This window comes from Paenibacillus sp. FSL E2-0151 (assembly GCF_037993015.1).
In the GTDB taxonomy this organism is placed as follows: domain Bacteria; phylum Bacillota; class Bacilli; order Paenibacillales; family Paenibacillaceae; genus Paenibacillus; species Paenibacillus amylolyticus.
In genome coordinates, this window is the sequence record NZ_CP150308.1 from 5,992,839 (window position 1) to 6,108,181 (window position 115,343).

At 46.1% G+C, this 115,343-nt stretch carries 102 protein-coding genes and 1 riboswitch (2 of these 103 cut by a window edge); of the genes, 22 read left to right on the top strand and 80 right to left on the bottom strand.

Annotation, left to right across the window (positions count from 1 at the left end; all coding sequences use genetic code 11):
* The 26 genes from MHI55_RS26750 to MHI55_RS26875 form a co-directional block, all read right to left on the bottom strand.
* Window positions 1-228: the beginning of an adenine deaminase C-terminal domain-containing protein gene (locus MHI55_RS26750; RefSeq protein WP_340387614.1), read on the bottom strand. The gene continues 1,413 nt to the left of window position 1, outside the view; the window shows 228 of its 1,641 coding nt (coding positions 1-228); the start codon lies at window positions 226-228; its stop codon lies off the left edge, out of view.
* 107 nt (window positions 229-335) lie between these two features.
* On the bottom strand, window positions 336-1,139 hold the full coding sequence (locus MHI55_RS26755; protein WP_340387616.1) for an energy-coupling factor transporter transmembrane component T: 804 nt from the start codon (window positions 1,137-1,139) through the stop codon (window positions 336-338).
* Window positions 1,140-1,141: 2 nt separating this feature from the next.
* The gene (locus tag MHI55_RS26760; protein WP_340387618.1) at window positions 1,142-2,005 is read right to left on the bottom strand and encodes an energy-coupling factor transporter ATPase; all 864 of its coding nucleotides are present in this window, start codon (window positions 2,003-2,005) and stop codon (window positions 1,142-1,144) included.
* Window positions 1,990-2,799 carry an energy-coupling factor transporter ATPase gene (locus MHI55_RS26765; RefSeq protein ID WP_340387620.1) on the bottom strand — a complete coding sequence of 270 codons (810 nt, stop codon included), beginning with the start codon at window positions 2,797-2,799 and terminating at the stop codon, window positions 1,990-1,992. The genes MHI55_RS26760 and MHI55_RS26765 overlap by 16 nt, the downstream gene beginning before the upstream one ends.
* Before the next feature lie 78 nt (window positions 2,800-2,877).
* Window positions 2,878-3,450, bottom strand: a complete 573-nt coding sequence (locus MHI55_RS26770; protein ID WP_340018540.1) for a biotin transporter BioY — start codon at window positions 3,448-3,450, stop codon at window positions 2,878-2,880.
* Between the two features lie 70 nt (window positions 3,451-3,520).
* Window positions 3,521-4,504 (bottom strand): zinc-dependent alcohol dehydrogenase family protein, encoded by a 984-nt coding sequence (locus tag MHI55_RS26775; RefSeq protein WP_340387622.1) that lies wholly within the window; start codon window positions 4,502-4,504, stop codon window positions 3,521-3,523.
* A 224-nt stretch (window positions 4,505-4,728) separates the two neighbouring features.
* Window positions 4,729-5,058, bottom strand: coding sequence for a cytochrome o ubiquinol oxidase subunit IV (gene cyoD / locus MHI55_RS26780; protein WP_036606914.1), 330 nt, complete (start codon window positions 5,056-5,058; stop codon window positions 4,729-4,731).
* Window positions 5,059-5,679, bottom strand: coding sequence for a cytochrome o ubiquinol oxidase subunit III (cyoC, locus tag MHI55_RS26785; protein ID WP_036606911.1), 621 nt, complete (start codon window positions 5,677-5,679; stop codon window positions 5,059-5,061).
* Window positions 5,680-7,650 carry a cbb3-type cytochrome c oxidase subunit I gene (locus MHI55_RS26790; protein ID WP_036606909.1) on the bottom strand — a complete coding sequence of 657 codons (1,971 nt, stop codon included), beginning with the start codon at window positions 7,648-7,650 and terminating at the stop codon, window positions 5,680-5,682.
* Window positions 7,651-7,671: 21 nt separating this feature from the next.
* A complete protein-coding gene (gene cyoA / locus MHI55_RS26795; protein ID WP_076253565.1) occupies window positions 7,672-8,646 on the bottom strand; it encodes a ubiquinol oxidase subunit II in 975 nt (324 codons plus the stop codon).
* Window positions 8,647-8,964: 318 nt separating this feature from the next.
* The gene (locus MHI55_RS26800; RefSeq protein WP_036606904.1) at window positions 8,965-9,228 is read right to left on the bottom strand and encodes a hypothetical protein; all 264 of its coding nucleotides are present in this window, start codon (window positions 9,226-9,228) and stop codon (window positions 8,965-8,967) included.
* Between the two features lie 360 nt (window positions 9,229-9,588).
* The gene (locus MHI55_RS26805; RefSeq protein WP_339185685.1) at window positions 9,589-10,950 is read right to left on the bottom strand and encodes a GH1 family beta-glucosidase; all 1,362 of its coding nucleotides are present in this window, start codon (window positions 10,948-10,950) and stop codon (window positions 9,589-9,591) included.
* A 16-nt stretch (window positions 10,951-10,966) separates the two neighbouring features.
* Window positions 10,967-13,348 carry a glycoside hydrolase N-terminal domain-containing protein gene (locus tag MHI55_RS26810; RefSeq protein ID WP_340387624.1) on the bottom strand — a complete coding sequence of 794 codons (2,382 nt, stop codon included), beginning with the start codon at window positions 13,346-13,348 and terminating at the stop codon, window positions 10,967-10,969.
* Window positions 13,349-13,538: 190 nt separating this feature from the next.
* Window positions 13,539-15,224 (bottom strand): ABC transporter substrate-binding protein, encoded by a 1,686-nt coding sequence (locus MHI55_RS26815; protein WP_339191467.1) that lies wholly within the window; start codon window positions 15,222-15,224, stop codon window positions 13,539-13,541.
* Between the two features lie 333 nt (window positions 15,225-15,557).
* On the bottom strand, window positions 15,558-17,261 hold the full coding sequence (locus MHI55_RS26820; protein WP_036606898.1) for an ABC transporter substrate-binding protein: 1,704 nt from the start codon (window positions 17,259-17,261) through the stop codon (window positions 15,558-15,560).
* Between the two features lie 377 nt (window positions 17,262-17,638).
* Complete coding sequence (locus MHI55_RS26825) at window positions 17,639-19,327, bottom strand: ABC transporter substrate-binding protein (RefSeq protein WP_076328875.1); 1,689 nt, start codon at window positions 19,325-19,327, stop codon at window positions 17,639-17,641.
* A gap of 186 nt (window positions 19,328-19,513) precedes the next feature.
* Window positions 19,514-20,416 carry a carbohydrate ABC transporter permease gene (locus MHI55_RS26830; protein ID WP_127546605.1) on the bottom strand — a complete coding sequence of 301 codons (903 nt, stop codon included), beginning with the start codon at window positions 20,414-20,416 and terminating at the stop codon, window positions 19,514-19,516.
* 15 nt (window positions 20,417-20,431) lie between these two features.
* A complete protein-coding gene (locus MHI55_RS26835; RefSeq protein WP_127546607.1) occupies window positions 20,432-21,415 on the bottom strand; it encodes a sugar ABC transporter permease in 984 nt (327 codons plus the stop codon).
* A gap of 278 nt (window positions 21,416-21,693) precedes the next feature.
* Window positions 21,694-24,603, bottom strand: coding sequence for a sugar-binding domain-containing protein (locus MHI55_RS26840; protein WP_340387626.1), 2,910 nt, complete (start codon window positions 24,601-24,603; stop codon window positions 21,694-21,696).
* A 175-nt stretch (window positions 24,604-24,778) separates the two neighbouring features.
* Window positions 24,779-26,377 (bottom strand): response regulator transcription factor, encoded by a 1,599-nt coding sequence (locus MHI55_RS26845; protein ID WP_339191354.1) that lies wholly within the window; start codon window positions 26,375-26,377, stop codon window positions 24,779-24,781.
* On the bottom strand, window positions 26,370-28,160 hold the full coding sequence (locus MHI55_RS26850) for a histidine kinase (protein WP_100529851.1): 1,791 nt from the start codon (window positions 28,158-28,160) through the stop codon (window positions 26,370-26,372). Before MHI55_RS26850 ends, MHI55_RS26845 begins: the two co-directional genes overlap by 8 nt.
* A gap of 325 nt (window positions 28,161-28,485) precedes the next feature.
* Window positions 28,486-28,908 carry an OsmC family protein gene (locus MHI55_RS26855; protein ID WP_017692209.1) on the bottom strand — a complete coding sequence of 141 codons (423 nt, stop codon included), beginning with the start codon at window positions 28,906-28,908 and terminating at the stop codon, window positions 28,486-28,488.
* A gap of 232 nt (window positions 28,909-29,140) precedes the next feature.
* Window positions 29,141-29,887 (bottom strand): amino acid ABC transporter ATP-binding protein, encoded by a 747-nt coding sequence (locus MHI55_RS26860; RefSeq protein ID WP_047841601.1) that lies wholly within the window; start codon window positions 29,885-29,887, stop codon window positions 29,141-29,143.
* Between the two features lie 16 nt (window positions 29,888-29,903).
* A complete protein-coding gene (locus MHI55_RS26865) occupies window positions 29,904-30,548 on the bottom strand; it encodes an amino acid ABC transporter permease (protein ID WP_062836416.1) in 645 nt (214 codons plus the stop codon).
* 32 nt (window positions 30,549-30,580) lie between these two features.
* Window positions 30,581-31,432 carry a transporter substrate-binding domain-containing protein gene (locus tag MHI55_RS26870; RefSeq protein ID WP_017692206.1) on the bottom strand — a complete coding sequence of 284 codons (852 nt, stop codon included), beginning with the start codon at window positions 31,430-31,432 and terminating at the stop codon, window positions 30,581-30,583.
* A 114-nt stretch (window positions 31,433-31,546) separates the two neighbouring features.
* Window positions 31,547-32,179 (bottom strand): TetR/AcrR family transcriptional regulator, encoded by a 633-nt coding sequence (locus MHI55_RS26875; RefSeq protein ID WP_339191351.1) that lies wholly within the window; start codon window positions 32,177-32,179, stop codon window positions 31,547-31,549.
* Between the two features lie 238 nt (window positions 32,180-32,417).
* Between MHI55_RS26875 and MHI55_RS26880 the strand changes: the two genes are divergently transcribed.
* Entirely contained in the window at window positions 32,418-33,203 is a 786-nt protein-coding gene (locus MHI55_RS26880) for an undecaprenyl-diphosphate phosphatase (RefSeq protein WP_047841678.1), read from the top strand.
* Between the two features lie 269 nt (window positions 33,204-33,472).
* Here MHI55_RS26880 and MHI55_RS26885 read toward each other — a convergent pair whose 3' ends face one another.
* The 6 genes from MHI55_RS26885 to MHI55_RS26910 form a co-directional block, all read right to left on the bottom strand.
* On the bottom strand, window positions 33,473-33,655 hold the full coding sequence (locus tag MHI55_RS26885) for a hypothetical protein (protein ID WP_036606873.1): 183 nt from the start codon (window positions 33,653-33,655) through the stop codon (window positions 33,473-33,475).
* A gap of 224 nt (window positions 33,656-33,879) precedes the next feature.
* Complete coding sequence (locus tag MHI55_RS26890; RefSeq protein ID WP_047841605.1) at window positions 33,880-34,206, bottom strand: thioredoxin family protein; 327 nt, start codon at window positions 34,204-34,206, stop codon at window positions 33,880-33,882.
* 85 nt (window positions 34,207-34,291) lie between these two features.
* Window positions 34,292-35,200 (bottom strand): aldo/keto reductase, encoded by a 909-nt coding sequence (locus MHI55_RS26895; protein ID WP_340390652.1) that lies wholly within the window; start codon window positions 35,198-35,200, stop codon window positions 34,292-34,294.
* 179 nt (window positions 35,201-35,379) lie between these two features.
* A complete protein-coding gene (locus tag MHI55_RS26900; RefSeq protein WP_167350917.1) occupies window positions 35,380-35,550 on the bottom strand; it encodes a hypothetical protein in 171 nt (56 codons plus the stop codon).
* Between the two features lie 215 nt (window positions 35,551-35,765).
* Window positions 35,766-36,509: a 2,3-diphosphoglycerate-dependent phosphoglycerate mutase gene (gpmA, locus tag MHI55_RS26905; RefSeq protein ID WP_076328872.1), complete on the bottom strand. Its 744-nt coding sequence runs from the start codon at window positions 36,507-36,509 to the stop codon at window positions 35,766-35,768.
* Between the two features lie 73 nt (window positions 36,510-36,582).
* Window positions 36,583-37,155 carry a DUF420 domain-containing protein gene (locus MHI55_RS26910; protein WP_074096493.1) on the bottom strand — a complete coding sequence of 191 codons (573 nt, stop codon included), beginning with the start codon at window positions 37,153-37,155 and terminating at the stop codon, window positions 36,583-36,585.
* A gap of 375 nt (window positions 37,156-37,530) precedes the next feature.
* Between MHI55_RS26910 and MHI55_RS26915 the strand changes: the two genes are divergently transcribed.
* Complete coding sequence (locus tag MHI55_RS26915) at window positions 37,531-38,721, top strand: cation:proton antiporter (protein WP_340387628.1); 1,191 nt, start codon at window positions 37,531-37,533, stop codon at window positions 38,719-38,721.
* Between the two features lie 226 nt (window positions 38,722-38,947).
* On the opposite strand, the gene MHI55_RS26920 is transcribed toward MHI55_RS26915, so the two are convergent.
* The 10 genes from MHI55_RS26920 to MHI55_RS26965 all read right to left on the bottom strand — a co-directional run bounded on the left by MHI55_RS26920 (window position 38,948) and on the right by MHI55_RS26965 (window position 47,999).
* Window positions 38,948-39,433 (bottom strand): DedA family protein, encoded by a 486-nt coding sequence (locus MHI55_RS26920; RefSeq protein ID WP_036606861.1) that lies wholly within the window; start codon window positions 39,431-39,433, stop codon window positions 38,948-38,950.
* A 13-nt stretch (window positions 39,434-39,446) separates the two neighbouring features.
* Window positions 39,447-39,992: a CDP-diacylglycerol--serine O-phosphatidyltransferase gene (pssA, locus tag MHI55_RS26925; RefSeq protein ID WP_340387630.1), complete on the bottom strand. Its 546-nt coding sequence runs from the start codon at window positions 39,990-39,992 to the stop codon at window positions 39,447-39,449.
* 21 nt (window positions 39,993-40,013) lie between these two features.
* A complete protein-coding gene (locus MHI55_RS26930; RefSeq protein WP_340387632.1) occupies window positions 40,014-41,762 on the bottom strand; it encodes a HAMP domain-containing sensor histidine kinase in 1,749 nt (582 codons plus the stop codon).
* Window positions 41,759-42,439: a response regulator transcription factor gene (locus MHI55_RS26935; RefSeq protein ID WP_036606855.1), complete on the bottom strand. Its 681-nt coding sequence runs from the start codon at window positions 42,437-42,439 to the stop codon at window positions 41,759-41,761. The genes MHI55_RS26930 and MHI55_RS26935 overlap by 4 nt, the downstream gene beginning before the upstream one ends.
* Window positions 42,440-42,688: 249 nt before the next feature.
* The gene (thiD, locus tag MHI55_RS26940) at window positions 42,689-43,501 is read right to left on the bottom strand and encodes a bifunctional hydroxymethylpyrimidine kinase/phosphomethylpyrimidine kinase (RefSeq protein WP_017692191.1); all 813 of its coding nucleotides are present in this window, start codon (window positions 43,499-43,501) and stop codon (window positions 42,689-42,691) included.
* 105 nt (window positions 43,502-43,606) lie between these two features.
* Window positions 43,607-44,305: an ABC transporter permease gene (locus tag MHI55_RS26945; RefSeq protein ID WP_036668082.1), complete on the bottom strand. Its 699-nt coding sequence runs from the start codon at window positions 44,303-44,305 to the stop codon at window positions 43,607-43,609.
* Complete coding sequence (locus tag MHI55_RS26950; protein WP_036668083.1) at window positions 44,298-45,221, bottom strand: ABC transporter ATP-binding protein; 924 nt, start codon at window positions 45,219-45,221, stop codon at window positions 44,298-44,300. The genes MHI55_RS26945 and MHI55_RS26950 overlap by 8 nt, the downstream gene beginning before the upstream one ends.
* A gap of 127 nt (window positions 45,222-45,348) precedes the next feature.
* On the bottom strand, window positions 45,349-46,281 hold the full coding sequence (locus tag MHI55_RS26955) for a sensor histidine kinase (protein WP_340387634.1): 933 nt from the start codon (window positions 46,279-46,281) through the stop codon (window positions 45,349-45,351).
* Window positions 46,278-46,994 (bottom strand): response regulator transcription factor, encoded by a 717-nt coding sequence (locus MHI55_RS26960; RefSeq protein ID WP_076253548.1) that lies wholly within the window; start codon window positions 46,992-46,994, stop codon window positions 46,278-46,280. Before MHI55_RS26960 ends, MHI55_RS26955 begins: the two co-directional genes overlap by 4 nt.
* A gap of 153 nt (window positions 46,995-47,147) precedes the next feature.
* The gene (locus tag MHI55_RS26965; RefSeq protein ID WP_036606840.1) at window positions 47,148-47,999 is read right to left on the bottom strand and encodes a DegV family protein; all 852 of its coding nucleotides are present in this window, start codon (window positions 47,997-47,999) and stop codon (window positions 47,148-47,150) included.
* Between the two features lie 305 nt (window positions 48,000-48,304).
* On the opposite strand from MHI55_RS26965, the gene MHI55_RS26970 reads away from it, so the two are divergent.
* The 4 genes from MHI55_RS26970 to MHI55_RS26985 all read left to right on the top strand — a co-directional run bounded on the left by MHI55_RS26970 (window position 48,305) and on the right by MHI55_RS26985 (window position 51,643).
* A complete protein-coding gene (locus tag MHI55_RS26970; RefSeq protein ID WP_036606839.1) occupies window positions 48,305-49,081 on the top strand; it encodes an ABC-2 family transporter protein in 777 nt (258 codons plus the stop codon).
* Window positions 49,078-49,878 carry an ABC-2 family transporter protein gene (locus tag MHI55_RS26975; RefSeq protein WP_036668086.1) on the top strand — a complete coding sequence of 267 codons (801 nt, stop codon included), beginning with the start codon at window positions 49,078-49,080 and terminating at the stop codon, window positions 49,876-49,878. Before MHI55_RS26970 ends, MHI55_RS26975 begins: the two co-directional genes overlap by 4 nt.
* Window positions 49,879-49,900: 22 nt before the next feature.
* Entirely contained in the window at window positions 49,901-50,869 is a 969-nt protein-coding gene (locus MHI55_RS26980; RefSeq protein ID WP_340390653.1) for an ATP-binding cassette domain-containing protein, read from the top strand.
* A 96-nt stretch (window positions 50,870-50,965) separates the two neighbouring features.
* Entirely contained in the window at window positions 50,966-51,643 is a 678-nt protein-coding gene (locus MHI55_RS26985) for a succinylglutamate desuccinylase/aspartoacylase family protein (protein WP_339191334.1), read from the top strand.
* An 87-nt stretch (window positions 51,644-51,730) separates the two neighbouring features.
* On the opposite strand, the gene MHI55_RS26990 is transcribed toward MHI55_RS26985, so the two are convergent.
* The 11 genes from MHI55_RS26990 to MHI55_RS27040 all read right to left on the bottom strand — a co-directional run bounded on the left by MHI55_RS26990 (window position 51,731) and on the right by MHI55_RS27040 (window position 63,697).
* Window positions 51,731-52,786, bottom strand: coding sequence for a serine hydrolase domain-containing protein (locus MHI55_RS26990; protein WP_340387636.1), 1,056 nt, complete (start codon window positions 52,784-52,786; stop codon window positions 51,731-51,733).
* Between the two features lie 166 nt (window positions 52,787-52,952).
* Window positions 52,953-53,354 carry a MerR family transcriptional regulator gene (locus MHI55_RS26995; RefSeq protein WP_036606833.1) on the bottom strand — a complete coding sequence of 134 codons (402 nt, stop codon included), beginning with the start codon at window positions 53,352-53,354 and terminating at the stop codon, window positions 52,953-52,955.
* 25 nt (window positions 53,355-53,379) lie between these two features.
* Complete coding sequence (locus tag MHI55_RS27000) at window positions 53,380-54,864, bottom strand: prolyl oligopeptidase family serine peptidase (protein ID WP_340387638.1); 1,485 nt, start codon at window positions 54,862-54,864, stop codon at window positions 53,380-53,382.
* 84 nt (window positions 54,865-54,948) lie between these two features.
* A complete protein-coding gene (locus MHI55_RS27005; RefSeq protein ID WP_083684894.1) occupies window positions 54,949-56,511 on the bottom strand; it encodes a glycoside hydrolase family 32 protein in 1,563 nt (520 codons plus the stop codon).
* A 42-nt stretch (window positions 56,512-56,553) separates the two neighbouring features.
* Entirely contained in the window at window positions 56,554-57,381 is an 828-nt protein-coding gene (locus MHI55_RS27010; RefSeq protein WP_036607075.1) for a carbohydrate ABC transporter permease, read from the bottom strand.
* Entirely contained in the window at window positions 57,381-58,265 is an 885-nt protein-coding gene (locus MHI55_RS27015) for a sugar ABC transporter permease (protein WP_036606829.1), read from the bottom strand. The genes MHI55_RS27010 and MHI55_RS27015 overlap by 1 nt, the downstream gene beginning before the upstream one ends.
* Window positions 58,266-58,412: 147 nt before the next feature.
* Window positions 58,413-59,738, bottom strand: coding sequence for an ABC transporter substrate-binding protein (locus MHI55_RS27020; protein ID WP_083684891.1), 1,326 nt, complete (start codon window positions 59,736-59,738; stop codon window positions 58,413-58,415).
* A gap of 161 nt (window positions 59,739-59,899) precedes the next feature.
* Window positions 59,900-60,880, bottom strand: a complete 981-nt coding sequence (locus MHI55_RS27025; protein WP_076253542.1) for a LacI family DNA-binding transcriptional regulator — start codon at window positions 60,878-60,880, stop codon at window positions 59,900-59,902.
* Window positions 60,881-60,972: 92 nt separating this feature from the next.
* On the bottom strand, window positions 60,973-61,416 hold the full coding sequence (locus MHI55_RS27030) for a FixH family protein (RefSeq protein WP_076253541.1): 444 nt from the start codon (window positions 61,414-61,416) through the stop codon (window positions 60,973-60,975).
* Window positions 61,417-61,435: 19 nt separating this feature from the next.
* Window positions 61,436-61,885, bottom strand: coding sequence for a disulfide oxidoreductase (locus MHI55_RS27035; RefSeq protein ID WP_047841622.1), 450 nt, complete (start codon window positions 61,883-61,885; stop codon window positions 61,436-61,438).
* Window positions 61,886-62,074: 189 nt separating this feature from the next.
* Entirely contained in the window at window positions 62,075-63,697 is a 1,623-nt protein-coding gene (locus MHI55_RS27040) for a copper amine oxidase N-terminal domain-containing protein (protein ID WP_340387640.1), read from the bottom strand.
* Window positions 63,698-64,027: 330 nt separating this feature from the next.
* On the opposite strand from MHI55_RS27040, the gene MHI55_RS27045 reads away from it, so the two are divergent.
* The gene (locus MHI55_RS27045) at window positions 64,028-64,234 is read left to right on the top strand and encodes a hypothetical protein (RefSeq protein ID WP_017692174.1); all 207 of its coding nucleotides are present in this window, start codon (window positions 64,028-64,030) and stop codon (window positions 64,232-64,234) included.
* 201 nt (window positions 64,235-64,435) lie between these two features.
* The gene (locus tag MHI55_RS27050; RefSeq protein ID WP_340387641.1) at window positions 64,436-65,545 is read left to right on the top strand and encodes a hypothetical protein; all 1,110 of its coding nucleotides are present in this window, start codon (window positions 64,436-64,438) and stop codon (window positions 65,543-65,545) included.
* 74 nt (window positions 65,546-65,619) lie between these two features.
* Here the strand turns inward: MHI55_RS27050 and MHI55_RS27055 are convergent, their stop codons facing one another.
* The 3 genes from MHI55_RS27055 to MHI55_RS27065 all read right to left on the bottom strand — a co-directional run bounded on the left by MHI55_RS27055 (window position 65,620) and on the right by MHI55_RS27065 (window position 70,626).
* Complete coding sequence (locus tag MHI55_RS27055) at window positions 65,620-67,578, bottom strand: hypothetical protein (protein ID WP_340387644.1); 1,959 nt, start codon at window positions 67,576-67,578, stop codon at window positions 65,620-65,622.
* A 221-nt stretch (window positions 67,579-67,799) separates the two neighbouring features.
* A complete protein-coding gene (locus MHI55_RS27060; protein WP_340387646.1) occupies window positions 67,800-68,852 on the bottom strand; it encodes a hypothetical protein in 1,053 nt (350 codons plus the stop codon).
* Window positions 68,853-68,910: 58 nt separating this feature from the next.
* Complete coding sequence (locus tag MHI55_RS27065; RefSeq protein ID WP_340387648.1) at window positions 68,911-70,626, bottom strand: DUF6138 family protein; 1,716 nt, start codon at window positions 70,624-70,626, stop codon at window positions 68,911-68,913.
* A 294-nt stretch (window positions 70,627-70,920) separates the two neighbouring features.
* Here MHI55_RS27065 and MHI55_RS27070 point away from each other — a divergent pair, with 294 nt between their 5' ends.
* Window positions 70,921-71,163: a hypothetical protein gene (locus MHI55_RS27070; RefSeq protein ID WP_105407032.1), complete on the top strand. Its 243-nt coding sequence runs from the start codon at window positions 70,921-70,923 to the stop codon at window positions 71,161-71,163.
* A 123-nt stretch (window positions 71,164-71,286) separates the two neighbouring features.
* On the opposite strand, the gene MHI55_RS27075 is transcribed toward MHI55_RS27070, so the two are convergent.
* From MHI55_RS27075 to MHI55_RS27085, 3 genes are all read right to left on the bottom strand, one after another.
* Window positions 71,287-72,939, bottom strand: coding sequence for an extracellular solute-binding protein (locus MHI55_RS27075; protein ID WP_221820686.1), 1,653 nt, complete (start codon window positions 72,937-72,939; stop codon window positions 71,287-71,289).
* 120 nt (window positions 72,940-73,059) lie between these two features.
* The gene (locus MHI55_RS27080) at window positions 73,060-74,652 is read right to left on the bottom strand and encodes a response regulator (protein WP_036668099.1); all 1,593 of its coding nucleotides are present in this window, start codon (window positions 74,650-74,652) and stop codon (window positions 73,060-73,062) included.
* Entirely contained in the window at window positions 74,627-76,387 is a 1,761-nt protein-coding gene (locus tag MHI55_RS27085; RefSeq protein ID WP_076253536.1) for a histidine kinase, read from the bottom strand. The genes MHI55_RS27080 and MHI55_RS27085 overlap by 26 nt, the downstream gene beginning before the upstream one ends.
* A 315-nt stretch (window positions 76,388-76,702) precedes the next feature.
* On the opposite strand from MHI55_RS27085, the gene MHI55_RS27090 reads away from it, so the two are divergent.
* Window positions 76,703-77,623, top strand: a complete 921-nt coding sequence (locus MHI55_RS27090) for an ABC transporter permease subunit (protein ID WP_036668173.1) — start codon at window positions 76,703-76,705, stop codon at window positions 77,621-77,623.
* 132 nt (window positions 77,624-77,755) lie between these two features.
* Window positions 77,756-78,634 (top strand): carbohydrate ABC transporter permease, encoded by an 879-nt coding sequence (locus tag MHI55_RS27095; RefSeq protein ID WP_017692164.1) that lies wholly within the window; start codon window positions 77,756-77,758, stop codon window positions 78,632-78,634.
* A 45-nt stretch (window positions 78,635-78,679) separates the two neighbouring features.
* Here MHI55_RS27095 and MHI55_RS27100 read toward each other — a convergent pair whose 3' ends face one another.
* From MHI55_RS27100 to MHI55_RS27125, 6 genes are all read right to left on the bottom strand, one after another.
* Window positions 78,680-78,871: an aspartyl-phosphate phosphatase Spo0E family protein gene (locus MHI55_RS27100; protein WP_076328857.1), complete on the bottom strand. Its 192-nt coding sequence runs from the start codon at window positions 78,869-78,871 to the stop codon at window positions 78,680-78,682.
* A 247-nt stretch (window positions 78,872-79,118) separates the two neighbouring features.
* Window positions 79,119-80,141 carry a hypothetical protein gene (locus tag MHI55_RS27105; RefSeq protein WP_340387651.1) on the bottom strand — a complete coding sequence of 341 codons (1,023 nt, stop codon included), beginning with the start codon at window positions 80,139-80,141 and terminating at the stop codon, window positions 79,119-79,121.
* Window positions 80,142-80,165: 24 nt separating this feature from the next.
* Window positions 80,166-81,164, bottom strand: a complete 999-nt coding sequence (locus MHI55_RS27110; protein WP_340387653.1) for a hypothetical protein — start codon at window positions 81,162-81,164, stop codon at window positions 80,166-80,168.
* Window positions 81,165-81,192: 28 nt separating this feature from the next.
* Window positions 81,193-82,113, bottom strand: a complete 921-nt coding sequence (locus MHI55_RS27115) for a WYL domain-containing protein (protein WP_036606797.1) — start codon at window positions 82,111-82,113, stop codon at window positions 81,193-81,195.
* An 83-nt stretch (window positions 82,114-82,196) separates the two neighbouring features.
* Entirely contained in the window at window positions 82,197-82,385 is a 189-nt protein-coding gene (locus MHI55_RS27120; protein WP_076253532.1) for a hypothetical protein, read from the bottom strand.
* 145 nt (window positions 82,386-82,530) lie between these two features.
* Window positions 82,531-82,854, bottom strand: a complete 324-nt coding sequence (locus MHI55_RS27125; RefSeq protein WP_036606795.1) for a helix-turn-helix transcriptional regulator — start codon at window positions 82,852-82,854, stop codon at window positions 82,531-82,533.
* Window positions 82,855-83,059: 205 nt separating this feature from the next.
* Here MHI55_RS27125 and MHI55_RS27130 point away from each other — a divergent pair, with 205 nt between their 5' ends.
* Window positions 83,060-84,439 carry an MFS transporter gene (locus MHI55_RS27130; protein ID WP_315373171.1) on the top strand — a complete coding sequence of 460 codons (1,380 nt, stop codon included), beginning with the start codon at window positions 83,060-83,062 and terminating at the stop codon, window positions 84,437-84,439.
* A gap of 202 nt (window positions 84,440-84,641) precedes the next feature.
* On the opposite strand, the gene MHI55_RS27135 is transcribed toward MHI55_RS27130, so the two are convergent.
* The 3 genes from MHI55_RS27135 to MHI55_RS27145 form a co-directional block, all read right to left on the bottom strand.
* Window positions 84,642-85,091, bottom strand: a complete 450-nt coding sequence (locus MHI55_RS27135; protein WP_338707066.1) for a nuclear transport factor 2 family protein — start codon at window positions 85,089-85,091, stop codon at window positions 84,642-84,644.
* A gap of 165 nt (window positions 85,092-85,256) precedes the next feature.
* A complete protein-coding gene (locus tag MHI55_RS27140; RefSeq protein ID WP_017692155.1) occupies window positions 85,257-85,664 on the bottom strand; it encodes an Rrf2 family transcriptional regulator in 408 nt (135 codons plus the stop codon).
* Window positions 85,665-85,770: 106 nt separating this feature from the next.
* Complete coding sequence (locus MHI55_RS27145) at window positions 85,771-86,610, bottom strand: helix-turn-helix domain-containing protein (protein WP_340387655.1); 840 nt, start codon at window positions 86,608-86,610, stop codon at window positions 85,771-85,773.
* Window positions 86,611-86,728: 118 nt separating this feature from the next.
* On the opposite strand from MHI55_RS27145, the gene MHI55_RS27150 reads away from it, so the two are divergent.
* Together MHI55_RS27150 and MHI55_RS27155 are read left to right on the top strand one after the other, a co-directional pair.
* Window positions 86,729-87,733 carry a Gfo/Idh/MocA family oxidoreductase gene (locus MHI55_RS27150; protein WP_340387656.1) on the top strand — a complete coding sequence of 335 codons (1,005 nt, stop codon included), beginning with the start codon at window positions 86,729-86,731 and terminating at the stop codon, window positions 87,731-87,733.
* A gap of 20 nt (window positions 87,734-87,753) precedes the next feature.
* Complete coding sequence (locus tag MHI55_RS27155; RefSeq protein WP_340387658.1) at window positions 87,754-88,701, top strand: aldo/keto reductase; 948 nt, start codon at window positions 87,754-87,756, stop codon at window positions 88,699-88,701.
* A gap of 127 nt (window positions 88,702-88,828) precedes the next feature.
* Here MHI55_RS27155 and MHI55_RS27160 read toward each other — a convergent pair whose 3' ends face one another.
* Together MHI55_RS27160 and MHI55_RS27165 are read right to left on the bottom strand one after the other, a co-directional pair.
* Window positions 88,829-89,848, bottom strand: a complete 1,020-nt coding sequence (locus MHI55_RS27160; protein WP_340387659.1) for a Gfo/Idh/MocA family oxidoreductase — start codon at window positions 89,846-89,848, stop codon at window positions 88,829-88,831.
* Window positions 89,849-89,903: 55 nt separating this feature from the next.
* Window positions 89,904-90,680 (bottom strand): sugar phosphate isomerase/epimerase, encoded by a 777-nt coding sequence (locus MHI55_RS27165; RefSeq protein ID WP_340387661.1) that lies wholly within the window; start codon window positions 90,678-90,680, stop codon window positions 89,904-89,906.
* 198 nt (window positions 90,681-90,878) lie between these two features.
* Between MHI55_RS27165 and MHI55_RS27170 the strand changes: the two genes are divergently transcribed.
* The 5 genes from MHI55_RS27170 (at window position 90,879) to MHI55_RS27190 (ending at window position 97,377) form a co-directional block, all read left to right on the top strand.
* A complete protein-coding gene (locus tag MHI55_RS27170) occupies window positions 90,879-91,709 on the top strand; it encodes an AraC family transcriptional regulator (RefSeq protein WP_036668130.1) in 831 nt (276 codons plus the stop codon).
* Window positions 91,710-91,945: 236 nt separating this feature from the next.
* Entirely contained in the window at window positions 91,946-92,647 is a 702-nt protein-coding gene (locus MHI55_RS27175; protein ID WP_340387663.1) for a response regulator transcription factor, read from the top strand.
* Window positions 92,648-92,667: 20 nt separating this feature from the next.
* Window positions 92,668-94,110, top strand: a complete 1,443-nt coding sequence (locus MHI55_RS27180; RefSeq protein ID WP_340387665.1) for an ATP-binding protein — start codon at window positions 92,668-92,670, stop codon at window positions 94,108-94,110.
* 103 nt (window positions 94,111-94,213) lie between these two features.
* Window positions 94,214-94,972 (top strand): ABC transporter ATP-binding protein, encoded by a 759-nt coding sequence (locus MHI55_RS27185; RefSeq protein WP_340387667.1) that lies wholly within the window; start codon window positions 94,214-94,216, stop codon window positions 94,970-94,972.
* A 2-nt stretch (window positions 94,973-94,974) separates the two neighbouring features.
* Window positions 94,975-97,377 carry an FtsX-like permease family protein gene (locus MHI55_RS27190; RefSeq protein WP_340387669.1) on the top strand — a complete coding sequence of 801 codons (2,403 nt, stop codon included), beginning with the start codon at window positions 94,975-94,977 and terminating at the stop codon, window positions 97,375-97,377.
* Window positions 97,378-97,460: 83 nt separating this feature from the next.
* Here MHI55_RS27190 and mmuM read toward each other — a convergent pair whose 3' ends face one another.
* The 8 genes from mmuM to MHI55_RS27230 form a co-directional block, all read right to left on the bottom strand.
* The gene (gene mmuM / locus MHI55_RS27195) at window positions 97,461-98,528 is read right to left on the bottom strand and encodes a homocysteine S-methyltransferase (RefSeq protein ID WP_340387671.1); all 1,068 of its coding nucleotides are present in this window, start codon (window positions 98,526-98,528) and stop codon (window positions 97,461-97,463) included.
* Window positions 98,506-99,918 (bottom strand): S-methylmethionine permease, encoded by a 1,413-nt coding sequence (gene mmuP / locus MHI55_RS27200; RefSeq protein ID WP_340387673.1) that lies wholly within the window; start codon window positions 99,916-99,918, stop codon window positions 98,506-98,508. Before mmuP ends, mmuM begins: the two co-directional genes overlap by 23 nt.
* A gap of 92 nt (window positions 99,919-100,010) precedes the next feature.
* A riboswitch (SAM riboswitch) is annotated at window positions 100,011-100,112 on the bottom strand.
* Between the two features lie 70 nt (window positions 100,113-100,182).
* Complete coding sequence (locus MHI55_RS27205; protein WP_076253520.1) at window positions 100,183-101,385, bottom strand: Ger(x)C family spore germination protein; 1,203 nt, start codon at window positions 101,383-101,385, stop codon at window positions 100,183-100,185.
* A complete protein-coding gene (locus tag MHI55_RS27210; RefSeq protein WP_076253519.1) occupies window positions 101,382-102,482 on the bottom strand; it encodes a spore germination protein in 1,101 nt (366 codons plus the stop codon). Before MHI55_RS27210 ends, MHI55_RS27205 begins: the two co-directional genes overlap by 4 nt.
* 38 nt (window positions 102,483-102,520) lie before the next feature.
* Window positions 102,521-104,233: a spore germination protein gene (locus MHI55_RS27215; protein WP_036668138.1), complete on the bottom strand. Its 1,713-nt coding sequence runs from the start codon at window positions 104,231-104,233 to the stop codon at window positions 102,521-102,523.
* A gap of 148 nt (window positions 104,234-104,381) precedes the next feature.
* The gene (locus MHI55_RS27220; protein ID WP_036607056.1) at window positions 104,382-105,287 is read right to left on the bottom strand and encodes a PAS domain-containing methyl-accepting chemotaxis protein; all 906 of its coding nucleotides are present in this window, start codon (window positions 105,285-105,287) and stop codon (window positions 104,382-104,384) included.
* A 487-nt stretch (window positions 105,288-105,774) separates the two neighbouring features.
* Window positions 105,775-106,299: a VOC family protein gene (locus MHI55_RS27225; RefSeq protein WP_340387675.1), complete on the bottom strand. Its 525-nt coding sequence runs from the start codon at window positions 106,297-106,299 to the stop codon at window positions 105,775-105,777.
* A 228-nt stretch (window positions 106,300-106,527) separates the two neighbouring features.
* A complete protein-coding gene (locus MHI55_RS27230) occupies window positions 106,528-106,971 on the bottom strand; it encodes a VOC family protein (RefSeq protein ID WP_036606754.1) in 444 nt (147 codons plus the stop codon).
* Window positions 106,972-107,058: 87 nt separating this feature from the next.
* Between MHI55_RS27230 and MHI55_RS27235 the strand changes: the two genes are divergently transcribed.
* Window positions 107,059-108,027, top strand: a complete 969-nt coding sequence (locus MHI55_RS27235) for a YafY family protein (RefSeq protein WP_340387677.1) — start codon at window positions 107,059-107,061, stop codon at window positions 108,025-108,027.
* A gap of 41 nt (window positions 108,028-108,068) precedes the next feature.
* On the opposite strand, the gene MHI55_RS27240 is transcribed toward MHI55_RS27235, so the two are convergent.
* A complete protein-coding gene (locus MHI55_RS27240) occupies window positions 108,069-109,250 on the bottom strand; it encodes an MFS transporter (protein WP_340387679.1) in 1,182 nt (393 codons plus the stop codon).
* Window positions 109,251-109,418: 168 nt separating this feature from the next.
* On the opposite strand from MHI55_RS27240, the gene MHI55_RS27245 reads away from it, so the two are divergent.
* Together MHI55_RS27245 and MHI55_RS27250 are read left to right on the top strand one after the other, a co-directional pair.
* On the top strand, window positions 109,419-110,300 hold the full coding sequence (locus MHI55_RS27245; RefSeq protein WP_083684888.1) for a LysR family transcriptional regulator: 882 nt from the start codon (window positions 109,419-109,421) through the stop codon (window positions 110,298-110,300).
* A gap of 21 nt (window positions 110,301-110,321) precedes the next feature.
* Window positions 110,322-110,996, top strand: coding sequence for a VOC family protein (locus tag MHI55_RS27250; RefSeq protein WP_340387681.1), 675 nt, complete (start codon window positions 110,322-110,324; stop codon window positions 110,994-110,996).
* A 112-nt stretch (window positions 110,997-111,108) separates the two neighbouring features.
* Here MHI55_RS27250 and MHI55_RS27255 read toward each other — a convergent pair whose 3' ends face one another.
* A protein-coding gene (locus tag MHI55_RS27255) for a non-ribosomal peptide synthase/polyketide synthase (RefSeq protein ID WP_340387683.1) crosses the window boundary here: on the bottom strand, window positions 111,109-115,343 show its final stretch. It continues 14,659 nt past the right edge of the window; 4,235 of the gene's 18,894 nt are visible here — the last part of the coding sequence; its start codon lies beyond the right edge, outside the window; its stop codon occupies window positions 111,109-111,111.

Consider the following 115,343-nt stretch of genomic DNA (forward strand, 5'->3'; position numbering starts at 1 on the left):
CAAGACCGTACCCTTCTGTAACAGAGCTTCTCCCCATGTATAAGGATTGTACATTTGGCATGGGTGTGCATGAGGTTCAATATATCCTGGAACAACAACATGATCTTTCTCCAATTCAATGACCTGGGTCTGGTCTGAAGTGGGTAGTTCCTTGGCTCCAACGTAGGCAATACGACTTCCGGACAGATAGATATTCGCTTGTTCAACTTCCCCTGTGTATACGTTCAAGTAAGATGCCTGTCTAAACCACATTGTCGCAGGCTGATCACCTTTAGATACTGATATGAGTTTGTGATATTCATGTAGATTTGTCGGGTAAATCCTCATAGCTTACCTCACTTTCGTAATGCCAACAAAAGTGCGAAACAAAAAATGGATATGATCAGCACTTGATAGTCGAGCTTTTTGAAAGCTAACGTTCTCAGTTGCGTTCGATTCATGCCTGGGCTATATCCGCGTGCCTCAACGGCCAGTGAAGCGCTTTCGGCTTTCTGGAAAGCTAACAGAAGGATAGGGACTACAATTGGGATAAAACTTTGCAGACGACGAACGATATTACCGGAATTAAAACGAACACCTCTTGCCCGCTGTGCCTTCATCACGTTGTCGGTTTCATTCAACAGGATTGGAATAAAGCGGATCGTCCACGAGATCATCAACGCAAATTCCTGTGTAGGAACACCCAACCGCTTGGCAGGCTTCAACAGATCTTCAATAGCCTGTGCGAGATCACCCAGCTTTGTCGTAAGTGTCAACAATGAAGCGATGACGAGAAGAAGAATGATGCGAATGGCTATATTACCTGCTTTAATGACACCCTCCTCGTAGATCGAAAACACTCCCGCTTCAAGCCATAGCTCCCCCCCTTGTGTCAGAAAAATGTGAAACACAGATGTGACAATGACTATTAGCCAAACAGGTTTCAATCCTCTAACAATATAGGAGGGTGGTATTTGCGATATAGTGACTACACACACCACAAACACCGCAGACAATACGTATGAAAGCCATGAGTTCAACAGCATGACAGACAACATGAACAGGAACGCGATGACGAGTTTAGCTCTTGGATCAAGCCGGTGAATGATGGAGTTTCTGTGGACATACTGACCAATGATAAAGGATTGAGATAAGGACATAACTACAATTCCTTCCTCTGAAAAAAATCAGCAATATATGACAAAATCCATTCTTTCTTTACCGACTCCAGCTGCAATTCAACGTTCAATTTTACATTTATGGCTTCCACGAGCTGGAGCGCTTTAGGCAGCTTTAATCCCATATCTTTCAACTCAACTTGATATTCAGTGAACAATTGGAGCGGAGTCGTATGTCTTTGCACTTGACCACGTTCAAATATAATCACTTCTTCGGCGTACTCGGCAACAGTCTCCATATCGTGCGTCACCATAATGATCGTACTCCCCTGTTCCTGCTGCCAGGAACAAAAGAGTTCCATCAGCTGCTCTTTCCCTTCCGAATCCAACCCTACGGTTGGCTCGTCGAGAATAAGTACCTCCGGGTTCATCGCTATCACACTTGCAATTGCCACTCTCCGCTTCTCTCCGCCACTTAATTCAAACGGTGATCTATTGCAGAAAGATTCGTCCAGACCTACCATGTGTAATGCATCCAAGCATGTACTACGAACTTTTTCAGCTGACCAGCCCAAGTTCTTGGGACCAAAGGATATGTCTTTTATTACCGTATCCTCGAATAATTGATGCTCCGGAAATTGGAATACAATACCCACTTTATCGTAGAGAACGTGCGTTTTCTTTCGATCGGTTGTCATTCGAAAATCCCCTATATCAACTGTTCCATTTGTAGGTTGCAGAAGCCCATTGAGCAGCTGTACAAAAGTTGACTTGCCAGATCCCGTTTTTCCCACAACAGCAAAAATGCGATTATCGCCCATGGTGAGTGTAATGTTGCTCAATACGTTGTTCTCCAGTGGTGTTCCAACATGATACGAGAAGTTCACTTCTTTTAGTGTAATTTGCATAAATCATCCACCAAATCTTCCAGAGTGAGTGCCGAAGAAGAGTGTAGCCCCTTCCGGTTCAGTGCCTCTCTTGCCTCGACAATAAAAGGAGCCGTTATCCCGGGAAAACGCCAGTATTCGCCCTGAAACAAGGCCTCGGGCGATCCATCATAACAAATGTCACCCTGATCAAGTACAATAACCCTCGAAGATGCTGCAATCTCCTCTAAGTCATGCGTAATTGTTACAATCGTAATTCCTTGTTTATGCAACTCTCCCATCAGCAATGCAATCTGATCTTTGCCTTCCGGGTCGAGCATTGAGGTAGATTCATCAAAAACAATAACTTCTGGTCCCATAGCGAGAACTCCCGCAATAGCGATACGCTGTTTTTGCCCTCCTGATAACGAATATACATCAGAATTATAATAATTCAGCATCCCCACTTGGCTCAATGCCTCTGTTACATGACGCTCGATATCTTCAGTAGGGACACAAACGTTTTGCAGGCCAAAGGCGATATCTTCAAACACTGTAGATGCTACAATTTGATTCTCTGGATTTTGAAAGATCATTCCAATTCTCTGACGAATGATACTTAAATCATTTTCATTGGATGTCACATAATCATTAAAAGTTACTTGGCCTGTGGTTGGAAGGAGTAACCCGTTCATTAACCTAGCTATGGTGGATTTCCCTGCTCCATTCCTTCCAGCAAACGCCACATATTCACCAGAACCAATATGAAGGTTAATATCGTTTAACATTGTTGCTCGGTTTGCATAACCAAACGTTACATTGGAAAAATGAATCACTGTAGTACCTCCATCACCTGGGCGCGATTTACTTGTACAGAAGTCTTTAAGAATGTGCAGTCTCTGAATATCATAATGTTAGACCCCCGGAGTCTGCCTTTTCGTATCCTGGATCATTGTAGGACTTACCTTGAGGATTCTAACAGCAATAAGTGAAGCAAGCACTGCTTTGAGCAAGTCGCCTGGAATGAAAACAAGGTTGCCTATGATAGCCTGTGTAATTGGTACATCCGTTATAAAGGACAGGAATGGAATACCCACTGCATACACAACAAGGATTCCGCCCACGATGTTGCTCAGTAGAAAGTTCCAAAATTTAATGCCTGCAACGGATGTACGTTGAACTAACAACCCAATCACAAAAGCAGCAATCGGATAACTGAGAACATACCCGCCTGTAGGTCCAACCAGAACACCCAAGCCCCCTCTGCCACCGGACAACAATGGAGCTCCTAAACCAATCAGAACAACAAAGAGTAAGAGACTTATCCCTCCCAATCGAGCACCAAGGATACTGCCTGCCAGCATTACGCCCAGCGTTTGGACTGTAATTGGCACAGGTATAAATGGTAGTGGAATCGGCGGTAACAGTCCAAGTACTGCAATAACGGCTGCCATAATCGCAGTAAACATCATATCTTTAATCTTCACAACAAGGCCCCCAATATGAATTAGTTGTTAATTACGCATTCTTTATGTTGAGTTTTCCAAGTCTTATGTATTACTGTATTAAGAGAACCTTCCCCTCGATACCCGATTCAGCCGCTGCAATAGCCTGTTGTACATTCGTTAGTTCATACGTCGTCCCAATGTTTGCCATGACCAGCCTCCCTGCTCTGACCAGCTCCATCACCTCATGAAATACCTGTTCCCAGCGTTCTTGTGAACAGCGTTCCACCCAATGTTTTAACCAGAAAAGTTTCACATGAACTTGTGTTCCCCGGGTTACTTCATGCCATAATGGTGTGATCCCCGAAAGCAATCCTACGCTGATGACCGTCCCATTTGGCTTAAGGCAACTCACCAACTGTTCCCCATCTGTCCCTCCAATACAATCCACGGCTGCATCTGCACCGTAGCCCTCTGTTAATTCCGTGATTCTAGCCTGTAGCAACTCTTTCGTTGTACTGATAACAGAAGCTGCTCCAAGACGATACAGTTCAGCAGTATGACGATCATCTCTCGTAAGCGCAATCAATTTAAATCCATAGATTTTTGAGATCTGTGCAAAGATTCGCCCGATTGCAGATCCCCCTGCATTCACAATCAGGGTATCACCATACGTAAGCTTAAGCACCTCTGTACAGATCAACCAAGCCGTAACCGGATTAATATAGAGCTGACTTGCTGAGTGATCATCGATATCATTCGGCACAATGATTGTATGTCGCTCCAAAGTCTTCACGACGTCCTGCCAAGTATTCTCGCCTTTTAGTGGCAAGACACGACGCCCCAACATTTGATTGGATACTCCCGATCCTACTGCTTCTACTATCCCCATACCCTCAAACCCGGGAACAGCTGGTAATCGGGTACGATGCGGGTAAGCTCCTCGAACAGGAATAATATCGGAGGGATTAATAGGCCGAGCATACATCCTCACTGCTAATTCACCGGGGCCAGGGGGTATCACATCTTTTTCTTCCATACATAACACTTCACTTGGTTCGCCAAAACGATAATAACGGATTACCCTTGCTTTCATTAGTACATCTCCTAAAATAATTTTGCTAAAATTGCTCTAACTAAAATATTGAATATATTTCCAGAGTGTATAACAATAGTATCACTGGTAAATTATTTCATCAACGACTTATTATGATATAATCCAACTTTTTTTTCATTAAAATATGCGATAACTTCTGCTTAGAAAAAAAAGAGCCCCACAACCTTGAATTCCAAGGTCGTGAAGCTCTTTCATCATATCAATTAATGTGCAACAGCATTGTTAAGCATAATCCAGATCGAACCAATTACGATGGTCATCATAATCAGCAAACCGAAGATAAGAGCCATCACATTCCAGCGTGGTTTCTCTGTTTCACGGATATGCATGAAGAAGAAGAGTTGAACCACAAACTGAAGTGCTGCCGTGCCAAGAACAACAATGAGTGTTCCTGTTCTTTCCATCATATCATTGAGAACCACCACAAGTGGAATGATTGTCAGAACGACGGACAGAATGAAGCCGATGACATAAGACTTCAGTGAACCATGTTGCTCATGACCGTGGGAATCATGTGAGTTGTGCTCTGACATCTACATCACCCCCATGAGATAGACGATCGACAGGAGGAAAATCCATACGACGTCCAAGAAGTGCCAGTACAAGCTGATGACGTTAATTTTACCGCGAGTAACATCGGTAATACCACGTTTTTTCAGTTGTAACATAAGTCCAATCATCCAGATCAGACCGAGCGATACGTGAAGTCCGTGAGTTCCCACAAGGGTGAAGAATGCGCCAGAAGCAGCACTCGTTGTAAAGCTGAACCCTTCGTGAATCAACTCAATAAACTCATATACTTCCAGTGCGATAAAGCTTGCACCCAGAACGGCTGTAACTGCCAGCCAACTGATTAATTGTTTTACTTTGCCTTGATTCATCGCCAGTACGGCTAGTCCGCTCGTAAATGAACTTGTGAGCAAGATAAACGTTTCGGCAATAACACCAGGCATTTTGATCAATTCAGACAAAATCGGTCCGCCCGCCGTATTGTCACGCAACACAATGAAGGTTGCGAACAATACGGAGAACAGGATAACGTCGGAAATCAGGAAGAACCAGAAACCGAGAATTTTCATTTCCTGTGGATCATGATGTCCATGGTCGTGACCATGTGCATGATTCTCACCGTGCTTAGCGGCTGCTTGAGCCATCTATACCGACCCCCTTAACGACGCTTCGGTACGTTTAATTTCGTCAACCGGAATGTAATAATCCGTATCATATGAGAATGAACGGGCGATCATACAGATCCCTACGCCAGCGAGTCCGAGAATTGCCATCCACAACCATCCGAAGACAAAGCCGAAACCGGCGATGAACCAGAAGACAGACATGATGAACGGAATTCCAGAGTTCTTCGGCATATGAATCGGCTCAAGCGGTTGCTCTGGCGGATAGATGCCTTTGGCACGACGTTCTTTCTCTTCCCACCACTCATCAATATCATCTCCGCGCGGTGTAACGGCGAAGTTGTATTCAGGAGCTGGTGAAGGAATTGACCACTCCAGCGTACGGCCATCCCATGGATCGGCGGAAGCTTTGAGTGATTTGTATTTGCGAATACCGTCTGCGATTTGTGCAACTTGGAACAGGAATCCGACACCCATCAGGAATGCCCCGATTGTGGATACGAAGTTCAGTTCCCACCAGCCAGTATCCCAGCCGTATGTGCTCAGACGACGTGTCATACCCATTAGACCGACAGCGTACTGCGGCATGAAGCAGACATAGAAACCAATATTCCAAGTCCAGAATGCCCATTTGCCCAGTTTCTCTTCGAGTTGGAAACCGAACATTTTAGGCCACCAGTAGTACAGACCTGCGAAGTATCCGAAGACAACGCCACCGATCAATACTTGGTGGAAGTGGGCAATCAGGAAGTAACTGTTGTGGAACTGGAAGTCAGCAGGAGCAACGGATAACAGAACGCCTGTCATACCCCCGACAATAAAGCACGGGATAAAGGCAAGTGTCCACATCATCGGAGTCGCCATGCGAATCCTTCCTCGATACATGGTAAACAGCCAGTTGAATATCTTAACCCCTGTTGGAATAGCAATCAACATCGTAGTTACGGCGAAGAATGCATTCACGTCTGCTCCGGAACCCATCGTGAAGAAGTGATGCGCCCATGTGAAGAAGGACAGGAAGCTGATGATCAACATCGCGAATACCATCGATTTGTAGCCAAACAGTTTTTTCCGAGAGAAGGTACTTACAATCTCGGAGAAAACACCGAATGCCGGCAAGACGACAATGTATACCTCAGGGTGACCCCACATCCAGATCAAGTTGATATACATCATTGGGTTACCGCCCAGATCAAGTGTGAAGAAATGCGCCCCGGCAAACCTGTCGAGGAATAACAATGCAAGTGTCACGGTCAAGATCGGGAAAGCAAACAAGATAATGATACAAGTGGAGAATACCGACCATGTGAACATCGGCATTTTCATCCATCTCATGCCTGGCGCACGCATTTTAATGATGGTAACCAGGAAGTTGATACCGGTAGCCAAGGAACCGATACCCGATATCTGTATACCCCATATATAGAAGTTCTGTCCTACCCCCGGACTGTGTGACAGCTCCGATAGAGGCGGATAACTCAGCCATCCTGCATCCGGTGAACCACCGATAACGAATGACAGGTTAAACAGCATTGCTCCCAGGAAGAATAACCAGAAGCTCAGTGCATTCAGGAACGGGAACGCAACGTCCCTTGCTCCGATCTGTAATGGCACGATAACGTTAAATAGACCAAACATAAATGGCATCGCCATGAACAAGATCATGATCGTACCGTGAGTTGTAAAGACCTGATTATAATGCTCAGGATTCAGAAATTCATTGTTAGGCATAGCTAGCTGAAGGCGCATCATTAGCGCATCCACACCACCACGGAACAACATGATAATGGAAGCAATGATATACATGATACCGATCTTTTTGTGATCGACAGTCGTTAACCAGTTACGCCAGAGCCAGCCCCATTTTTTGAAATAAGTTAGCACCGCTACAATAGTAATCATGGTAATTCCGATAGCTACCATCGCACCATAAATGAGCGGATCACCGGTTACGAAAAACTCCGATGCAAACTCTTTAAGTCCCTCTAACATTGGGGGCCTCCTTTCGAATCTTTAGTTAGCACTCTCGTCCTCGTCTTGATTGGACGTATCAGTTGCATTTTGAATGGCTCCAGAAGCTTCTTTTGAAGTTCCATGCTTACTGTGAGCACTTTGACCATCTACTACATACTTGGTCACAATATTTTGGAACAATCCTTCTGGGAAGGCAGAATAATAAGCAACGTTGCTTGTGCCTGGCTCAGCCAGTGCTTTGTAACCTTCTGTAGTCAACGCCTGAGAACTCTGTTTCACTTCAGCTACCCAATTGTCAAAATCTTCGTCCGATGTAGCATTCACATCAAAACGCATTTCTCCAAAATGCTCACCTGTGAAGTTAGCGCCTGAACCCCAGTACTTGCCTTCATGATCTGCCTGCAGATACAAGGTCATCGCCATACCCGACATCGTATAAATCTGTCCTCCAAGTTGCGGAATCCAGAATGAGTTCATCGGTGAATCCGCAGTGAGTTCAAATTTCACGGGCCGGTCTGCCGGAATATTCAACGTATTAACCGTTGCAATTCCTTGTTCTGGATACATAAACAGCCATTTCCAGTCCAGTGAAGACACTTGGATGGTAATTGGTGCTTTCTCGTGAGCCAACGGCTTCGAAGGTTCCAAAACATACGTGTAACGAATCGTTACAATTGCAAGTATTCCAATAATAATAATTGGAATGGTCCACCATACAACCTCCGCTTTGGTGCTATGAGCCCAGTTAGGTTCATATGCTGCTTTGTTGTCCGGTTTCTCACGGTAACGCCATACGATTACGGCAGCCAAAATGAGTACTGGCACAATAATGACAGCACACAAAATTGTCGAGATGACAATCAAATCTCTCTGCGAAGCGCCAATTGGCCCCTTCGGATCCAGAACAACGTACTGTCCGCCTGCCAGCATTGGCCAGACAATCAATGCAATTGTAACCAACGTCAGGACAACCGGAATGATAATCCGGATTAGCGACCTAGGTTTCTTGTTCATTTTGATCCCCTCTCCTTAAATTCGCTCATACTGAAAAATCAGTATACTACTCTCTTCCTACTAAAGATATCAGAAATGAACAACTTTTTTGTTCTTGTTAACAAATTTGTCGATTTTACACCTTAAATGTGTGAATTTTTTCTCACAAATCGCTTGCATGCTTGATATTTGTACTTCGTAATCTTTACACATCAAGTCACAAAATAAAACCCTTTGCAGTCCCGTTGAACAGTGTCAACGAATCCGCAAAGGGCTTTATTGACTGGATTCCGGGAACTCATCCAGTCTTATTATGAACGAATTAACGCAGGATTATAATCAATCAGCGCCTTCGTCTTCCCGGCGTGTATGAACAAGGCCAATCGCTTTGGCAATAACGTAAATAAACACACTACCTACAAGGAATCCAATACCAACCATCAAGCCAAGATTACGATCATTAAATTCGTTCAGATTGATCAGACACATGATCACTCCCGTAATGAGTGCGACCCATGCCAGAACTGTCATCGTCAAGACGGCGCGCCGCATATTTTTGTCTTTGCGCTCCAATTGGCTAACCATTGCTGTCTTCGATGCCATAGTAAACACTTCCTTTTCCCTTTTTGTAAGTGCTTTCCTTATACCAATATACCACATCAGTATGATTTTTAGTCAACAAATGTTCAAATTTTATTCGCAATTTGGACACTTTATTTTCATTTCGACCATTGACAAAGCATTATTAAATTCTTTCATACTTCTTATAACCCAAAAAACGTCTCTTCATAACAGGAACTGCACTTGACCTTATGAAACCTTTATGAACTACTCCTTTCCAACGGTAAAAACACAAAAAAAGACGGCACATTGGAATACTCCAATGTTACCGTCGTTCTCAGCTTTAATAAGGGAACCATATATAATGAGGACCTGCTTTACCCTTGAAACCTGCCACCCAAACTATTGGGGATTATGTTCGTTCCGTGTCTCCAACCAATTATTCTTGATGACGTTCTGATACCAGTAATAACTCTCCTTCGGTGTTCTCACGAGTGAACGATAGTCCATATGAACAAGACCAAAACGCATACGGTAGCCTTCTGCCCACTCAAAATTATCCATCAGTGACCATGCCATGTACCCTTTCAGGTTAATGCCGTCATTAATGATGCGGTGAATTTGAGCCAAATGCTGCTCATAATATGAAATCCGGCGATCATCGTTAATTTTTCCGTTCTCCAGATCATCATTGATGCAGGCACCATTCTCTGTGATATATACATCCACATTGCCGTACTTTTGCAAGTAATGCATAAATTCATACAAACCACGTGATTCCACAGGCCAGCCAATATCAGTTTTGGTGAGGCCCATATCAACTTCTTCCGATTGCAGAGCACCTGCCTCCGGATTGAAGCGATTGATCCCCATCGTGTAATAGTTAATGCCGAGCAGATCGATTGGTTGCGAGATGATCTCCATATCACCTTCCTGAATTGGTACGGTAGCACCCGCTTCTGCAAACCAATCCACCATAAACTGCGGATATGAACCTTTGTAGATTGGATCAAGGAACCAATCGGTATTAAGCGCAATTGATCGGTCACACGCAGCTTGGTCCTCAGGAGATTTGCTGTACGGCTCAGCCCAGCACACGTTCGGAGCAATACCAATCTGACCGGTTGTTCCCAAGCGACGGAAGGATTGAACGGCTTTACCATGAGCAACCAGTAATCCATGTGCCACATTAATAGAAGTTTGCAGGTCTTTGTTTCCTGGCGCATGAATCCCCAGAAGGTTCGACAGGAACGCGATACACCATGGTTCGTTGAATGTCAGCCAGAAGTTGATTTTGCCCGAGAATTCTTTGAAGATCACTTCGGCATATTTCACAAAAGCATCCACAGTTCTGCGGTTGCCCCAGCCTCCGTCATCCTCCAGCGTTTGCGGAAGATCCCAGTGATACAGTGTGAGGAACGGTTCAATTCCAGCCTCGATCAATGCATCCACGAAGCGGTGGTAGAAGTCCAGACCTTCCCGATTGATCTCACCATCTCCGTCAGGAATAATACGCGGCCAGGCAATGGAGAACCGGTATGTATTAATCCCGAGTTTCTTCATTAGTTCGATGTCTTCCTCGTAACGGTGGTAACTGTCACATGCGATATCCCCATTGTCTCCGTTATATACCTTGCCAGGTGTGCGCGCAAACGTATCCCAGATGGATACCCCGCGTCCACCTTCCTGTGCCGCTCCTTCTATTTGATAGGAAGCTGTTGCTGTACCCCAGCGAAAATCTTGCGGAAATTTAAAAATGGTCATGGTTGGCTCCTCCGTCTCATGATGACACGCGGATCGTCTGTCCTGCGGTCATCGTTAAAATAATTACATAATCGCCCTGAGGCGTAAGCTCTGCCTTGGCTTGTTCGTTTCCTTCCACACGCAGCGGATAAGCACTGCGAACGGTCAGCGTGTCACTTCGTTCTGCTTTGATGACTGCTGACGCAAGCTTGTTGTCCGCCCATGTTATTCCCACTGTATAACTACCTCTTGCACGAAGCCCTTCAACTCGACCTTGAGTCCAGAGTTCAGGCAGTGCCGGCAGTAAATGTAACTCGTTCAAGTGACTCTGCAACAACATCTCGGCTATTCCAGCCGTGCCTCCAAAGTTACCATCGATCTGGAACGGCGGATGATCGTCAAACAGATTCGGATGTGTGGATCGGGCCAGCAACGTGCGCACAAACTGATGTGCCTGGCTGCCATCCAACAGTCGTGCATACAGATTGATCAACCATGCACAGCTCCATCCTGTATGCCCGCCACCTTGTGAGATACGACGTTCAAGCGATACCCGTGCTGCTTCTACCAATTCCGGTGTGTGTACTGGATTGATCTGCTCTCCCGGATACAGTCCATACAGATGGGAGACGTGACGATGCCCTGGCTCGGATTCGGCAAAATCCTTAAACCACTCCAGCAATTGTCCTTCGCTTCCAATTCGGAATGGATAGAGTTTCTCCAGAGCCTCACTCCACTCGCTTGCCAACGACTCATCTATATTTAGTTGCTTCGCGGCCTCCATACAGCGGCTGAACAGTTCACGAATTAACGTCATATCCATCGTTGAAGCCATGGATATACTGCGTGCCTCCCCAGCATCTGTGAGAAACTTATTCTCTGGTGAAGTGGATGGAATCGTAACCAGATAACCATCGGGCCCTTCCACCAGCCAATCGAGACAGAACAGCGCCGCCTCTTTCATGATGGGATACGCACGTTCCTCAAGAAAACGCTGATCCCCGGTAAATTGGTAATGCTCCCATAGATGCGAGGTCAGCCACACGCCACCCATCGGCCAGAAAGCCCAGCTTGCATCTCCACCTGTCGGTGTAGAGGTTCTCCAGATATCCACGTTATGATGGGCAGTCCATCCACGGGCTCCATACAGAATCCGCGCCGTTCTTCGTCCTGTATCACTGAGATCGGTCAGCATATCAAACAGTGGCTCATGACATTCACTGAGATTGCAGACTTCTGCTGGCCAGTAATTCATCTCCGTGTTGATGTTGATCGTGTAGTCACTATGCCATGGCGGCTCTACCTGATGATTCCAGATTCCCTGCAGATTGGCAGGCTGGCTGCCCGGACGCGAACTAGCCATTAACAGATATCTTCCATATTGAAAATAAAGTGCCTCCAGTCCAGGGTCTTGTTGCCCTGCCTGATAAGCCTGCAGCCGCTCATCTGTAGGTAATTCGGCGTTAGCCCATACCCCTAAATCAATAGAGACTCTGTTAAACAACGCGCTGTGATCCTGAATATGTCGGTCACGAAGCGCTTCCGCGCCATGTTTGGTCGCTTTGGAGATCATCTCCTTACATTCCTCTTCCAATACAAGATGATCCTTCACAGGTAACACATCGTAACTCTCAAAGGAGGTAGCCGCTGCCAGATAAAACACAACCTGATTAGCACCCTGAATATGTAACTTGCCTTCCAAATTGGAGACCTTCATCTGATCGCCAGATGCCGTAAATGCTACACGGACAGCATAAGCCGTTCCCCGATCCTCTTCATAGAGGACGGATTCTGGGTGATCTCTGAAGTAATTGGACTCCACATGACTTGGGCACCGACTGAACATGGTTAGAGCATCTCCCGAAGTCTCAACGCGATAAGGATGGGGACTGTCTAGCGTAACACTTACACTCACAGCGCCCTTCTGATCAGCAGTTAATGTGCAGACCATCAGATCATCCGAAGCACTTGAATACACTTCACGTACGTATTGAGTTCCTTCCAATGAGTAGGTTGTGGTTGCAATACCCGATTCCAGATCAAGCTCCCGTTCAAATGCATCATATGAAAGATCATCCAGACCCTCATGGTGCAATAGAAAATGACCCATCGGCTGGTAAGCCTCCACATCACGACCAAGCATTTCACGGTTCAACAAATCCTCAGCCTCACCATACTTCCCAGACATGATCAACTCTCGCGTCTGCTTCAAATACCGCTGACTGCTGTATTGAATCGTATCCCGTGGAAACCCTGACCATAATGTATCTTCATTGAGCTGAATTCGTTCATCTGCTGCGCCTCCGTACACCATGCCTCCAAGACGGCCGTTTCCGATGGGCAATGCTTCTTCCCAGCGTTTTGCCGGTTGTTGATAACATAGACGATTGATTTTAGGTTCGTTATTGTGTTGGGACATGATTAGCTCCTGTTCCTAAATAAGCAGTATATTTCTTATGTCATAAAACGTTTTCGGTAAGTGCTTACAATAATAAAATTATATGTGATTTCAAAATTTGCGTCAATGCAAATCATCACATCAATCCACAAAAAAAAAGGCCCATATAGGGCCCTTTCCTTGTGTAACCATGGATCACAGACAATCCATATTATTTTACGTCTTTTCCTGTCCACAGAGAGACACGTTCCTTAACCCACACCGTAAATTGTTTCTCCATTTCAACTGCACCCGCTTTGTCCAAATCAGCCAGTAAAGCATCATAGGTTGTATCAAAGTTTGCTGGTGTAGTCAGAACAGCTTCCGGAATCCGTTTACGGATGATATCCTGCGTTTTCTGGAACGTTACCTCATAGTCTGTACCGGAAGGTACGGACATGTTATACGCTGCGCCCCAATCCTTAACTGGCAGATCTTCTTCAGCCGGATAGAACTCTTTCCAAGTCGTGATACCGTAAGCTTTCAGCGTTTCCTTCTCTGCAGCCGTGTAACCAGCTACAATCTGCTCAGGGAAGTTTGTTGTGTAATAGTTATCCGTAGAATCTTTTACACCATCACCGTATCTTGCACTAAATACGTTATACATCCCAATTCCTGTTTCCTTGCTGAAATTGGAGTTGTCATTCGTTTTGCGGTCCTGTACGTCATCTGGAATCACGCGTTTACCATCTTCTACGTTGTAATGTTCACCTTCGATACCCCAGTTTCTCAGAACTTGTCCTTCATCGGAAGCAAGCCAATCCATGAATTTGATGATACGCACTGGATCTTTGGCCGAAGTTGTAATCCCGATGCCATAACCGTCAAATCCGGCTGGTTGGAACGTGTGATCCACAATCTCATCGTTAAGTGATACAGAGAAGTGAGCGTATGTGGCATCATCCTTACCAGATGATTTAAGCGCGTTCTCCGCTTCTTGATAGTTCCACTCTTGGTCAATCAGACCGAGGACACGGCCACTGGCAATTTTGGACTTGTATTGGTCATCCTTTTGAACAAAGGCATCTTTGTCCAGTAGGCCTTCATTGTACATTTTATTCAACCAGCGGAAATATTCTCTTTCCTCTGGACGTTTGTAGTGCAATTTTGCTTCATACGTTTCAGGGTCAATGTAATATTCACCATCATCCGGTGCACCTGTTGCCTGGAAAGCCGGGTTCGTTACCGTGATCATGATTTTCCAATCATCTGCATTCAATGTTAATGGAATAGTTGGTTGACCATCAATGGTTGGATGTTTTTCATAATAGGCTCTGAGTACATTCTCGTAATCCTCAAGTGTCTTCACTTCAGGGTATCCAAGCTCTTTCAATACTCTTTGCTGAATTTCAAATCCACCTGTAGCGTCAAACGTAACATTATCAACACCCATATTAGTTGGAATGGTATAGATCGCTTGATCTTCCAAACTGTATTTCAAACGGTTCATCTGTTCTCCATAGATTTTTTTCAGATTGGGAGCATGCTCTTCAATCAGATCCGTGAGATCCAGCATCGCGCCTGCATCCACAAGCTTAGATAAGTTACCTTTAGGGTAGATCATATCAGGAAAGTCACCACTGGCAGCCATTAGTGCAATCTTCTGGTTACCACCATCGTTTACATCATACTCTGCTTCAATGGTAACGCCTGTTTGCTCCGTAATCTTTTTACCAACAGCATCTTGCATCTTGTTCCAGGTTGGACTAGCATCCGCCCCGAAGAATGTAACTGTGATCGGTTCGGTTCCGCTGGACTCCGAAGTCTCTTTGGTTCCCGAATTCCCACAACCAGCTGTAACCAACATTGCACTTGCGAGCATCAACATTGCAAACGTCTTGGGTGTATTGCCTTTCATTTTGCCTCTCATTGTCTAGTTCCCCCTATTATTTATGAAGGTTTTATCTGTATAACAGGCTTTATGCCTGAGGATACCACTTTTTTTGAATGCGCTTTCGATATCGTTCATTCCGACGTGTTTACTGAAGCTGACGTTTCGATTCTGCCAAAAGAAAGATTCTTCTTCTAACAAACGTAAAACGTTTTCGTAAATGGAATAAACCGCTTACTGAAAGTGCTTACATGATAGATTATAGGCTATCCATCACCTCACGTCAACAACAAAAAAAGCCCTTTCTCAAGGGCTTTTTTTGCTATGAAAATCAATAGCTTTCATGCTTGGTTTTCAAGCTTATTTCACATCTTTTCCAGTCCAGAGAGCTACACGTTCTTTGATCCAAACCGTGTATTGTTTCTCCATCTCCACTGCACCCGCTTTATCGAGTTCAGCCAGAAGACTATCATATACGCTGTCGAAGTTCTCAGGTTTGGCAAGGATCGCCTCTGGAATACGTTTACGTACGATATCCTGTGTTTTCTGGAACGTTACGTTGTAATCCGTGTCAGATGGTACAGGCATGTTGTATGCTGCGCCCCAATCTTTCAGCTTCAGATCATCGTCGGAAGGATAGAAATCTTTCCATGTTGTAATACCATAGGCTTTCAACGTTTCCTTCTCAGCGGCAGTGTAACCAGCTTGAATCTGTTCAGGGAAGTTCGTTGTATAGTAGTTATCCGTGGCATCTTTCACACCATCACCATATCTGGCGCTAAATATGTTATACATACCTACGCCTGATTCTTTGGTAAAAGCAGAGTTATCATTGGTTTTGCGATCTTGTACGTCAGCCGGAATGATGCGTTTCCCATTCTCGACTTGGTAATGTTGGCCTTCAACGCCCCAGTTTCTCAGGACCTGACCTTCATCGGAAGCAAGCCAATCCATGAATTTGATAATACGTACTGGATCTTTGGCCGAAGTTGTGATTCCGATACCATAACCGTCAAATCCTGTCGGTTGGAACGTATGATCCACAATATCCTTGTTCAGGGATACGGAGAAGTGGGCATATGTTTTGTCTCCACCGTTAGATGATTTCAAAGCATTCTCCGCCTCACCATAGTTCCACTCTTGGTCAATTAGACCAAGTACACGGCCACTGGCAATTTTGGATTTGTATTGGTCATCCTTTTGAACAAATGTATCTTTGTCAAGCAGACCCTCATTGTACATTTTGTTCAACCAACGGAAATATTCCTTTTCTTCAGGGCGTTTGTAGTGTAGAACGGCTTCATAGGTCTCAGGATTAATATAATACTCACCATCATCCGGTCCACCCGTAGCTTGGAATGCAGGGTTCGTTACCGTAATCATAATTTTCCAGTCATCTGCATTCAATGTTAACGGAATCGTCGGTTGACCATCAATCGTTGGATGTTTTTCATAATACGTTCTCAGTACGTTCTCGTAGTCCTCAAGCGTTTTTACTTCAGGGTAGCCAAGCTCTTTCAATACTCTTTGTTGAATTTCGAATCCGCCCCTAGCGTCAAACTCAACGTTATCTACACCCATATTCGTCGGGATCGTGTAAATGGCTTGATCTTCCAAACTGTATTTCAGACGGTTCATCTGATCACCATAGATTTTTTTCAAGTTGGGAGCATGCTCCTCAATTAGATCGGTCAGGTCCAGCATCGCGCCTGCATCCACAAGCTTAGACAAGTTGCCTTTAGGATAGATAATATCAGGGTAATCACCACTGGCAGCCATCAAAGGAATCTTTTGGTCACCGCCATTATTCACATCATACTCAGCTTCAATTGTAACTCCCGTTGCCTTAGTAATTTCTTGACCGACAGCATCCTTCATGTTATTCCAGTTCGGACTCGCGTCTGCACCAAAGAATGTAAAGGTCACTGGACTGGTTGTATCTCCGGAATCAACCGGTTTCTCTGAAGCGTTAGTTCCTCCTCCACTGCCGCTGCATCCTGCTGTAATTGCAAGAGCACTGGCTAACAGAAGCATTGCGAATGTTTTTGGTGTTTTGCCCTTCATGTGTAATCCCCCTTATGGATATTAATGAAGCTGTATATTTGTATAACAGGTTGACCTGCAAATACCGTAACCAGATGAAACAAATGTAATTTTCTTGTTTTTATAACATTAGAAGCGTTTTCTTAAAAATAAACAAATGTTCTTCTCTTGCTTTACTTCCTCTTCATTCTGCAAATGTTTACTTTGAGATTCAGGTGTATGGCACGTGTTGTACAAGCAAATGTAAGTGCTTTCATACTTGAATAATAATCGCTCCTATATCCCCTGTCAATAGTGAATTTATAAAATTGAAAACGTTTTTTAGAAAACGTTTTAGATAAAAAAAGAACCCAAATATTCTGGGTTCTTTTTCGTTTTAGATCTGAATTGCTAATCGTTTATTTAGCTTCTTCACCGCTCCACAATTGAACACGGTTTTGAACGAGTTCTGTGTATTGTTTCTCCATATCCTCTGCGCCTGCTTGGTTCACTTCTGTAATCATGCCGTCATAGATCGCATCGAACTGTTCAGGAGTACTCAGAATGGCTTCCGGGATACGCTTCCGGATGATATCCTGTGTTTTCTTGAAGATGACGTTGTAGTTGGAGTCACCTGGTGTTGGCAGATTGTATGCTGCTCCCCATGGTTTGATTGGGAACTCATCTTCACTCGGGAACAGATCTTTCCACGTCGTAGCACCGTAAGCTTTGAGTGTTTCTTTCTCTGCATCGGAATATGCTGCAACGATCTGTTCAGGGAAATTCGTAGTGTAGTAGTTATCCGTTGAATCCTTCACACCGTCTCCATAGTGACCGGACATATTGGTGTACAGTCCGATACCCGTTTCTTTCTGGAATACAGCTGCATTATTGGTTTTCTGATCCAGAATGTCGGCAGGAATGACACGTTTGCCGTCCTTCACTTCATACTGTTTGCCCTCAATTCCCCAGTTCATCAGCACTTGCCCTTCTTCAGAAGCCAGGTAATCGAAGAATTTGATTGTACGAACCGGGTCAGGATTCGATGTTGTAATCCCTACACCCCAACCGGATACAAAACCAGGGTCTTGGTAGGCATGATCCTTGATATCCTCGGACAGGGTTACTGGAAAGTGTGAATACGTTGCTTCAGTCTTACCAGCGGATTTCAATGCATTTTCTGCATCGGAATAACCCCAATCCTGGTCAATGACACCCAGAACACGTCCACTTGCAATTTTGGATTTGTATTGGTCTGTTTTCTGGATAAAGCTGTCCTGATCCAGCAATCCAGTGTTGTACATATGGTTCAACCAGCGGAAGTATTCTTTTTCCTCTGGACGTTTGTAATGCAGACTTGCTTCATACGTCTCTGGATCGATGTAGTATTCACCATCATCCGGAGCTCCTGTTGCCTGGAAGGCTGGGTTCGTTACAGTAATCATGATTCTCCAATCATCCGCGTCCAGTGTTAACGGGATGGTTGGCTGACCATCAATTGTTGGGTGTTTTTCTTTGTACGCCTTCAATACATTCTCGTAATCCTGAAGTGTACGTACTTCCGGGTATCCGAGTTCTTTCAGTACACGGTGCTGAATGCCAAATCCACCACCTGCATCAAAGTACTTTTGGTCTACCGCATAATACGTTGGCAGCACATAAATAGCCTGATCTTCATTACTGTATTTCAACCGGTCCATGTAATTACCATACAGCTTCTTCAGATTGGGAGCATATTGGTCGATCAGATCTGTCAGATCGAGCATTGCTCCGGCATCCACCAGTTTGCTGAGTTCTCCTTTGGGGGAGACAATATCCGGATAGTCTCCGCTCGCCGCCATTAAGGATATTTTATCTTGACCACCACTAACGGCAAATTCACCGTTAAGGGTTATCCCTGTTTTTTCCGTAAGGACTTTACCTACTTCATCCTTCATGCCATTCCAGTTCGGACTGGGGTCAACGCTGAAGAAATCAAAAGTAAGTGGAGTTGTCTCTGCGCTTGTATCCTTGAACGACGTATCACTGCCGCTTCCTCCACCGCAACCTGCGAGTAAAGACATTGCAAGCACTGGTGCCAGTGCAATCTTCATTTTGGAACTTGCCATAATGGTAATCCTCCCTGTTTCATATGTCTGTTTGTCCGGGACTTTTTTGTCCCTGTCTATAGCTTCATGAATACCACACCGCAGCCCTATACGGTGAAGCGCAGACCAAATGGCTGCGCTTCGGGTATCCTGATGCTTCATTTGTAGATGTACGGCCGCTCTATGTGGCAGCCTGTACCCTATTGTTTAACCTTTTACTGCGCCCAGTGTCATACCACCAACAAAGTACTTCTGAAGGAATGGATATACAATGAGGATTGGAACCGTCACAACGATCGTAATCGCCATTTTGATCGATTCCGGTGAAATCTGTGTCATTTGCTGCGCCATATCATTGGCATTTCGTCCAGCACCTGAGCCCTGCTGTGTACTTTGCAATACTTTCATCAGCTCATATTGGAGCGTGGTCAGATGTGCCTTTGAACCATTATACAGGTACGTATCAAACCACGCATTCCATTGACCTACAGCCAGGAACAATGCGATGGTAGCAAGCACTGGTTTACACAGTGGCAAGATGATTCTGTAATAGATTGTAAAGTCATTCGCTCCATCCAGCTTCGCGGATTCCTGCAATGAGTATGGCAGGCCATCAATGAATGAACGGATGATAAACACGTTAAATGCACTGATCATGCCAGGCAATACATATACCCAGAATGTACCGATCAGGTCCAAGTCACGCATCAGGATGTATACCGGAATCAGACCACCGGAGAAATACATCGTGAGTGCGAGTGTTGTGGATACAAATTTTCTAAGTCCAAAGTCAGGTCTGCTCAGTGTAAAGGCGATCATAGATGAACTGATCAATCCGAGCACGGTACCTACAAGTGTACGCAGAATGGATATCTGCAAACCTTGTAACAATCCATCATATTGGAAAATCGTTTTGTAGTTCTGTAATGTGAATTCGCGAGGCCACAAGTAAATTCCGCCACGTACTGTATCTGTCGAGTTATTGAGTGAGATGGCTAGTACGTTAAGGAATGGATAAAGTGTTACAACCAGCACCATGGTCATCGCGAGGATGTTGAATATATCGAACAGTTTATCGCCCCGAGTAGCATTGAATGCTTTGTTCGCCATAATGTCGTCCCCTCCCTACATGATGCTTTCTTTTGTGAATTTTTTGAACAAGCCGTTCGCAGTAAACAGAAGGATGATACTGACAACGGAGTTGAATATACCTATGGCTGTACCATACGAGAATCGTCCCATATTCAAACCATAATTGAGCGCGTATAGATCAAGTACTTCCGAGTAGTCTGTGACCAGACTGTTTTGTAGCAAAAATTGCTTCTCGAAACCGATACTGATAAGATGTCCAATCGACATGATGAAAAGTACAGAAATCGTGGTCCGTATGCCAGGCAGCGTAATATGCCACATCTGTCTCCAGCGGTTGGCTCCATCTACACGGGAGGCTTCATACAGCTCATTGTCGATACCTGTAATCGCCGCCAGATAGATGATGGCATTCCAACCGGTTTCCTTCCACATATCTGAAGCGGTTACAATGTACCAGAACAAGTTCCCCTTGGCCATGAATTGGATCGGCTGATCGATAATGTTCAGTCCTACCAATAGATCATTGATAATCCCGCCGTCGGTGGAGAGCATCTTGGTGATAATCCCTGCCACAACGACCCATGATACAAAGTGAGGCAGATATGATACCGTTTGCACGGCACGTTTGAAGAACATGCCTCTCATTTCATTCAGGAGAATAGCGAAGAATATCGGCACGATAAAACCGACAACCAGTCCCATCAGGCTCATTGCAAGCGTATTTCGAAGTACCAGATAGAAACGATCATCACTGAACAGCTCAACAAAGTGTTTAAAACCAACCCACTCTTGATCACCAAACGATCTGGCAGGTTTATAATTTTGGAAAGCCATCGTCCATCCCCATAGTGGCAGATAGTTAAATACGAAAACCCAAGCTACGAATGGCAATGACATGAGATAGAGATATTTCTGCTGTTTCATTCTGTCCCAAATTCCGTTCCGCCGATTCTTTAAAGGCGGTTTGGGGTCACTGCTTCTGTTCGCGGAAGCGGATTTTTTTGTTAGCGTTTCCATCTCCGTTCCCCCTCCTCTGTTTTATAAAATAATCATACTCGATAGAGCGTTTTCAAAATACCATCTGGATTTTAGAGAAAATCATATAAAAATTAGATATAGACATATATAATCAGACATTAATTCGTTAAAATCAGTGATAAATTATACTTTTAAATGATATAAAAGTAATATTAAGGTAAAGTACTATTCAAAGTGGTAAATATCGAAAACGTTTTATAGTAATCGTTTACTTCAATTACATGGCATACAAAAAGGACCCTTTCGGGTCCCTCTGATTACAATGTAAATTGAATGGTTTGCAGTTTAACGATGCCGAGTAATTGCGCTACGGATATGGAGGTTGCTGGACGGAATTGATCTCCATTCAGATAGGCAAGTATCTCCTGAAATAAGTAGGCGGCTTCCGGACGCTTCATTACAGCCAGATTGGCAAACGGAAGTGAGGATATCAAAATCTTGCCCTTCCCTACTTTTGCCTCAAAGGCATAAGCAAGTCGTTTGGCCCGATGGAAATGGTCCACCACTTCAATCAGCGGCTCCACCCCGGGCAACGTATCCAAACATATCGCTGGTGTACCGTTCACCAAGTGATACCAATGCCAGTCCGAAGCCCCATCATGCGGGAAGGAGCCTAGTAGTGCTAGCTGATCTCTCAAATACATACCCATCGTTGCACCAGGCTGTGTAGCAAACATCAGGTAATTCCAGAATACAGGCAGATACTTGGTCTCCACTGAATCATATAACCCTTCTGCGGTTGGCTGTAGCCAAACACTCCCCCCGTTGACCACATAATCAACGACATTGGGTGTTAACGACTGAACGATAACCAAGTCAATTTCCCGGTTTTTCAACAACTGGAATCCATCGATGCGATCTACGCAATCATCATGCGCTTCACCCAATAATGGCTTCAACTCTGCCACGGTATTCCAGAACCGATTTGAACTAGGATGAGACTGATAAAAAGGAAACGACCAGCCATGCCATACATTCGCCACAGTTCTTTCCGAATCGCCTGATATCAGCTCCGCTTCGATCCGAAAAGATGCTGCCCCTTCATGAGGAGCGGTAGCGACGATGCTTCCCAGTGACATGACAGACCCACATTGGATATCTCCGGTCTTCCATGCCCCTTCAGTAAGTATCAGATCATCGCTTATTAACCTCCACTGAATGACCGCGTCCTCAAGTGGCTCCTTACCGTAGTGAGAGATGCGTACATCGACATGAATGGGTTCTCCGGCGTAAAATGTACGCTCCTTGCAGCTTAACAACAGCACCACATCTGCGTTGAAACACATGAATTCTTCTGGTGTTGTAATGCCTTTGTCATCCCAAAATACATCCAGAATGCCCGTCGTAGCATGTCCCTGCCCTGGAAAATCACGAATGTCCAGAAGCTGTACGCCCGCAGCGTCCGGTGTTCGCCGAATTCGCTCCATAGCTTCTTTTAAGGAACGTACCAGATGGGTACCACTGACCTGTTGAAAATGCTCCAGGTCCCCCATCATACCTTTGTTTGTCAACGATTCTTCGATCGGTCGTAACCAGCTAGGACGCAATACGCCAGTATACTTCGCTCGCTCTTGGGGCCGAACATACATGGTGTACTGTGCATGTTCGTGCCCAATGACGGGATGCTCCGCAAGCCGAGTGACTGCATGATAGTCCAGCGTGGTATCCGGCACAGCAGAATATGCGGATTCCAACGGGGGATGCCAGTTCAACGACTGAATATAATAATCACCTTCCCGCCCTTGCGCCGGAAGCTGTCCAAAACCTGTATTGTCCGTATATAACCGGGTCGGGTCCATATCCCTTGCCCTTGAGACCAATGCATTGAGTTCAGGGTGGCCATTCGGACCAATGAGTTCATTCCCCATGGAGAACATGACGAATGAAGGATGTCTATGCAGCGACTGAAGCAACCCGTCCAGTTCTTGTGTCAGATAGGACAATACTTCAGCTGGCGCAGACTGATCCGATTGCTCAAAGAAACGAGACCAATGGGGAAGTTCTGCCTGCACCAGCATGCCTGCTTCATCAGCCGCCTTCCAGAAAGGCTCCGGCGCGCTCCACCCATGCAGTCGAACATGATTGAAGCCATACGATCTGGCGACTCGAAACTGCTGAAGATAATGCTCCTTGTCCCAGACGGGATAACCCGTCAGTGGAAAGATACAGCAATCGACGTACCCGCGCAGATATACTGGTGTCCCATTTAACTCAAGCTGCTTCCCGTTTGCTGCAAAGGAGCGTACACCAAAAGATTGCTCCAGCCGATCCAGTTCCTGCTCACCGTCATGCAGACGGATCACAGCCTTGTATAATTCAGGGGATTCATCAGACCATCTTGCGATAGACTTTTCTGTTCCAAGTTCCAATCGCCACTGATCTATTACAGCGTTACTTTCAGTTAAACCTGCTGAGCTTATATCCACATGTGATGGATCACTCAGATTCACATTACAACTATATCGATCTAGCCATGTGCCGTCCGGATGCTGGATATCCACATGTAATTGCATCGTTCTAGCCGATTCATTTGCGGGAGCGCTTACAGTACAATCAACCAAAATGGTTCCAGTCTCAGCCTCTGGTTGAATACGTAACGTCTGTAATCGGCAGGGGGGCAAAATGTCCAGATAAAAACCACCTGTGATTCCTCCCCAGGCTGTAGCCGTATGCAATGAATGAATGTGGCTACCCGCCAGCGGAAGTTTCATCGTATTATCCACGCGGATCTCCACACGATTCACTTCTCCCTGCTTCACCAGAGAAGTGACATCCCACTTCTGTTGATTCACCAGACTATCCTGCTGCCCGGCATACTGTCCATTGATCCAGAGATGCGTTGTCCATCGGACACCTTCCAATCTGAATACATAGTGGCATCCGGGATCGTCTGATGGAACATGAACATCCTGAGCATACCAGGCTGAGCCTTCATACTCGCGTACCTTGGTCCAGGTATCGAGCCTTTCGTATTCAGGCTCATCTCCGTATCCTTGCTCTTCCCATGAACCGGGAATCTGAATGGTCTCCCATGATGTATTTTTACACTGTGAAGGCGGTAATATCTCTTGTTCAACGAGTATATCGGACTCCAGATCCAAACAAAACTGCCATGTTCCATTTAAGTTCAATGTATGACGTACAGCGCCTATATCAGACAAATTCATATCGTATAGCCATCCCTTCATCTGGATTCTTGTAAATCCAGTCTAAAATGTGAAGCATTCGGTGACCATTGCTTATCATGGGAAGTGCATGGACAATATGATGAATCTGGAAATTTCTCAGGAATATCGAAAACGTTTTACACAATAGGCAGGGGCAAAGCCCAGCACTCCGTACTTATTCCTCGTTTGTATCCGGAGCCGTTCCTTTCGACGAAGATTGGGTTCTGGCCTGTTTGTAAGCGGAAGGGGATTCCCCTACATATTTCTTGAACTTACCGTGGAAGTAGTCCACATTCGCATACCCCACTCTAGCCGCGACCTGATGGACCTTTAGTCCTTCATCCAGCAATTCCTTGGCTTTTTCCATACGAACCTTGTCCAGAAATGCATTGAAATACTCTCCAGTATGATTCTTGAACAACTTACCCAAGTAACTGCTGTTATAGTTAAACACTTCAGCAAGTACCTCTAGCTTGAGATTTTCGCCAGGGTTACGCTGGATAAATTCAATCATCTGTTTCAATACAGTATCCTTGCTTCCCCCACCCATACGTTGAATAAGTCGATTAAAATGTTCCGCTGCTATAACTTTGAGATCAGACATCGTAAATTGATGATAGACTTCATTAATGAGAACCGAATGTTCCTGCATAATGGAGTGCATATGTTGATTCGTCGCTGCAAGCTTGTTGAACGCTAGAGAGAACACCTGTGAGAAGGCCGTTTTGATGGCTTGCTCTGTTCGGTGATATGGGACCAAGCGCTCTTCCATCTCACCCAGTACCCGCATGACTGACTCACTACTGCGGATGTCTAACGCATAATACAGCTTGTCCGCGAGTTCGTCCTCAACTGGCTCATGTGCTCCGTCCACAGCTTCAACTCCTGGCTTAACAACGTCTTCGCCTTCGCTACCTTCAGTCCACAGCATGATACGTTTCTCCGTGAACAAAAAGCGTTCACCGAGTATACGATTCGCCTGCGTGTATGACCGGGCAATTTCAGAAGTGGAATGTACGGGTTCACCTGCAGCACCATACATGTGAACCTCCCATTCTCCAAGAAGTCCTTCCAGCTCATCATACAGATTTCTTGCAGATGACTCGGATGTGATTGTTTCCTTACTTAACAGTCCCAGACCTGAATGAAACGAGAATACGATTCCTCGGTCTTTCTGGTCAAATGCTTCAATCAGTTTGCGTTTCATAACACTTCCCCGTTGCAGGTCGGGGGCCGCATGCATCTCAAACAGTACAATCTGATAGTGAGGCCAATGCAGTCCCAGGCTATCTTCTTCCATGCTGCCCGCACCCTCGAGACTGTCAAAGAGCAAAGCCTCGATCTGATGCTCCCTAAAGACGGTATCTTCACCAGCATGACGTGCCATTGTCTCCCGTTCACGGGTCAGGATTGTAGCAATACGCTCCAGTTCACCAATAATCTCTTCTTCATCCACCGGTTTGAGCAGATAACCATCCACACCAAAACTGATTGCCTTTTTGGCATAATCAAAATCTGCGTAACCACTTAATATCAAAAAGTGCGAATCCGGATGATTCCGGCGCACTTCTTCAATTACATCCAGCCCGGTCATACCAGGCATGCGAATATCAATAATCGTCAGATCAGGCTCCAACTCCTCAAACCGGGAGATGGCCTCACGCCCGCTGGCAGCTGTAGCGATGACCTGGAATCCGTATTTTTCCCACTCGATAATGGTTGTCAGTCCCTCACGTATGCTCGGTTCGTCATCCACCAAAAACACTTTATACATGTTGGTCCCCTCCTGCTGGCAAAGTGAAAGAAACCTCTGTTCCTTCCCCATATACACTCTTAATCTGTAATCCATATGGCTCGCCGTACGTCAATGTTAAGCGTTGATGTACATTACGCATGCCGATCCGACTCTTCTCCTGCTCCTCCGGTCCACAGATAAACTGCATCACCTCAGCCAGTCGTTCTGGCGTTATGCCTGCACCATTGTCATCCACACGGATCTGCACAATGTTCTCTACTAAACGAATACTTATATGAACACGGACTGTGCCCTCTTTGTTCTCCAGACCATGGACAATCGCATTCTCAACCAGAGGTTGAATAATCAAAGGCGGAATGTACATCTTCTCCACCTCGGGATCGATATGGATCTGGAATGCAAGGCGGTCGCCGTAACGAAATTTCTGAATTTCCAAATAGGAACGTACCATTTCAAGTTCAGCACGGAAGGTTGTTTTTCCACTGCCAATCTCCAGACTCTTGCGCATTAGCTTGCCCAACAGCCTGACGATGTTGGCAATCTCTGCTTCTCCCTTAATATGCGCTTTCATCCGAATGGACTCCAGTGCATTAAACAAGAAATGGGGATTGATCTGGCTCGCCATCATTTTCAGTTTAATCTCTTTCTGGGCGATTTCCAATTGATTGTTCTGTTCGGTCGCTTCTACCACCTGCGTCATGAGTTCATTGATACTTTTCACCATATAGTTGAACTGTCGTGATAGTTGTCCAATCTCATCGTTTCCATCAATCCGTGAAGTCACGTTCAGGTCTCCTAATGCAAGCTTGTTGAGGTGTTTACTCAGCCGGAGCAATCGGTTCGAAGTGAGGAACGAGATGATATATACGAATAATAGGGCGATCACCAGCACAAGGATAATAAAAATCATGCCAATCAAGCTGACGGTGTTAGCGTCTTTGACGATATTTTTGGTGGCAAAAACCGAAATCACCTTCAGGCTGTTCATACTCGATCCAGGGCCCAGCTCATCAATAACAATATTAGATGGTTCCCCTCGGAAATCACCCTCTATGGTGCCTTTCGCCTGATTCTGCAGATCAACGCCAAAATCAAGCTCATCCAGCGTTTTACCCACCAGCTCGGTATTCTTGGCCGCAACCACATACCCCTGCTCGTCCGTAATCATCGTCTCAAACTGTTCCTGACGCAACAATCCATTCAGCTCATCCTGATTGATCACAATCATCAACACGCCCTCGGTCCGATATTCGGCAAAAGGTACTTTGCGCACCAGGCTGAGCTTGTGTACAGGATTATCTTCCTTGTCTGGAATGTAGAACCACCCGATGCTGGTTGTTTTCAGTGCCTGTTGGTACCAGTAGCTCTCTTCCGTCTGCTTGTCTACCGGGATGAATTCGAGGTTGTTGATCAATGTTGGGTTAGTTGAGTAAAAACGAATGCCGGCTATCTCACGGTACAAACGCCTGTACTCCTGAAAGTCTTTGTATGCAAGATACGCTGAGGTTAACTCTACAACGCTCTTGTACCGTTTATTCACGATCTCCTTGAGATCCGCATTAAACATTAATAGATTGGATATATCTGTTGGTACACGAAGCATGGTTGCCGTCTGGCTCTTGATCTTGTCCACATTGATGATCGTCTGTCCTATCGCATTGTCCAGGGCTTGCTGGCGAAAATAACTGGTCACAGCAAGACCAACAATCAGGACCGGAATCATGACAACCAGTACATAGGAAATGAGCAATTTATGCTTTAATTTGAGATTATTAGTGGTTCGTATCAGCCTTTTCAACATGTCTGCACCTTCCGTCATCTGTATAAGCGCTTACATATAAATAGCAGGATCAGGATGTTCTGTCCTCAGAATTAATCATACCACATAACCGCCAGAATCGGATTGTCATTGCAATGGGTACTATATTGCCAGGCTGTAAGCCAACCTACCTCTAGTAGAAGAGGCCGCCATTAACATGGCGACCGGGCTTACCGAATTATTTTCTACTGACAGAAGTTTAGTGACTCCTAGATGGGCGGAATCCCTGTTGAAGTGTTAGAACGGTAAAAAAAGGCACTCCCGCGATTGGAAGTGCCTGCTTAGTATAGAATCTGTTCGTGTGTTATTAAGGACGAGGTGTACTTACCCCATTGAGGATCAGTTTAGGATGAATATCGGCGTTCAGCGAAGCGGAGACTGCACAATATTTTTCTTCAGCCATTTGGATGGCTTTCCAGATGCGATAATCCGGGATATCCCCATCGACTTTGAAGATCAGATCAATGGATGTGAACCCTTTAGGCATCTCTTCACTGCGTGTACCTTGCGCTTCAATCTCAATTGACTCAATTTTGTCCAGGAAAGCGTCCAGAATCATCGTAATATCGATTCCCATACAGCCCCCGAGACCAGCCAGCAACAATTCCATCGGGGTCGCACCCTTGCTGTCACCACCATAAGCAGCAGTAGCATCCATGCCAACGGCGTAGCCAGAGGGTCCTTCGGAAGTAAACGCGCGTTTGCCTTTCCATACGGTTGTTACATTCATGATGTTATCCTTCTTTCTCACAATAGTTTACGATTTGCAGAAATCCGTTCCGGGTACGGCTCGTTCTTCCGATCGCTGTTGTCTCCAAATATTTTTGATTTATATTCACAAAGGACAATATTCGGAGACAAAGGCGAGCGCTACGCTTCTTCAGAATCGATTCCGTCCCCTTCACTCAGCAGCTTATCGCTATAATCGATCGTATCAATCAGTATAAATTGTAGTAATGTAATTAGAATTCAGTAATCTGTTGCAAGAAACGACGGGTGCGCTCTTGCTTCGGCTGTTCAAAGAACGCCTGTGGACTTGCTTCTTCCACAATTGACCCGTCCGCCATAAAGACGATTTTGTTCGCCACATTACGGGCAAACTTCAATTCATGTGTCACAACCAGCATCGTCATGCCTTCCTCTGCCAGTTCCTTCATGACGGAAAGCACTTCTCCGACCAGTTCAGGATCAAGAGCTGAAGTGGGCTCATCAAACAGCATCACTTCTGGCTCCATCGCAAGTGCACGTGCAATGGCTACCCGCTGCTGTTGTCCACCGGACAATCGGGATGGATACGCATCCTGCTTGTCCGACAAGCCGACCCGATCCAAAAGAATCCGGCCGCGTTCAGCCGCTTCGTCACGTTTGATTTTTTTCACCGTCACGAGACCTTCCATGACATTGCCCAGCACCGTCTTGTGAGGATACAGATTGAACTGCTGGAAGACCATACCGGTCTGGCGACGAATCTCCAGTACCCGGGCACGCTGGACTCTCAGCGGATCTGCGCTGTTGACCACAATGCCGTTTACTTCGATCTGTCCTCCGGACAGCTCTTCCAGCCCATTCAGGCAGCGCAGTAAGGTACTTTTGCCTGAACCACTTGGGCCGAGCAATACAACAATATCTTTGGCATCGACATGAAGATCGATGTTCGTAAGTACTTCATTTTTCTGAAAACGTTTGGTAAGTCCAGTTGTTGTAATCATCGCTTCTCTCCTCCCATCAGTAAGCCCGGGCCAACCGGCGCTCCACTTGTTCCAGAATGGCCGAGAAGCCGATACTCATGATCCAGTAAATTACACCAATAGCCAGATAAAATGGCATGTTCACATAATATTGGGCTACCAACAGCTGTGCCGAGCGAAGCAACTCTGTAACCCCAAGGGCAGCCACAAGTGATGTTTCCTTCAACATGCCAATGAAGGTGTTCCCCATCGGTGGAATCGCAATGCGCACAGCCTGCGGGAAGATAATCCGTCTCATCGCTTGAGCCGGGGTCATTCCCGTTGCATATGCAGCTTCTGTCTGTCCTTTTGGTACAGCCTGAATGGCTCCACGGAACGTCTCCGACAGAAATGCACCTGCATTCAGACTGAGTCCCAAACAGGCAGCCGTGAGTGATCCCAAGGTCACTCCATAATCGACCAATCCGTAATAAATAACGAATAATTGCACCAGCAGCGGGGTCCCCCGCATGATGGATACATAAAACCTTGCGATCAACCTAAGCCACATCGGTCCCTTCAGACGAGCAATCGCAACAAGCACCCCGATGATGAACGCAAAAAACATGGAGATCACAGTTACATACAGCGTATAATAAGCCCCCTTCAGAAAGAAGGGGATATTCTCAAATACCAGTTCCATGGGTCAAATCTTCCCTTCGCCTTGCAGGTTCATTATTGCGCAGGCTCTTCACCAAACCATTTTTTGAAAATGGTATTGTACGTGCCATCATCTTTCATGCCTTTGAGAGCATCATTCAGTGCTGCTACGAGTTCCGGATTGTCTTTACGAACAGCAATACCTGCCTGGTCACTCTTAATAGCTTCACCTACAGCTTTGATATTCAATCCGTTGGCATCCACAATCGGTTTCAAAGCGTACATATTGTTGATTGTTGCGTCAATCCGTCCAGCATTCAGATCTTTGAGTGAAGAGATGACATCGTCATAGGTTTTGATCGTGAAGTCCCCCACTTTTGGCAACACTTCATTACGCAGATATGATTCATCATTTGTACCCAGACCTACGCCAATCGTTTTTCCTTTGAAGTCTTCCAGCTTGGTGATATCGTTATTGTCTTCTTTTACAATAATTTTAACTTGGTTCGTAATATACGGATCACTGAAATCCAGTACTTTCTTACGATCATCGGTAATGGTCATCTGGCTGATAATGGCATCAAGCTTCTTCGCTTGCAGACTTGGTGTCAGACCGGAGAACTCCTGGGATACAAACTCAACCTCTACACCCAGGCGCTTCGCAACTTCACGTGCGATATCGGCATCGTAGCCGTCCATTTCTTTCTTATCATTCAGGAAGTTGTACGGTGCGTATGTGCCCATCATGCCCACTTTGATAACGCCAGCAGACTTGATCTGCTCCAGTTCATTACTTGCCTGAGCACCATTTGTGCTTCCATTGTCTGTTGCTTTACTTCCACAAGCACTAAGTACCAGCACGGTCATCAGCAGAATAGCTGTCAAAGACCAGCCTTTACGAGTTTTCGATCCATATGTGTTGTTCATTACGTTAACTTCCTCTCAGTCGTGTATTGATCTGGATGTACATTTGGTTACTTTATTGTGACTAAACCGCAGTTGTACCCATTATTCCCTGCTATTTGTTTAATCATGTGAATCTTATGTGCCCAATAGTCCGTAAAACTCAAAGCTTGCTGCTTCAGCTGCCAGCGATGAAGCTGTCATGGCTGAGAATTTGCTGTGCAACTCATCGGAACCGAACAACCAGCGAGATATCATGCCTTCTATCATGCTTACCAATAACGCTGCTCGAAGCGGTACATCCATGCCCTTAGGCAACATGCCGAGTTCGATGGCACGTTCCATATTGTGACGAAACGCAGTTTCCACAGCATTACGTGTCTCCTCAACCAGGCGTTGTACGGACTCTTCCGTCACGATGCCTTTGAGTAACAGTTCCATAAAATAACGATTCTGCGCGGCAAACAAAAACAAGTCAGTGAACAGCCTTTCCGATGCTTTCACCATATCCTCTACTGATCCGGCATCCTTGCGGTACCCTTGTCCAATCGACTCAAGTAACTCCTCCTTGCCTGTTAAGACAATCTCCGAAGCAATGGCTTCTTTACTCTTGAAGTGCCAGTAGAATGTCCCTTGCGCCACACCAGCCTCGCGGACGATATCGGAAATTTTCGTCTGATGGTAACCTTGGGTTGCAAAACGCTCCATCGCTATGCGTATTATTTGGTCCCGGCGTTCTTCACCGGGTTCCAAACCGTTAATTTTGGTCATTCATGTAACCCTCCCGATTGATCAGTCAGTCAGTTAAGTTATATCCTATGGGATAACTAGGTTTTTGTCAATATAGTTTTAAACAAATGGTTACAAGCATAAGTTGAAGTTGAGTGCATTTGTGATCATAATAGGTGATAGCCTTGTTCAAATGAACAGGCATGGTCAAGCAGGACAGCCTGTGCTGTCACCTGCATTTCAAGGAGGAAGAGAATTGGACATTATATCATCCATTATTATGGGCATCATCGAAGGTTTGACTGAGTTTTTGCCCGTGTCCTCTACTGGACACATGATTCTGACTGCCCACTTGCTGGGTTTATCGGAGGACAACGAGTCAGTCAAAACGTTTGAGGTGGTTGTTCAACTCGGAGCTGTACTTGCTGTTGTTGTACTGTACTGGAACAAATTCATTGATATGTTCCGCTTCACCGGAGGGAGCAGACCTTACTCCCGCCGCCTCAATCTGGGACATATCTTCCTGGCGATGGTTCCTGCCGTAGTCATCGGACTTGTATTCCGCGACTGGATCAAAGCACATTTGTTTGGTCCCGAAACAGTGCTGTACAGCCTCGTTATAGGTGGTATATTGATGATCGTAGCCGAACGCTGGAGCCGGAAGAGTGGGCGGATTACTACCCATGATGTTGATGATATTTCCTACAAACAGGCATTCGCAGTGGGTATATTTCAGATCTTGGCGTTGTGGCCAGGCTTCTCCCGTTCCGGGTCAACGATCTCAGGCGGTCTCTTTGCAGGGGTAAGCCGTGTAGCCGCTGCGGAGTTCACATTCCTCGTGTCTGTGCCAATTATGATTGGTGCTACGGGATATGACCTGTACAAAAGTATCGATCACCTGAACGGCAGTGATTTCCCAATCTTTGCGATTGGATTCATCGCTGCTTTCATCGTCGCCATGCTTGCGATCAAGACGTTCCTCTCCATTTTGAAAAAATTGAGCCTGACCGTCTTTGCTGTATATCGCTTTGTCTTGGCAGCCGTGTTCTTTATTATTTTGATGTAAGTATTACAATTCAAGTAATTAGACAGGCAAAATCAATGGCGGCCTCACATTCCCTTGGGAAGCGAGGCCGCCATATTTTATATTCTGAACTATTGTTTCTGTTGCTTCACAATTCTGTTGCTGCTTCAGAGACAGCAATACCCGTAATTAGAAGAAGTCTGATTCTTCAATACTTCCTTCTTTGCTGGGTTGGTTCACTTGTGAGCCGACTAGGTTTACTATGTATCATGGACAACCATATTTATGTTCACTTCTGAAAAGCAGCCTGTCTAATACCACTCTTTTACTTGAAAGTTCCGGTGTTTCTTTCGACTCTTCAATCTCTCACGCAGATTATATCTATTCTCCTTTTGTTCCTGCAGCAATTGCTTCACCCCGATCATCAACAATCGGTATCTTCGGTCATCATTGTGACTTAATTGGTGCATTTCTTCAAAAATTTCATTCTTCATACGGATCTTGTTCACTCCAAATATTCAGTTTGTTCTCACAGTATACATGGGAGCACTGAACAAATTCTAAACAAGCGTTGTTTCTCAACTTCAGTTATTCAAATGCACATTTGAATGCACATCATGCGTGCTGGGATGAAGCAGAAAAAACCCTTCCTGTCGCAGGACAAGAAGAGGTCTTCTTAGCTAAATTAATTAGTCAAACTGCTGATGCCTTTGTACACTTAAACTTTGGATTCAAGCGTCTCCAGATACTCGGAGATTTGAGCAGGTGTTTTAGCCCATTTGCTATGCAGATGTGCGACTTTCTTGCCGTTCTGGAAGACGAGCAGGCTTGGAATGCCGCGTACACCATTCTCTTCAGCAAACGGCTGGAACTTTTCTGCATCCAGCGCATAGAAGGTTTTGTCCGTATGTTGGTCGATAACATCCCCGATAAAACGATCCAGGTTTTTGCAATCCGGACACCAGGTTGTATCAAATTTAATGACGGTAAAACCATCAGAGTTAATTGTATCCAAATACTGTTGTTCACTTTGAATTCTTTCCATATGTCTTCTCTCCCTTATATGTTCCTTTTTTGGCTGATCTTCATTGTACCTCGTATAGTTACAATTGAAAATAGGCTTAATGGAGTTAACGATGCTGCTTGTACAGATTAGCGGGACTGAGTTCTCGTATTTCCTGAATTTCCGCAGGGGCGAGTTCAGGCGAATTCGAAGCAGCAATATTATGCAGCAACTGTTCTCTTGAACTGGCACCAGGGACAACTGCTGCTACGGCAGGATGGGATAACGCGTAGCGAATAGCTGTCTGAGCCATGCTCCGTTGGTCCGTAACAAGACGACTTAGCCCTTGCCGAATGGTGTATAGTTGCTCTGGCGTATAGTCCAGATAACCTTTGTCTGCCTTGGCAGATCCGGAATCGGCAAGCACACCGCTAGCTACTGGCCCACGGGCAATTACGCTGATCCCCTTTTGTTTCAATAAAGGCAGCACTTCTTCTTCCGCTCTGCGGTCAGCAATGCTGTACTGGTTCATCACACTGACGATGGCTGCCCTCTTTACATACTCCCGAATCACATTGGGACGAATGGAGGAAATTCCGTAATATCGGATAAGTCCTTCCTTCTTCAGTTCCTCAAACGCTTCGATCGTCTCTTCGATGGGGTCGTCCAAGGTCCCGCCATGTAGCTGATACAGATCGATGTAATCGGTCTGCAGACGCTTCAAACTTTCATGTACAGCCTGCTTAATGTAGGCTTTGGACGGGTCCCATGACCAGCCCTCTTTGCCAGGCAGACGACGATTACCTACTTTGGTCGCCACAATGACTTGGTCCCGACGCCCTTTAATAGCTTGTCCTACAATCTCTTCATTACGCCCTTCGTCATACAGATCGGCTGTATCCAACAGATTGACCCCATGATCCAGAGCCTCATGAACCAGGCCCACAGCGTGCTCCATTTCAGTTCCAAGTGACATACATCCCAGCCCAATCTCAGACACCATCAGTTCGGATGTACCCAGACGATTTTTCTTCATATGTGCATCTCCCTCCATACGTTCTGCAAGTATCCATTGTATCATTCTTGCTGGCAAAAATCGCATGCCTCACCGAAACAAAGGGTAGTTTTCAACTGCACAAAAAAACCTGGAACGACTTCATCTCCAGGTTTCTCATGATCATCCTTTTAATTCAACGATAAATGAACTATCGCAATCTATTTGACTTCCACACGTGGTCTGGTTTTACTTGTTCCATTGGACGAATTGGAGTTTTTCATCATACCCGAGACAGTGCTAAACAGCTTATCTCTTGCTTGTTTGTTCCTCATCAGATAAGTCACACCTGCGCCGATAGCCGTCATGAGTATTCCTCTTCTTTTAGACATGTGCTTCTCCTCCTTCAGGATAAATGTACATCGTGTCTTGTTTGACAATTACCCTGTGGGAGCAAAACGAAACGAAGTACAGGCTTGATCGCAGAAAAAAAGATGACCTCCGAATTCAATTCAGCGGTCATCTTCCAATCGTCCTGTTGAAACATCAACCGAACGAGATAAATCATACAAGCTTTCGTACAATCAAGACAAACGTCCATGTCCAATTAATCAGATGGCGTTGCCACATGGGTCATTTCTTCATGTTTGTAGGTCGAACCATCGGCGGTCAGATAAAAGTGTCCGATGGGATGCAGATCTTCATCCAATTCGTAGACAAGCGGAATGCCCGTTGGGATATTGAGCGCCATCACGTCTGCTTCGGACAATTGGTCCAGATGCATGACGAGTGAACGGAGCGTGTTCCCATGCGCAGAGATCAGCACTCTTTTGCCAGCAGACACCATCGGTTTAATCTCCGCATTCCAGTACTCCAGAACACGCTTCGAGGTATCCATTAGGTTCTCCGTAAAAGGGATGGTGCATCCGAGCCGCTTGTACTTGTCCAGATCCTGCACATATCGGTCATCGGTTTCGTCCAGTGCAGGGGGAGATACGTTCACGGATCGTCTCCATTCCTTTACTTGGTCTTCCCCGTACTTCAGAGCAGTCTGCTGTTTGTTCAGTCCTTGCAGTGCACCATAATGGCGTTCATTCAGCTTCCAAGTCTTCGTAATAGGAATCCACATGAGGTCCATTTCATCCAGCGCAATATCGAGTGTTCGGATAGAACGTTTCAGCACGGATGCATAGGCGTAATCAAAATCAAATCCCTGTTCCTTCATGATCTTCCCTGCTTTACGTGCTTCTGCGTAACCATCCGTCGTCAGATCCACATCAGTCCATCCGGTAAAACGATTCTCTACATTCCACATGCTCTGTCCATGGCGAATCAAAACAACTCTGTACATAAACGTGAACCCTCCTTCCATGGAAACATTACCAGCAAGTCAAACTAATTAGCACAGTGAAACGTTCATCACATTAATAATATGGTGCCATCATCAAGTATACTACGACACCTGTAGAACTGACGTACAGCCAGATTGGCATCGTCCAACGTGCAATTTTGCGGTGTTTCTTCAATTGATTCGTCCAACCCCACACAAGTGTAAACAACGCCAATGGAACAATCAGGGCTGCCAGTATACTATGGGTAATCAGAATGAAGAAATAGATCGAACGAATGATGCCCTCGCCGCCGTATTTGGACGTCTCTGGTGAGAGATAATGAAACGTCAGATAGGTCACGAGGAATAACAGTGTCGTTGAGAATGCAGCAAGAATAAATCGTTTGTGCAGCTTCACATTCCGCTTGATAATCGCAATAAGTGCTGCGAGCAGGAAGATGAAGGTAAAGCTGTTAAACACGGCATTAAACCGCGGCAACACCGTAATATCAAAGGTTACATCACCTTTGTAACCAATCGACGGTGCGAAGAACAATAATAAAATAATGACATTAGCGAGAATGGAAATCGTGATAATGATGCCTGCGAAATTTTTATTACTCGTCGGGGACTGAATGTTCGGCTCCCCTTTGTTATTTTTGCCCAATGCAAAATCCTCCTCATATCCTAACTTCTATGTTCTATATCATTATATCTCGCCAATTCCGGGCTGTTAAGTGACAACACTCTGAACAAAAACCGCTTCACTCCCCTATAAAATGCCCCTTTGCGGCTATTTTCACTCAAATCCAATCCGGCTCCCATTTACCGAATCCTTCATTTGTGGTATAATTAACGCAATTAATCACATACGCGTTGAAACTGGAGGAGCCTGTCACCAAGGGCCCCTCTTTGTCTTTTTCAGGCACAGAACGGCACTCTGCTAATGCCGTTCTGTGCCTTTTTGTCTGTTTGAAGCGGAGGATGGATCGCCCTTGGGTTGGTTAACCTATAGACGCTACTACTGGAGGGAAGAACACCTATGGAATTTATTTTGGTTCTTGCACTTATTTTAATCTTTACCAAACTCGCTGGTGATCTATCCGTAAGATTGGGTCAGCCATCCGTTTTGGGGAAACTGATTGTCGGTGTCATCCTCGGACCTGCGCTGCTCGGTTGGGTGGAGAAGACGGATTTCGTTCATTATATGGCCGAGATCGGGGTACTGTTGTTGATGTTCATCGCCGGATTGGAAACGGATCTGGAGCAGTTGAAGAAAAACTGGAAGGCGGCCTTTGCCGTAGCGGTCGGCGGTGTTATTTTACCTTTTATCGGAGGATACGGTTCGGCCATAGCATTTGGTATGTCGCAGACACACGCGCTTTTCTTCGGACTACTGTTCTGTGCAACGTCAGTGAGTATCTCAGTGCAAACGTTGAAGGATATGAATCAACTGAGTTCACGGGAGGGTACCACCATTCTGGGTGCAGCCGTTGTGGATGATGTGCTCGTTGTGGTTCTGCTCGCCGTGATGATGAGCTTGCTCGGCACAGGTGCAGGGGATGTCTCTATTGGATTGTTGATTGGTAAGAAACTTCTGTTCTTTGTCATCATCTTTGCAGCAGGCTGGTGGCTTGTGCCACGGGTCATGAAATGGATGGCCCCACTGCGGGTCACGGAAACCGTGATTACGACAGGACTCATTATCTGTTTCCTCTTCTCATATTTTGCAGAGTGGATGGGTGTTGCTGGAATCATAGGTGCATTTGCCGCTGGTATCGCCATCTCCCAAACCAAATTCAAACATGAGGTTGAAACTAAAATCGAGCCGATTGCTTACGGAATATTTGTCCCAGTTTTCTTTGTCAGTATCGGCTTAAATGTCACTTTTGATGGTGTCGGTTCACAGATTTGGTTTATTGTTGTTATAAGCCTCATCGCTATTGTTACCAAACTTATCGGTGGTGGAGCTGGTGCCCGGCTGACCGGGTTCGACCGTTCCTCTTCTATTGCTATTGGTGCAGGCATGATCTCCAGAGGGGAAGTTGCTCTAATTATTGCTTCGACCGGACTTGCTTCGGGCTTGCTTGATTCGGAGTATTTTACCAGCGTTGTGATCATGGTTATTGTGACTACACTGGTTACTCCGCCACTCCTCAAAATCACCTTTGCACGTAAAAAAGGGGAGAAGCGGGTTGAAAAAGGAATTGAAGATTCTCATTTGAACGGGTGAGGTATTGAAATCATTCTGTATTTAAAAGCACGCCGCTTTGTTCCATTCTCTCCTTCTATCTCGAAGGTTGGAAATGGTCAGAGCGGCTTTTTGTATATTCACAAAGTTATCCGTCCGTAGCCGTTACTCATTCAAGTTCGCTAAACTCATAGAAAAACAAAAAAAGACCACCTTACACTCAAGAGGTCTTCCATCCTTGCCTGTTGTTACAACAGGCTGTCCCATTTTAAGTTAATACGCCAACATAAAAACCAATCGAGATAAAGACAACACACCAGACGAATGCACCAATGCCCGATACAACTACGTACCTGCCAATTGCCATCTTGCTAATCCCGGAGAAACAACACATCAGATGACGAATGCCTGGAATGAAGTAACCCAGGATGATGGACCAATACCCATATTTGAGGAACCACGACTCCACCCTGCTGAATCGTTTGGCATTAACGCCAACCCACTTGCCGTATTTTTCAACCAGCGGCCTGCCCGCTTTTTTGCCAATCATGTAGCTAAGCAGCCCTCCGGTAAATGCGCCACCGAAACTGACGGCGATGGATACGGAGTAATTCAATACCGAGATGGAGGCGAGATAACCGACAAAAGTCATCATCACCTCATCCGGAATCGGCATGCCAATAACGCCGAGAGCCAGTAGTCCGTATATTGCGAAATAACCATATTGACCAATAAATTCTTTTGCAAATTCCATACTGACTCGCTCCTTATTTCGGTTCCACAATATCCTTCTCATGTGAGGCTAACACTTGTTTTAGAGACGGGAATCGGATTTGGCTCACCATGAGACCGGATAATACAATAATGACAAGATAGGCTACACCATGTGTGAAATAAGGACTCCAGAGTGCGAAAAAGGACATCAGACCTCCCGCAAATGTAATCGGCATTCCGACAAAACCACTGCTTGCTGTCTTCTGACAGTTATAACGGGCCAGACGCAAAGCACCGCAAATCGGAAACAATGCAGTCAGTGCCATCCCCAGCAAACTCACTTCAATCATGGAATTCAGGTACAGAATCAGCACGGGTGCTGTTCCGAATGAAACTACATCCGCAAGCGAGTCCAAGGACTTGCCGAACTCACCCTCACAATGCAATTTACGAGCCGCATACCCGTCAAACAGATCAAAGAACATCGCTACCCATATCATCATCACAGCCAGGGCAAATTCACCATGAATAGCCATAATGACTGCCAGCATGCCTGAACTCAGATTCCCCAAGGTTAAAATCGATGGTAAAGACTTCATAAGATTTGACTCCCTTTCGTACTAGGCTTTAGGAAAAATAATATAAAAACGGACTCCAGCCGGTGTATTCTCCACTCCATAACTGCACCCATGCAGATCAAGAATCTGCTTCGCAATGGCCAGACCAAGCCCGGTACCACCCATTTTACGATTACGTGAGCGCTCTACCCGATAGAACCTCTCCCATATATACTGCCGCTCAGCTTCAGCTATCTGCTCGCCCTTATTCTCAATGGAAATATGGACAAAACCTTCACGCCTGCTAATCTCAATAGTTATATCGGTATGTGGTATCGCATGACGTATAGCATTCATCATGATATTGAAAATAACTTGCTCCAGCTTGCTTCGGTCACCCTCAACCGTCTGTTCTGTTGTGGATACAAGCACCACATCCAATCCTTTGTCCTTCAGTTGCGGACCCAGACGGCCGGCGATATCTTCAATCATGTCAGCCAGTGCAACAGCATCCGTATTCAATTGAACCGCTGAGGATTCCAGTCGCACCAGATCCAGCATCTCTTCAACCATCGTTTCCATTTTGATCGTCTCATCGGCAATGATCTCAATGTAACGCTCCCGTTTGCTCTCACTGACGCCATCCTTCAGCCCTTCAGAATATCCCTTAATAATGCTGATTGGTGTCTTAAGTTCATGTGATGCATCGGCAAAAAACTTGCGCTGACGCTGTTCAATCTCCTGCTTCATTTCCATATCTGTACGCATCTGCGTGTTGGCCTGCCTCAGCTCTTCCAGTGTCTGACCCAAGGTTCCCGATAAGGCATTGAGGCTGTTAGACAGACTCCCGATCTCATCATTACGCCGGATGGGTGATTTCACCGTGAAATCCAGCGTAGACATTTTCTTGGCGACATGGTTCAAGGCCAAAAGCGGCTTCGTTATAATTCGGGACAGGAGCAACGCCAGCAACAGAATCAATATAAATGCCCCTATGCCAAAATACGCATAGAACAAACGTGTTGCCTCATTCGCTTCCCTCATCTCCTGTAGAGAGGTGAGCGAAAAGATCAGTTGTTGCTCGGGTCCGGAACGATGCACTGGAGCAATGGTGATGACATTGCGAACACCGCTCCAGCTATCCATCCATTCTTCATTGAGCATTTTGCCATTCGCCAACGCAAGTTGGTCTTCGGTGGACAACGGGAACCGGCTATCCAGTGCTTGCACCAGCAGTCCCTGCCTTTGACTCCACGTTGCCAGATTGGGAAGAACGACCTCGGTTAATACGCCTGACCATTCCTTTACCGGTTCAATCGATTCCTGAAAACTTTCTGTTCCCCATGCGGCAGAAGTGGCATCCTGGATTTTGAATGGATAGACCATGGATTCGCTGGCCGGACCTTTCACCGTCAATTCTTGCCCATATTTCAGATGGGATGTGATCCAGCCAGCATTCTCACTATTGATAAACAAGGACAAGGACACTTTCACGTGACTTCCATCCTCTTGAAGCAACGTAATGTGGAACGGGTCATTAACCAATCTTCCGGTATTCGTCAAAATGACCAGATGTGATTGATTCTGACGCATGAACTTCCCGGTCTCCTTGGCTAGCTGTAAATCACTCCAATGCCCATTGGAGTATTGCTGTTCGAACTTGGACAGCTTTTTCTTCATACTGCTGACCTTTTGATGCTGATAGAAGTCGGGGAACCAGACCAACTGAGCAAAAACCGTCGTCCCATATAGAAGTACCAGACATCCTGCCATGACCAGGAAAAGCTTCATCGTTACGCCATTTCTTCTCATGCTTCTGCCTCGAAACGATATCCAGTACCAATCACCGTCCGGATACACTTGGCTTCATCACCCAATTTGCTGCGCAACTTCTTGATGTGGGTATCTACAACACGTGAGTCCCCTTCAAAATCAAATCCCCAGATCCGATTCAAAATGGCATCCCGGGACAACACAATGCCTGCATTACGTACCAAATAAAGCAAGAGATCATATTCCTTTGGTGCAAGTTCCACTTCAATTCCGTCCTTCTCCAGACGTCTGGCCCATGGATCAAGGGTTACCTGTCCGAAGCGAATCACACCCTGCTCTCGTCCAAATGCACCTTCAACACGCTTCATTAATGTCTCTGCACGTGCAACCAGCACACGTGGACTAAACGGCTTGGTAACGTAATCGTCTACGCCCAGCTGAAATCCATGAATTTTATCGTCATCCTCGGACCGTGCAGTCAGCATGATAATAGGTACGGTGGATTGGGATCGAATATGCCCACATAACGTCCATCCATCCATTTCAGGCATCAAAACATCCAGAATAACCAGATCTACCTCATGCAGAGCCAACAGTTCCAGTGCCTGTACTCCATGTTCAGCTTCTATGACGTTCCATTGTTCTTTTATGAAATAATCGGCCACAATCTCACGAATGCGGCTTTCATCTTCCACCAGAAGCACTGTTCTGATCATGGCCGACTCTCCTTTTAGATTTCTGATGATAACATACCTATTCCATGTGTCGTTTATGTGTCCACACATGTTTTGGAATGCTCCCATGATATATACGATTAATATAAGCCAAAAGTTACTAGTTTTTATAAAAATTCGCATAAAAAAGAAGCCATCAACGAGCAAGCTCCTGCTCATTGACAGCTACTTGAATGAAATCGAAGTGTGTTATCCAGAATTGATGCGCTACTGCGCGCTCCCTGGCAACACTTAACGTTGTTGCTCCAGACGGTGTGCCACATGCAGTGTCGGGCCAACAAAACGGTTTAGCGGGAATCCGCCGGCAATCGCTTTGGTCACGAAGGCTTTACCTTCACGAACAGCCTCTTTCACTGAAAGACCACGAGCCAATCCTGCGGTAATCGCCGCAGACGTTGTGCAGCCCGCACCATGCGTATATCCGGAGCCGACAACATCGGCTTCAAACCATTCGTAGTTGGTTCCATCATAGAGTAGATCCATTGCTTTACCCGGGCTAATGACACCTCTGTCCTTGATCAGAACATGTTTCGAGCCATGGGCATGAATTGCTGCTGCCGCTGCTTCCATTTGTTCCTTGGAGCGAATAGGTCCGCTCTTCGCCAGTTGGGATGCTTCGAACAGATTAGGTGTAACCAGATCAGCACCTGGCAACAGGAATTCGATCATCGCTTCCGTATTTTCCGGTTGCAGTACTTCGTCTGTACCTTTGCAGACCATTACCGGATCGATAACGATCTGTGGCAGACCGCTGCGGCGAATATGTTTTGCTACCAGTTCAATAATATCTACAGAACCGAGCATACCTGTCTTCATTGCATCGAAACCGATGCCGTCCAGAACCGTGCGAAGCTGCGCTTCAACCACATTTAATTCAACAGGAAAGACCTGGTGATCCCATGTTTCGGGCTCCATTGCCACAACCGTAGTCAGTACGGTCATGCCATACACACCCAGCTCCTGAAAAGTTTTCAAATCAGCTTGAATACCTGCACCGCCGCTCGTGTCCGAACCAGCTATTGTTAATGTTTTTGGAATCGTCATGGTAGTTGCATTCTCCTTCGTGTCTCAGTTGACATTATCCTATCCCTTGTACGAGCGGATGTCAATGGCATCTGAAGCCATACAGAGCATGGTTTTCCGAATGATTCAGTTCACATCTTTTGTCTCCAGACGAACCATGGACATCGAAGCAATCCATATCCCTATTGCTCCAAGGGTCAGAGGAATAATAATAAGAGAATGAATGGAAACTTCCGACCCGTTGAATCCGGAGCAGACAATCGAAACCAGCAAAATGGACGAGACCATTGTAGTTGTAACAGAATGCTTACGCATACCGAAGAATAGGGGAATGAGTGCCATACACGCAGCCGATAAAGAACTTATACTGTACTTCACCAGAAGTCCCAATATATCCCGATTCGTCAGTGATTCAGGAATGAAGGAGTAGAATTGATTAACAATCAACAATAGTGAGCCCATGAACAGATCGTTAACCATAATCATCACAAATGTAAAACCAAACACGATAATCAATTTGGCAGCGATGATTTTATGACGCTGGATGGGATAGGTGAACATGACGTTCATCGTTTTATTTCTATACTCACTGATCACCAGCTTGGATAATAAAGCTCCTGCAAATATGATAAAGGTCGCTCTCGCAAACGTATCGATAATCATAAAGGCGGTCTGGTAATCGGCATAGGCATAATCTTCTGCTCCCACATCCACGAATCCAATCATGATCAGGAAAAGAAGAATGGCTATACTGGCAATACCTGCACCTGCAAAATTACGTGCAAAACGGTGCTTCCGCATCTCAAGTCTGATTAGTTTAAGCAACGTCTTCATCCCCTTTCACAAGCTTCATGAAGTGTTCTTCCAGGGAATGAGCCCGTTTGGATATCGATTCGATCTCAATGCCGTGTTGGATCAGCTTGGTGTTCAGTTCCGATGGAATGATTCCCGGATCATAGATGCGTAACGTTTGGTCATCAACCAGTTTATAATTACTCAAACCAAGCTGGTGTTCAATGACATAGGTCGCTTTGCGGATATCCACCGCCTGTAACTCGATGTACTCATTTTGACTTCCACGAATGCTCTCCATCGATACTTCCTCCACCAAGCGACCACCGCGAATGACACCAACTGTGTCCGCAATCTGCTCTATCTCGCCAAGAATGTGACTGGAGACCAGCAGGGTAATGCGATACTCATTGCTAAGGCGCTTGAACAAATCTCGCATTTCCCGGATCCCTACAGGATCCAATCCGTTGATCGGTTCATCCAGAATGAGCAGTTCTGGTGTGGTTATAAGTGCACGAGCCAGTCCCAGCCTTTGCTTCATGCCTAAGGAGAAGTCCTTGACCGGTTTGTTGCCTGTATCCTTCAGCCCTACCATTTCCATCGTATTGTTGATGATTTTTTTGTTGTAAAACCCCATGTATTCACAGTGAAGTTCCAGATTTTCGCCAGCAGACAGCCTATCGTAGAAAAAAGGATATTCAATAATGCTGCCCATTCGCTTCAGCACTTCATAGGAGGTCGGCGTTAGCTTCTCCCCAAACAGTTCTATCTCCCCTGTGGTTGGTTTGACGAGATTGGTGAGCATCTTCATGATGGTTGTTTTACCAGCACCATTCGGACCGAGGAATCCATAGATCTCACCTTGCTTGATATTCATATTGACGTTGGATACAACCTCCACCCCTTCATATACTTTGGTCACATCTATTGTTCGTGCGATATAATTCATCGTCCTTGTTCTCCTTTACGTCCCCTGTCCGGGTTCCTATATCTATATTGTAAAGAGAAAAGTCTTCTTTTTTATTAATCAAATCTTACAAAAACCTTAAGTCTGACCGGACACGCCAACGCGGGGTCTACCAAGCCTTTAAGGTAACCGAAAATACAGTCCGTTGATGTGGCACACTATGCAAGTGAATACTTCCACCCATCCGCTCAACTAGCCGTTTCGTAATGGTCAGACCCAGGCCACTGCCTTGATAGAGTCGATTGCGGGAATCCTCCAGTGTATACATGCGTTCAAACACACGGCTATGCTCGCTCTCAGGAATCCCTTTTCCCTGATCCCAGATCTGTAACGTCACAGGTGCACCTATTGAATGATCAAGTGAAAGTCCCAGTACCTTACCCTCTGCTCCATATTTCATTCCATTGGTAATGAGATTATCCAGCACACGTTCCAATGCTTCTTCATTCGCTTGCACGAAGAGATCACCATCAGGTATCTCCAGCTCCACGTGCAACCCCAGATTCGTCAACATTTCATAAAAGGAAAGCATCTTCAACCGGCATAATTCACTTAAATTCACCCGACTAAGTACCAGTTCCGTATCTCCGGATTCCAGCTTCGCCAGATCAAAAAAGGAATGGATCAAACGCAGCACTTCCTGCGCCTTATCTTGTATTTTCTCCGTCATCATCTTCCGTTCCTGATCGGTCAATGATGGACTGTGCAGCAAGGTCTCACTATAGCCAAGCACTACCGTGAGTGGCGTTTTCAGATCATGCGAAATGTTGGAGAGCATATTACGTATCTCCTTCTCCTGGTTCGCATAACCGGCCTTAGCGCGGTGCGCATGATCCAGCAGCTGGTTCATGTCTTTCAAAAGCTGACTGACTTGGTCATCACTATTGAATACAAGTAAACGCTCAAAGGTGCCTTGATCCAGAATAGCGGATATTTTCTGATGAATATAAGACAGGTGTTGGGTGCGTTTCCGCAAGCTCATCCACAATCCAATGACGGTAATGGCCAAAATAGCTGTTGTACTGGCAAAAATCAGTGTCATCCCTGCTCCGCCTCCAGTTTATACCCGATGCCCCAGAGTGTCTTGATATACTGGGGAGCCGAAGGGTCTGCCTCCAGTTTCTCACGCAGACGACGCATATGTACGTTAATGATATTTTCGTCTCCATAATAATGATCGTTCCAGACGGAAGCGTAGATCTGAGCCTTGGTGAACACTTTGCCAGGATGGGTAACCAACAGCTTCAGAATTCCAAATTCCTTGGATGTCAGCTTGACGGGTGTACCTTCACGTTCCACCTCGTACGTCTCCATGTCAACTACGAGTCCTCCAATGTGAATACGTTGATCTTTAGCCACTTCAGCCACAGGCTGAGTAGTATAATTGGCGCGGCGAATCGCAGCTTTGATGCGGGCAGTCAGTTCGATTAACGAGAAAGGTTTGCTCAAGTAATCATCTGCACCGAAGCCCAGGCCTAATGCTTTGTCCACCTCCCCATCCTTCGCAGACAGAATGAGCACAGGTACCAGACTGACTGCCCGAATGGTTTGCAACACATCCATCCCACTTTTGCGGGGCAGCATCAGATCCAGAATAACCAGATCATACCCGGGTTGTGACTGGCTGAACTGACGTTCTGCCTCTAAGCCGTCATATGCATAAGTGACGTCGTAGCCCTCTTTTTCCAAGTATGGCCCGACCATCTCACTAATTGAACGATCATCTTCAACAAGCAACAAGCGGTGACTTAACACATGTTTCCCTCCCACATGAACAGTTTTCTTTATTACCTCACAGTTTGTTTGAATTGGCAATGACATACGAAAAAACCTGACAGGGTCACCACTTTGGTATAAAGTGTGTTTCCTGCCAGGTCTATGAGAGTTTATAGATGAGTGCTTATACGTCTAGTCTCTATATCCGTTCTCGCTGTGTATCCAGCACAGTCCAATGGTTCCTGCACCTGCATGAATACTCACCACAGGGATAAACGGCATGATTTCGGTCTTTAATTTAGGGAGCAGATTGGCAATCTGCTTCTTGATCGTGACGGCTTCTTCCTGATTGTTCGCATGCATAATGCACACATGCTTTACTTTCTCCACATCCAGCTTGAGCATATCCAGCATGCGCTCTTTTGTCCGCTTGAACGTGCGAATTTTCTCATTCACAACCACTTTGCCCTCTTCAAATCGAAGCAGCAGATGGATCTTGAGCAGTTGACTGATGATCAGCTGTGTGCCCGACACCCGTCCACTGCGATGAAGATGTTGAAGACTGGCCGGTATGAGGTAAAAGGACATGTTATCAATCATCTGTTCAATGTTTACTTTGATCTCGGCAGCTGAACATCCCTGCTTCTGCCATTCCAGTCCTTGCATAATCATCTCACGGTGAGGATAGGCACCTGCCTTCGAATCAATTGCGGTCACCGTCACTCCTGCAATCTCTGCAGCCTGCATGGACGTATGCAGCGTTCCGCTAAGCTCTGTAGAGCAATGAATCGTAATAATCTCATCGTACTTGTCTTTGAGCGACTCATACAGTTCAATGAATTCGCCAATGGGTGGCTGCGAACTGCTCGCACGTGAAGCCTCCGCAAGTTTCTCATAGAACATTTCAGATGTAATGTCATCGGTTTCCCGGTAACATTCCTCTCCAAATACGATGCGCAGCGGTACGATGTAGATATGATTTTGCTCCGCAAAAACGGGATCCAGTGTACTGGTACTATCGGTGACCCATGCAATTTTCTTCATGACATCCTTCTCTCTTGCCGGATTGTTCGTTCTGTATCCTCAATCGTCAAGCACAAGCCCGGCGGTTTATTTAAAATTTGAATATTTCACATTGTAAACGTTTGCGATACTACCTCTCAATTATAAATGAACGGACAGACCGTTGTCTTGTGGCGCAATCATGAACACCCCTGTTAATACCATTATTAGCTAAAAAAATGTCTTGCCTGTGAAGGAATAAATTGGTATGCTGTTGTCCTTCTCTCTTTTTCGCCTTGACTGAAGTGAACGGAAACGCCGTTCAATCCACTTATCGGAGGTGTCACATGCTTTATTTCACTCTGGCTTCCAAAGCCTACTCCCGGAATCTGCAATACCGCGGGGCACACATGGTACATAACTTGGCAAGCGCCATGTTTGGTTACATGTATGCCTGCCTCTGGATCGGCATCGGGGCCGACCATACTCTCGGAGAATATGGGACACAGGGAATGATCAGTTATATTGCGTTCACGCAATCCTCTCTCTGGATCTCGGGTTTTCTCACGAACGGATTGGGTATTCCCTTATCCGTCAGGACAGGGCAGATCGCACTGGATCTGATGAGGCCTGTTCATCTGTTCACCCACCTGATGGCACGCGAATGGGGGCAGATTGCCTACCAGTTCGTGTACAAAAGTATTCCGATCTACCTGCTCTTCTCCATTGTCTTTTCCCTGCATTGGCCCTCAGACGTTTCAACACTATTCTATGCCGCACTTGGTCTTGCCGGCGCCGCATACTTATCCATCTGTATGAACTACATCATTGGTGCCACGTCGATGTGGACCACGGAGTCCTCTTGGCTTCACTGGGGCAATCACGCGATGATGAATCTGCTGGCTGGTTTTTTCATTCCGCTGGAATGGCTACCGAACTGGCTTGAACAACTTGCCTGGATATCACCCTACCCTTTCCTGCTCTATGTACCTACCCGAATCTATCTTGGTTTCGAAGATGGCTCCTTGTTATGGGGAACCTTGCTTTGGTGTGTCTTTATGACGTTGATCTGTCTTGCGATTACCCAAGTGTTACGTCGTAAAGTGGAGGTACAAGGCGGATGAAGCGAACTTCCTGGTTCAATTTATATAAAATGCTCATTCGAACAAGCATCCGCAGTCGGATGCAATACAAGTTCAATTTCATCATGGCGTCCGTACTGGCCGCTTTAATTCAGATCTCCGAGTTTCTGATGGTTGCTCTCGTGCTGCACAAATTCGGAGCAATTAAAGGCTGGTCCCTCCATGAGATCGGTTATCTCTTTGCCATCATGACGTTATCCAAAACACTGTATCGAACGTTCGGAAACGAAGTTCATCATCTGGAAAAATATCTGGTTAATGGTGAGCTTGATCAACTGTTAACTCGTCCCATGCCCGTATTGCTGGCACTGTTGCCGCAAAATTTCCGCATCATGGCTGGAGAAGTCCTGCAAGGCGGGTTCATTCTCTGCTGGTCAGTGGCAGGCATGATGCATAGCGGACAGATTGGCTGGGTAGCCATTCCCTTCTCCCTGCTCATTATTCTGACGGGCGCAGTCATTCTCTTTTCCATAGGACTTGCTACCGCCACACTCGGATTCTGGACCACACGTATCGAGGAATTACAGACGATCACTGAGGATGCAGCACGAACGGCTGCCCAATATCCGCTAACGTTATATCCCAAATGGATGTCTGGCATTCTGTTAACGGTGATTCCGGTAGGATTCGTCAACTACATTCCGTCACTTTACCTGTTACGGGGTGAAGGAGGAGCGTGGATTCTTGTTGCTGTTGCGGCAGTTGCCGTACTGAGTTTGGCTGCAAGTCTGCGTTTCTGGCAATTCGGCATGACCAAATATCAAAGTACAGGTAGCTAAGGAGGCGTAACGAATCATGAACATGATCACAGCACGGCATCTGCAAAAGGAATTCAAAACTCCTGTTATTCGCGAAGGACGTTTCTCAGGTCTACGTACGTTATTTTCACGTGAGTATGTGTCCAAGGAAGCGGTACGCGATATCAGTTTTGATATCGGCCCAGGGGAATTTGTGGGTTACATCGGTCCGAACGGGGCTGGCAAGTCTACCACGATCAAAATGCTGACAGGTATCCTGCACCCAACCTCGGGTGAGGTAAAGCTTGACGGTATGAACCCGCATCAGGACAGGCGCAGGACCGTTGGTCGACTAGGCGTTGTGTTTGGACAGCGCAGTCAGCTCTGGTGGGATCTGCCTGTGAAAGATTCATATGATATTCTGGCTGAGATGTACGACGTTCGTGCCGAGGATAAAAAGAAACGACTGTCCCAGTTCGCCGAGCTGCTGGACCTTGAATCGTTCTGGACCACGCCTGTCCGCAAGCTCTCGCTTGGACAACGCATGCGTGCCGATCTCGCAGCTTCCATGCTGCATGATCCCGAACTGCTTTTTCTCGATGAACCAACGATCGGACTGGATGTGAATGCAAAGCGGAACATTCGTCAATTTCTACGTACATTAAATGAATCGTTTGGCAAAACGATTTTGCTTACCACACATGACATGGACGACATTGAGCAGTTATGCAGCCGGGTCATGGTGATTAACCAGGGTCAACTGACCTATGACGGTACGATTTCGTCACTTCGCGAAACCATCGGACTACCTACGCTGATTCGGGTAACATTCCGAGGAGCGTTTCATATCCCGGATGTTATATCGTCCGCGATACATATTACAGGAGTGGAAGGGCAAATTGTCACCGTCGAAGTGAACCGGAAGGAATGGAGCACAATGGACATTCTGAAACAATTGGAGCACTGGGGTGAGATTGAAGATGTAGAGATGAAAGAACCTGATTTTGAAGATATCATTCATCGAGTGTATTAGTCGGCCCATTTTGTGAGGAAATAGGATGAAGGCCTGTTCTTACGCCGTTACATGAAAGAGGGACATGGCGTACTGTAATAACGGAGGTGAAGCGTCATGCTTGTGACCAAACATGTCCTTCTAGCATCCACCGTACACGCTACTCCCTACTTCATTGTACGTGGCATGATGCCGGGACCCGTGATGTTCATTACATCCGGGGTTCACGGGAATGAAACGGCGAGTATGGCCGCTGCGCAAAAACTCGCAGATGATATTGCGACAGGTCGTCACGCCATTCAGCGAGGGCTGTTAATTATCGTGCCACGCGTGAACCAGCAAGCCTACGCTAAGAAAATCAGAGGCAAGCCAGATCTGAATCGTACGTTTCCACGTCGTATGTCAGGCAAGGCCAAGCATCCGCTCGCTGCGGCAGTTTTTCAGCTGGCGCGTGAACATCGGGCCGACTGGTGGCTTGATCTGCATGAAGCTAACGGCCTGTCACAGCTTAGTTCACGGGTGCTTGGACAAACGTTGATCACTAATCCCGGCAGTGGGACGATTCCAGCTTGCAGAAGAGTTATCGAACGGATGAATCGGTCGATTGCCATTCATGATCGTCATTTTAACCTCAAGCAGCATGAATTGCCGGGATCTGCCCGTACAGCGGCTTCAAGACTATTACAAGCCCGTTCCGTCACAGTGGAGACCTGTTGGAGTCTGAAACGCTCGACCCGTATCAAGTATCAGACGAAGATTGTGCACCATTTTCTGCGTGAAGCGGGTATGTCATGATCAAGACTATTAAGATAGAACGAAAAAAAACCTCCAACAGAGAGCGCCGAAGTACATCCTCAGGTGATCTCTATTGGAGGTTTTTTTTTATCTCTGCATCATGGCTTCCAGTATTTTATTACCCACGGAATCCAGCGGCATGAGTGGATAAAGGTCTTTTTTAGTTATAAACTTGAATATCGCATCCAGATACTCATCCACAATTGAGGCTGATCCAAAACAATAATTGGACAATAATACGATGCCTATACCCTGTTCCTTGTTTAAGGCTAAATAACTGCTAAAACCAAATGTCCCCCCGTTATGCCAGAGAATATTCTGATCTAAGAGCTTATCCTTATGCCATCCTAAATATAAGTCCGAATCTCCAATCATTATAGGAACATGACTTTTTTGTATTGCAGAGGCTACCGGATGATCATCATTAAGGTTGGCCTGAACAAATAAACTCATATCGTGAACAGATGACTTGATCGCCCCAGCCCCTGCATGTACACTAAGATCCCAGTGAGGCATCTTTTTCCCCGTTGACGTATGTCCATCTACAAATCTGCCATTCTGTTCTGCATTCAGCATAGCTGCTGTCTCCGTCATGTTTAATGGACCTGTGATATATTTTTTCAGCAGATCGTCATATGTACTGCCTGATACTTTACATAGGATATAGCCCAGTAAGCCCACGCCGGTATTGGAATACTCAAATGAACCCATCTGATCCGCAAAGTCAGCATCCGATAAAAAAGCAAGTAAATCATCCTCCGTATAATTTGAATACGGATTGTATCGATTTTTCTTCGAGGACAGGTTTGTGGCCACTCCGGGTAATCCAGAGGTATGCGTAGCAAGACTTTTTAAGGTAACCTTATTCAAATAATCGTTTTTGCCATTGTGTATGTACTTGCCAACCGTGTCATCAGTGGAAAGCTGCTGTTGACGTTCCAATTCTAACAGAAGGATCGATGTAAAAACTTTGCTTACAGAGCCGATTTCGAACAATCTGTGTTCGGGAGAAGCCACGCTCTTCTTTTTGGGATTGCCCAATGAATGATATTCGATATCTCCCTTTGTAATAACGCCAATCTCAAGATGCAGATGTTTCTTTCCTTTGATGTAATCGGATACAAAACCTTGCAAATCCCTCATAGAAAATGTTACTCCTTTTGTGGTGTGAGTTTCATTATTGAAATTATTGAAATCACGTTAAACACCATTATGTATTGGCAAACTACACTATGTATTCTTTCTAAATCTCCGATTCCCTGCTCGTTAGTCAACTCCTGTTTTCTGCTAAACAGGAAAAGAGCCGCGATTACGGCTCTTTCTTTTGCACCCTGAACGATTGAATATAATTGTCGATATCGTCCTCCGGTGTATGCAACAGTCGTGCCAGATTAATCTGCAGCTGTTCCAGATGGTCAATATGCTTCTGAATGTCAGTGATGCGTTCGCGTACAAGGGTTTTTAACGTTTCCTTTTCCATGTCTTCCTGACTGAGTAACTGTAACGTATCCTGTATTTCCTTTAGAGAGTAACCCAGCGACTGGGCATCCTTAATAAATTTAATCTTCACCAAATAATCCTCAGTATACACCCGGTATCCGTTGGAGGAACGACCGGGAGCGGGCAGAATCCCGCTGTCCTCATAATAACGGAGGGTTGCCATACTTACACCGGTACGCTTAGCCAGCTCTCCTCTTGTCATGGTTTCCATAGATACCCTCCATCCTTCTGCTGGGTTATTCCGCTTTTTGGTGACGTAGCTTGGTATACTTGGTATCATAAGTGGCCTCAGGGAATTTAGATGAAGGGCCTTGCAACAACGGCTGCTCCTCCCCCTTCAAATAATGATCAAAGAAGGCCAGCGTATAGGATCTGGTAATATCCACATTATGTTCTGGCGTCATACCTCTGGCAAACATTTTTGGTGAAATTAACGAAATATCCGTAAAGCTTTGATGAAATAAATTCTCCACTGTCAGATAATAGGTATCATTAAGACTGTTTGACATCACCCGATCCAAATCAGGCTCAAACTCGGGATAAAATACTTTATCCTTGGCAGTGGCGTCCGGGTCCAGACTTTTGGCTGTCCCACCCGACATGATATACATAAACGGCTGTTTCAAGGCTGTTGTGGATACTTTACCCCAGAAACCGCCTTCCAAACTAAGTCCTGCTTTGAAACGGTCATCCTGAGCCAGCGCTTCCGCCGTGGTTGCACCGCCGTAGGAGTGACCAAAGATACCGACAGAATCCAGATCAAGCTTGCCTTCGAGCAATTGATTCGGATCATATGAATTCCACTGTGTGAGAGTGTCCAGTACAAAGCTTGCATCCTCTGCACGAATACCTATACCTTTTATATTATATTGATATAGTTCTTTGGAGGTTGGGAAGTCAGGGTCCGGCTGATAAGAAGCGACATCGCCATCCGAGAATGTAACTTGTGCAGATGTATACGGATGGTCGATACCAACCACAATGTAGCCGTTGCTCACAAGTTCCTCAATCGCGGTCATACTTTGAAAGCGAGTAGAACGTATCCCTGGTGAAAACAGTAAAACAGGATACTTGCTCTGTGCGGCAGATACCTCGGCACCTTTAACAACATGCGTCGGAATCGTGTCAAGGTAACTGAATACCACTGGTGGAATACCAAATACCAGGCTGATCGCCTCTCCCAATTCGGCAGGATAATGCTCTAGCGGCAATCCTTTGGCTGTTTCCTGATCTACAGGATACCAGACATTGATCATGAGTTCCCGCTTGTCGCCCGGTTCAACCGATTTCGTTTCTTCCCGGGAATCATCCGTTAACTGCTGCGAAAAGGTTCCTATGGCAAATGAACCCGTCGATTCGGGCATCGTGAATGCAGGGAATAACGACGTCAACACCATTGTACCTGCACTAAGAGCCAGCACCAGAATGGATGCCAGAATGATTTTGAACCACGATCGACGTTTCTGTTTCTGTTTCTGTGTATTCTGAATATTGCGCCGTGACTTCCATAATTGAACGGACAATACAATCAGTAAAACAAAGGCCACGATATAGGTAGGCAGCAACTGCAAACGAAAATGATCCATTCCCCCATGCAAAAGGATAGCCAGTGCCAGTGCCGACAACGTACCGCCCCCCACTACCCGATGTTTGGGAGCCACCCAAATAACCACTGCGCTAATAACTGTCACGATTACCAAAATCCATTCTAAAATTCTCATTATTCAGCCTCCAATATTTCTTGATAAAAAAAGAATAAACCTTGAAGTATACTTCAAGGTCAAGGCTGTATTTTAGAAAAGATTTTATCGACGAATTCGTAAATCCCATTTCCGAAGTTCGGTCAACGTGCACGTTCCGGACGAGAAAGCCTTAATACCTGTTGAGTTCGGCCCAGGATAGATCCGTCCTGTCATCACTTGCTCCCCCTGCTGAATGAACACCTCAATGGAGCTGACATCCATAAAGATATGAAGTTCCAGTTTCCCGTCAAGCAGTTCCACTGTTGCAGCTCGTTCTCCGCCCGGCCCTTGTCCGGCCTGCTCGCGATTCAAGCATAAACGACGCTGCTCTACATCATAGGAAATCACGGTTTCTTCATCCTCACCCGTGCGCAGCTTTAACCCAAAGTGTTGTGCCTGTTCCGCTTCGAATACAGCATACAGTTCGTAACGGTCTCCACTGATTCCAAGATCAAAATCATGTTCATCACCATTTAAATGTATACCATACTGCTCGGTGCCTTCCGACCTGTACTGTATAAGTTCGGAAAGAGGCTGGAATATCAATCGTTCTCCCCTACGAATCAATTGTCTTGGCAACGTCATCGCTCCAGCCCAGGCATGGGACTGTTGTGTCGGGATTTCCGTTTCCCACGTATCCATCCAAGCCACCATGATTCGTCGTCCCTGTGCATCCTCCATCGTCTGAGGTGCGTAAAAGTCGAAGCCACAGTCCAACGGAACGTACTGCTCGTACTTCAACACACCCTGGTCTTCATCCAGCGTTCCCATCATATAAACGGTCGAATGCAAGTTGCGATAGTTATCTCCCTGAGCAGGCATGCGTTGCGGAGACATGATCAGAATATCTCGGCCATCCAGTGTGAACAGATCGGGACATTCCCAATTGTCGCCAAGCGTCCCGTCACTCTGGGCCATAATGTTGACATAACTCCAATCCAGCAAGTCCGTTGAGCGGTATAACAGAATGACACCTTTGCCCGCAGCATCATTCGATCCAAGGACGCAATAGTACACACTGTTTCGTTCAAACACTTTCGGATCACGGAAGTCCTTCGTACTCGTATGCTCCGGAATCTGATCCAGCCGAATGACCGGATTCATCGTGCTTTTGACAAAATCAATCCCATTGTCCGAGACAGCGATATTCTGTGTCTGCAAGTAATCGTTATCCTTGTCAGGTCCAGTCACGACATGTCCCGTGTACATCAGCACCAACTTGCCATCCTGCACGATTGCACTTCCGGAGAAACAGCCTCCACTGTCGTAGCTCTGATCGGGCGCCAGTGCAACAGGCAGGTAAGACCACGTAACCAAATCACGGCTCACCGCATGGCCCCAGTGCATCGGCCCCCATACCGGTTCATAGGGATAATGCTGATAGAACAAATGATACATCCCACCGAAGTATATGAAGCCGTTGGGATCATTCATCCAGCCCACCTCTGGCATCAAATGATAGGCCATTCGATAGGTTGGATCAACCTGATGTCGATGCGCCTTGATATATGCGTTGGCCCGGGCGAGTGTATACCTCTCCTTTGTTTGAGCCGAAGAACTCGTCAGTCCAAGGTCTGTCTCTTGCCTTGTGTCTATTTCCTGCTTCTCGTGTCGTTCCTGGTTCATATGTCCTTCACTCCTGTCTCTCTCTATATCACCCGACTGAACTTATTTGATTGCCCCTTGCATGACCCCCTGAATAATGTACTTCTGCGCAAACAGATAAACGATCAGGACAGGTAGCAGGGTCAACACCAGACCAGCCATCAATGGACCGTAATCCACTGTATATGTCCCATAAAAATAAAACGTGGACAACGGCAGCGTACGCTGCTCGGATGAAGTCAGTACTAGAGAAGGCAGCAAAAAATCATTCCATATCCACAATACATTCAGCACGCTAATCGTTACGGTTGTTGGCAGTAACACTGGCAGTACGATACGGAAAAAGGTCTGCACTCTGCCGCAGCCATCCATTAGAGCCGCTTCTTCAAGCTCCAGGGGAATACTTTTGATAAAGCCATGGTAGATAAATACGGCGAGCGGACTGCCAAAGCCAATATACATGTAGATCAGCGACCACTTGTTATCCAGCAGGCTGAGCGAGCCGTATATTTTAACCAATGGAATCATAATGGCCTGGAACGGAATAATCATCGCAGCTACCATCAGGAAAAAGAGATACTGATTCACCTTGCTTTTGTGACGAACAAAGTAATGGGCTGTCATCGCCGCAAAAAGAGCAATCAGTAATACACCTGCAATGGTAATGAGCAACGAATTGCTGAATGCGGATACATATCCCATTTTGTCAAACGCATTGACGTAATTATCGAATTGAAAGGAGCTTGGCAAGCCCAGCGGATCGGAGGTAATTGCCTGGTTAGCCTTGAACGAATTGACGATTAGAAGCACAAACGGAAATACAAACAAAATCATCACAATGATTAATGCAATAAACTTCATCCAGTTGAGAATGCGCGATTGTCCAGCCATCATGCCTCGACCTCCAGTTTTTTGCTGAAATAGACCTGGAGCAATGTAATGGCGGCTACAAGGATAAACAGAACAAAGGCTTCTGCCTGACCCAATCCGTAGTCACGAGCAAGAAAGGCCTGCTCATAAACATGCATGGATACCATCTCTGTGCTCTTGAAGGGCCCGCCACTGGTCAAAGAGACGTTCAGATCATACACCATGAATCCCCGTTGCAGTGACAAAAAGATGCATACAATAAACGAAGGAACCATCAGTGGCAATACAATGCGCGCCAGCATTTTGCGATTACTTGCCCCATCAATACTGGCTGCCTCCATAACATCCTTCGGCACATTCATCAGTCCTGCAATGTAGATAACCATCATATAACCGGCATACTGCCAAACGGTCACCACAACGAGAGCCCAGAACGCTTTATCCGGATCAGCTAACCAAGAGGTGGAGAACAGCGTGAGATTCATTTTTTGTCCTGCAAAGACGAGTACCTGATTAAAAATAAACTGCCAGATGAAACCAAGCACGATTCCACCCACCAGATTTGGCAGGAAAAATCCAGCCCGAAACCAGCCCTGTGCCTTCATTCCCCGAGTTACAACGTAAGCGAGCAGGAAGGCAACCGCATTGGTCAGCACAACGGTAATAAATACGTACTCCAGCGTCATCCCAAATGATTTCCAGAACACGGTGTCCTTGAACACACCGATGTAATTATCCCAGCCAACAAAGTTTTGATCGATGGCAATGCCATCCCAGTTCGTAAACGTCAAATAAATACCATACAAAAATGGAATAATCATCACCGTAGCAAACGCAAATAATGTCGGGCCAGTAAAGATCAGGCGGGTGCGCAGACGTGTCCATAATCCTTTTTCGGTCAGCATTGTCAACCTCCACTCTATCCAAATGATTAGCCTGGCGGTTATACCGGAAACAAGTCGAACAGACCTCGTGTGGAAGCTGTATGTTCACCATCTCCGGCGTACCGCAAGTCTCTCTCTATGTGCTGCACAGGGCTATGATTAATTCCTTTATTTCACGTTGCTCCAGTATGCCTGAATTTCACTGGCAAGTCCGGCACGGTCAATGACGTCAGCCAAATATTTCTGCATGGATGCACCCAGTTTGGACCAGTGATCCGCAGGAAGTGTGCTCATTGATTCCTCGATTTTGCCTGCCTTGATGTATTCACTAATGGATTTGCCAAGTGGATCGGTTGGCTCCAATGTAATGTTGCTGAATGCCGGAATAATACTGGCTTGATTCACCAGGAAATCCTGACCTTTTTCGTTATAAACGATCCAGTCCAAAAATTTCTTCGCTGCTTCCTGCTGCGCTGGTGTGCTCTTTTCCTTATCCAGCAATATTCGTTTGGATACGGCAGCAGAGATTTGCGTATTACCGAAATCATCTGGATTATTGCTCACAGGTACCGGGAGGAAGCCATATTTTCCATCTGCTGTATCAAAGCTTGAAATTTGTGGCCATGCCCAGTTGCCCTGGAACCAGATACCTACCTCACCCTTGCCAAGCACTTCAGGTCCACGCTCATAGGTTCCGGACAGTGGAGAAGCCTTGTCAATATTGTAGGTTTTCATCAGATCAAATGTATCTAACAAGCCATTAAACACGGCATTGGAAGCAAGGTCCACTTGACCTGCCTTCAGATCAGTAATGAATTGATCCACCTTCGCACGGTCTGAAGACTGCCCACCATATGCAAGCCCCAGATAATGCGCACCAAGCGACCAATCCATCGGAGATACAATCAAAGGTGATTTTCCAGTAGCAGCGATCTTTTGGAACAACTCATCAAGCTGTGCAGTGGTCTGTACAGACTTTGGATCGAATGTCCCACCTACCGCCTGATCCAAGACATTCTGGTTATAGATGAATCCATATCCTTCAATAGAGAACGGGAAGGCATAATTTTTGCCATCAAACGTTGTAGCCGCTGTGCTATTCTCCACAGCATCCTTCATCCAAGACTCGGATGTGAGGTCCAGAACACGATCTTTGAATTTCTCGACATCCCCTGTATCCAGCATCATCATCGTTGTAGGGCTGCCAGAGGCATACAAAGCAGACGCTTTTTCAAACGGAGACTGTCCACTGCCTACAGGTACAATTTCAAGTGTTATATTTGGATTTTCGGCATGAAAGTCTTTAGCCGCTTGTTCCAACTGACTGTTAATTTCCGACTTTGAATTAAGCAAGGTGATTTTGACACTCTCACTGTTGCTACCCTCTGAGGAGGAGTTGGACTCCGTCGCTGCTTTACCTCCACATGCCGACAATACAAGCATCATAATCAATGACAATACCGATAATTTCATCCATCTCTGTTCTCTTTTCATCTTGTTATGGCCCCCGATCAATAGTTTAAAAGGAAACGCTTACAAATCGAATTATAATGTCAAAGGTTTGACATGTCAATCGTTTGACATACCATTCAAAAAAAATTTCTACGACTTCATTTTTCCGTTGCAAAAGGACGAATATGAAAAAACGACCTGTATCAGGTCGTCTCTCTCTCCACGATGGTAACCGGCAAAATATGCTCCATTCCGATCTTCTCTTCCGCGAGTTGGCGCCGAATCAGATCAATCGCCAGCTTAGCCATGGCCTCCACCGGCTGCCTGATCGTTGTTATGCCAGGCATCGTATACGCTGCCGCACGACTGTCATCATAACCTATAATAGCGATATCGTCGGGTACCTTGCGCCCACCTAACACGATCTGCTTCAGCGCATGCACCGCCATCAGATCACTCGTTACAAAGAGACCGTCCACCTCCGGGTGCTGTACAAGCAGCTTATCCACCAATTCTGTATACTGATGCTGATCAAACACATTCAGATCGGTTTCATGAATCATGACCGGTTTGACTCCATGAGCCTGCAAGGTATCAACGAAACCTGTCGTCCGGCGATTGGACAGCATTTGCAATTCCAAATTACCGCAGATATGTGCCAAATGTCGTCTGTTCTTCGAGAGCAGCAATTCAGCAGCCATAACCCCTCCCTGATAGTTATCAGATGAGATAAACGGGATGTCTTCACCGATCTTACGATCAAAGGTCACGATTGGGGAATGCAGATTCATATACTCATCAACTTCCAGTGTATGACTTCCCATAATAATGCCATCCACGCGATTACCCTTAAGCATTTCCACATATTCACGCTCTTTGGAAGGGTCCATGTGGGAATTGCATAACATAATTTTAAATCCATTCTGGTAAGCATGATACTCAACATAGCTAGCCAGTTCTCCAAAAAACGGATGGGATACATCGGGAATAATCAAGCCTATTACATTTGATTGCTTACGCAGAAGAGAACGGGCAATTTCATTGGGTCGATAGTTCAGTTCGTCCATGGTTTGATACACTTTGTCCCGAGTCTTCTGACTGATATATCCCCGGTTGTTTAATACACGCGAGACGGTAGTTACAGAAACTCCTGCCCTGAGTGCAACATCATGAATAGTTGCCATAACAGCCTCTTTTCCTACAACATTCTTCATACCTTTAACATTATAAACCTATTGCTAAACCTGAACCAAAGCCTTGGTACCCGCCTGCTGCTTCATTCCGCTACAATTCTCGCTCTCGGCATGCTATGCATAGCTCCGTGCGTAACATGGACCTGTACCACATACGTACCTGGTTCTTCAAAGGTATGCTGGATTTCATACTGCCCTTCCTCTGCCTCCTTGGCAGTTATAGCCCCCTGATTCTCCAGTTCGTCCGCTGTCATCATACCTTGCTCCGGAGATACAGAAGGCGGATCATCAAGCTCATTCCAGATCTGAAATTGCACATGGTCAGCATGACTTAACGGTGCATCTCCCTGTGTAAGCTTCACCTGCAACCGTGTTGGTTCATGAAGAGAAGCTTTCTCTGGAACGTCAAGTTTCACTTTGATCATCTCCGGCATCTCGCCCGATTGTGACTGTTCTTCATAAGAGCATCCCACCGTCAGGAGGAGCAGAATAACGAAGGGCATGAACCAACGAGCTTGTCCGCTCATCACCATCTATCCTTTCTTATTAAGAAGATTTTGGTGTTTTGCCGATACCCCATAGCATCACGATGATGATAATAAAGGCGATCAGTGCCAGTAATGGAATCGTGATGAAACCAAACCAGTTCAAATAGTCGGTATAACATGGAACCTTACCGCACGCGACGGCATTACCTGTAGCCGAAAAAATACGCTGGATCGTTACATGATACAACGAAATGCCACCACCGACGAAACTAAGTGGGAGTACGTATTTGGTGATACCCACGTCATCCTTAAAGTAGGCAATGCCCAGCAAAATCGTTAGTGGATACATGAATATGCGCTGGTACCAGCACAGATCACATGGAAGAAAGCCCTTGATCTCACTGAAATAGAGACTCCCCCCTGTTGCGATAACGGAAACGGCCCAAGCGACAAATAACCGGGTATCCACATTTCTCGCTGGGCGCTCCGATTTTGATGATGTACTCATTCCTCTGTCCCCCTCTTCATTTTGCTTATACCAAATTATCATACATCATTCTAGACTCCATCGGCTATTCAAGCTGTTATGTAGGTCATTACTCGATGATTATACCAAATATTTGAACTTTTGGGTGAATACAAAAAAGCTGCCGTATGGGGCAGCTCTTTTTGTTTGATTCGAATATAAAACGTTGGATTACATCGATTTAGTCAGCGTAATGGAACCATCTTTTTGTGCCCATTTCACGTCCCAGTTCAGAAGTTCAGCAATGAAGCGCAGAGGTACTTGTGTACGTCCATCTTTGTTTACAAATACAGTTGAACCCACATTTTTCTTCACGCCGTTTACTTCCATAACGTTGTTGTTCACCCAGAATTCAAGGATATCATCGCCAGCCATTACCGTTACTTGTTGTGCTTTTTTGTCCCATTTCACCGTTGCACCAATACCTTCACTCAGGAAACGCAGAGGAATGTATGTTGTGTTTTTCCAAAGCACTGGTGTTGTGTCCATGTTGGTTGTTTTATCGTTAATTTTCAACATTTTGCTGTTCAGTTGCATCCATACCGTTGTCATATCTGGTGCTGGTGTTGCTGGCTCTTGGAATTTGTCGTTGAATTGAGTCACGATGGCATTACCCAGGGCTTGGCCTACACCAAACATCACTTTGAAGCCTTCACGATTTGTTGTGTAAGAAGCATCATAGTTACCTGCTGCATATTGATTCAATACGTTTTGTACTTGATTTTCATGTGTTGTCAGTGCTTGTTGTCCTGCTGCTTTTGGCAGATTGCCAGCTGTTGCCGAATCCAGGAATGTAGCGAACTCTGTTGTGAATCCGTCAATCCGTTTCTCTACTGCTGCACGAGCCGCAGCATCTTTGTTTTTAACAGCTTTTACATAATCGCTTTGTGCGTTAACGTGGTTCGTTACCCAAATTTTCTCGAAAGCATTGGCACCATCATTACCGTAAACGGAAGCAATTGCTGCTTTGAAGTCAGCTGTGTTTCCAGCTTCAGTTGTAATCAGTGCGTTGGAAGCGGCTGTACGTCCATCAAATTGCTCTTGCATTTGCAGAGCCGAAAGCGCAAAGTGTTCGGAAGCCAAGTGGTTGAGTGCAGATCTCAGATCAGCTGCTTTTGTATCCGCTTTGGTATTTTCGAATTTCTCAGGCATTTGTGTCGTAATTGCTGTGGAGAGAGCCTTACTTACTTCGAACATTTCCTTGAAACCTTCACGGTAAGCCTTGTATGCATCAGCGTAATCTCCAGCTACATACTCATCAAATACTTTTTGCACGAGATCTTCATGTACTTTCAGCGCCTGTTTGGCTGCTGCTTTTGGCAACTTGCCTTCGGTAGCTGTGCTCAGGAATGTGGAGAACTCATCCACGAAACCGTTGATGTTTGCTTGTGCTTGTTTGATTCCAGCCTGGTTGCCCATTTTGGTTGCTTTCACCAGATCATCTGTGTATTTGTTATGAGCGCGGAAGATGCGTTCGAATTCTTTTGCACCTGCGTCACCGTATAGGGAAGCGATTGCTGGTTGCATATCCAGTGCATTCTGGTCGAGTGCTTTGTAGGCTGCATCTGCATCTTTTGCTCCGTCATAGGCTTTCGCCATTGCCGTTACGGCGAGTGCAAAGTGCTCGGACAACAGGTGGTCCAGGTTTGCTCTCAGGTCAGCCGCAGGTGTGTTCACGGATGCTTTCATCATGGTCATTGGTGTCTGTGGTGCGGCAGCTGCTCCAGCGATCCCCGGCATCAACAGTGTCAAGCTAAGTACAGGTGCGATAAACTTCTTCATTTTCATTTTCATTACGTGTTCACTCCTCGATTATGTTGTGTGTATAATTTCTTTCCTCGTCGTCGTCTTCATAGGGTGTAACGCAGGGTTCTCTATTCTGGATCACTCTGTGGGTAAAAAAAATTCGCAACCTTCAGTGAAGAAAGCTGCGAACGCCTGTTGTATCAAGGTTTTTTTGAATTAAAAAAATATAAAATTGTAGTGATCTTTCCGATCCAAGACCACATACATACTGTAATATAGATACTTCATTTTCCTTTATTTCTCAACTAAAGCTTACATCAAAGGTTATCCTGAAGTACAATAAGGACATATCATATTATTCGCGAAGGAGGTCCATTCATGACCTGGTTGCCTTATGTTTTAATTGTGGGTATCGCCTTGTTTGGAGGTATTGCTACCATGATCATCGGTAATTCCAAAGCCAATCAGACCAGCAACCCCGAATATGACCGCCGCACAAAGCAAAACCTAAGCAAACTTTCCTATGTATATGTTGGTGCGATTGTACTTGGTTTTGGCGGACTAATCCTCTATCTTTTTAACTAAAATGTTTCGATTCGGCAAAGAATACGTTCAAACACACCAAGCAGCTTCAGTTTTCGTTCTACATTCTCCGTAATAGATACACATGTTTACAAGTTGGAGATAATTCAGAATTATTCTGGATATGTTCGGGGTTTAATATAAAGCCATAAGGGACAGCGAGCCCATTAAACAAAAATAAACCCCAACTTGAAGGAGAGATATATGATGAAAAAAAACATGAAGAAATCCGTAGCAACGATGATGGTACTGGGCATGACATTAACAGGAGCAACGGGTGTATTTGCCGGAACACAACTGGAGAAAATCTCCGCATACCTTAACCATGGAATCAGCTTTAATGTCGATGGCGCGGCTTACTCACCAACGGATGGCAATGGCAACAAACTTGCTCCAATTACTTATAACAACTCTACTTATCTGCCCGTACGAGCGCTTGCCGATGCACTGCATGTACCCGTATCCTATGACGGCAAAAAAGGACAGGTCATTATCGGCCAAGCAACAAGCAATCCATCAGCTTTGACAAATGTAACGTATAGCGCAGCACAAAAAGAGGCGATTCAAAAAGCTTTTGCACAATTCGATGGGTTCGAGACCGCTTATGCCCCTCAGCAGATGATCGCAGGTGACACGTTCAAAAGTGTAGGTGCGGGTGGCGACGGCGTCAGTTTTGTTTTCAACCATATGAAAGTGGATGTGTCTCCAAGAGATTATTCGGACGGTTATACGAGCAAAGACGTGAAACTGTCCAATGGTGTTATTGCCAAATGGTACACACCAGATCAAACGGGCATGCTCACATTCCAACTGGATGATCGCTACGTTACCCTTAGCTCCCCGGATCATAAGCTGAGCCAAGCTCAGTTGCAACAAGTCGCTGTCTCTGTTCAAAAAGCCAACAGCAACAATGATCAAGGGATCACTGCATTCGCAGATGTGAACTATAGCAAACAACAATTGGATAACATTCGCAAAGCATTTGCGAAGTTTGACGGGTTCACAACAGCCTATGCCCCACAACATATGGTTGCTGGAGATACGTTCAAAAGCGTAGGTGCGGGTGGTGATGGTGTAAACTTTGTTTTTAATCGTATGAATGTAACGGTATCCCCTAAAGATTACTCGTTCAGCTATGATGGCAAAACGGTAAAACTGCCTAATGGCGTATCAGCCAAATGGTATACACCAGACCAAACGGATATGCTCACATTCAAGCTGGACGATCGTTATGTAACACTCAGCTCACCGAATAACCAATTGACTCACACTCAACTGGAGCAAATGGCGGTATCTGTACAAAAAGTGAAATAAACAAAAATAAACACACATCATTTCGGTCCCGCTCCATGAGCTGGGGCTGATTTGATGTGTGTTTTTTTGAATCTTTAGAATTTATTTTTATCAAATGGTTCTGGAAGCTTTAAGGAGTACACCATCGTTGATTTTCCTTCTTTCACGGGAACAATCACGTTAAGCACACCATCTTGTAACATGTTTTCTGGAATCTTGGCTGTGCTAAATCCCCACTTCCTCTCAGGTATGTCCGTTAAAGATACTTTCCCGAGCACCGAAGTGTAGTCTGGATTGATGAACAGCAACTCTGTAATTGAATCTTTAGAGGAGGAAATGGTCAATGTTCGATCAAAATTAAGCACCACACCATCAATTCGGTCTGGCACAGCTGATTCCATCGGCCTTGTATTTACCGGATCTAATTGGTAACTCTCCCCTACCCGATCCATCCATCGTGCTCTTGCATGAAAAGGAAGAATTTTGGAATCCATGGCTAGATCAGTTCCCTTTTCTTCATCGCTCATGCTTAATTGTTTGTTGTAACCAGTTGCTTTTGTTTCCGACACTTTGAGCCCCAAGTCCTTACTCCACTGACCTAAAGGAATAAAGGTCTGATTGTATAGCGTCAACAATTGTTTTGAAGGTTGATTCACACTGGAAGAACGCTGACCACGAGTGAAGGTGAGCCGATCCTTCCTGAGATTATATTGAATATGAAATGCTTTAGTGAATTCTTCTAAAGGAACATAATGCTGACCTTCCATATAGAAGGTGGGCTGCCCTTTATACTCCAATACACCCTGATCAGACTTAATAGCTACAGGTTCCATCGGGAAAAACACATTAGAGAACTGAAAAGAATTCCAATATTTTTTCCAGTCACTGTACGTACCATAATTCAATTTAAGATGTTTATTTTCTGAAATAACATATAAGGATGGCGGGTAAGAGCCTGGATTGGAAAAATACTGTTCAATAATATACTCATCCTCAGTAATCCACTGGATACTTTCGGTACGAGCGCGATAAGGAGAATCATAGGAACGAATCCGCTTAAGGGTCTTCAAATCATAGACTTGTACCTTGGACGACTCCATTTTACTATCCAGACCGTTCTCTGTGACCAGAACCAATGTTTTTCTTTCGGGTGAGATAAATGATTGCACATAGCCCACTCGCTCTTTAATCAGTGTAGTTTTTTTGCCATTTTTGGTTACAACCACAGTCCAGTCTGATTTCCGATCCCTCGTGTTGCCTTGAGAAACATTTAGATGAACATCTGCACTTACCTGAAAAGCTTTAGTAGACAAGCCCGTCTTCTGGTCGGGCTTCATCCACAAGTCGCTTACTTTGGCCTTCTTCCCCTTTATACCGCCATATTCAAGATAGTGACAATCTAAAGTATCTGTGCAATAAACCCCAAAATTACGGGTTTGTGGAATCGGTGATACCACATATTTGGTATCTGTAAAATCCCTTTCCAGCAAAAGCTTTCCGCGAGTGTATACTTTTTTTCCTGTGACCATGGAATAGTAGTTGGATTTAGGTACGTTTTTCTCATAGATCGTATAATATATTCCGATTTGAGGTTCCAAGTGGATACGGTTTTCGCCCTCATGGACCTTGCGAAGTGTGTTCGAGCTATAGTCATACTCGTACAAAACGTAATAATGCTGCTTATCATCCGTGGCATAATAAGTTATGTATCCTTTTAACCCTGCTGGTGTGTCACTAACGATAGGATCATACTGATGGGAAGTTGTCGTCAGACCGGTATGTATTCTAGGGAGAATAGCTGGATCGGTAAAATGGTACTCATTTTCTTTGAGTTCACCAGTATCAAAACTCGTTCGAAGCGTAGTCACGGTCACCTCCGTGCCTCTGATTGCAAAACGAATGTTATGTTGCACCCGATCTGTGGATGAAATGGATCGCTCTGCGTTCTGAGCCGTTTGAGTTATTGAAGTGGACGCTGAGACTGTGAATTGCGACATGCTGAGTATAAAAATTGAAACTAAACTGACGATGAGCCATTTGGATACTCTGGACATACTTAACTCCTTCTCTGTGTAATGGATTTGGTTGAGACTCGTTAAGTATAGAACTTTTGATCTAAATATTCATTACTTTTTCTTCCATCTTCTGGCCCTAATGGAACATTCCAAAGGACAGCGACAGATCTATTCATTTATCTGTCAACTGCCCTTTAGAATTCACTAAATCTCTTTCTACGTATGGATGCTACCGCTTAATAGCTGTTTCGGTTAACCCATCAAACCTTTAGTTCAGCCAAACGAACAACCCTACGATACATCATCGTATCCATCAAATCCTCCCAGTCAAGTTCGCTGGCATTCATGTCTCGATAATAGACCGCAGCAGCAGGCAAGAAACCAACCAACGGCCCTGTTCCACCACATATCAGGCTCCCGCCGTCTCCGCCTTTGGGCATCACATCCCCAGACGAATCGAGCGTAAGCTCATACTTGTAGGGATCACCAGCAAATTGCGCCCCGAAGAAATTTGGCATTTCGAGATCATAAGGACAATCATCCTTTTCTTCAACCCGTGAAGAGGCCGTCTCTGCCAATCCATCCACAATTTCATCCACGCCTTCCAGACTTCCAAAGTGCTTCAATCTCATCGTATAGTCGAAGCTGTCACCCCAGGGAAATAACGTGCGACAACCGCCGCCATAGATATACTCCCATTCGTCTTCGGTTAGTAAACCAAAACCCGCTGCAGCTTCCTCCCTCACAACATCTTCCAACTCTATTCCTTCGTTGAACCACAGGATTCGGACTTCATTCTCACTTTGGCGAATCAGACGATATTGTTGATGCAATTCATATTCACGGATCTCCGATTGCTTAAACTGCTCCAGTGCTGACGGGAAATCAGGATCTTCTTGCGCGTGCGCTTCCTCATTGGACACTTCAATCCAGCCAAGTGAGATCAGTTCGCATTCAACAAGCATCGGCGCAATGTTGACCGTTCTTACAGGTGACATCTGACTCGCCAGAAACGAATCCACGTCCTCCACACCATACTCACTGACCGTTTCATGCAGGTCGGCTGATGTCTCTTCGTTCATACCATGCTGCCAACGATCCCAGCCGAGTGTTACTTGATCCCCAGGCACAAACACAAATCTTAGCCCATCGTCCGTAAATACACCTGTCTCCATCCGATGACCAAATCGTTCAAATGTCTCGAGACCCTCATATACCATACCGTCTGGTAACTGACGAACAAGCTTACGCATCCAAGCCTCTTTGTCCTGAGCATTCAACGCCTGCCATATGTCTCGTCTCAATGCTTCCACAACTTCCCCCACCTTTCCTGGCTGGCACAGCACAATCTTACTTGTGTTGTTTACATTTTTATTTCCCTGCGGCCTGCAACAGTTCCAGCAATAATTCCTTCCGTCTCCCTTCCGCTTTGCGAGCGAGCGTTGTTAGATTCTCCACCTTGCCAAAGATTGGATAGAGTACACGTTCCGCTTCAGAATGCTCAAGTTCTTGAATCTGTCTAACCAACAGTTCGAGTATTTCCTCATTCTCCAGCTCGGGCTGAATCTTTAGCTTCAGACTATCGGTCGAACGACGCAAACTGACGACTAACGCAGGTATGGATTGAGCCGTTACACCCTGTTGTTCTACAAATGCCGCAATGAATTTATCCTGAATCAACTGATGCTCATCATCCACTTCACCCATGTAATATTCAACCAGCGGGAAATACCGCTCATCCACGAGCCCCAGCCCAAAGGTTGCATAACTGCCCGGCATACAGCTTTTCTCTCCCTCGGTATCCTCATAAAACTCAAACTCTTGGATAGCCTCACGCGCATACTCTTCCAGGAGTGGATGCAACTCCGGGTACTCCAGTGCATTGGCAAAGAATCGGTGGGTATCCGACTTCGCGAGTCCCTTGATCGGCAAATACTGCTTTACGCTGGACTTGAGCTTGATCTTATAACCTTTCGGAAAGCCCTGTTTCAATAAATGAGTGATAAAGGTAAGTGCCTGTTGATAGGCACCCGGCTCTTCCTTACGAATGTGGATGGTCATCAGAGCAAATACATCATTTGCTTTGCAGTCTACTTCTTCCGTTTTCACATGAATATCGTCCTTCGCATACGTCCCGCTACCTTCTGTCATCATACGTGCTGCACGACGGCTACCAAGCTGCTTCGCGAGTTCCAGAAAAGTCACACCTTTGGGTTTGCTATAACTCGGCTCAAAACGTAGAATCATGACCGCCGCGTATAACAGCAGATCGATTGGTTGAGTCCCGGATGTTTGCTGCTTCCCATGCTCGTCCGAATGTTGGCCTGTCTGTGTTTCAATGTTCGATTGAAGCGTTGCTCCTGGTTTTAGTGAATATTCATTGGTACGATAAGGCGAAGACTGTACATCATAATACTGTGGCAAAAACTGATTCTCCACCCATGCCGTCACTGCACGAGTAATCTCACCACGATGTTCCGCAAGTGCATCCGGACGCCCCTGATTCAACTCTTGAATCCGGTCATACAGCCTGATGGTCCATGCTACATCCAACTCCGGGAACAGCTTTGGATCGAGCAGATGACTCGTCAAAAAGAAGGATTCCAATGGCTTCGTTGGATATGTACCTTGTTCCAGCTTCTTGTCTACATAAGTATGAATACGCTCAAGGAGCAGCTGTCTTTTCTCTTCGTTTATCCATTCCAATAAAGTCAGTTGCAGCGTGCCTTCGGTTGTTGGGAATTTCCCTCGCAAGGTGAAGCGGTAGTCAATCAACGGAGTATCTGCCAGCTTGTCCAATCTTCCCTGAACAACCTCTACAAGCTTAGGCCTGATCTCGTTCCGTACCTGTTCCTCGGTAAAGGCTCCTGCCTGCTTCGATTTCACATCATCATCCAAACCCAGATCCAGGCTGTCTACCGTGGTCCGTCCAGGTTTGTAATCTAGTACAATATCATTAAAAATACCCATTTGCAGTGTAGTTCGCTTCACAACACTTTCCAAGTCATCCCGCTTTTCCTGTTCATCAAACCATTCATGGATCGTCGTGATCATCTCTTCCATCGCCTGGTCATAAAGTGTACTCATCTAATCTCCTGCCTCCCCATGCATCTTATGATGTTCATCAACCACACTTGAACTTTTATGAATCCCGGACCAGCCCAAGACATCTATGTTATAAATACGTATTGATGTTCGTATATTCCCTATTATTTTACTCTCTCAAGTACACCCGGAACAATAAGGCTTACGCACGGTTGTTCGCTAGTCAGAGAGATCTATATGTTTTCTTTCATAACTATGTACGCTCTTGGCATGCCCTCGCTATCATCATCCCTACGTTGTATAATCATTGTATTCCTTTTCAGGAGGTCTGACAGAATGAGCTACAGCAAATACTTCCCCTTGGAAAACTATTTGAATCAAGTTTCGATCACCCTTACATACGCAGAGCTTGAGGAGATTCTCGGATTTACGTTACCCCCTACAGCGTATAATCGCGAACAATGGTGGGTGAATAATTCCATGAATCATACACAGGCACTATCCTGGTTAAATGCCGGATGGAAGGTTGAGAATGTGATTCTAGGAAAAAACGTTACCTTTGTCCGTTGCGAGTCATAATCGATCTGTACGATATAGATTAATAGTTATAACTCCAAAAACTCTATTTTTCCATAAATGTTATTCGAGACAAAAAAAGCAGGGTAGACTGATGAATTCATCAGTTCTCCCCTGCTTTGTAAATTAATTAACTGTCTTATACCACTCGTTTACTTCGGCAGTAATATCATCCCCGCCCATGGATTTCCACTTTGTTACAAACGCATCAAATTCCTCAATGCCCACCTGACCATAGATGATCTTGCTGAACGTATCCTTCTCCAGCTTGTCGATTGCGTCCTTCTTCATTTTCATCGTCTCGGTTGGTGCTCCCGTGAACTTGTTCTTGATCGCATTATCTTTATTTGCAACGACGACTTCAGCGGCTACAAATACTTCCGGTTTGTTGGCAATTTTCGTATTTTTCTCAAAAGGAGTCTCCGGTTCCTTGCCCTTCGCAAGTTCCGCCAGCGTATCCATCATGAGATTCGGAATCCGTGCACCATCATACGTAATCGTATATTTGAGTGGTGATACGCCGTCCTTCACTTCAGCTTCACCAACAACTTTGCCATCCACGATGTCATAGTCGTATCCTTGCGCGAAGCCATGTTCGAACTCGCTGCCCACTTCCGGATTAGCAAAGTTGTCGAACAGATAATTCTGATACGTGAAGAAAATCTCTGGGTTCGCCATGTCTTTGTTAATCAGCACCACCCCATTGCTCGCACCAGAACCATGTTGGTGACTCTCACCTGTTGGTCCTGTAGGTAAGGCAATGGCCTTGTACGTGGCACCGTCCACATTTTTCTTCACATCATCAATCGGCCAGTTTGGCATCCAGTGTGGTCCCACGATAATGCCTGCTTTACCTGCGGTGAACAATTCTGCTGCCTTGATCTCGTCATAGACGCCTGCTTCTTTGGGCAGGTAACCTTTGGACAACCAATCTTTCATCGTTGCTAGACCTTCCTTCACACCTGGCTGAATGGAGCCATATTGCAGCGTTCCGTCCCCGGCATCATTCCACTGTCCAGGCATCGTGTTGTACATGCCGAAGATCCAGCCAGATTCCGTCATCCAGGTATTGAGCGCATTTTTCATGCCCACGGTCAGACCATACGTATCTTTCTTACCGTTCCCATCGGGGTCCTGATTCGTAAAAGCATCCATGACCGTAACCAGCTCATCCATGGTTTTTGGTTCTTCCAGTCCCAGCTTCTTCAGCCAGTCTTCACGGATAAACATGACCGAATCGCCGTTGTAGGCATAATCGAAGATTGGAATGCCATAACGCTCGCCCTCATACATGTATGGATACCATTCCTCGGGTGCCGATTCAGATGCCTGTTTCCATGTGTCCGAAGCATATTGGTCAAACAGCTCGCCTGCATTGGCAAATTTGCCAGACTCAATTAATTCCCGTACCAGATTGTAGTCCCCCCGAATGGAGACAATATCCGGCAGTTCTTCGTTAGCGGACAGAGACAAGCGTAATTTCGTGTAAAATGCATCATTGGTCACCGATACAGCCCATGGCGTGGTCAGATCGATGCCAAGCCGTTCCTTGGCCCATTTCGTATGCACGTTGTTCTGGGCCGTTTCCCCGTTCTTGAATTTCGTATCATCATTCCAGGCCCGCAAATAACTCATCTGTACCGCCGGTTCATACTTCCCGTCTTGCAGAGCAAGTGGTGCAGCGGCTTCCTTCGCCGGTTCTTCCTTGGCCCCCGAACTACATGCTGTTACAGCAACCATCGTGATTGCGAGCAATGCCGTCATCATTTTTCTATACATGAACTAACCCCTCCTCAGGTAACTTGGATACCCTTATGTGCCAAATGCACCTTACATGAAAAGGATAGTGCAGCCGGGGAGGCAAACATATATCACAATTTCAATGTTCATATCGATTTGTTAACCGTTCCGAAAATCTTGCGGGGTCAGTCCATAATGTTTGCGGAACACCTGAATGAAATAAGGTGTATTATTGTACCCCACTTCCTGACCAACTTCATAGATCTTCATCGCCGTATGCTTCAGCAAATGAACCGCACGTTCCATTCTGGAACGGATAATATAATCACTAATGCCTTCACCTGTGGATTGTTTGTACATTTTCGACAGATAGACGGGGTGCAGATGCACCTCTCCTGCAATGACTTGTAACGATAAATCCTCGCCAAGATGATGGTCAATCCATTGCTGTACCTGCCTAATCAGCGTTGATCCGGCATCCTGTCCCACATCGCTTGTGCTCTCTGCCCACTGCTGCATTACAGACCGAGTCCACGTTTCCAGACTACGCAGCGAGATACCATAACCATCCTTGAGCAACTGCTGGTACTGCTCCCCAAGCACTTCGGCTAACTGTCTTCCTTCCCGATGAGCCATATAGGAGAATGCTGCCGCCAGATAATGAAAAGCCACATACACATGTTCCGGGAACACACTGTTCGACAGTTCGGCAAAGATCTGATCAATCTTGCGGTGTGCATCCTCCATGCGCCCGGCTTCCAGTAACGTCGTCAGACCCGGTGGTTCATACAGCGCTGCAAGAGACTTCAACGTGGCCCCATTGGTTCCTGCCGCCGCATTCAAATGTAATCTTTTGCCCGCCTCGGCCTGCTTGCGAAGTGCACTCACAGCTTGATGATATAGCTGCGGCACCTGATCTGGGAAACGCCCCCTACGACTAACGGACAGGGAAATGGTCGCGTTCAGATACTGCCTCACACTGTGGATCAACCGCTCTCCAAGTCGGCCCATTAACATTTCTGGTTCGGCCTGAGTTTGTTTGGGACTGGCCATGAAGACCAGATCATCATAGGCATCATCCGTATGGCAGAGATGATAGGTACTGCCGTAGATCTCTTCCACTACATTCGAGATGGCGTACTTCATCAATCGAAACGCTTTATGTGTAGGTTGATGGTCATCATACCGGATGAGCAGCAGTTGCATTTTATCCTGTGGACGGAACTCAATCTCCAATTGCTCCAGCTTGCCTTGGAGTTCAGCATCCGCAAATTTATGGCCTAACAATACATCCTTCATCAGTTCCGCCCGCTTCTCGGGCAGATGTTCCCTCACGGAATACATGGCCCGCTGATGCAGCATTTGTTTCTCACCCTCAAGGCGAATCTGCACTGCGGCCTGCTGCACGGATTCGATCAGTTCCTCATCTCGGACCGGCTTGAGCAGATAACTGACTGTCCCATGTTTGAGTGCCTGCTTCGCATAATCGAAGGAAGCATGCCCCGATAAAATAATACATTTTGTCTGTTCCCACTTTTGGCGGATGTGACTGACCAGATCCAGACCGGACATACCCGGCATACGGATATCCGTGATAATAATATGGACCTGATGTGATGCCATATGTTCCAAGGCTTCTTTGACTGAATAGGCTTTGAATACTTGACCAATCCCGTGTTCTCTCCACGGTATCGAGACAGCGATCGACTCGACTGCCGAATGTTCATCATCCACGACCATCAGATTCATCATGCGGTTGTTCCTCCTCAAACCATCGAATTTCTACACTAAGTCCACCATAGGGAATCGCTCCAAAATGAAGCCCCGACGACATCCCATATCGCGTAACGAGACGCTGGTGCACATTCCACGTGCCTGTTCCAATCTCCTCACCCATCGGTTCATTGATCTCCCGTTCCAATTCGGCAATCTCTTCCGCTGTCAGCGTGACACCATCATTGTCAACAAACAGGCTATATCTTGTATATTTCCGACCCTCAATATGTTCGGGTACCGCCATCCCCGTTACGACGACATGCCCACTGCCCTCCATCGGCTCAATGCCATGGATCACCGCATTCTCTACGATGGGTTGAATGAGCAGTCGCGGAATGTGAAGCAACATCAGTTGCTGCGGTACGGCAATCTCGTAGGTCAGCCGGTTGGTCCGCATCTGTTGAATGGACAGATAATGGTCCAGCAGCCGAATCTCTTCTTCCACTGTTGTCATGTCATTCTCGCCCCGCGTAATGTAGCGATAGTAGTCTCCCAGACTTAGCGACATGGCAATAACCGCTTCACGGTTGCCAAGCTGGGTCATATTTTTGATATAAAACAGGCAGTTGTACAGGAAATGCGGATTGATCTGTGACTGTAGATGTTTCAATGTGGCTTCCCTTGAACGGATACGTTCCTCGTATACCTTCTCGATCAGTTCCTGAATCTGCTCTGCCATATGGTTGAAGCTCTGGGTGAGATACGCGAATTCATCCCGAGAGTGATCGACCGGAATCCGTGTGGACAACTGGCCTTTGCGAATCTGTTGCAGCCCTCTCATCAAACGATGGATGGGCACCTGAACTTTTCGATACAAAAGCAGTGCGGCCCCGATACTCAGCACGAGCAGTAACAGAATGGAGGTAATAAACATATTTCGGCTCTTGTCCATTGGGGTCAGCAAATCATCTAATACCACAGGGTTCACGTATACCGCTTGCAGTTGTTTGGAGTGCACGTAACTGACCAGATATTGTTTACCGCCCACCTCCAATTGATGATTGCCTTCCCTCTCCGGCCCGTTAAAAGGCATATCACGCATGATCGCTTCGACCAGTTCGGGGTCCGCCGTACGGTTCAGCAACGGATCGTTACCTGGTACCAGCAAGAAGGGATCTCCTCCCTGCGTTTCTTTAAAATCATCCAACATGGCAACCACGTTCATCGGGTCAAAATTAATCTCCATCACCGTTCGCACGCCTGTATTCATCGGTTTTTCATTCCACTCGTAGTTATCCGTGAAAAAGTAGGTGAAACTCCCCTTCTCCAGCTGCCATTGGCCAGGTTGCGGGAACGTCAACATCTTCTCATCGTAGACCGTCCGGCTGGACATGGTGGATAACACAAGTTCCGCTTGTGGCAGGACAATGGTAATATCGTTCTTCCAGCGGCTGGTGGACTGGTACAACGATAATTTGTCGAGAATATCCAGATAGATACTGTTCTTCTCATATTGGCTGGTGGAGTCCGTCATGTAACGGTAATGCAGGATACTCGGATCTCGCAGCAATGTCAGGCCATACAGCGAGAGCTGCTCGATATTTTTATCCACCTGCGAACTGAAATAATTGAACTGGTTCAGACTCGACTGTTGTTTCTCTTCAACGACCATGTCCACATTTGCCTGGTTCGCGTATGTATACAGCAGCAGAATGGGTACGAGCAGGCAGATTAAGAGAATGACCGTCTTCGCAAATACTGTGAATTTCATCGTTTCACCCTGTCCCTAAATTTGGAGTCGTTCTACACCGAAGTCCTATTTTATATTGAAAGCCCTTACAATTCTATATGATTTTTTGTTCTCCCGTTTTCCTGTGACTTGAAGACCTCTGTTTCCTCAACAAGTTAATATTTCAACATCCGCATTGAAATGTTGTTCTATAGTCGACCTTTCTCCGTTGCTATAATTCAGTTGCTCCACTCTGTACAGAGGCTTATTCGCCTCACTTTCAGGGCTGGACGAGATAAAGGAGGGACCCTGATGGCTATAGAACAACCGTTAACAACCAATACGCCGGTGCGAAAAATGACACCCCATCCACGCAAACGTACCCGCTGGAATTTCAAACGCACATGGCCGCTGCATCTAATGCTGTTGCCTGCTGTACTGCTCACTTTACTGTTCGCCTATGTGCCCATGGGCGGCATTATTATTGCTTTTCAAGATTTCAAACCGTGGCTGGGATTCACTGGCTCCAAATGGGTGGGCTGGGACAACTTCCGGTTCATGTTCGAATATCCCGACAGCGTTCAGGTCATCTGGAACACGGTGCTGATTGCTTCGATGAAAATTGTGGCCGGACTTGTGGCCCCCGTGGTGTTCGCCATTTTGCTAAATGAGGTTCGGAACTCTACGTTCAAACGTTTCTCACAGACCTTGGTGTATCTGCCCCATTTCCTGTCCTGGGTTGTCCTGGGCGGCATTCTGCTCGATATGTTATCACCGGAAGGTGGGCTGGTAAACCAGGTTTTAGCCGCGGCTGGTGTTGAACCGATCTTTTTTCTGGGAGATGGCGACTGGTTCCGTGTAACGGTGGTTGTCAGTGATGTGTGGAAGGAGTTTGGATTCGGGACAATTGTATTTCTGGCAGCACTTGCGGGCATTAACCCGGCATTGTACGAGGCTTCAGAGGTGGATGGGGCAACACGACTCAGACAGACATTGCACATTACCCTGCCTGCACTCGTGCCGATGATTATCGTGGTAGGTACATTATCGCTGGGCAATATCCTGAATGCAGGCTTTGACCAGATCTTTAACCTGTACAATCCGCTGGTATATGAGAAAGGTGATATTATCGATACCTTTGTCTATCGGATGGGAATTCTGAATGGCAAAATGAGCTTTGCGACCGCTGTTGGACTATTCAAATCATTTGTCGCGATGTTCCTGGTCATCTCTGCGTACCGGATGGCATACAAAATCGCCAATTACCGTATTTTTTAAGGGGCATTTTGCATACATCCAGACAGCGACTTTCAATCAGCAAGATAGAGATCGAAATGGTTCAGTTCGTCTATATCTTGTACACGCGAGCGATTCAAATCGAATTATGCAAAATGCAAAGGAGGAATCAAGGTGTATCACAAAACAACCGGGTACCGTATATTCAATGGTTTTAACCTGATATTCATCGCGGCCGTCTCGATCCTGTGCATCCTGCCGCTGGTCCACATTCTGGCGGTTTCCTTCAGTGGTAAAGCGGCAGCATCCGCCAATCTGGTGACACTTTGGCCGATTGATTTTACGGTGGACGCCTATACCAAAACATTTGGTAACAGTAACTTTCTGAGTGCACTCTGGATTTCAGTCCAACGTACGGTTCTGGGCACACTGCTCAGTATGACACTTGTCTTCCTGACAGCTTATCCGTTATCCAAGGAGAGTCTGCACTTCAAGGGACGTTCATTATATGCGTGGTTTTTCATCTTCACGATGCTGTTTAGCGGGGGATTGATTCCATCCTATATTTTGATCCAGAAGCTTGGACTGATTAATACGATGTGGGCTCTCATTTTGCCGGGGGCGGTGGCTGTCTGGAACCTGATTCTCATGATGAACTTTTTCCGCAATGTTCCAAAAGAGCTGGAAGAAGCCGCATTCATTGATGGAGCCAACCATATCACAACTCTGTTCAAAATCTATCTGCCTGTATCCATGCCCGCCATTGCGACGATCTCCTTATTCACCATGGTAGGTCAATGGAATTCCTGGTTCGACGGGCTGATCTATATGAATGATGCTTCCAAATATCCACTCGCCACGTTAATGCAGACCATAATAGTACAGCAAGATTTCTCCAACATGAACGTGGATGCAACGCAGCTCCAGAACATGTCTCAACGTACGGTGAACGCGGCTCAGATCTTTATTGGCGCTCTGCCGATTCTGCTCGTATATCCGTTCTTGCAGCGTTTCTTCGTAAAGGGGATTGTGCTCGGGGCGGTAAAAGAGTAAGGCAAACACACGGAATCCCCTCTTGGAATTCTTTGTTCAGAAAGATCATGATTTCAGTTGATTCGAGATCTTTCTCCCGCGAGTTGCGTTGTTATATTCATTAATTAACTCATCCAGCACCATGGATTGTCGAATAACCTCCGGATGCCATAGTTCCGGATATTGAGCTGCAATCTGGTAGAGCCTTTGCCGTGCATGTTCGATACATTCCTGAATGGTTTCCGGATTATGTACCATACTCCCGCCCCCTGTTGTCCTTGAATATCATCATCCAAAAAAGACCATCTAATATAATATTCGGAACAAGAGGGGGTTTGGATTACCCCAAAATTAAAATTTTGGTTATTTTTCTTTTAAAAGTTATGATTAGCGTGGATCACATGAGTTGATGTGCATATATGTTCAATACAAATAAACCGGATCGGCTGCGGCCTGTCCGGTTTTATTCCTGCTGAGTTTTTCAATTTTCTCTATCATGCTCCATTCATCTTAATCCAACATCCTTAAAACGATTGCCTATCGTCTCTGGAAAGACATGTTTAATGGCATCAATGGCACGTTGTTCCGTAGCCCCTGCCTTCCGGATAAGCTCAATTACTCTTTGCACACATTCCGGTTCTCTCGAATCCCAAGAGATGGAGTTGTCTATTTCCTCAATGATCATTGTGTACAGGTTTGCGAGTAGCTCATACTCGTCTATGACCTGGTCCATTTGAATGGACAGATGCTTAAGTCCTGCAACATAAGAGGCAATATCCAATCTTGATTTGGCATAATAGCAAAGTACAGTTGCCGCTTGTTCAGCGTCATATGTTCCTGACTGCAAAGCAGCAGCAATAGTGGCATACGCAGCCGCCCCACAGGCATAATCTTGGGGCGGCAGCATATAGTCATGAGTTTCCCATTTGTACACGGCCTGGATTAACGATTCCTTGCAGACTTCCCATAAATCGATAGGTGCACAGGCTTCCAGAACCTGATAATACCAGTAGGGTGTACTGTTCCTACCAAACGAATCATAGGGCAGACGAATGATTTCATCACCTTGACTTTCACAGATGAATAAGACCCGTTCCACATCATCATATCCAATAACAATGACAAATTGATCGTGCCAGAGAATCGCACCTACGCCCCGGTCAATGGAAGCTTTGATATCCAGCAGAGCCTGCTTCTGATAGAGCGGAAAAGTCGGTTCAAATGAAAATCCACCATGTTGTCCCGTTGTCACACCAATGAAGTCTGCTGCGACAAAGTTCTCTGCCATCCAATTGTATGCGGAGATTGACTCTGACGTCATACGCCGATCCACCACTAATCGGAATGCACTTGCTGTCATACCTGCAATCATGTGGTGTGGGAAAACCGTCCACTGTTTATGTAATAAAATGCGAAACAACGCATCTGTATATGCGCTCACACCGCTCCATGATCTATATTCATCAGCAAAACTCGCAGCTTGCGGGGATTGAAGCCAGTCCTGCAATACTACTTTTGTCGCCATCATCCTTCACTCCCTTCCCCTCTCATCCTATCGTGCGGAATGTGCTCCCCACCGTGGTATAGTGGACCTTTTACGGTCAGGATACTTCCTGGATATCACTCGAAAATAATCAATGGCCTGCTCTTCCAGTGCTTTCGCCTTCACGAGTACTTGTGCTAAATCTTCTGTGGTGTCTGGTCGCAAGACACGTCTATACTCCTGCTGAACCATATATCCTTTCATTTGGTCAATTAACGTCCCAAGTTGTTCATAACATGCACAAGCCTGGTCCAGTTCGTTCCATATCCCTCGAACACCCTGCAAATACATCCTTATTTCGGTTCGCGAATGGCAGAAGGATTCCAAAATATAACCTGCACCGGTTTCATCGAAATCCCCACTCCGCAGGGCCTCCACCCACACATCATATGCCTTTCTACCTGAAGTAATATTCTGATCAGGTAACAGACGATAGGGAATATCCCAATCCTCAATCGCCAGTCGCAGGGATTCCAGCAGCATCTGCTGTTCAGGGATGCGGACCTGATCACCAAACACCTGACAATACCAAAATCCGGAAAAGTTCAAGCCGAAATTATCATATAGCAAAATCTGCGGTTCCTTGCTCCATCCGTCTTGCACATAAAAGATGCGGTCACTGTCATCATATCCATGAATAACACCAAACTCAGGAATCCAGTAAATCACACCAGTGCCTTCATCAATACTCCGTCTCACCCAATTCACTGCATCCTGCTGATAATAACCGAACGTGGAATGACGTGTACGTCCCCCATCCCAGATCGTGAATATCCCCAGGTTATCAACTCCGGGACGATGTGCTTCCCCCCATTGTCCATACGCTGTAACCGACATGGGAAGTAGTCTGCGATGTACCGACAGCTTGAAAGCCATGCCCGTATATCCGGCAAGTACAACCTTGGAACCTTGAAACTGGCCTGTATGGGTTAGTATCGCATGCAGACTATCCACGTACGATTTGGACTCCCGCTTCATGATGAGGTTATCTAAAATGTTCTCAGCCAAGGATGGATCTTCTCCTCTCTACACTGGTTTATTCCACGTTTTTCTTACCTTGTATCGCGAGCCTGGCAATTAATCCTTCTGCGCTTTGCTGAAGCTTGCGTCTAAGCCACCCAGGAGACAAAAGTTCCTCCCATTCACTAACAAACAAATGCTGTAAGAAAGCGTCCATGTCATAAAATTCAATTGAATAAATCTGATCTTGCCTAGCCCGAATACGATACCCTTCCCATAGGTCCATTTGCTGCAATTCCTTCAAGCGAATCTCAGCTACAAACGGTTTACGCACAGGCAGTGTTTCTTCCCATCCACCTAGGAGAGCATCTGACTTGTACTCAAATCTCTCATTCAAGATCGATACATGAACAATGCCCTCCAAGCGAATGGCCACTTGCTGTACAGGGTCTGCTTCATAACCCACCACGTAATCGGCGTTAAACTGGGATATCATCTTTAATGGACACAAGGAAAACTGCCGTTCTCCATCGTGATCCCTGTAATGAATATGTACTCTGCGCAAGTCAGTTATGGCATGGGACAACAATTCAAAGAATTGCAGTTGCTTCGGTTGCGCCGAAAACACTGGGAGCTCACTACTTCCCATCTGTTGTTCCTCCAACGTAAAACGCTCCAGCAAATGCGCTACACGTTTCACCGCGTCCGATTGATCATAATCGTAATGCCGGTAACGATGCGCTAGATATTTCAGCACACGCTGCTCTTCTTCGGTCATATACAAATGGGGCAATCGAAAAGTCTGATCCTCATAACAATAGCCCCGATATTTCGCCATATACACCAAAGGGGCTCTCAAGGAACTTGCCATATATTCAATATCACGCTGAGCCTGACGACGGGAGATTTCAAATTCACGGGCAAGCCAGCTGCTATTCGGAAAACGTCCACCCCGAATCTGTTCGTCAAACCAGTGAATCCGATGCATGTTACTCATCTTCCCGCCCCCATCTCATCCATTCCTAATATATTAGATTATATCAAAAGACATGGCCCGTTCTGAAGAACAGGCCAGTTATGTTATACATGTGCCTTATCCACTCTGGATTGCACGGCTTTGGAGCATTTCTTGCATACTTTCAGACTTGTACCGTCTGTTTTTGTTTGCGTATACAACAATTTAATTCGGGTACTGCTACACACCGGGCATGTTCCCCGGCCCCTGGAAGGAAGACTCCACAAAACGCGTCCTCTTTTGGTTTTTGCCAATGGTTGTGAACCTCTTTTCGATATGGTTTGTGTGTTCACCGTTATTATATAGGGCATGGTACGACACAGAATGTCGCATCAGTATTAGAAGTATTTCAAAAGAAAATAAAAATGTCCCCTCTTCGACCTGAAGAAAGGACAACATTTAGGAAGGATCTGTGCTCGACTGAGCTGCGGCCTGCAATAACGGTTGCAGGAGTCCTGGAAAGCGCGTTTCCAAATCATCGGATCGCAGGGTGAGAAAATGCTGTGTGCCCTGCACTCTGACCCGAATGACTCCAGCTTCTCGCAGGGTACGAATGTGATGCGACATCGTTGACTTCACAACAGGTGCATGAAAATGACTGCACGGCTGCTCCCCGCTTCTCGCTGCTTCGGCAACAATCCCAAGACGGGTCGGGTCGCTTAATGCGTACAATACGGAGGAAAGTTCAATATCTGATACTTGTGGATGATGTAAAATCTTCATATTGTAGTCTCCTTTTTTCAGACTATCCATTGTATTTTAACACAGATCCATGATATATTTCTAATGTTCGACACCAATCGAACTTTAATGATTTCGTTATGTAACCCCTGCTGTTAGGCACGGGATTGACATCATATTACATTTTGCAAATGTTACACACCGTTTCTGAAATGTTGCGAAATACACATCACTTTAGGAGGTTTTTATGAACAACACCGCAACCGCATCATCAGGGGAACGGACCGGAATACAGGAAGGATTAATTGTAAGCTTGCTTGGCTTCACCGTTGTACTCGTTGTTATGAATACAATGATGTTTAATCTGGCCCTGCCCAAAATTGCAGCCGAATTTATGCTTACATCCGTCGCTTCCTCATGGATTGTTACAGGGTATTCCATTGTATTTGCCATTTCTTCGATTACGTTCTCACGTCTATCCGATTTCATACCTATTCGTACATTATTCACGACCGGGCTTACGTTACTTGGTGCGGCATCGGTTCTCGGGTTCTTCAGTAATCATTTCATCATTTTGCTCATTGCACGTCTGATCCAGGCTGCGGGTGCTGCTTCGGTTCCGGGGCTTGCCATTGTGCTAATTACCCGGTACATTCCACATGATCGCCGGGGTAAATCAATGGCTGTCATCATGTCCGCCAGTTCACTGGGTCTTGGACTCGGTCCCGTCATCGGCGGAAGTATCACACAATTTCTGGGATGGCACGATCTGTTTATCGTTACGGGATTAACGTTATTCTTGATTCCTGTATTTTTCAAACTGCTTCCGCGGGAAACACCGCAAAAAGGTTCATTTGACCTGCTGGGTGCCGTGCTTCTCGCCATCGGTACTACCGGTGTGCTGTTATTCCTGACTTCCCGTCAGTGGTTCACGCTTGTTATCGGTGCTGCGGCACTGCTTCTGTTCTGGCTCCGAATTCGGCGCGCGGCAGATCCATTTGTTCAACCTGCTTTGTTCAAAGATAAAAAATATATGATGCTCAGCTCGCTGGGGATTGTATCGTACATCAATAACTTCTCAACGTTGTTCCTGTTACCTCAAATTTTGGCGCATCTATATGGACTGACACCTGCTCAATCGGGACTCGTCATCTTCCCGGGTGCAGTTGTGTCTATGCTGCTGTCCAACCGGATCGGCCGCATGATTGACCGACATGGCAATACGTTGCTACTGAAGTTTGCCCCATGGCTACTACTGGCAGCTGCCGGACTATTCGCCTTATTTGCAGACAATAACATCTACGCCATCATGGCCGTGTATGTCCTGCTCAGCGTAGGCTTCTCTTCCCTAACCACCAGCGTGTCCAATGAATTGTCTGGAAATCTGACTATGGATCAGGTGGGCGCAGGTATGGGGCTGTTCCAACTCAGTCAGTTCTTCAGCGGTGCTTTCAGTGTTGCTGTTACTGGCGTAGCATTAACGGCGATGCAAAACATGCCACTGTCCTCAGCGTACACCAATATTTTCTGGGGCATGACTGTGGTCGCACTGGCATCCGTTATTTTCTCTCAGGTGTATCTGAGAATGCAGTCACGGAAAGTCACGAAAACAAGTCATCAGATTTAATATCATAACTAACCAAAAGAAGTCAGCAAGGGACCCTCGGGTTCTGAACCTGGCTTTTTTTCTACCTATTTTCTATGCATGATGCATGTGTCAGCTGCCCTCTTCCACTAACACAAAACAGCCCCAAGGATGCGTTCATCACACTCCTCGGGGCTATTATTTTATGGTTGACCAACTTCTCTATTCTTCTAAACTGAGTATACTATTCAAACAGGTCCAAACGAAGACGTTTCAGACTTGTATGTTTGATGTACCACTGGCCGTCGATTTTGACAAAAGTTTCGTGGTAATGCCCAAATCCGTGGAATGATTTGTTCTCATTGCCCTCCGGGAACGTGACCCAATCTTCCATTGGGGAGATGACCTTTGCTTCGTTCTCAGATACAAATTCAACTTCGGCGCTATGAACATGGTGCACGGTTACGGCAACATCCACCAGATCACGGAATACTTGTACGATCGTATCACGGCCTGTTAATACCGGAATTGGATTGCCTTCTGTGCTGAAATCGGCCACTGCATCCGGAGCAAACACATCACTCAAGGTATCCCACTGTTTCGTATCAATATAGCGGCAATAACGTGCCTTGGTATTCCGAATGTTTTCAAGCGCGAGCAATTGTTCCAGTCCTGTGATCGTTGATTGGCCCATGTGTTGTCCCTCCAGAGATGTAAAATGTGATGTAAGATTAGGATCATGTATGTATGCATACTATACCTTCCTTATTGTACCATTCGCCTTCTATTAGGTACAACGATACAAAAAAATCTTTCCTTACCTCTCGCGAGGTTGGGGAAAGATCACTTCTAGTGCAAGTTACAGGGAATGTGCACCCTTCATCTGGGAAGCCAGTTCTGACATTTTTTTATTGTTCAAAAAACTTTCCATCTCTTCTTCCGCCTGCACCATCACCTGCTGGATCAAACAGCCTGCGTTATGATTCTGGGAACATTCGAACAGGGACGCCTGACCTTCAATCGCATGAATGATCTCCAGGAAAGAAGGATCCGGATTTTTACGACTAAGCCGGTAGCCACCATTGGCGCCAGAAGTTGATTCGATCATGCCCGCCTTAACCAATTTGGTCAATATTTTGGACAGATAGGTTGGGGATACCTTCTGCAATTCTGCAAGTTGGTGTACACTAACCAGCTGTTCGGGGGCAGTACTTACAAGATGAAGCATCGTATGCAAAGCATAATTTGTCGCTTTTGAATATTTCATGAGGGCACCTCATTATATACGGATTTAATTTATCCATAATAGACTTGATTGAGCTCTGTGTCAAACCACTATACCTCAATCGCTGGCAACATCGAAAGGATACGGGTTAATTGTGATACAATCCGCGGTAATCCGTAGGTGTCATCCCCTCATGAGCCATGAACTGGCGGTTAAAATAACTGGCATTGGGATACCCCGCTTCCTCCGCGATTTGTCCAATGTTGGCCGTAGGCCGTTCGAGTAACCATTGCTTCGCCATCTGTAGTCGTGAACGAGTGATAAATTCCATGGGCGTCATCTCCACAGCACTCTTGAACATTTTGCAAAAGTAATACGAACTCACACCTGCAAGATCCGCCCAGTCCTGCAACAGGAAAGGTTGACAGGCCTCCTGCTGCATCTGTGGAAGAAGTGCAAGAACCCGATTCTCCGCCTTACTTGTGGTACGTGTGCTCTTTAAAGGTACTGCATGCTGCACGAACTCGGCAAGTACGGCATAGGTCAGTGTGGATAGCTGAGCTGGACGCAGCATGGTGTTCTGTTCCGCTTCAGTGAGCAAGGCCAGATGAGCCTCTTCCCAAGAGCTGCGTTGCCGCAGTGTCCACAATAGATTGCGATGTAACCCCCGCTCGATCATATAATCATGCAGACGTTCACCGTAAAAATGAACCCATCGTACATCCCATGGATCATCTTCACTACTATAATAATGTTGCCGCTGCTGCGGGAAATAGAGAAACGCCTGACCTGCGCGAAGCTCATGTACCACCCCGTCCACTTCCACATATCCCTTGCCCGAAGCCACGTAGTGAATATTAAAGTTGTTCAGTACGCCAGCCTCACGCAACACGGAATGCTGGACGTGGTCCATATAATGTCCAACGGACTCGGGATAACAAAAATATGGAATATCCTGCAGGGTAAGCAATACGGTTTGTCTCATCATAGCCGGTTCTCCTTGATCAACAATATTGTGTTAACTAACTTCAATATATTATCATTTTAATTCATTGATCTATTCTTTATAATCACAATATACATTCATAAACGGGAGGATACAACACATGAATTCAGTTCAAAAATTGCGTTGGGGCATTCTTGGTAGCGCTAGCATTGCTGTGGAATCCGTCATTCCAGGCCTGCAGCAATCCGAGTTAAATGAAGTAACCGCGATTGCCAGTCGAGACGAAGATAAAGCCAAACAGACGGCCGAACAACTTGGGATCGACAAGGCTTATGGCAGTTATGAAGATTTGCTCGCTGATGATTCCATTGATGCCGTATATATCCCACTGCCGAATCATCTTCATCGGGAATGGACGATCCGGGCTGCTGAAGCAGGCAAACATATTTTGTGCGAAAAACCACTGGCTCTGACAGAACAGGAAGCTCAGGAGATGGTTCAAGCTTGTGCAGATGCAGGTGTGCATCTGGCTGAAGCATTCATGTACCGCCATCATCCAAGATATGAGCAGATTCGAGATATCATTGCCAGCGGTGAGATTGGTGAGATTCGTGGTATGCACAGCACATTTTCATTTAATAACTCCAATGCATCCGGCAATGTCCGCTTCCGGCGGGATTGGGGCGGAGGTGCACTGTATGATATCGGATGTTATTCCATCAGTGTAGCACGTCTGCTGCTTGGTCAAGAACCAAGTGCAGCCACTGTTATTGGCATGTTCTCCCCACAGCATGATCAAGTCGATATGATGGCTTCCGGACTGCTGGAATTCGATAATCACGTTGGTGTGACCTTTGACAGCAGCATGTGGGCAGCCTTCCGCAATACGCTGGAGGTACTGGGGTCCGACGGGATTATTGAAGTCCCTTCGGCATTTATCAGCGGACAGGACCGCAGTTCCAACTTCTATGTAACGGCTGGTGGTGAACGCAGAGAGATTGAAGTCCCGCAAGTGAACCACTACTCTCTACAGGGAGATGATATGGCACGTGCTGTACTTCAGGGCAAGGATCTGCGCTTCGCCCCTTCCGATGCGGTAGCTAATATGAAAGTACTGGAAGCTTGCCTTCGTTCAGCGGAAGAACGTACACGAATTACACTATAATTGAGAGGATGAACTGACTTATGGAATATATCGAAATTGCTGGTGCAGGTAAACGTGTCTCCCGATTGATTAAAGGAACCGATTATTTCGTGCATAATGCCTACGATAAAGCAGCTACGAACATGGATGCTTTTCTGTCGATTGGCGGTAACACTGTAGATACAGCACATATCTATTGTGGTGGACAGAGTGAAGAAGTCCTTGGTCGTTACATGAAGGAACGTGGTAACCGCGACCAGATCGTCATTCTCACCAAAGGCGCGCATCATGACCAGAATGGGCCACGTGTGAACGCTGATGCCATCCGCAGTGACTTGATGGAAAGTCTGGAGCGTCTTCAGACAGATCACGTAGAGATGTATGCCTTGCACCGCGATGATCCCAATACCCCTGTCAGTGTTATTCTTGAAGCACTGAACGAACATATTGAATCCGGCAAAATCGGCGCAATTGGCGCATCCAACTGGACCTGGCAGCGGCTCGAGGAAGCCAATGCATACGCTGCGGCAAATGGCCTGAAGGGCTTCACATTCAGCAGTCCAAATCTCAGTCTCGCCAAAGCAAACGAACCTTTCTGGGAAGGCTGTGTGTCAGCAGATGCAGAGACGCTGGCATGGCATGAGCAAACCAAACTACCATTGCTATCCTGGTCGTCCCAAGCACGTGGTTTCTTCACTGGAAGATTCACACCTGAGGTTCGGGATAACGAAGATCTGGTGCGTGTATTCTACAGTGATGATAACTGGGAACGGTTGCATCGGGCTGAACAATTGGCTAATTCCAAGAAAACAACACCAATCCAGATTGCACTTGCTTATGTATTGAATCAGACGTTCCCAACCTGTGCGCTGATCGGAGCCCAGAATCAGGCAGAACTGCTCTCCTGTGACGAAGGATCACGCATCACGCTTACTCCTGCTGAAATCGCATGGTTGGATCTGGGCAGTGATGTACCGGCTGGCACCTAAAGAAAATTAATCATTCCATCAACAAATACAGAAGGACTTACCCCAGAGCACATCTCTGAAGGTAAGTCCTTTATATCGTAGATTAAGCCATATAGAATGTTAGAAATTGCAATGCCATTCGGTTGGATTACAGTTTAACGATCTGACCTGTTTTCTCGGATTCGAATGCTGCCAGGATCACTTGCAGGGAACGCAAGCCCTCTTCCCCGGAAATCGCTGGAGGTGTTTGGGTTACAATCGACTCTACAAATGCGTCAATGACACCACTCGGCACTTGTTTCTCGTTGGTAGCCATGGCACCAACTTTGTACGTCTCAACTGTACCATTGGTGAGCTCAACGATAACTTCATCGCCTTCCACTGTTCCGATCTTCATAACACCATTCTCGCACCACAGCACTGTACTGTTGTCTCCAGCTCTGTATTGTGTCCAGCTTGCTACGAGCGTTCCGATCGCTCCGCTCTTCATACGCAGCAAACAAGTTGCGTTATCGTCAACTTTAGTGCCTTCCTTGTGCAGTGTGCTGATGAAACCAGCCACTTCAGATACTTCATCATTCAGCAGATAACGAATGAAGTCGGATTTGTGCACGCCCAGATCGCCCATTGCGCCCATAATCGCTTCTTCTTTACGGAAGAACCAGCTTTCAGCTCCGTCCACACTCCATCCTTCCGGACCCGGGTGACCAAACGATGTACGGAAATTCAGGACTTTACCGAGTTTGCCGGATTCAAGAATTTCTTTTGCTTTTACGTGAGGAGGCATCAAACGCTGGTTGTGTCCAACCATCAAATACACGCCATTTTTCTTGGCAGCTTCGATCATTTGCTCGCCTTCTTCAGTGGATACTGCCATTGGTTTCTCAACCAATACATGCTTGCCTGCATTTGCAGCAGCAATTGCCATTGGCGCATGCAGATAGTTTGGTGTACACACACTAACGGCATCCACTATTTCGTTTGCAAGCAATTCTTCGTAACTGGAATACGCTTTACCGCCGTAAGTCTCGGCCATCTTCTCCGCACGCTCCACAACCGGATCGGCAAAAGCGACAAGTTCTACGTTCTCATTGGCAGCGTACTCTGGAATATGTCTGCGCTCGGCAATGGCTCCACAGCCGAATACAGCAACTTTAATTTTACTCATGTACATAAGTCTCCTTTGACAAATAGATTAGCATTTTTCATGGTTCGATGGTCCATTAGAATTGATTCAGGTAGTTTTCTTTCAACCAGTTGTAGCTGTTGGATACGCTCTCAAACGGAGGATTCTGACATACGTCTTGTTCCACGATCAGCCATTCCACGCCTGCATTCGTAGCGCCTTCAATAACAGCTGGCAGGTCAACCGAACCTTGTCCCAATTCCAGTGTTTTCATCTGGCCCTGTTCGTCTTTGCTGAAGTCCTTCAGATGAAGCAGCGGCAAGCGACCCGCATATTGTTTAATATACTCGATCGGATTTTGTCCCGCAAATTGTACCCAACATACGTCCATTTCCACTTTTACCGCTTCCGGTGATGTTTGAGCGAACATGGCATCAAAGGCATTGGCATCGCCAACCTGGCCATGGAATTCAAAGTCATGGTTATGGTATCCGAAGATCAATCCTTGTTTCGCTGCTTCAGCTCCATATTGTTGTAACTCAGCGAATAGCTTGGTCCAACCTTCTGCATTCTCAGGACGATCTTCTGGCATCAGGTAAGGGCAAATGATATATTGTGCACCAATTGTTTTTAGGTAATCGATTTGTTTTTGCAAGTCTTCGCGCATTGCATGTAGTGAAACGTGGCTGCTGAATCCTTTCAGTCCAAGTTCATCTAGTAGCGCTTTCATTTCCTCAGCTGGAATATCGCCATATCCGGCAAACTCCACACCTTCATATCCAAGGGCCGCTACTTTACGCAACGTACCACGAAAATCTGCTGCAGTTTCATCACGGAGTGTAAACAATTGCAAACCAATATTAAGTTTTTTCATGTAGGATACACCTCTGTTCTCAAATTTGCTTTCATTGCTCTATCTGGTATCATCCTAACGCAAAACAGGCTAGAATGAACATATACAATATAGTCAGAACATGAACTATCTGATCAAATTTTATTTCCATCATTTTGCATCAATTGAATGTAGCCCATTTGAATGCATGCAGGATGTACATATTGGGGGATTTTATCTTTGGATACGTTAGAGACATCTGTACTGATCTGTGACTACTCATACCACTATAAGGCGTTCACTCATAATATGAAGGGCGAGTTGCAAACCTACCTGTTCCGTCTGCAGACCGAAGGCTCGTGCAAAGTGTATGTACAGGATGAGGAATTCAGGATGACTAGCGGGGACTTGCTGCTCTTAAAGCCTGGTGACGACTATCATCTCGTGGTCGATGAACCACATAAGGAAGGACGCTTGTCCAGCGGAGATTATTATCTGTTCTGCGAGGGCAGCTGGATCGAGAACTGGTGGAAACGGCAGCATCGATCTACCGTGAGCCGGATTGGACTGGATGACAAGCTCATCAGCCTGTGGAGAAATATGTTACTTGAGAAACGTCGCGGGCCTCTTGAGGAAAATGCGGAGCTAAAGGATGCGTTACTGCGCGGATTATGTCTATATATCGACCGGGCAATTAAAGAGAATATTCAGACCGATCGGGCAGTTTCCTCTGCGCTGAAGTTAAAACGTTTTATTGAGGAGCATGCCACGGTTACGTTCAAGCTTGATGAAGCGGCTCGTTATGCGGGCCTCAGCCTGTCACGTGCAGTCCGTTTATTTAAGGAGCACTACAATCAGACCATGATTCAATATGCGATTGAGATCCGTCTGAATGCGGCGCTGGAACGAATGAAATACAGTGAAATGACACTGGAGCATATTGCCGAATCCTGCGGTTTTGCGAGCTACTCCTATTTCCACCGGGTATTCCGGGCACACTTTGGTGTGTCTCCGGCGGAATATCTCAAATCCAAGCAGCATGAGCCTATCGATGATCTGGAGCATGTATGATGTTCAGTATCAGAAACCCATGACCTTAAAGAGGTTCATGGGTTATTTTGATACATTGAACTGTAATCAACTTTCAGTACGACTGGAAGTCAGAACGTTTTTTATAAGAATGAAGTTCACTTCAATATTTTTTCATGTGACTCCCACAGAACAAGACTGTACAATTATAGAGACAGTTTTTTTACAAATTCATACATATCCATTAAATCCATATCTATCATACTGGAGCGATACATATGCTAACCCACCAGCGCAAAGTCCTCATCATTGAGGATGAATCAGATATTTCGCGCATTCTGCGAGATTATTTAACCAAAAATCAATATGAAACCGCCGTGGCAGCCACTGGTCAAGATGGACTTCAGGTTATGGAGCTTATTCAACCAGACTATATCATTCTGGACATTATGCTTCCGGACATGGACGGGATCGAGGTCTGTCGAGAGATCAGAAGGCGCAACAATATCCCCATCCTCATTCTAAGTGCCAGAGGCAGTGATACCGATAAGGTACTTGGTCTTGGCTTTGGAGCAGACGACTATATGACCAAGCCCTTCTCGCTGAGCGAATTGTTAGCACGAATTAATGCCCACTTCAGGCGTTATGACAGTATGACATCCGTTGGAGACAGAACAGATCTGTTGCATCTTGGAAACCTGGTGATTGATAAAAAAGCCTATAAAGTTACATTAAACGGATCGGAAGTTTCTCTGTCTGCCAAGGAATTCGAATTACTTCATTACTTGGCAAGCCATAAGAATCAGGTATTCTCCAAAGCCCAGTTGCTCGACGCCCTCTGGGGATATGCAACCTACGGTGATGAAAATACCGTAACCGTATACATTCGCAGACTACGTGAAAAGATTGAGGCAGATGCCTCGCATCCGACCGTTCTGAAGACGGTATGGGGTGTCGGTTACAAATTCAATTACGAATAAGTGAGATTGGAGGCATCCACATGTCATTGAACAGCTGGTCCAAACGCTGGTTGTTAACAACACTTGGGCTTCTCATTATTATCGTTTCAAGTATCCTTGTACTGTCGATGATACTGTTACAAGATCGAAATTCAGGCGAATCCAATCTATCCTTGAATCAGGTTCGACTCAAGGTCAATCCGATCTTACTCGCTTTGGAGCAAAATTATCAGCATCTTAATGAACAAAATATTCGTGAAGACATACGTTCCACCGCAAGAGAGACCGGGGTTCTGCTTACCTATCTAAACTTGGATGGAAAAGCCATTCTGTCCTCCGACCCCACCTCTGAAGGGACGCAAGTTAATCTGCGTACAGCTCTTCATTATGATCTGCATCATGCCACTCAGGCCGCGGATGGTAACGATTGGCTTGATATGGCGTTTCCTGTGATGGACGGACCCACGGGAAGTCAGATCGGCAATGCCATCTTTTCCATCCCCCAAGCCATGGTTACGGTTCAGCAATCGATGACTTTTCCGGTTATATTGATTAGCGCACTCCTGCTCCTGTCACTGATTCTGAGCTTATTTCTATTCTGGATGAAACGAAAACTGGACAAACACCTGCTCTCTCCCATCCATCAATTGAAGCAACATGCGGAATCCATGCTTAAAGGCAATTATGAAGAAAAAATCCAGTACAACCGGAACGATGAATTGCTCGAAGTATATGCCATGTTTGATCTAATGCGCACGGAGATTAAACATATGAGCGAGCAGCGTATTCAGCAGGAACAAGCACAAAAAGAACTCATCACCAATATATCTCATGACATTAAAACACCAATTACCACGATAAAAGCATACATAGAAGCTATTGAGGAAGGACTATGCAACGATCAGGAGACGCTGATGGAATATATGGGAGTGATGCGAACCCATACGGATAAAACAGCCCGCCTTGTGGAGGATCTGCTAGTTCATGCACTTCAGGAATTGGGGCAAATTTCGGTGGAAACCCGTGAGTTGTACAGTGGGCCTATACTGGAGACGATGTTGAAACCTATTGAACATGTTGTCCTAACAAAGGGGCTTATCTATAAAGGACCCAACTACATCCCCAATGTGTTAATCGCTATCGACCCCACTCGAATTGAACAGGTGATCTCCAATCTTGCCGCCAATGCCCTCAAGCATACAGCTCCAGGAGACACGATACGTATAGATATGGAACTGGAATCTGAGCATTTGAATGTGACGATTGCCGATTCGGGTCAGGGAATACGTGTACAGGACATGCCGTTTGTTTTTCAGCGTTACTTCAGAGGCCAGGCGAGTCATGCAGAACAACGTGTTCAGGAAGGTACAGGGCTGGGCCTTTCTATCTGCCAAAGCATTATTGAAGCACATGGAGGCCATATTTCCTTTACTAGTAAAGAAGGACAAGGTACAACCTTCCGGTTCTATCTGCCGATCTGCTGAGCCCACACTCAACAGCTGTAATACTTTATTCATAATTTGATAAGGCTTCCTCAACATCCCTCCTCTAGAATAAATCCTATATTGCACTCGGGAGTGATTCGAATTGTCCAAAAAGGTGATTATCCGTGCACAGAATCTGTGCAAAACGTACAACAGCGGAAGTGAACAACATCATGCCATCCTTAATGTTGATCTTGATATCTATGAAGGGGAATTCACGGTCATCATGGGTAACTCTGGCTCTGGCAAATCAACCCTCTTATATCTGCTAAGCGGACTGGATCAGATTACAGCAGGTGAGGTCTATTTTCGCGACCAGCGGATTGACGCTTACAGTGAACGTCAAATGTCCGATTTCCGCACCCGCCGGATCGGTTATATCTATCAAAGTATCAATCTGGTCCCAGACCTTTCCATCAAAGAGAACATTGCTTTACCGGGATATATTGCAGGAAACAAAAAGAAGGACATCCTATCCCGCGCTGCTGAGCTGATGAATGCCATGGATATTGATGGACAGCGTAACCGCCTCCCATCCCAAACTTCCGGAGGACAGCAGCAACGAGCTGCGATTGCACGGGCTTTGATCAATTCGCCGGATATCATTTTTGCGGATGAACCGACCGGAAGCTTAAATATGGAACATGGCACAGCCGTTCTCGATATCCTTACAGATATTCATCGAAAAGGACAGTCTGTTGTTATGGTGACGCATGATATCAAGGCCGCCTGTCGGGCAGATCGCCTGATCTATATTCAAGACGGCAAGATTGGCGGAATCCTTGAGTTTGACACCTATGACGAACATCAAATTCAGGATCGTGAAGCGATTATCTTCGCTTTGGTTACGGGGAAGGAATAACGATGGCAGTCATATTTAAACTTAGCTTGTCGTATCTGAGTAGGAACAAAATACAAAATGCGTTGATTGCGCTGCTCCTGCTTCTCTCGACACTTCTTGTATCTACAGCTACTGTCATTCTGGCGAACACCGGCAATCAGTTTTATGAAATGCATACCCGAACCCATGGATCTCATCAGATCCTGACGTTTGAAAAAGGAATGAATGACCCTGACGCTGTGCACAACTGGTGGGCTTCTCAGGATGGAGTTCAGGTGTCCCCTTTGCTAACGTATCGTACATTTTCAGGCATCATTTTGAATGAAACTCACATCCCTAACATCTACCTGTACATGTTTAATACGCCTCCGCCGCCTTGGGGTGTGGATGAACTAATTTTCTCAAGCGGGACGCCCGACACAGTTCCCGAACAAGGCTCCGTCTGGATTCCAACGTCCATGGCGAATGCTTATCATATCTCGGTAGGTGATACCATTGGCTTCAAAACCGGCTCAAGCACACTTGAATTGAATGTATCGGGCATTGTCATCGATGTACCATACGGGGCACCCTTCTCCAATACAGCACGGGTCTGGATGAATCCTGCCGATTATCAACATGATCTCGCTACACTTGCTGGCAACGAGAATCGTATGATGGGCATCCATTTTAACGATTACAGCATGAATTCGGTGTATTGGGAACGGTACAATCGTGAGACAGGTATTCCGTTTCTGGAATCCAAAATGGAGTTCGAGGCCATTGCCTCTTTTTATCTGATCATCAATCAGGTTATTGGATTCATCATGATATTCATGGGTGTTGTCATGCTCTCTATCGCCCTGATGACCATCGGATTTACGATTGCGGATGCCATCCTGGCCAATTACAGAACGATAGGAATCCTCAAATCACTAGGTCTGACTTCCCGAAAAACGATAGGCACCTATGTTATTCAATATGCATTGATATCCATCGTAGCCATTATCCCTGGACTTGCACTCAGTATATGGATATCCAAATGGATCATTAATATTTCTGTATCCTCTCTTCGAGTGGGGAATCAGAACATTCCAGTTCAAGGATTGGATGCGGCCATACTGGCCGGCGTACTACTATTTACTCTAGTGATTCTGTTCACTGTGTTACATGCCAAAAAGGCACGCAGCATACAGCCCGTGCAGGCTATTCGTTATGGTATGTCGGAGACAGATCACAGCCGGATGGCTGGCAAAATGAATTCGCCATTGGCGCACTGGATCGGGTTCACACGACTGCCTGTGACCGCCGTGCTTGGATTCCGACATGTGTTCAAAAACACCAAAAGCTCTGTTCTAACAATCCTGCTGACTACCATGGCTTCCTCCGTACTAGTTTTGGGGTATGTTCTGCTGACCAGTATAAACGGAATTGAACAGACCGCAGCTAAATGGGGGTATGACAATGCCAATATCGCAGCAGTCGTAGTGAACAAAAGTAACTTCCCCAAGGCTGAACTAAAGCACGTGTTAGCGCAGGATTCGAGGATCAGCAATGTAGGCTGGCAAGGGAACACAACGGGTGTAATTAGCCCGGAGTCTTTGGCAGCAGTAGAGGGCCAATCCATCAGTCTCAACTTGAGTGTACTGGACGGGAGTTATCAGGAACTTGGATTCGAAACGTTAAAAGGGGTTAACCCACAACATGCGAATGAAATTGCCATTGGTGTAAGTGTAGCCAAAACATCAAATAAAGATCTCGGTGATCTTATCGATATCTTTATTGAAGGAGAAAAGCGTACATTCCTCATCACAGGCATCTATCAGGCGTTCGCCAACATGTCTGTTTCAGGCAGAATCACCATTGATGCCATGAGAAGTGTGAACCCGGATTATAGTGAATTTGATGTTATCTTCATCAATGTGAACGATATGGCACAAGCGGGTAAGGTTGCCTCTGAATTAAATGAGCAATTTAAAGATTTTGCTTCGGTAGTCACTCAGAAGACTTTGCTTGATTCGGTTTACGCGGAAGCCGCTAACATCCTGATCTATCCGATGAGCCTGATCGGATTGCTGTTTATCATTGTGACGTTCATCATTATTTTCAGTACCTGTAGAATCAATATCCGTAAAGAAAGCAGAACGTACGGGATATACAAATCGCTGGGATTGACATCTCGTCAAATCCGGTTGTCGCTCACCATGGGAATGTTCATACTGTCCTCCGTGGGAGCCATACTGGGTATTTTCGTCGGCGTATACCTGCTGCCTCTTCTACTCGAAATGGTCCTTTCCGGTTATGGTATCGTACAGCTTCCACTGATCCTGCATTGGGGTGGAATGGTACTGTTCACCTGTCTAAGCATCATTGCAGCCAGTCTTGGCTCGTGGTTCTCTTCGAGAATCATTCGGGAAGCATCGCCACGTATACTGGTTATCGAATAATGTAATCAGAATGCCTTAACACAATAAAACAAGCCCTTCCATACCTCTATAGGATGTGGAAGGGCTTGTTATCATGATATGAACTAATTCCGCCATTTCTTCGCAAGTGCACCAATCTGATGTGGCGTTGTTCGGCAACAGCCGCCAATAATTTGCGCGCCCGCAGCAACCCACTGCTCCGAAGCATCACTCATACTGCCACAGGTACCCTGTCCGCTCCACGTCTTCGTTGCTGCATCATATACTTCTCCCGAATTCGGATACACAATAACAGGTTTGTCGCTGGCACTGCTGAGAATACCCACTGCTTCCGTCACCACTTCCATCGGAGCGCAGTTCAGGCCAATTGCAGCAATCTGCGGCTCGGAGCCAAACGTCTGTGCACATACCTCAAGCGGTGTGCCCTCGCTGATGCTTGTCCCGTCTTTTAAAGAAAAGGATAACCAGGCATACGCATGAGGAAACTCCTTCAGTAAATCAACCAGCACTTGTGCTTCCTGCAACGAAGGAATTGTCTCAAACGCCAAAATGTCAGCACCCGCTTCAATCAGCGCCGCCATACGCGGACGGTGAAATGCGGCCAGCGTCTCATCCGACACGCCGTAATGTCCCACATACTCTGAACCATCCGCCAGATAGGCGCCGTACGGACCAACGGACCCGGCAATAATTGGACGTGGACGAAAACTGTCTCCTTCGCGATCTACTGTACGATCTGTTATATGCTCCTCATTCTCTACGTTCTCGGAACGTACCGAAGGAGCTTCTACAAGCTGACCTGTCGAGCTTTCTCTCCCTACTAAACTACTCTGCACTTCTGCCCACACGACATCTCTCGCCTGTACAGCCAGTTCCACCGTCTTGCGGATCAGCTCCAGTGCTGACTGTTCATCGATCCCTCTCTTGCGGAAACCATCCACCGTCGCCTGATAACTGGATGTAATCGCACAGTCGGCTCCTGCTCGAAAATAATCTGCATGGACCTGAACAATAACATCCGGATTCTCAAGCAACACACGAGCAGACCATAGTGGATCATCGAGATCACATCCATGCTGTTCGAGTTCCGTTGCCAACGCTCCATCCAGAATCATGACCGGATGTTCACGAAGGATCTGTTCTATGGGGTTATTCTGTTGTGCTTGCGTCATGTACTTGTCCTCTTTTCTTATTCACACGTTCTGTCAGATAATAAGCAGCGTAACATACTGCGATAAACGGAACCCCACAATACAGCGCAATTCGCTGTGTCGGGTCAAAGGCAATACCTATGCATGAAGCCAGGCATAATATAAATGAAACAATTGGTACCACCGGATACAGTGGTGTGCGGTAGACCAGATCTTTGACCGCATGTCCTTCCCGGATATATTGTCTGCGGAACATGTATTGGGAGGCACTGATACTCATCCATACTGCAACGACAGCCAGACCTGAAATGGAAACCAGTGTAATATACACGGTACCTGGCGCAATGATGCTGGACAGCAAGGCCAGCGCACCACCCACCATACTAATCAGAAGTGCATTCAGCGGTACTCCGCTTTTGGTCAATTTGGCAAACCACGGAGAGATCGTTCTTTTGTCAGCCAGAGACCAGAGCATACGTGAAGATGCATACAGGCCTGAATTGGCAGCAGAGAGAATCGCCGTCAGAATAACAAAGTTCATAATGTCTGCTGCATAGGGTACACCCACCCGCTCCATTACCGCTACAAACGGACTTTCCAGTACACTGGCATCCGACATGGGCAGCAAGGCCGACAAGATAATAATCGTTCCGATGAAGAAAATAACCAAACGCCACAGCGTTGTATGAATAGCCTTTGGTATCGTCTTTTCCGGGTTCTCCGTCTCACCGGCGGCAATGCCGATTAACTCGGTGCCTGAGAAGGCAAAGTTTACAGCAAGCATGGTCATCAATATCGCTGTAGCCCCATGAGGGAACCACCCGGATGCGGTAATATTCGATAGAAATGGAGCCGGTTCAGAATCCGCCATGGGAATGAACCCAAACATGGCTGCGCCACCGATAATAATGAAGATTACGATAGTCACTACTTTTACAGATGAGAACCAGAACTCGGATTCCGCAAAAAATTTCACCGTTAGAGCGTTAAACAGAAAGATCATCAGTGCAAAAACCGCGCTCCATATCCATACGTTTACCGATGGGAACCAGCGCTGCATAAGCAATCCGGCGGCTGTGAATTCGGAGCCAAGCGCAACAGTCCAGGTTAACCAGTATAACCAAGCCACCGTGTAACCTGTTGCCGGTCCGATATATTTGGCTGCATAACTATGAAATGCTCCCGTCTCTGGCATATGAACAGACAGTTCACCAAGACAGAGCATCACCAGATACACAACGATGGCTCCAATCAGATAGGACAGAATGGTTCCCAGTGGTCCCGCCTGCTGAATGGTGTAACCTGAGCTGAGGAATAATCCCGTTCCAATGACTCCTCCGAGAGAGAGCATGACCACATGCCGTGCCTGCATTTTCCGCTGAAAATGCCCTTTGTCGTTGTTGTTCTCCATACCTGCTGCTCCCCTACTTCTTCATCCAGAAAAAACAAAAAAGACCCACTCTGCCTAAAGAGTGCGCCGTTACTGACAAATAAAAACAAACGCTCCTATCTATCAGGCTTTCACCCGCTGGAATTAGCACAGTATCCTTCAGATCTGTTGCTGAGGTTTCTAAGGGCCAGTCCCTCCACCTCTCTGGATAAGAAAATGATTTTTTACTAATATAGCGATCTATCATGAATGTGTCAACATTTAAATAATATATGGCACACCTCGTTATTCGGTGGAAGACCCCGGATTCGTGATGGTGGTCTTTACCTCATACGTGATCGGCACGGTGCTAAAAATTTTATCCCAATCGTCTTTGACTTTTTTCCATGTTTTAGGTTCTTTGATACGTAAGCTATCCCGAAAATCCGCAACATCTACTTTATAGGTATGCTGCAGTTTGTATAACAACTGTCGAATCTGTTGTTTGGCAAGTTCAGCAAATTCTTTTTCCAATTCACTGAGATACGCACCTTTTTCCTCTTCCTCGGGAGCACGCCAATCCTCCATCAACCAGCCTTCGGATTCAGTTTTCACATGGAATGAAATATCATCGCCAACCACTTTTGGAATTATTGTTGTTTTTTTCTTCTTCATTTCATATACAACAGTGAACCCCTCTTTATTGTATGTCTTCAAGATACCTCCTTTTTCTTTAGGTCTGAGCCAAGATAGCCCTTCTAGATCCGTTTGGCTGAGTTCCCCGATGAATTTTGTTGTTTTCCCATCAAAGATACTGGCACCGGAGAACTTGTCCTCTCCATTGAAGTTCAGTACATTCTGGAGCAAAAAGCTGGAACCGGATTGCATTTGTGCATCTAATTTGGAGAGTAGAACGGGGTCCAGGATTTTATTGGACAAGTATGAATTACCGGTAATACCTGTAAGATAAAATGCTGGAATCCGGGAAGGATCATCTGAAGTCAGTACATCAACAGCGCGATGATGGCTAATCAACACCAGACAGTTAGGACGAATATCGTTATCCCGAAGTACAAAATCCAGCAGCTGGTCCAGACCATACTTTTTGGCGATATCCTTGGACACAACGATAACCTTCAGATGATGTCCGATGAGCGGATGATCTCGTCTCAGTGCAAACTGACGAAAGATTTGCAGCAAGGAATCTCCGGTAAGCTGTTCATTGGAATAGGACGTTTTACCAGAAGCAGGCGAACCGGATTGTTGGCTCTTCTGACTGCTGGAATTACCCGGAGCAATCTGTACCGTGGCTGTCACATTGTTCTGCTTGGAATACCCTCCTCCCTGATTGGCGATGTTCTCCTCAAATTCCGTCTCTTTGCCGATATCGATCCCGAGACCAACGTAGACACTTAGATCCTCTATCTCTCGACTGCTCCAACATCCGGATATCGTTAAGAGAATGCATAATACAGTGGCTAAGCGTAACAACATGCGGAATGTAATCATGCATGCTTGCCTCCTTTTTTGCGAATCAGACTTAACAACAGTAGTACCAGAGGTAAAATGCCAAACAAAAATACGGACACATTGCCTAGCATATCTCCTAGTACGAAGGTATCATCCACTGTTTTGGGTATCATTGCTGTCAGATAAATGAACGGCAGCAGGCCGTACATGATGCCTTTGATTTTTTTGGAACGAAACAAATCACGAATACCCACCGAAGCGCAGTAATGTGTAATTGCTGTAGTCGAAAAGATTTGCATAATCCAGATGACCAGCAATAAGGATTCAAAACGCTCGAATATCAGACCCTGGATTTCGAAGCTTCTTACCAAATCCAGCGTTGGCCAGGTTCGAGTTTTGATGCCATCGAGCGATAAACTGCCTATAACCATCACCACCGTGATCAAGTAGATAATAGTGGATATGAGTATCCCCCAGGTCATCGCTTTATTGCTCTTCTTCGGATTTTTCATATAGGCAGTCATGATTAACATCACCTCATAGCCCGTATAAGATAATAGTGAAGGCTTCAACCCTTGGAAAACGGGCATAATCCCATCACCGAGGACGGGTCTCAGATTGCCAATCTCGAATAGCTGATTACTAAGCAAAATTTCAATCACAAATATAATAATCGTAATCGGAAGGATGATCTCAAACACACGTACGATAACGCCAAGCCCGCCTGAAATCATATATACACCGATCCACATGAAGACCATCACAATCGCCCAGGTGGGGGTGCGTTCGAGCAGATACATCCCAGTCACTTCAGCCATAACTCTGATTTCGAATGCGGCAATAACTATGAAATACATAATCATAGACAATCCCAGTATGTAAGCAATCCAGCTGCCCGTAATCTCACGGGTGAACTGGAAGACGGTTTTCTCCGGAAATCTGCGACACAGGGTAACCAGAATTATTCCCACACCTATGATAATGAATCCAGATAGGATAATGGAAATCCAGACATCCGGTGTTCCGACAGCTTTGCTGGTCGTTCGAGGTAGTGTCAATATCCCGGCACCAAGCATGTAATTGACAATAATTACAACGGCCTGTGTCGTGGTTAGCTTTCCTTGGGAGCCATTCACTTAGTTCACCTCCAGACCTTCAGTAGATGGAATTCCATTTATTTTTTCCGATCATCATCGATCGGATTAGTCATTTTGGGACGCATTCTCATCATATTTAGCGGTGCACGGATAACAAAATCCTTCCATTCATTCATGTGATAGGGAACGGCTGGTGCAACATAAGGTACGCCAAAGCTTGAGAGTCGTGCCAGATGTGTACACACAAGCAGAAAGAACATAACCACGCCAAACAATCCGAGTACGGCTGCGCTGAACATAGCGGCAAATCGTAGAATCCTTAGCGTTAATCCCGCACTATAGACCGGAATCGTAAAGGAAGAGATGGCTGTTACCGCAACGACAATGACCAGAAATTGGCTTATTATTCCCGCTTGCACGGCTGCTTGGCCAATAATCAGACCTCCTACGATACCCATCGCTGGCGCAATCGGTTTGGGCAAGCGTATCCCGGCCTCCCTCAAGATTTCAATTGAAAGCTCCATGATGAGTACCTCAATAATTGAGGGGAATGGCACTCCGGTACGCGTTTCAATAATCGTCAATACCAGCTTGGTTGGAATAAGACCCGGATGGAACGAGATAAACGAGATATAGAGCGCAGGAGCAAGCAATGCCAGCATCGCGGCCATAAAACGCAGCACTCGCAAAAATGTTCCAGGAATCCAGCGTTCATAATAGTCCTCTGGAGACTGAAGCAACATGCTAAAGGTCACCGGTACAATTAATACAAATGGCGTTCCATCCAACAAAATTGCCACTCGGCCTTCCAGAAGGGCACCCATCACTCGGTCAGGTCTTTCCGTATTCAGTACCTGCTGAAAAGGACTCAGCGTATTATCTTCGATGAGTTGTTCCACATAACCTGATTCGAGCATTGAATCCATATCCATCTCTTCGATTCGCTTGCATACTTCTGCAACGAGATTTGGATCGGCAATATCCTGAATATAGGCTATCGCCAAATCTTTTTTGATCCGTGAACCCACTTCATACTTCTTAATAAACAGGCTCTGATCACTTCCATAACGACGTAAAATGCCTGTATTATCGCTTAATTGCTCTGTAAAACCAATACGAGGCCCACGAAGCAGTCCCTCTGACAAGGGTTCATTCATACCTCTTGTTTTGATCTTATGAGCTCCAATTAATAAAGCACCTGGCAAACCATCAACCAGCAGTGCATTTTTCCCAAACAACACACCAACTGCGAGTTCTTGGAGGGACTTCGTCTCCTCAACCAGACTGACAGGAAGTAATTGATCTTGCAGATATGCCGACAGTAAGTGTGCGTTGTCTGGATGAAGGAAACCCTCCTGCTTAAGTAGAGGAACACCTTCGAACATCAACGGTGTAATCAAGTGATCATCAACTAAGTCTTGATCTACCAGGCCTTCGGTATAAATGACCGCAGCCCGTGTATTCGTTCCCCTAATAATAAATTCCCGAATATGCACGTCTGCATTGAGTCCAAAGCTTTCTTTCACACTCGTCAGATTTATGCTGTACTTTTCGGTTAATTTAATATTGGCATAGTGGCCTGTTTCGGTCCCTTCACCCTGCCCTTTGGCTGCTGGCGAGATATCCTTCGAGGATATGGACGATGGCTTCGAACGAGAGAAGCTTCCGCGCTTAATGGCAGCATTGATCCAGCGCATGCTCAATGTAATACCAATTGGAATGATGAAGACCAAGAATGCCTGAATCCATATGGACCAATCCGGCACGTAGGATACAATTGTTGACCACATGTTCCCACCCCAACATTTCTCTGCATGACATAGCTGCAGGTATTCCCAAGTATTGTGTCCCCGTTTGATCACAATAATTCCCGTTTTTTTGAGTACTGAACGACAAAAAAACGGTTCCTGTGAAAGGAACCGCTATTACTATATATTGTTATACGATTCTGGTCACATGCTCCGCTTTGGCATCCAACAAGTGAGCTGAAGCAGCAATTGCTGTAAAATCATTCAATGCGATCTCAATCTGCTTCTGGCTCTGCTCCACATATTCTTCTACTTTTTTGGTGCCACCTGTGATATTGCCAATTTCCTTGGTTATTCCAGTCACGCTATCTCGAATCTCATTAATCGAACTCTCCACCATTGCGGATAGTTTCTTAACTTCCTTGGCCACGATATCGAATCCTCGTCCGTATTCTCCTGCATGTGCAGCCTCAATGGCAGCATTCAACGCGAGCAGTTGCGTCTGAGACGAAATCTCGCGTATCGTTCGTACCACGCCCTGAATCGATCCGGCCTGTTCCTGCAAATGAGTCAGCGTTGCACGGTTAGAAGTTGACACCTCTGAGATATAGGAGATACTGGACATCAATTCCTGACTGCGTTCAATACCTACATCTGCCTGCCCATTCAGTTCATGAGACATCGTTTTCAGCTCATTCACTACGACAGAAATGTTGTTCTGACGGTTGGTAATGTTGGTGGCGATTTTGGAGACACCCAGTATCTTCTGATTCGTCTCATCGTACACCGGCATATATGTCGCTTCAAGCCATACAGAATTCCCCTTTGCATCCTTGCGTTCAACCTTGTCCTGGAAGCTGACACCATTAAATATGCTATTCCAAAAAGCATCATATTCCGGAGTATTTGCAAATTGACCGAAGCACAGTTGCTGATGCTTCATGCCGTACATCTCATCTACCGTATATCCCATCGTCTGGGCAAAAACTTCATTCACGTAGGTTACCCGGCGATCCAGATCGAATCGAATGATAGCAAGACTTTTCTCCATCGCCTTGATGACCATTGCATCGGTGACAACATCTTTCTTTTCCATATCTAATATAGACACTTGATAACCCCCACAGTTCATTCCATAATAGACAGCCTTTAACTAGCAAAAAACAATCATAACAACATATGTATCCATCAGGTTCTAGATGGCTCTACTATGGATACCCGATTTGCAGCATTTTGGATCACCTGTTGTTATTTATTTTTATTGCAACCCTGTGAAGTCAAAATATATAGTTGTTCCTTCGTTTCAATGCTTCTTCAATATCCTGGATAAAAGGGTTCCATCAACATACTTTCGGAGCATATTCATCGTCCAGCAAAGAGACGTTATAACTTATCTTATCCGTAAAATATCTCTGTATCTACTAGTACGTATCGTAACATAAGGCAAAGAGGTATACACTTCTGTATTTGTAACGTATTTGTAACATAATTTCTGTTTTTTAATAACCGTTTAACCCCTATATACAAGAAAAACAGAACGATTTGTCGTGCATCGTCCTGTTTCTTATCCAGTCTCATCTCCATTATTTCTTTCGTGGTGTCCAGCGCTTCGTTTCACTGTGATTCGGATACTGAATGCCCGCAGGATAAGAGATCAGCTCGATCAGCATCCCCCAAGGTGCTCTTCCATACACAAACTGATTGCCTTCCCCACCTTCAATATGACCGGTCAACGCCCCAGGCTCTGTTAGCAACACCCCGCCCGATTCCTTGAAGTGTCGTGTAGCTTCTTGCATATCGTCCACATACAATGCCATATGCTGCAAACCATAATCCGATGCCCTAACTGGCTCTGATTGCGCTGTATTCGCGTACTGAAATAACTCTATACTAGCGCTCTCCCCGAGCGATAACATCCGAATATGAATAACCTTTGCTCCTGAACGCAGTCCTAATTTAAGCTCTGCCTCGGGTCCTTCCTGTGGGGGATCATCCGGCGTTATATGGTCATAGGCAAGTTGAGCTCCAAACGCCTGTTGTAGAAATAGTGTCGCCGGCTCCATGTCCGGTACAGTTATTCCAATATGGTCAATTCCTCTCGTAATCATGTTATCCCTTCTTTCCTTTATCCATTGAACTTGCTTGTACACAGCGACATCCGTACCTATATGATTTACACGAAAAGGGGTCCGCTATAACCATCGGTTGCTCGAACAACCTTGTATAGAAACCGAAAAAAGAAGAGCGCATGATATCCATGGCTCTTCTTTTTTCGATGTTTTTAAGTTAGTTACAGGTTTACATATCGAGTGCTTAACCGGGGGCCTGAACTCATTTTAAAAATCGTGTACAGTTACACATAGCTGAATCGCAATGCCAAATGGGTCCCGTACAATACCGTATCCTGGGCTGAATTCATTTTGTTCATACGGTACCAGTATCTTCACACCCTCATGTTGCATCAGAGAATGATACAGTTGATCGATGGTATCTTTATCTTTGGACTGAATACATAGTGACGTGCTGTTCCCCAGCTGCCATGCTCTCTCCGTGTCCATTGCTTCTTCCGCAATCATGACTTTGTTAACCCCAATCTCCAGCACCGAATGTGTAATATACTCATCTTGACCGGCAGGGTACTCGAAACCCGGGTTCATTTCCTTCATCTCTTTATAACTTTTCTTGAATATCACCTTGGCGCCCAGAAACTCTTCATAAAAAGCAATGGCTGCCGCCGCATCCCCGTTCATCGACAAAAATGGTATCACTTCAAAATTCATTATATTGCCTCCTTGTTCCTATTGGATTACACTTATCACTATAACAACGAAAGGTGCCAATCTATGGCACCTTTAAGAGGGTTTGATATGAAAAAATCAGAACGTATGAACCAGATGCTGCGCTTTATTAACCAAAAACAACAGTTCACTCTGCAAGATCTCATGCAGGAGTTCCAGATCTCCAAACGAACCGCGTTAAGAGATATCACTTCATTGGAAGAGTTAGGTGCGCCCATCTATGTCGAATATGGACGCTACGGCGGATATCGACTGCTGCAACAGATGCAGCTGCCTCCCATTTCGTTTAATACGGGTGAGCTTCATGCCCTTTATTTTGCGATGCAGGCTCTCCGTAGCTTCTCCAGCTTACCCTTTCAAGTCTCTTTCCGGACCATTCATGAGAAATTTATGAGCGCGTTATCCGACAAGCAACGACAGGATATTGAGAACATCCAACACCGGGTTTACTTCCAACATACGGAGCAGATCCGCGATAGTGCACATTTGGAGTTTCTGTTGATGGCTGCTGTTCAGAATATAGTGATCCAGATTACGTACGCTAATCAGCGTAGATCCTCTGATCAAAGGCCATCTTCTGCAAACACCAATATCCGCACCATTCAACCCATCGCGCTCTATGCCAGGAAAGGTTATTGGTATTGTCAGGCCTATGATCTGCATAAACAAGCTTATCGTGTATTCCGCTGCGACCGCATCATTTCAGCCGAAACAACGGAGATTGAACCTTTAACTCATGTAAAGGAACTCTATTCACAGGATGCCCAATCTCTATGGAAACCATCGGGACAAGCAATTCCATTCAAATGCCTTATGGACGAAGCCGGGATGGAACTATTCCAGCAAGAACATTTCCCATCTATGCAGATCATCGAGAAGAGGGGACACATGTATCTTGTCGGTTCATATGAACCTCACGAGCTTGATTTCATAGTGAGATATCTTGCAGGCTATGGTAAATCGATTAAGATTATGGAGCCCGTCATCTTACAGAAAGCATTAAGGCAGTACTACCTGGACTTATTGGATCATGTATAAAGATCATCATATTTCTATATCCATTTTACTTTACATGCCTTTTAGCTCTGCTCCTGGCTAACTTTTAAACTTTTTTTATTACCAATAGCCAATTGAACGATAATCTGCAACACGATGATGATAGCCAAACCATAAAATGCTTGCACGAAGCTGCCTGTTAGATCGCGGAGCCAGCCAATCGCCAGCGGTCCAAGTGCTCCAAGAATGTAGCCACCAGATTGAGTCATAGCCGACCAGCTACTTGCTTCCTGAGCATTGTTTGTCTCATCAATCGGCAACATAAGTGCAATCGGGAACAGTCCACCTGCACCAATCCCGAGCGGAATCGCAACGAGCCACGGACTGACAGAGAGATTCAGCATCAGGACACCTATTAACTCCAACATCGCACATCCAACAAGCCAGAAGACACGTTTTTGGTACCGATGTACAAGCATGGGAATGAATAACGTTGAGGGCAGTGATATCAATGTAAATAACGTTTGAATGTTGCCAGCAGTCTCTTGGCTATATCCATGGCTCTGAATGGCTGGCGCAAGCCAGGCGGTTAATGAATAGAAGATCGCGGCCATCAGTCCGAAGAACAGTGTCAGCACCCATGCACGCCTGTTCTTCACCGGAAGTGGTGCATGAATGACAGCCGAAGTTTGTCCGGATTGTCTCTCTGTACGCGCAGACCAAGCTAATTTTAACCAGATCGGCAATGCAATGGCTGCGAGTAATGCCCATGTAGCCAAAGAACCTCTCCAAGATCCACTCAACGTCTGCTGAAGCGGAACCGATAATCCCACACTAATGCTTGCCCCCATCACCATTGCTGTAGAGTAGATGCCGACCATGGCTGCCACTCGGTTAGGGAAATACTGCTTAATGAAGCTGGACAACAGCGGCCCTGCCAATGCAATCCCTACACCTGACAGAAAAGAAGTGAACATCATCAACGGAGTTGCGCCTACAAACAATCGTAATCCCGTACCTATCCCAATAAGGATTAAAGCCAGCACAATGGCACCTTCGTTCCCCCACCTTCTACTTAGTCTTACAGAGAATGGAGCGAATATGCCCATACATAATACCGGTAGTGTAGTTAAAAGACTGGCGGTCATGCCGCTCAAACCCAGATCATTCTGTATGGTACTCATCAGAGGAGAAATGGAAGTAATCGGTGGTCTTAAGTTCAGTGAAGCCAGAATAAGCGCCAATACAATATAAAAAAGTTTCATTATGGATCACCTCATGGGAGTAGTATTCTTGCCTTCACCAAAGATCCTATTTGTTAATGTCAGGATCTTTGAGTGTTGCACGATTAAGTATAGGATCATTATAATGATTGAACAATACTATTGTTTCTATTAAAATGATTAATAAAACCAATGATTAGAGGTGAATTCATGGAGATTCGTCAAATGGAAAACTTTATTACAGTGTGTGAGGAGCTTCATTTTACACGGGCAGCTGAGAAACTTGGCATATCTCAACCTACGTTGAGTCAACAAATACGTGGGTTGGAAGATGAACTTGGTGTTCCTTTGTTTGACCGCGTCGGCAAAAAGATTGTGATGACCCAGGCAGGTACTCTGTTTCTGGAGCACTGTGTACAGATGATCCGGCATTTACAGAATACCCAGGATGCGCTAGCTGAATTTCGGAATGATCAGCGGGGACGATTGGTTATTGGTGTTCTTCCGTCGGATTTGGATTACCGTATCACTCCGTTACTCGTTGATTTTCATGCCCGATTCCCCAAGGTGCAATTGAAGGTTATCTCTTCGATCTATGTCGTAAATCAAGTGTTGGAAAATGAAGTCGACATCGGCATCGAGATCACGTCTGCCCCTGATAGGCGGCTTGTACGCATTCCTTTGTGCAGTGAAGAATATGTACTGGTCGTATCCGAGAATCATGATTGGGCTGAACGAAGCACAATTGAAATTCAGGAGTTGCGTGATATCCAAACGGTGATGTTCCCCGAAGGATTTACAGGCAGAGAATTGGTCGATGGCTATTGCCGTAAATATGGATTCACCCTAAATACCATCATGGAGACCAGTTCGGCAACCTCCATCATTAGCTTGGTCAAAGCCAACGTTGGAGGAACACTGCTGCCTTATCCTCTGATCAAAGCCATGAATGAGCCCACGCTACGTTGCATCCGAATTACAGACGATCCGCCATACCGACACTTTGAGATCATCCATCGGTCCGACCGTTACCTGACGCAATCGGCCAAGGCATTTATTGAGAAAACAATCGAGTATTTCAATCAAAGGTGAGTTTAAAAGGAGGATTTTGAAATGAAAATAAGAGAAGTAGGTTTGTTGACACATCAGGTCGAGGCCATAAAAGAGTTTTACGGTACACTACTGGAACTGGATCTTGTGGAGGATAATGCAACATGCGTTTCATTCCGTGCGGGGAACTCGGTCCTCTCTTTCAAGAAGGCGCCAGAACAAGAAAAGCCCTACTATCATGTAGCATTTACGATTCCAACGAATAAACTTGCTGATGCAAAAAGATGGGCTCAAGACCGTAACATTTCATTGCTATCCAAAGATGGACAAGATGAATTCTATTTCCCCTACTGGGATGCAACAGCCTTCTATTTTTATGATCCAAGCGGCAACTTGATGGAATTTATCGCTCACCATTCACTCGATAATGGAGTTGATGAAGCTTTCGAAGCGAAGCATCTGTTATGTATTAGTGAAATCGGTCTGCCTGTCGATGATGTCCCTGAGACGATGAACACATTGAATGAGCATTATCAACTTGAACCATTTGCCGGAGACGGAAAACAATTCTCCCCCACGGGTGATGCAGAAGGCATGTTTATTGTCATTGATAAACAGTTGCCCTGGTTCCCAGACGGACGCATGCCTGGTGTATTTGCTACGGAAGTGAAGGTGGACACTGGGCAGCCCGGTAATCTGCGTATACAGGACGGCCTATACTCCATTGTATCTAATTAAAGGAGAACAACTAAAAAAGCCGAATGAACTCAGGAATATGATCCTGACTTCACTCGGCTTCTATGACTTGACTTTAAACTCGTCTGCAACGATTGGCAATTTCTTCTAAGAATTAGAAAATAATATCAATAGCCTCTAGCTCATCTTGCTCCTGTTCAGTTTGGCCGTTCAGGGAAATATCCTTTAACATCACCGAAGGTTGTTCGCCAATTTGGTTGATAATCACGAGCAAGTCCTGAGCGAAATTGTCGATCAGATTGCGCGTAAACAACTTCGTCGCATATTCAAACTGCCCGTTCATTCCCTCATCCAGCAACGAAATGACCAAGGTAAGGTCAAATTGAGCAACCGCATGCGTTTCCGGATAAGATTCGATCTGGATATCCCCGAAGCTTTGAACGTTATCTTCCTTCGTTTCCAGTGCAAACATGACATCAAATACAGGATTGCGGCTTTGATCTCGCGGCACCTGCAGCTTTTTCACAAGCTCTTCAAACGGATAATCCTGGTGGTCGTAGGCCCCCAGCATCGTTTCTTTGACTTCGTTCAAGTAAACAAGGAACGTCTTCTCCCCGGATGGATAATGACGAATCGCCAACGTGTTGACAAACATTCCGATGAGCGGCTCCAGGTCGGCATGTGTGCGGCCTGAAACCGGTGTGCCTACAATGAAGTCTTCTTGTCCCGAGTACTTGCTGAGCAGGATTGAATAGGCCGCCGATAACACCATATATAGGGTAGCACCGTTCTCATCGGCAATGCGCTGCAAGTTGTCAGTCATCTGCTTGTCGATACTGAAAGGCAACTCATCTCCCTCAAAGCTGCGAGCGGCAGGTCTGACAAAGTCCGTAGGTAGCTCAAGCGTTGGCAGTTCACCTTCCAGCATGTCCAGCCAGTAGGCTTCCTGGCGTTTCAGCCGTTCTTTTACAGGTTCGGACTGCTGCCAAGTGGCAAATTCCTTGTATTGAATCCGAAGCGGTTCCAGCGTCTCACCGTTATACAGGCGTAGCAGCTCTTCGATGAAGATACCCATCGACATGCCATCCGTGACGATATGATGAATGTCCAGCATAAGCAGATGACGTTCCGCTTCCCATTCAACTAAGCCCACACGCAGCAGCGGCGGCCGCTCCAAATCAAAGACACGTACAAAGGCATCCGCAATGCTTTTCGTTTCACTTTCCGTCGCCTTTGTATACTCGACGGCAAACTCCAAGTCCGAATAAATCCGTTGTAACGGTTCGCCGTCGACCATTTCGAAGCCGGTTCGCAAAACTTCGTGACGAGCGATTAATCCTTTGAGCGCCGCCTCGAATTGATTCCGCTCCAAGCGCCCGACGAGAACCGTCATGCCGGACATGTTGTAACTAAGCTCGGCCCCTTCCATCTGCTGCTGGATGTACAGCCGCTTTTGCACAGAGGAAAGCGGATAATACTCCCTTTTATCCAGAACCGGAATGGAAAGAAACTCCTGCTGCTCCAATCGGCTAATCACTTCAGCCATCGCTTCAATAGTCGAGTACCGGAATACATCGCGCAGTGGCAGGTCCACGTGCAGCTCCTTGTGCACCTTGCTGACCAGCGTCGTCGCCCGTAGCGAGTGACCGCCGAGGTCGAAGAAGTTGTCCGTCACACCAATCGTAACTGACCCAAGCACGTCCTGCCAGATGGAGACCAGTTTCGTCTCCAGATCGGTGCGCGGCGCCACGTATTCGCGCCCTGCACTTGCTCCCTCTTCCGGCGCCGGCAGCGCTTTCCGGTCGATTTTCCCGTTTGGTGTAAGAGGTAAATGCTCCAGCTCCACAAAGTACGACGGGATCATGTAACCCGGCAGCTCGCTGGAGATCGCTCGTTTCAGGTCGGCTGCCGTCAGATCGATATCCATTGTGTAGTATGCGCACAGCGCCTTTTGCTCGTTCGCATCACTTCGAACCAGCACCACCGCTTCGCGTATACCTACCACCCGCAGCAGCTGCGACTCAATCTCACCCGTTTCGATCCGGTAGCCCCGGATTTTCGCTTGATTGTCGATCCGGCCGATGAAATCCACGTTGCCGTCCTCCATCCACCGCGCCAAATCTCCTGTGCGGTACAGTCGCTCACCTACGATAAACGGACTATCTACAAACTTCTCTTCCGTCAGCTCGGGGCGGTTCAAGTACCCACGTGCTACCCCAACGCCGCCGATGACCAGTTCGCCCAACACACCGACTGGAACAGGATTTAGATGTGCATCCACGATGTAAAACTTCGCATTCAACCACGCTTTGCCAATCGGCACATGGCCTGTCTGCGGCAGTTTCGCCAATTCTTCGTCATAGAAACTGGAGTCAATTGCCGCTTCCGTCACACCATAGGCGTTAATGATGCGGAACGACGAGCCAAACCGCTCCTGCAAGGTACGGTAATCCGCTACACTGCAGCTGTCCGAGCTTGTGATCAACAGCTCCATACCGCTTAACTTTAGCCCCTGCTCATGCACGTATTCCATAAACGGCACGATTAGTGCTGGTGTTGATTCAAAGATCGTCACTTGCTCCTGCTCTATCCAGTGGTGCAGACGAGACGGATCAATCCGGTCGTCCTTCGGTACAATGACCATGGTGCCTCCGTTATACAACGTGCGTGCGATATCGCCCACGAAAACATCAAACGAGAAGCTTGCGAGTTGCAACAGTCGCACCGGGAACTGATCCAACCGGTATTCCCGTCGGTAGCCCGCTGCCGTGTTCACTAGGCTGCGATGCTCGATCATCACGCCTTTTGGCTTGCCCGTCGTTCCCGACGTGTAGATGACGTACGCCAGATCCTCCGGACGGGCTTCATGGAAGCTGTCCATACCGACAACATCAACATCATTTGGATGACTCTCGCCACCACCGTTCACAGCCCCCGTTAGCTTGCCGTTGACTCGATCGGGAGCACTGTTGGAGCCTTGGCCAAAGTCCATTGGCACATTGCTTCGTTCCTCGCTGTATGACGTTTCGTCGTCGAGATACAGCACCGTCGCCAGTGCCAGTTCCTCTTCACCGAGCCAGGCTTCGGCACGCTCTCGCAGCGGCGTTTGCGTCAGCAGCACCTTCGCTCCGCTGTCTTCGAGCATGAACCGCACACGGTCTGCCGGATAATCCGGGTCGAGGGGTACATACGCCCCGCCTGCTTTCCAGACGGCCAGCACGGCCACCAACAGGTCCACCGAACGCTCGGCGAGAATGCCAACGATTGACTCCCGGCCGATGCCGCTTGTGCGCAGCGTGGCCGACAGGCGGTTCGCCCGCTCGTTCAGCTCCGCATACGTCAGCCGATCGTTTTCGTAAACGACAGCTTCGGCTTCCGGCGTGTGTTCCGCCTGTTCCTCGAACAGTCGATGGAACGCTGCCATAAGAGCCTCTTCCGGTTGCGCAGGGTTAAACGCGCCGACAATCTGCTCTTTTTCCTCTGCCGTTAACAAGTTCAGCTCGGCAATAGTCGCCGACGGGTTGCAGAGAATGGATTCAAGCAGCTGCAAGTAGTGAACAGCCAATTTCTCCACCGTTTCGGTTTTGTATAGAGCTGTGGCGTATTCAAACAGATATTCCAAGCCGTCCTCAATCTCCGTAACGTCCAAGCTGAGATCGAATTTGGAAACAATTTCTTCGCTGGCATACGTCGACAAATGCAGTCCCGGAAGCTGGATTTCCACATTTTCTGTATTCTGCAAAGCAAACATCGTATCGAACAGTGGATGACGGCGTAGATCACGAGCCACGTTTACCTTATCCACCAGTTCCTCAAACGGATAATTCTGATGTTCAAAAGCACTCAGCGTTGTCTCCTTGATCTCCTTCAAGTAGTCAAGGAACGTTTTACCGGCAGCCGGGTAACTTCGGATGGCCAAAGTATTAACGAACATCCCGATCAGCGGTTGAACGTCGCTATGATTTCTGCCCGCAATCGGCGTACCTACCACCACGTCTTCCTGACCTGAATATTTATGCAGGAGCACGTTATATGCCGCAAGCAAAACCATGTAAAGCGTTGCGCCGTTTTCAGCTGCAAGCCGTTTCAGACCTTCGCTTTTCTCAATATTCATAAACAATTGCAGCGTGCGGCCCTCATAGCTCTGCATAGCCGGGCGCGGATAGTCCGTCGGCATTTCCAGAACTGGCAGTTCTCCGCGGAACATGTCAATCCAGTAGGCTTCCTGCTTGGCAAGCTGCGTTTTCTGCTCGTCCGATTGCTGCCATACTGCATAATCTTTGTACTGAATGCGGAGTGGCTTGAGCGGCTCCCCACTGTACAAGTGCACAAACTCTTCGATCAGTACGTCCATTGAAACGCCGTCCGATACGATATGATGTGTATCGA

Excerpts from the sequence above, each read along its gene's own strand:
- MHI55_RS26755 (WP_340387616.1), bottom strand. The coding sequence starts at position 1,139 with ATGTCCTTATCTCAATCCTTTATCATTGGTCAGTATGTCCACAGAAAC.
- MHI55_RS26760 (WP_340387618.1), bottom strand. The coding sequence starts at position 2,005 with ATGCAAATTACACTAAAAGAAGTGAACTTCTCGTATCATGTTGGAACA.
- MHI55_RS26775 (WP_340387622.1), bottom strand. The coding sequence starts at position 4,504 with ATGAAAGCAAGGGTAATCCGTTATTATCGTTTTGGCGAACCAAGTGAA.
- cyoD (WP_036606914.1), bottom strand. The coding sequence starts at position 5,058 with ATGTCAGAGCACAACTCACATGATTCCCACGGTCATGAGCAACATGGT.
- cyoC (WP_036606911.1), bottom strand. The coding sequence starts at position 5,679 with ATGGCTCAAGCAGCCGCTAAGCACGGTGAGAATCATGCACATGGTCAC.
- MHI55_RS26790 (WP_036606909.1), bottom strand. The coding sequence starts at position 7,650 with ATGTTAGAGGGACTTAAAGAGTTTGCATCGGAGTTTTTCGTAACCGGT.
- cyoA (WP_076253565.1), bottom strand. The coding sequence starts at position 8,646 with ATGAACAAGAAACCTAGGTCGCTAATCCGGATTATCATTCCGGTTGTC.
- MHI55_RS26800 (WP_036606904.1), bottom strand. The coding sequence starts at position 9,228 with ATGGCATCGAAGACAGCAATGGTTAGCCAATTGGAGCGCAAAGACAAA.
- MHI55_RS26805 (WP_339185685.1), bottom strand. The coding sequence starts at position 10,950 with ATGACCATTTTTAAATTTCCGCAAGATTTTCGCTGGGGTACAGCAACA.
- MHI55_RS26810 (WP_340387624.1), bottom strand. The coding sequence starts at position 13,348 with ATGTCCCAACACAATAACGAACCTAAAATCAATCGTCTATGTTATCAA.
- MHI55_RS26815 (WP_339191467.1), bottom strand. The coding sequence starts at position 15,224 with ATGAAAGGCAATACACCCAAGACGTTTGCAATGTTGATGCTCGCAAGT.
- MHI55_RS26820 (WP_036606898.1), bottom strand. The coding sequence starts at position 17,261 with ATGAAGGGCAAAACACCAAAAACATTCGCAATGCTTCTGTTAGCCAGT.
- MHI55_RS26825 (WP_076328875.1), bottom strand. The coding sequence starts at position 19,327 with ATGGCAAGTTCCAAAATGAAGATTGCACTGGCACCAGTGCTTGCAATG.
- MHI55_RS26830 (WP_127546605.1), bottom strand. The coding sequence starts at position 20,416 with ATGGCGAACAAAGCATTCAATGCTACTCGGGGCGATAAACTGTTCGAT.
- MHI55_RS26835 (WP_127546607.1), bottom strand. The coding sequence starts at position 21,415 with ATGGAAACGCTAACAAAAAAATCCGCTTCCGCGAACAGAAGCAGTGAC.
- MHI55_RS26840 (WP_340387626.1), bottom strand. The coding sequence starts at position 24,603 with ATGAATTTGTCTGATATAGGCGCTGTACGTCATACATTGAACTTAAAT.
- MHI55_RS26845 (WP_339191354.1), bottom strand. The coding sequence starts at position 26,377 with ATGTATAAAGTGTTTTTGGTGGATGACGAACCGAGCATACGTGAGGGA.
- MHI55_RS26850 (WP_100529851.1), bottom strand. The coding sequence starts at position 28,160 with ATGTTGAAAAGGCTGATACGAACCACTAATAATCTCAAATTAAAGCAT.
- MHI55_RS26855 (WP_017692209.1), bottom strand. The coding sequence starts at position 28,908 with ATGAATGTAACAACCGTATGGAAAGGCAAACGCGCGTTTACTTCCGAA.
- MHI55_RS26860 (WP_047841601.1), bottom strand. The coding sequence starts at position 29,887 with ATGATTACAACAACTGGACTTACCAAACGTTTTCAGAAAAATGAAGTA.
- MHI55_RS26865 (WP_062836416.1), bottom strand. The coding sequence starts at position 30,548 with ATGGAACTGGTATTTGAGAATATCCCCTTCTTTCTGAAGGGGGCTTAT.
- MHI55_RS26870 (WP_017692206.1), bottom strand. The coding sequence starts at position 31,432 with ATGAACAACACATATGGATCGAAAACTCGTAAAGGCTGGTCTTTGACA.
- MHI55_RS26875 (WP_339191351.1), bottom strand. The coding sequence starts at position 32,179 with ATGACCAAAATTAACGGTTTGGAACCCGGTGAAGAACGCCGGGACCAA.
- MHI55_RS26880 (WP_047841678.1), top strand. The coding sequence starts at position 32,418 with ATGGGCATCATCGAAGGTTTGACTGAGTTTTTGCCCGTGTCCTCTACT.
- MHI55_RS26885 (WP_036606873.1), bottom strand. The coding sequence starts at position 33,655 with ATGAAGAATGAAATTTTTGAAGAAATGCACCAATTAAGTCACAATGAT.
- MHI55_RS26890 (WP_047841605.1), bottom strand. The coding sequence starts at position 34,206 with ATGGAAAGAATTCAAAGTGAACAACAGTATTTGGATACAATTAACTCT.
- MHI55_RS26895 (WP_340390652.1), bottom strand. The coding sequence starts at position 35,200 with ATGAAGAAAAATCGTCTGGGTACATCCGAACTGATGGTGTCTGAGATT.
- MHI55_RS26900 (WP_167350917.1), bottom strand. The coding sequence starts at position 35,550 with ATGTCTAAAAGAAGAGGAATACTCATGACGGCTATCGGCGCAGGTGTG.
- gpmA (WP_076328872.1), bottom strand. The coding sequence starts at position 36,509 with ATGTACAGAGTTGTTTTGATTCGCCATGGACAGAGCATGTGGAATGTA.
- MHI55_RS26915 (WP_340387628.1), top strand. The coding sequence starts at position 37,531 with ATGGAATTTATTTTGGTTCTTGCACTTATTTTAATCTTTACCAAACTC.
- MHI55_RS26920 (WP_036606861.1), bottom strand. The coding sequence starts at position 39,433 with ATGGAATTTGCAAAAGAATTTATTGGTCAATATGGTTATTTCGCAATA.
- pssA (WP_340387630.1), bottom strand. The coding sequence starts at position 39,992 with ATGAAGTCTTTACCATCGATTTTAACCTTGGGGAATCTGAGTTCAGGC.
- MHI55_RS26930 (WP_340387632.1), bottom strand. The coding sequence starts at position 41,762 with ATGAGAAGAAATGGCGTAACGATGAAGCTTTTCCTGGTCATGGCAGGA.
- MHI55_RS26935 (WP_036606855.1), bottom strand. The coding sequence starts at position 42,439 with ATGATCAGAACAGTGCTTCTGGTGGAAGATGAAAGCCGCATTCGTGAG.
- thiD (WP_017692191.1), bottom strand. The coding sequence starts at position 43,501 with ATGACGATTCCAAAAACATTAACAATAGCTGGTTCGGACACGAGCGGC.
- MHI55_RS26950 (WP_036668083.1), bottom strand. The coding sequence starts at position 45,221 with ATGAATTATATCGCACGAACAATAGATGTGACCAAAGTATATGAAGGG.
- MHI55_RS26955 (WP_340387634.1), bottom strand. The coding sequence starts at position 46,281 with ATGACACTGATTTTTGCCAGTACAACAGCTATTTTGGCCATTACCGTC.
- MHI55_RS26965 (WP_036606840.1), bottom strand. The coding sequence starts at position 47,999 with ATGAAGAAAATTGCATGGGTCACCGATAGTACCAGTACACTGGATCCC.
- MHI55_RS26970 (WP_036606839.1), top strand. The coding sequence starts at position 48,305 with ATGCTTTATTTCACTCTGGCTTCCAAAGCCTACTCCCGGAATCTGCAA.
- MHI55_RS26975 (WP_036668086.1), top strand. The coding sequence starts at position 49,078 with ATGAAGCGAACTTCCTGGTTCAATTTATATAAAATGCTCATTCGAACA.
- MHI55_RS26980 (WP_340390653.1), top strand. The coding sequence starts at position 49,901 with ATGATCACAGCACGGCATCTGCAAAAGGAATTCAAAACTCCTGTTATT.
- MHI55_RS26985 (WP_339191334.1), top strand. The coding sequence starts at position 50,966 with ATGCTTGTGACCAAACATGTCCTTCTAGCATCCACCGTACACGCTACT.
- MHI55_RS26990 (WP_340387636.1), bottom strand. The coding sequence starts at position 52,786 with ATGAGGGATTTGCAAGGTTTTGTATCCGATTACATCAAAGGAAAGAAA.
- MHI55_RS26995 (WP_036606833.1), bottom strand. The coding sequence starts at position 53,354 with ATGGAAACCATGACAAGAGGAGAGCTGGCTAAGCGTACCGGTGTAAGT.
- MHI55_RS27000 (WP_340387638.1), bottom strand. The coding sequence starts at position 54,864 with ATGAGAATTTTAGAATGGATTTTGGTAATCGTGACAGTTATTAGCGCA.
- MHI55_RS27005 (WP_083684894.1), bottom strand. The coding sequence starts at position 56,511 with ATGAACCAGGAACGACACGAGAAGCAGGAAATAGACACAAGGCAAGAG.
- MHI55_RS27010 (WP_036607075.1), bottom strand. The coding sequence starts at position 57,381 with ATGGCTGGACAATCGCGCATTCTCAACTGGATGAAGTTTATTGCATTA.
- MHI55_RS27015 (WP_036606829.1), bottom strand. The coding sequence starts at position 58,265 with ATGCTGACCGAAAAAGGATTATGGACACGTCTGCGCACCCGCCTGATC.
- MHI55_RS27020 (WP_083684891.1), bottom strand. The coding sequence starts at position 59,738 with ATGAAAAGAGAACAGAGATGGATGAAATTATCGGTATTGTCATTGATT.
- MHI55_RS27025 (WP_076253542.1), bottom strand. The coding sequence starts at position 60,880 with ATGGCAACTATTCATGATGTTGCACTCAGGGCAGGAGTTTCTGTAACT.
- MHI55_RS27030 (WP_076253541.1), bottom strand. The coding sequence starts at position 61,416 with ATGAGCGGACAAGCTCGTTGGTTCATGCCCTTCGTTATTCTGCTCCTC.
- MHI55_RS27035 (WP_047841622.1), bottom strand. The coding sequence starts at position 61,885 with ATGAGTACATCATCAAAATCGGAGCGCCCAGCGAGAAATGTGGATACC.
- MHI55_RS27040 (WP_340387640.1), bottom strand. The coding sequence starts at position 63,697 with ATGAAAATGAAAATGAAGAAGTTTATCGCACCTGTACTTAGCTTGACA.
- MHI55_RS27045 (WP_017692174.1), top strand. The coding sequence starts at position 64,028 with ATGACCTGGTTGCCTTATGTTTTAATTGTGGGTATCGCCTTGTTTGGA.
- MHI55_RS27050 (WP_340387641.1), top strand. The coding sequence starts at position 64,436 with ATGATGAAAAAAAACATGAAGAAATCCGTAGCAACGATGATGGTACTG.
- MHI55_RS27055 (WP_340387644.1), bottom strand. The coding sequence starts at position 67,578 with ATGTCCAGAGTATCCAAATGGCTCATCGTCAGTTTAGTTTCAATTTTT.
- MHI55_RS27065 (WP_340387648.1), bottom strand. The coding sequence starts at position 70,626 with ATGAGTACACTTTATGACCAGGCGATGGAAGAGATGATCACGACGATC.
- MHI55_RS27070 (WP_105407032.1), top strand. The coding sequence starts at position 70,921 with ATGAGCTACAGCAAATACTTCCCCTTGGAAAACTATTTGAATCAAGTT.
- MHI55_RS27075 (WP_221820686.1), bottom strand. The coding sequence starts at position 72,939 with ATGTATAGAAAAATGATGACGGCATTGCTCGCAATCACGATGGTTGCT.
- MHI55_RS27080 (WP_036668099.1), bottom strand. The coding sequence starts at position 74,652 with ATGATGAATCTGATGGTCGTGGATGATGAACATTCGGCAGTCGAGTCG.
- MHI55_RS27085 (WP_076253536.1), bottom strand. The coding sequence starts at position 76,387 with ATGAAATTCACAGTATTTGCGAAGACGGTCATTCTCTTAATCTGCCTG.
- MHI55_RS27090 (WP_036668173.1), top strand. The coding sequence starts at position 76,703 with ATGACACCCCATCCACGCAAACGTACCCGCTGGAATTTCAAACGCACA.
- MHI55_RS27100 (WP_076328857.1), bottom strand. The coding sequence starts at position 78,871 with ATGGTACATAATCCGGAAACCATTCAGGAATGTATCGAACATGCACGG.
- MHI55_RS27105 (WP_340387651.1), bottom strand. The coding sequence starts at position 80,141 with ATGATGGCGACAAAAGTAGTATTGCAGGACTGGCTTCAATCCCCGCAA.
- MHI55_RS27115 (WP_036606797.1), bottom strand. The coding sequence starts at position 82,113 with ATGAGTAACATGCATCGGATTCACTGGTTTGACGAACAGATTCGGGGT.
- MHI55_RS27125 (WP_036606795.1), bottom strand. The coding sequence starts at position 82,854 with ATGAAGATTTTACATCATCCACAAGTATCAGATATTGAACTTTCCTCC.
- MHI55_RS27130 (WP_315373171.1), top strand. The coding sequence starts at position 83,060 with ATGAACAACACCGCAACCGCATCATCAGGGGAACGGACCGGAATACAG.
- MHI55_RS27135 (WP_338707066.1), bottom strand. The coding sequence starts at position 85,091 with ATGGGCCAATCAACGATCACAGGACTGGAACAATTGCTCGCGCTTGAA.
- MHI55_RS27140 (WP_017692155.1), bottom strand. The coding sequence starts at position 85,664 with ATGAAATATTCAAAAGCGACAAATTATGCTTTGCATACGATGCTTCAT.
- MHI55_RS27145 (WP_340387655.1), bottom strand. The coding sequence starts at position 86,610 with ATGATGAGACAAACCGTATTGCTTACCCTGCAGGATATTCCATATTTT.
- MHI55_RS27150 (WP_340387656.1), top strand. The coding sequence starts at position 86,729 with ATGAATTCAGTTCAAAAATTGCGTTGGGGCATTCTTGGTAGCGCTAGC.
- MHI55_RS27155 (WP_340387658.1), top strand. The coding sequence starts at position 87,754 with ATGGAATATATCGAAATTGCTGGTGCAGGTAAACGTGTCTCCCGATTG.
- MHI55_RS27160 (WP_340387659.1), bottom strand. The coding sequence starts at position 89,848 with ATGAGTAAAATTAAAGTTGCTGTATTCGGCTGTGGAGCCATTGCCGAG.
- MHI55_RS27165 (WP_340387661.1), bottom strand. The coding sequence starts at position 90,680 with ATGAAAAAACTTAATATTGGTTTGCAATTGTTTACACTCCGTGATGAA.
- MHI55_RS27175 (WP_340387663.1), top strand. The coding sequence starts at position 91,946 with ATGCTAACCCACCAGCGCAAAGTCCTCATCATTGAGGATGAATCAGAT.
- MHI55_RS27180 (WP_340387665.1), top strand. The coding sequence starts at position 92,668 with ATGTCATTGAACAGCTGGTCCAAACGCTGGTTGTTAACAACACTTGGG.
- MHI55_RS27190 (WP_340387669.1), top strand. The coding sequence starts at position 94,975 with ATGGCAGTCATATTTAAACTTAGCTTGTCGTATCTGAGTAGGAACAAA.
- mmuM (WP_340387671.1), bottom strand. The coding sequence starts at position 98,528 with ATGACGCAAGCACAACAGAATAACCCCATAGAACAGATCCTTCGTGAA.
- mmuP (WP_340387673.1), bottom strand. The coding sequence starts at position 99,918 with ATGGAGAACAACAACGACAAAGGGCATTTTCAGCGGAAAATGCAGGCA.
- MHI55_RS27205 (WP_076253520.1), bottom strand. The coding sequence starts at position 101,385 with ATGATTACATTCCGCATGTTGTTACGCTTAGCCACTGTATTATGCATT.
- MHI55_RS27215 (WP_036668138.1), bottom strand. The coding sequence starts at position 104,233 with ATGTGGTCAACAATTGTATCCTACGTGCCGGATTGGTCCATATGGATT.
- MHI55_RS27220 (WP_036607056.1), bottom strand. The coding sequence starts at position 105,287 with ATGGAAAAGAAAGATGTTGTCACCGATGCAATGGTCATCAAGGCGATG.
- MHI55_RS27225 (WP_340387675.1), bottom strand. The coding sequence starts at position 106,299 with ATGATTACGAGAGGAATTGACCATATTGGAATAACTGTACCGGACATG.
- MHI55_RS27230 (WP_036606754.1), bottom strand. The coding sequence starts at position 106,971 with ATGAATTTTGAAGTGATACCATTTTTGTCGATGAACGGGGATGCGGCG.
- MHI55_RS27235 (WP_340387677.1), top strand. The coding sequence starts at position 107,059 with ATGAAAAAATCAGAACGTATGAACCAGATGCTGCGCTTTATTAACCAA.
- MHI55_RS27240 (WP_340387679.1), bottom strand. The coding sequence starts at position 109,250 with ATGAAACTTTTTTATATTGTATTGGCGCTTATTCTGGCTTCACTGAAC.
- MHI55_RS27245 (WP_083684888.1), top strand. The coding sequence starts at position 109,419 with ATGGAGATTCGTCAAATGGAAAACTTTATTACAGTGTGTGAGGAGCTT.
- MHI55_RS27250 (WP_340387681.1), top strand. The coding sequence starts at position 110,322 with ATGAAAATAAGAGAAGTAGGTTTGTTGACACATCAGGTCGAGGCCATA.